Origin of the sequence: Megasphaera elsdenii DSM 20460, from assembly GCF_003010495.1 — a bacterium.
GTDB lineage: Bacteria > Bacillota > Negativicutes > Veillonellales > Megasphaeraceae > Megasphaera > Megasphaera elsdenii.
This window is the reverse complement of the sequence record NZ_CP027570.1, coordinates 115,343-229,802: the sequence shown is the minus strand read 5'-3', so window position 1 is coordinate 229,802 and position 114,460 is coordinate 115,343. Positions and strand designations below refer to the sequence as shown.

Genomic DNA, 114,460 nt, shown 5'->3' with positions numbered 1-114,460 from the left:
AATCGATGCCTTGGAAAAAGAAAACCAGGAAATGAAGAAACAGATTCAGGAAATCCTGGCTCGCCTGAATGGATAAAAGGGGGGAATCATGGCACAGACAACGATTTGTATCCGTATCGACGCGGATTTGAAAAAAGACTTTGAAAAGTTTTGCGATTCCGTAGGCATGAGCATGTCCACAGGGATCAACATCTTCATCAAAAAATCTGTCGGGGAACAACGTATCCCCTTTGAAATCACAGCTAAAAGCGATACGGAAAAAGAATAGAGAGAAGGACAGTTCCCGAGAATGATTTAAAGGGCCCGTGCATGATGGTGTTTCATCATGCGCGGGCCCTTTTTTCTTTGTGATATTCGGACTCAGGTGTGGCTACGCTGCGACAGACTCATGATTATATTATGACCGTTTGCTATCTGTCATAAATTCCGGCTATGCACAGGATTCACGGCGGTACGCCCTTTGGGACGTCCCCTACGATATCGCATGCAGGCGATGAAAAAGTGCGCTGAAGATATGACAGCGAAATTAATCATTTCTGTTCATTGTCAAGATTTTTGAAGCGGACAAAATCGAGGACGGCTTTTTTGTTCGTATCGTCCAGCGTGCGATAAAGCGATAGCAACTGAGTTTCGTCGGAGGAAAGGGTGCTGGTCAGGGAATCGGTATCTGGTTCCATGCGCACATCGTACCCCATGAGCCACGATTCGGAGACATGTAGGGCACGGGCGATGAGCATGACGTTAGTTTGTTTTGCTTTCCAACGTCCATTTATATATGAACTGATGATACCGCGGGTCAAACCGGTTTTGCGGGCCAGGTCCACAGCGCGCATCTGGCGGTATTCAAGGGCTTGTTTCAGGCGTTTTCCAAAAATATTATTTTCCATGGGGTAACCTCCTTTTCTTTCACAAGTATACAATAAACGTTTAGAAATCTCAACATTTTGTGCAAAAAGCCTTGACGATAGGCTATTTTTATAGTACTATTTTTTTGTGAAGAAAAGTACAGATTTCGAATCAAAAAGGAGGACCGATATGACGTATGATTATTCTAAACTCTACGGCCGCATGGCAGAACTGGGAATTACCCGCGAAGAGCTGGCAAAACAGTTAGAAATAAGCCGCTCTACGCTTTATTCCAAGCTGACTTCGCGGACTGAGTTCACGCAGGATGAAATCCGTAGATGTGTAGAAATTTTACGTCTGGATGTACGCGATTTGTCACTGTATTTTTTTAGGACTAAATAGTTTCGATAACAAATCAATAGGAGGGAGAACGATGCTGAAAAAATGGATTTCAACGGGGATATTTTTATTGTGTCTGATGTATAGTCCTGTGAGCTTTGCGTATGTCGATGATGCCGGCGTCATGAACCAATTCGACTATGATAATGCAACGCCCCTTTGGGATTACATTAATGCTAATGGCTATCGTTTCTATGGACATGACGCGATGAATGACCAGTACATCAAGACTGATAACAGTATGTTCATTACGATTAGCCGCGGCGGTTTTTTGGGTGATTTTTACAGTTATCCCGCTGGGACACTGACACAGTTGATTTTCTTGAAGCCCGGTCCGATGACGGATAAGGGCATCCAAGTAGGCGATAAAGCAGAAAAAGTCATCAAGGTGTATGGGCAGGCCTATCCTGCTGACCGCAAAGATGTGTACAGTCATGATCCGGATACGGGATTCTGGGTTCAGGGAACGAGAAATTACAAGACGAACTATGGCGATCAACAGAAGTTCCACTATATGGTCCTTACTTATTACGATCGCCAAGGCCATCACCTGCATTTTTTGGCCGACAAACATTCGGAACGCATCAAAGCGATTATTTACTGGAAAGGCTGGCCTAATTTAGGGGAATCGACTTATGCACAGGGCATCATGAATGAGCTATCGGACTTGGGATTGACACGGTTCGTATTGGAAAGTGAAATGAAGGAACATCCGTTGAAATCAGGATGGCGCGCGATTACCGATGCCTGGCATGGGATTTAAATAAGGAGGACTTTGCTATGAAATGTTATAATCATCCGGAGCGGGATGCTGTAGGGACCTGTGTGGATTGTGGAAAAGGGTTGTGCCAGGAATATATGGATTTATGGACTATACCTGTTTGTGCTGACTGTAATTTGAAACGCTGGCAGGCCACGAAACATGAGGTTTTCAAGGAGTTTGCCATTACAGCGGTCTTCGCCATCATCGGCCTTGTCTTTGCTTTCCAGGGATATAATGGGCTGTTCAACGCCATCGCAGTCATTTGGATGATGGCCGGCGTTTATCCTGGCTGGAAAATGCTGACTCGGATTACGCCGAATGTTTTCCTGATATTGCCGCTTATCGGTTGGGTCTTATATTTTTTCATCAAATTCTTTATCGCCATGCTGATTGGCTGGATTTGCCTGCCTATTCGGTTGTTCAAGAATATACGGACCTTGAAAGAGGCTAAAAAAATAGAGATGGCAATTGCTTCATTGAAATAACATAACACAAGGGGCTGTCGCGATGCGATAGCCCCGTTTTTGCATGGTGAGTGCTAGACTTATAGAATTGTGAAAAAATAGAGAGTTATCTTTTCTGGAGGGATGCGGAGTAGGGACACGATTTTTCGGATTTCGTCTTGTGTGAATTCACTTTGAGAGTTCAGTTTCTTGGTAAGTGATTCGGGACTGATGGAGATTTTTTGGGCCAATACTGAAATTGTTAGTGAATGGCTGTTCATGAGGTCTTGTAAGGCGCTGTAATTGTAGGTGACATTTCTTTGTTTCATGAGAGGCTCTCCTTCCATGTTTTCTTTTTTTTTGCGCCTTACAAGAAAACCACTTGCAGCCAGGGAACAAGGGCGGCGTAGCCGTACTATTTACCCTTGTTCCCTGGCTGCAGGTGGTTAGGCTCTGAAGCAAAAAAAAATTTAGTTAGGTCTTTTTATTTTTTCGTTAGGACTCTTTTCGGCCGGCGCCCGTTAGGGCGTCCGGCCGCGATTTTTTTTGGCATTGTTAACCCTTCACGTTCTGGCAACTGTCCTGCACTTCCAGAGGGACCAGAAAGGCTTTGGGCGGCCCGCTATGCGCTGCGGGTATCCCGGTTGTTGTATCGCCAAGACGGGCGCGCCACGTGCACGCCCCTGCGATTCTTCACAGAATGGTTGCCAAAAACGCTAGGGGTCATTGCTTTTTTTGTCCTTCGATGCAGATCCAACGGTGGTCTTTTTCGATGTGGACCTGGACGGAGGGGAAGCCGGCATCGCGGAAAATGGTTTCAAAGGTTTCCGGTGTCGGGTTATAGAGGTGATAGCGTTTGATATTTTCCCGGACTTCAGCACTGAGGCCGTCGTGGCCGTAGATTTCAGCGATGAGAAGGAAGGTGCCACCTGGTTTGAGGACGCGGCGTACTTCTTTCAGGTTTTCTTGTGGATTAGGCCAGAAATAGAAACTTTCGACGGTCGTAATTTTATCGAAGGTGTTGTCCGCAAAGGGCAGGGCTTCGACGGAGCCTTCATAGATTTCCATTTTTCCGGCGGCAATGGCAGCGGCATTAGTCTGGCGCGAAGTCTGGACGGACGTGGCAGAATAGTCGATGCCCGTCAGATGGCCCGTCGTCACGTGGGCGCTCATGCGGCGCAAATTGGCACCGCCGCCGCAGCCGATGTCGAGGACGGCTTCATCGCCGCGCCAGGTGAAGTGCGAGAGGCCCCAGGCTGTGAGGGGCGCATGGCTTTCATTCATGCGGGCCAGCATCTGTTCGCCCGCTTCGCCTGTCGGTTTGGCTGGATTGCCGGCAGCCGTGACAGCTTTTTGTTTTTCTTCTTTTGTCATAGTAGAAGCACCTGCTTTCTTGATTTGATAACTTTTCTCTATTGTACAACTTTTTTTGATTTTTTCAAATCTATATATTGATATATCAATAAAAATAGATATAATAAAAGCATGAAACGCGGCTGAATATCCTGAAATGGTTGAAGAATCCGGAAAATATTTTCCTCCGCAGGGAATCCATTTACCGGAAGGGGCGAAGTTTGACAACTGTGCCTGCGTAGGATCCATCTGTGACAAGGCAGGAGAGGAGTGGGAATTTGAGGTTATGACCATAAGGAATTAGATGACACCGAAAAAATAAATAAAAAAGTATAAGTTCACTTTACTTTTCGTAGTATTTACAACAGACAACAGGACGATTTCCTGATAACATAAATATAATAAGAATAAGGAGGGATTTTTATGAGTTTCAAAAAACGTATCGTCGGTGTCATCGGTCTGGGCCATGTCGGTGCCCATGTGGCCTTCAACTTGGGGGTCTTAGGCATTGCCGACGAAGTCAAGCTCTGTGATGTTAACCATGATAAACTGGTCAGCGAACGGCAGGACTTCATGGACGCCGTTATGTTTATGCCTCATCGTGTCAACTATACCATTGCCAGCTATGAAGAACTGGCGGACTGCGACGTCATCGTCAATGCCATCGGCGACATCAAGCTCTGCGCTTCGGGCAACCGTGACGATGAAATGCATTTCACGGTACCTCAGGTAGCCGACTACATCCCGAAAGTTATGGCCGGCGGCTTCAAGGGCATCATCATCAACATCACCAATCCCTGCGACGTCATTACAGACCTCATCGCCAAGAAGAGCGGCCTGCCCAAGGGGCACGTTTTCGGTACGGGCACAGGTCTCGACAGCTCGCGTCTGGTCAGCGCCATTTCCCAGCAGACCGGCCTGGACCACCATTCCTTCTCGGCCTACATGATGGGCGAACACGGCAATTCCCAGATCGTCCCCTGGTCGCTGATCCACTTTGGTGGCAAGCCCTTGGCTGAATTGGAAGAAAATCCGAACTACGTCTTCGATAAAGACAAAGTCCAGGAACAGACCATCAAAGCCGGCTGGGTCACGTACTCCGGCAAGGGCTGCACGGAATACGGCATCAGCATGACCGGTGCCACCATGGTCCGCGCCGTCCTGCGTGATGAACGGAAAATCATGGCCGCCAGCGCTCCTTTGGACGGTGAATACAGCGAAAAGGGCATCTTCTGCGGTGTCCCGTCGGTCATCGGCGCCAACGGCATCGAAGAAGTCATCGAATACAACTTGCCTGACGACGAACTGAAAAAATTTAAAGCCTGCTGCGCGACGATTCGTCAGAACATCGCCAACGCAGAGGCTTTTTGGAAGAAATAGATTGAATTGAAATTACAATGCCTGCGGCAGAGTGAAGAACCAGATTTGGCTTTCTTGCTCAGCCGGGGCATTTTTTTTCAGGCTGAATTTGACCTTGTGGACACTCTTGTCTTCTTGAACAACATCAAGACCTGGGGCGTCGGCGGCAGCTATGTCGTAGCCAAGAATACCTTATTCAACGTCTACCAGAGCTTTGGCTCTAAATGGAAGACGAATAAGACCAATGCCGATGATCCGGCAGCTTTTTTTTAGGGGTTAGCAGTCAGGGGCTAGGGGTTAGTGGTTGTTAATTCATACTAACATTGAAATGTGGCTGTCGAGTCCTGTCAGGCCTAAAGAAAAACCCCGGCGCGGGAGATGTCCGGGGGTTTTCCTTCGAACGACGCAGTTGTTATTTTGCCGTGAGCGGTATATGATAGAATTATTGTATTTCAACATTAATAAAAAGGAGTGCATTATGGCGACACGTGAACAGGAATGGGAAGAGCTGCTGGGGATTAAGACTTCTGGGCGCGATGACAGTCATTCGGATGGGGAACACCATCCCTACGAACCGACGGATTACTGCGTCCTTGAACGGTTGGCCAACAGCGGCCTGATCCGCAAAAAGAATACCCTCATCGATTACGGCAGCGGCAAGGGAAGGGTGAGTATTTTCCTGGCTTACCAGACGGGCTGCCATTCTCTCGGCATCGAATACGACGAACGGCTCTGGCAGAAAGCAATGCTCAACGCCAAGAGCCCGGCGGCACGGCAGCGCGTCTCCTTCGTCCTGGCCGATGCGGCGGCCTATGAGATCCCCGATGAAGCAGACTGCTGCTTTTTCTTCAATCCTTTCGCCCTGCACACGCTGAAGCGGGTCCTCGGGAAAATCTTCGACTCTCTCGAACGCAAACCGCGGCCGCTGCGCCTCTTTTTCTACTATCCCTATGAAGATACGGAGCACTTCCTCAACCAGCACCTGCGCCTCATCGCCGAAGAGCCCATCGACTGCCGCGATCTCTTTGACGGTGACGACGAAAAAGAAAAGATATTAGTTTATCAGGTACGGAGTTTTTTATAAAAGAAAAGGTGATCATCATGGATTTAACGCGTATCAGCCGCTACCTCAGCCTCATCCTGCGCCATAAGCCCTGGGTGGCCGGCGTGACTTTGGACCGGCACGGCTGGGCCGATGTGGAAGAACTGCTGGCCGGCGTCAGCAGGAAGTATCCTATCAATAAAGAAATCTTGGAAGAAATCGTGCGCACAGACAACAAGCAGCGCTATTCCTTCAATGACGAGAAGACGAAGATCCGGGCCAATCAGGGCCATTCCATTCCCGTCGACGTCGAGCTGCCCGTGGTCACGCCGCCGCCCATCCTCTATCACGGTACGGGCGAGAAATACACGGCCTCTATCGAGCGCCAGGGCCTGCTGCCCAAGAGCCGCCTCTACGTCCACCTTTCGGGCGATGCCGTGACGGCCCGAAAGGTCGGCCAGCGCCACGGCAAACCTGTCATCTACACCGTCGCCAGCGGTAAAATGGTAAAAGAAGGCTTCACTTTCTACCGTTCCGTCAACGGCGTCTGGCTGACAAAAAAAGTGCCGTCCCGCTTCTTAACGCGGTATGCGGCACCTGATTCTGACCACGAGGGGAGATAAGAAATGCTGTTACTGGAAATCATTGAAGACATCCTGCCTATTATATTGCTGATGGTCCTGGGCTATTTTCTGCGTGAGAAAAAATTCATCGATGACGGTTTAAACAAGAACCTCGCCTTTTTAGTCATGAACATCGCCCTGCCGTCGTCCATCTTCGTTTCGGTAATCAAGACCCTCGACCTTTCCCAACTGGGCAACCTGACCGGGCCTCTCATTTCCGGGACGGTGATACTGGCCGTCCTCTATCTCATCAGCTTCGTTCTGGTAAAAGTCTGCCGTGTCCCGCACGGCCGCCGGGGCAGCTTCATCAACGGCATCGTCAATACGAACAGCCTTTTCATCGGCATGCCCCTGAACGCGGCTCTGTTTGGCGACCAGTCGATTACGTATTTCCTCGTCTTCTATGTACTGAGCCTGCTTTCTATCTGGACGGTTGGCGCCACTTTGGTGCTCAATGATCCGAGCACGCCGGACGCTGCGGCCGGGGGAGCCCGCTTCCAGCCGAAACGGCTGCTGCAGGCGCCGCTGGTCGGCTGCGTCGCTGCCTTTCTCGTCCTCTTCTTCGACATTTCGATTCCTAAGCCCCTCTTTGCGACGCTGAACTATCTCGGCAATATGGTGACCGGCCTGTCACTCATTTATATCGGCATCAGCCTCTCCGTCGCCGGCCTTGCCAGCATCCGCTTCGATAAGGATACGGTCGTGGTCATGCTCGTCAAATTCGTCCTCAGTCCGGCCCTGACCGCTGCCGTCTTCGGAATCGCCGCCGGCCTTGGCGGCGTCCTGCCGGCCATTGCTAGCCAGACCTTCATCGTCCAGAGCGCCGTGCCGACCATCGCTGTCCTGCCGATTCTGGCGACCCAGGGCAAGGGCGACGTCACCTATGCGGCCAACTTAGTCACCATCGGCACGCTGCTCTTCGTCATCGTCGTCCCGGCAGTCATGCTGCTTATCTCTTAAGGACTTCTGGAAGGAGAAAACTGCCATGAATTTTCTTCCCTTAGGACTGTTTGCGGCCGGGCTGTTGTTCTGCCTGGTCTTTACGGCCTTTGGCTGTACGATTGTCGTGTCCCTCGCTTCCGTCGCCATTGCCTGCAACCAGACCTTGTCGCCCATCATGGTGCAGGAGCTCTGCCAGTCGCTTTATGACGACAAAGAGGAAATGGCCTTGGCCCTGGAAGACACGACCATCGTCCTCGCGGCCCTCGTGCCCTGGAGTGTTGCTGCTGCCGTACCCCTGGCGGCCCTCGGTGCCTCATCCTGGGGCATTGCCGCTGCCGTCTACCTTTACTTGCAGCCACTCTGGAGCTGGCTGCGCACATCTTTTCGCAAACGTGAACAGGGGGCTTAGCAATGATTGACATCAAATCGATTCTTTCACTTCTCGAAGACGACGGGACACCGGAAAAGTGGGCGGCTGTGACGCCTGTGGCAGGCGACCAGACCTGAAATTTTTTGGCTCCGAATGTCACGATGGATGATGAAGAGAAACGAAAAAAGGGGCTTTCAAAGAGTGGCTGACAGCCCAAGGATTTCGTTGGGGTGGTGGCGACAATAGCATCGAAGAAGTCATCGAATACAACTTGCCTGACGACGAACTGAAAAAATTTAAAGCCTGCTGCGCGACGATTCGTCAGAACATCGCCAACGCAGAGGCTTTTTGGAAGAAATAGATTGAATTGAAATTACAATGCCTGCGGCAGAGTGAAGAACTAGATTTTAAGACCCTCGATAACGATGACAGTGCCAACTGGTGGGCTGCTCAGCTGACATATGGCAAAGCTGTAAAATCTCAGCCGGGTACTTGGAGCGCTTGGGTCGAATACCTCAATGTCGAAGATGGGGCTTATCTCGGTGGTTCGACGAATAGCTGACGCTTTGACAGCGATGCCTTGAACAATATCAAGACCGGGGCGTCGGCGGCAGCTATGTCGTAGCCAAGAATACCTTATTCAACGTCTACCAGAGCTTTGGCTCTAAATGGAAGACGAATAAGACCCATGCCGATGATCCGGAAGAACAGACGAGAGCTGAATTCGTATTCTCCTTCTAAGAGAACGTTTGAGGTTTGATGTTTGAAGTTTAATGTAAAAAGGGCTGTCGCTGATGCGGCAGCTTTTTTTTAGGTGCGCCCGGCATGGGCGCACTCTAATGGGTGAAAGTCCCTAAGCCGCCCGGTAGCGGGAAGGCTATAGCCAGAACCAAGGGTGTCCATCGTGAGATGGAATCTGAAGGAAGGTCGAGGCAAATCTCTGGTCTGACGAACAGAAATCACATAAGGCTAGTCATGGGGATAAGGCCGCCTAACAGGTTGAAGTCCCATAGCTACACGGAACCATGAATAGTAGATGTGGCAGACACATGGAGAGAAAGAGTGCGTTCTTACCCGGGGAGGCCTCATGGACATGATGGTGCCATATAGATTGGACATCATGGTTGAAATAAGATTTATCATGAGGAGTCAGCCGAGGCCATAGTACCTTATGGGCTATAGACCATGAGGAAAGGGCCGAATCCTAGGAGATGTTAGTTAATGAAAGTAACCAATCATGGAATGAAAGACAGAAAACTTCATCAAGAAGGCTGTCCACAAAAAGAGGTTGCGGAACAACCGGGATATGTGGAAGCGTCTGCCCATGCGAGGATTGCTGAACACAACGACATCATTGCAAGCTTGCCAGCGGACAGTCTGTTGAAGCAGATTTTATCACGAGACAACTTAAATGGTGCCTATAAGAAGGTAAAGTCTAATCGAGGAACCGGCGGGGTCGACAGGATGAGTGTAGATGAACTTCTACCCTACCTGCGGGAACATCGCCTGGACCTCCTTCAGCAAATACGGAATGGGAAATATAAGCCCCAGCCAGTCCGTCGGGTTGAAATACCCAAAGAGGAAAAAGGGAAATTCCGGAAATTAGGAATCCCTACGGTCGTAGACCGCATGATACAACAGGCGATTACGCAGGTTCTTGTGCCTATCTACGAGCCACAGTTTTCAGATAGCAGTTTCGGGTTCCGTCCCAAACGGGGCGCCCACGATGCGTTGAAACAATGCCAGGCCTATGCAGATGAGGGCTATGTCTACGTCGTAGACATGGACTTGGAGAAATTTTTCGACAATGTCTGCCAAAGCAAATTGATAGAAGTTCTGTCAAGGAGCGTAAAAGACGGCCGGGTCATCTCGCTGATACACCAATATCTCCATGCTGGTGTTATCCGGCATGGGATGTTCGAACGAAGTGAACAGGGGGTTCCCCAAGGAGGGCCATTGAGTCCGCTCTTGAGTAACATCATGCTGAATGAGCTGGATAAGGAGCTGGAACGGCGCGGACATAAATTTGTCCGCTATGCAGATGACTGCATGATACTCTGCAAAAGCAGAAGAAGTGCCGAAAGGACCTTGGAAAGCATCACTCGATATATTGAGAAGAAATTATTTCTCAAGGTGAATCGAAATAAGACGCACGTAGCCCACATCCGCTATGTTAAATATCTGGGATATGGCTTCTACCGAAAGAATGGAAAATGCCGACTCCGGGTGCATCCGAAATCCATTACTAAGATGAAAGACCGTTTGCGGTTTATATTGAAACGAAGCAATGGAAAAGGAAACGAAGTGAGAGCCCTTCTATTGAAACGATTCATAAAGGGATGGGTGAATTACTTTAAACTAGCGAATATGAAGGAACTGCTAATTCAAATTGACAGATGGATTCGACGCAAAATACGAACCATATACTGGAAACAATGGAAGAAGGTACGGACGAAACACCGGATGATAAGCCAATACGGCGCGCCCAAGTGGGTAGTGTTGGAAATGGCTAACTGCCGAAAAGGTCCGTGGCGAGCAGCGGCAATGCTGAACTCAGTTCTTACGAATAAAGAAATAGCCCGCCTTGGCTACATAACCATGACGAGCTATTACAAGCAAGTATGCGAAAACTAGGAAACCGCCGTGTACCGAACGGTACGCACGGTGGTGTGAGAGGTCGGGATTTCTACTCAGAAATCCCTCCTACTCGATGGGTTAGCAGTCAGGGGCTAGGGGTTAGTGGTGTTAATTCATCTTCATGGTGCGGTGGAGACTCGTGACTTTAGTCATGAGAGGAGCCGCACCTCCCCTCCTTTCAATAATAAATAATAGACTTTTAGCAAAAAAATTATGATATAATAATTTTAATGAAGTAGTATAGATTTTAGAAAGGCAGGTGAGAAATAGTGTCCAACCTAACTAAAACAATAAAACTTCGTATACACGTTACTCCCGAACAAGAGACGCTGTTCCGTCAGATGACTGAACAATACCGTCAGGCTTGTAACTTCGTGTCGCAGTACATCTTCGACCACCGATTTAACATGGCCTACCAAAGTCTCAACAGAGAACTGTACAGTGACCTGCGCAGCCAGTTCGGTCTGAAATCGCAGCTGGCCCAGTCTTCTATCAAGACGACGATTGCCAGATATAAGACGGTAAAACAACAGCTCTTCCAAAATCCCTACAGATATAAGGATGAAGATGGCAACTGGCAACGCATTACCAAGACATGGGAATGGCTTTGGAAGCCGATATTCTTTACTCGTCCACAAGCTGATTTGGTCCGTAACCGAGATTACAGTTTCGTGGATGATGGTCAAATCCTATCTATCAATACACTCGGCAAAAGAACCAAATGCACTTTTGAGGGCGAACATTTCGCTGAATACCTTGATGGCGCTTATGACCTTGGAACAGCAAAACTGGTCGAACTCAAAGGTTTATGGTATCTCCATATTCCCGTAACCCAAGCTGTCGAAGATTTTCAGAAAGAAAACGTCCGTCACGTTGTCGGTATTGACCGTGGATTACGTTTTCTTACTGTTAGTTACGACGAACAGGGCAAAACTGAATTCGTCTCTGGTAAGAAGATGGCTACTAAACGCCATAAATTTCAGGAAGTCCGCCGCCAGCTCCAGTCTAAAGGCACAAAATCAGCAAAGCATAGACTCAAAGCCATTTCAGGACGAGAGAACCGTTGGATGTCTGATGTAAACCATCGGATTTCTAAGACACTCGTTGAAAAATACGGCAAAGATACGCTGTTTGTGCTTGAAGATTTGACCGGTGTTAGCTTCGAAGAGTCCCATCTTTCAAGAACTGCTAAACAAAATTACGACCTGCGCAGCTGGGCGTTCTATCAGTTGGAACAATTCTTGACTTATAAAGCTCATGAAAATCGTTCCGAAGTTCTGAAGGTATCTGCTAAGTATACCTCTCAACGTTGTCCCAAATGCGGTACTATCCACAAGGAAAACCGTGACCATCACAAACACTTATATCGTTGCCAGTGTGGTTACAGATCTAACGATGACCGTATCGGAGCTATGAATATCCAACTCCTCGGAACTATGTGGATTTCCGGAGATAACCGTCCTCGTTACGAAAGAATAACAACTGCTTTGGAGTAAATCTCCTTAGCAAAGCGGGTGTTGTCAGCCACCCGATGATGTAGGCGGATTTAGGAAGACATCTTTTAGATGTCGTTAGTACCTATGCAGTTCCGACTTACAAGCTCCCGACTTTAGTCGGGAGTAGTTGACGTAAAATAAATATTGGCATATCTAGAAAAATAGATATAATAAAACCAAGAAGAAAGTTAAGATAAATATTTGAATGGGGGAATTACGATGGAATTTGATGCCAAGCATTCGATCATTACACCGGAAGGTGTCTTTATTATTGGAACGTATGATGAAAACGGCGTGCCCAATGCCATGAACGCGGCTTGGGGCCAGCAGAGCGACTACGGGGAAATCACGCTCTTTTTAGCGAAGCACAAGACGACGGACAACGTGAAGAAGACCAAGGCCTTCACCGTTGCTTTCGCCACCAAGGATACGGTCGTCATTTCCGACTACTTCGGCGTGGAAACGGGCAACAAAGTCAACAAGATTGAACAGGCCGGCGTCCATGTCCACAAGGCGCCGCACGTCAATGCGCCGATCATCGAAGAATATCCGGTCACTCTGGAATGTGAAATGAAGAGCTGGGACGACGAAACGGGCATCCTCGTCGGCAAAATCGTTGCCATGCAGGCCGATGAAAAGGTCCTCACCGACGGCCACGTCGACCTGGATAAACTCCAGCCGATCATCTTCGACATCAGCACCAGCACGTACCGCACCATCGGCCCCGTCGTAGGGCAGGCCTTCCATGACGGACTGGCGCTGAAGAAGTAAGAAAAAGGGATTGTCGCACGAAGGCTTCTGCCATCATGCACAATCCTTTTTTTGCATCGTTTGTCGTGAGAATTTTCGATGAACGATGAACGACGAACGATGAACGATTTCCCGGTGCGCGATGGATAGACTCTTGCTATAATAGGGGTATATACTATTGGGAGGGAAGCGTTATGATGAAACGTATGATTGCTGTTGATGAAGAAAAATGTATCCACTGTGGAATGTGCCTGCGCGATTGCGTGGCTTCGTGTCTGGAATTCGACGACCAGAAGATACCCCGTTATATCAAGGATGGGGAAAAGATGTGCCTGGCCTGTCAGCACTGCCTGGCCGTCTGTCCGACAGGGGCTTTTTCCTTCGGTGGCCTCGATCCGGCGGCTTCTGACCCGGTTACGACCGTGGACAGTGCAGCAATGCTGGGCCTGATTAAATCGCGGCGCAGTATCCGTCAGTATAAGGAAGACGATGTACCAGCTGAAAAAATTGAAAAGCTCAAGGACATGCTGGCCTATCCGCCGACAGGCGTCAATGCGCCGTCTCTCCGCTTTTCTATTATCGCCACGCGCCAGAAAATGGATGAACTGCGCAAAATCACCTATGATTGTCTGGAAAGTATTCCGGCTGATTCGCCCTTAGCTTTCCTGAAGGACATGGCAGATAAAAGCCTGCAGGCTGGCAGGGATTTGGTCTACCGCGGTGCACCGGCCCTGGTCATCGTCTCCGTCGATGAAAAGAAAGCGGCCGAAACGTGCAAAAATGCCGACCCGATCATTGCCCTTTCGTATCTGGAACTCTACGCCGCCAGCCTGGGACTGGGGACGGTCTGGGACGGTTTCGCTGTGGCCCTGGCCCAGCATTTCCCGAAAATCGAAGCGCAGTTCCATATCCCGAAGCACTGCCAACTCGGCTTCGTCATGGCCCTTGGCATCCCGGCTGTTGCATATGCCCGCACGCCGCAGCTGAAGACGGACAATGTGGAAATCATTAAATAAGGGACCGCTCTTCTTTGCGGCTCTGCAGCGCGTCATGCAGGGCATCAACGGCTGGGTCGACAGCTTTTTTGTAAATTTGTAAAATAGAGACTGGATAAAGGAGAAAATGATGTTTCCTGAAAATTTTCTTTGGGGCGGCGCTGTGGCTGCCAATCAGCTGGAAGGGGCTTATGATGAAGGCGGCAAGGGCCTTTCGATTCAGGATGTCCTGCCGCAGGGACTGAAGGGGCCGCGCACGGCCGGGCCGACACCGGACAATTTAAAATTGAAAGGCATTGATTTTTATCATCGTTATAAAGAAGATATCCGCCTCTTTGCGGAACTGGGCTTCAAGGTCTTCCGCACGTCCATCGCCTGGAGCCGGATTTTTCCGCGCGGCGACGAAAAAGAGCCGAATGAAGCGGGCCTGGTTTTTTACGATGACCTCTTCGATGAATGTCATAAGTACGGCATCGAGCCTTTGGTGACGATTTCCCACTATGAAACGCCCCTCTATCTGGCCGACCATTACGGCGGCTGGACGAACCGCAAGCTCATCGGCTTTTACGAAAACTACGTCCGCACGATTTTTACGCGCTATCAGCATAAGGTCAAGTACTGGCTGACTTTCAATGAAATCAATTCAATTCTGGGCTCGCCCTTCATGAGCGGCGCCATCCCGACGCCAAAAGAGGAACTCAGCGCAAGTGACCTCTATCAGGCCATCCACCATGAGCTCGTGGCCAGCGCCAGAGCCGTAAAAATCGGTCACGAAATCAACCCGGCTTTTCAGATCGGTTGCATGGTCCTGGCCATGCCCAGTTATCCTTTGACACCGCAGCCGACTGATGTCATCGCGGCCATGGAGCTCAACCACCAGAATGAGCTCTTCCTCGAAGTCCAGGCCCGCGGCCGCTATCCGGGCTATGCCCAGCGCTATTTCAGGGAAAAGGGAATCCATCTCGATATCCGTCCGGACGAAAGGGAACTGCTGCAGGAAAATACGGTCGATTTTATTTCCCTGAGCTATTATGTCAGTACCTGTGCGGCCGCCGACAGCACGGCCGCAGATGCGGCAGGCGACCTCTTTACGGGCGTGACCAATCCGTATTTGCCGTCATCGGCCTGGGGCTGGCAGATCGACCCGCAGGGCCTGCGCTTTGTCCTCAATACGTTCTGGGATAAATTCCAAAAGCCCCTCTTCGTCGTCGAAAATGGGCTCGGTGCGAAGGACGAGCTCGTCTTTGACGACGAAAAGGGGCAGTGGACCGTCGAGGACGATTACCGCATCGATTATTTGCAGCAGCATCTCTTGGCCGTAGAAGAAGCCTTAGCCGACGGCATCCCCGTCCTCGGCTACACCATCTGGGGCTGCATCGATCTGGTCAGCGCCTCGACGGCGCAGATGAGCAAGCGTTACGGCGTCATTTACGTCGACCGCCATGACGACGGCAGGGGCAGCCTGGCCCGCTATCGGAAGAAATCCTTTTACTGGTACCAAAAGGTTATCGCCAGCAACGGCGTGGCCCTGCACGACTAAAACATAGTATTGTTATTTTCGGCTTTTTCCGTCAGGCCCTTACGTCGAGGTAACTATGTCGTTTGCTGCAGGTCGTTCATCGAAAAAAGATAAAATTTATATTAGTTAGAAAAGCAACGTACCTCCTGTGGGAAATCTGGTAAGATACAGTCATCAAGCGAAAGCCAATCAACGTATCTAAAGGATTTTCAACAGGAGGTTTTGTTATGTATACAGAATGGGAAAATAAAAAAGATCAGTTCAAAGTCATCGATTTGCGTCAGGCTAAGGGCAATTTCTCGCAGGGCCTTTTTCGTCAGGCCGATCAGGTTCCTGAAGGCAGCGGCCTGCAGATTATCCAGAGCTTCGAACCGCATCCGCTCTATGAAGCCATGAAGGACCGGGGCTTTGAATATCACGTGGAAGAAGTGAAGCCCTATGAATTCCACATCTGGTTCTACCGCAGCGAAGCAAAACCGGCATCGGGCAAGAAGCCTTTCGGGCCGGCGGCACTCCTCAATTTCCCGATCATCGACAAGAACTTGGGCCGCATTGCCGTCGAATTCTGGGACGAAACGTGGAATGACGAACGCCATTACCTCTCTTATGAAATGCGCCTCATCCTCTCCCTGGCCAATGCCGTCGGCGCCGGCCGCTACCGTCAGGCTGCACGGGAACTGGTCAAAGCCTATATCCACGGCATCGATTCCCGTGCCTTCGACGACGTCTTCGAACTCATCGCCTGGAACCAGGGCATCGGCTTCTTCAGCTCCCAGATCGGCCCGTCGCCGCTCTTCGGTGCCTACAAACTGATCAAACAGGAAGAAGCCAAAGGCACGAGCCGTGACGCCATCAAAAAGAGGCTCATGGAAAACTTCGGCGAAAAGAACCAGCAAGTGAAAGTACTTTAAAAAGTTTGTAGTTTTTAGTTTATAGTTTTCAGTACGTACGAATGTTATTAATTAAAGCCATCTACTACAAACTGCAAACTACAAACTGTAGACTTTTAGAGAAAAGGGATTGGGCATGATGGTAGAAACCTTCGTGCGACAATCCCCTTTTTACTGTCGAAACAGGAAAAATGTGCGTTTGGACGTCAAAAACAGTTGGAAAAATGTGCGAATTACCGTACAATGTCTTTAGAAAAATGTGCAGGGGGTTATTTTATAATGGTAAAAGATATTGTACGCAACGTTATTTTTTTAGGACGGAAATCGGAAGCAGCGACGAAGGCGGATCTGCCGGTCGTCAAGAATCTGCAGGAAGGGGAAATTTTATGCTAAAATCGTTTGAATTCGGAAATCCCAGGGCGCAGCACGTCCTCATCCAGTTGGTCGACGACCACGACTTAGCCGGGATGGAAAAGGAAATCACAGCCATCCGGGCGGCGACGGACGTCGATTTCCGCCTCCTGGCCCTGCAGGTCGCAGACTGGAACCGGGATTTGTCGCCCTGGCCGGCGCCGCCGGTCTTTGGCAAAGTGCCCTTTGGTAATGGCGCCAAAGAAACGCTGCAGGAAGTGCTGACCTTTACGGCAGATCCTGCGAAGAAATATTATCTCGGCGGCTATTCCCTGGCCGGTCTCTTTGCCCTTTGGGCGGCCTGTGAAAGCGCCGTTTTCCAGGGCATCGCGGCGGCCTCGCCGTCGGTCTGGTTCCCGGCCTTCTGCGACTATCTGAAAGAAAAAACTTTCCAGAGCCCGTGCGTCTACCTGAGCCTCGGCGACAAGGAAAAGAAGACGCGCAATCTCGTCATGGCCAGCGTCGAAGACCGCATCCGCGATGTCTTTGACCTGTTCCAGGGGCGGAATCTAACATGTACACTGGAATGGAACAAAGGGAATCATTTCCAGGACAACGACATCCGTACGGCCAAGGCCTTTGCCTGGGTCTTGGAACATACGAGGGGGAATGAATGATGAAGCTTGCCATGGCACAGATGGCTATGTCCAAAGATATGGAAGCGAATTTCCAGAAGAGTTATGATTTTGTCCGCCAGGCTGCAGGGGCCGACCTGATTTTCTTCCCGGAAGTGCAGCACATGCCTTTCCTGCCGCAGTATGAAGCGGCTGAACTGCCAGAAAAATTGGGGAAGAAGCGAGACGACTATCTGCTCCGGCCGGATGATGCCCACGTCACGGCTTTCAATGAGCTGGCGCGGCAGTCACAGTGCATGGTCTCGCCGAACCTCTATCTCCAGTACGGCGGACAAGCCCCTGGATACGCCCATCCAGTTCCACGCCGTGGAAAATATGACGGGCTGCGACATGAAGGCCCTGAACCTCAGCCAGGACGCCATGGAAGCGCTCTGCGTCAAGCAGCTGAAGAAGGGTCAGGCCATTTGGTTCGCCTGCGATGCCGGCGCTTTCGGCGCCCGCAAGGAAGGTATCTGGGACCCGGACAGCGTCTGCTATGAAGCCCTCTTAATGTATTCGTATGATGATCGCATGAGGGCTGTCAAGCTAAAAAGTATATGGCAAAACTGAATTGAAGAGTATAATAAAAAACATGAAGGTCGTTAATGACTCATGATAAGGAAAAAGAAAATTTTGGAGAAAAGAGGAATCAGGATGAAAGCAATTTTATTGAATGGGAGTCCAAGAAAAAATTTCAGCACGGCCCAATTGCTGCAGCAAGCACAGCTAGGAGCCGAGGCAGCTGGTGCTGAAACGGAACTCATCCATCTGGTGGATTATGAATTTACGGATTGCCGGGAGTGCTATGCCTGTAAGCTGAAAAACAGCAAAACGGGAGGGGTGTGCGCTGTCCGGGACAGCATCCAGCCCGTGCTCAAAAAGATTTGGGACGCCGACGTGGTCATCGTGGGAAGTCCCGTCTATTTCAGCTATCCTAATGGGCAGGTCATCAGCCTCCTCAATCGTTCCCTTTTTCCCATCTATTCCTATTTCTATAAGGATGGGAAGCCCGATATGGTCCCTCATGCTAAAAAATTCTCAGGGTTGATCTATGCCATGAATTGCAAGGAAGAGGAGATGGAAAAATTCCATTATCCGGAGCTGCTGGGAACCTGGGGAAAAACCATGGACCTTGTTTATGGATATAACGAAGTCCAATACTGCTGTAATACCTATCAGTATAATGATTATTCCCGTTACAGACAGAATCTTTTTGATGAAGCGGATAAGAAGCGGCAGCGGGAAGAAGTTTTTCCCCAGGACCTGAAAAAGGCATATGATCTTGGAATGAGATTGACTCAAATGGCGGCGGAAGACCGTAAAAAATAATGGAAATATCATGATGGAACCTCTGCCACTTATAGAAGTTCAATCATGACAGGCACAATCAGGCATCTTTGGAACCGGGAAGATTATCGTCGATATGGGTTGTTCCCCATTCGCAAAGCAATTGCAGTATGGGCATCATGCTGAGTCCCCGTTCTGTCATGGAATATTCTACCTTAGGCGGCACCTGCGGATATTCATGTCGGTTGATCAGTCCATCGCTTTCTAACTCTTTTAATTGGGTACTGAGCATTTTATGGGTTACATGCCCGAGTGCACGTTTCAATTCACTGTACCGCAGGGTTCCTTTTTTCCATAGCCAAAAAAGAATGTGCATCTTCCATTTTCCATTGATGATGCTGATAGCATAGGCAAATGGTTTGATATTGATTTCTGATACTTCCATTTTACTCTCCTTTTAGATAGTATCTTACAAAATAGTGCGTTCTATCTGCCTACTATGGGGAAATCGTAAATGCCTATATTATAAAATAACAGGCATATACCCTCTATATTGGATAAAACAGTAAGGAGGGTACTTTTTTATCTGAAAATGGGGAGCGTCATATTCGCAGAACCCAGAGCAAAAAACAATGTTTTCTGCTACAATAAGAGGGAACATTTTTCTACAGGCCATTTACGGTATGGAAGGAGTTTGAAACTTGTGATAAAGATACTGTTTGTCTGCCATGGCAATATTTGCCGGTCGCCCATGGCGGAGTTTGTGTTCCGGCAGATGGCGGAGCAGGATGGGCTGGCGGAGCAGTTCGATGTGGCTTCGGCAGCGACGACGGAGGAGGAAATCTGGAACGGGTACGGCAATCCCGTCTATCCGCCGGTGGAACGGCTGCTCCGAGCCCACGGTATGGATCCCAGTGAGAAGCGGGCGGCGTTGCTGACGGCTGGTGATTATGATGTTTATGATTATTTCATCGGCATGGATGACGAGAACCTGCGGGACATGAAACGCATCTTCCACGGCGACCCGGACCAGAAGTGCAGCCTCCTCATGGATTATACGGCCAATCCCCGTCCCGTAGCCGACCCGTGGTATACGCGGGATTTCCAGCGGACCTGGGACGATGTCCAGGAAGGCTGCCGGGGACTGCTGGATGTGCTGAGAGGTGACGAAGATGGCCATTGATTTGAATTCGATTTTATCTTTATTGCAAGATGACGGGACGCCAGAACATTGGGCTCGGCAGTTGCCGGTCATGGGCGACCATATCCGCGTGCGTCGGCTGGGTGGCTTGTATTATCATCACGGCATCTATGTCAGTGACGACGAGGTCATTGCCTTTGCCGGTGATGATGACTACAATCCCATCGATTGGTGGGATACAGAAATTCGGGCAACGTCATTCGAGGAATTCCGCCAGGGCGGCGACGTGGAAGTACGCCAGTATACGCCGGAGGAACAGGTCCAACTCTGCTCTGTGCCGGAAACGATTGCCTTTGCCCGGGCTTGTCTGGGCAATAAGAAATACGACTTGCTCTTCCACAACTGTGAACACTTTGCCAACGCCTGCAAACTCGGCGTCTATCGCAGCCATCAGACGGAAGATATCCTCTTCGGCAAGGCCATCCCCAAGGCTTTGGAATGTCTCGGCGACGATGCGCAACGGAATCAATGGCTCCAGGATGCCTGGCGCGATTTGACGGCTCAGGTTTTGGATAAATGGCGACGGGATATGGAAGGGAAAGGCAGGGAGACCTGAAATGGACGAACAGGAATGGGAACATATCTTACAGAGTGAACGTACTCCCGCCTATAGAGGCAGGAGCTTCCTGCTTCAACGAGAACAGCGCCACTGACTCCAAAGAGTTGCGGCGGCTTACACTCTCTCCACAGGCGTAGATTCCCGTGCGACCCACGGTATTTTATGGATTACGTCAGGCTGATATTCGCCTGGCTTCTTCTCGGATATTGATGGCTGCGTTTTTATCGCGATTATGGTGACTTCCACATTTCGGGCAATCCCATTCCCTTACAGACAATTCCTTGGTTTCGTGGTTCTGATATCCGCAAATATGGCACAGCTGGCTGCTCGGATACCACTTGTCTATCTTGATAAGCTGTTTGCCTTGCCAAGCCAGTTTATACTCCAGCATGTTCGTGAACATATTCCAGCCATTGTCGGCTACGGATTTGCCAAAGCTGAACTTGCCACCCTTTTTCCGCTTTGCCATCGCTTTGACGCTGATATCCTCAATGCCAATGGCATCATAGCGATCTGCAAGGTAGCGAGCCTTCTTATGCAGGAAATCCTGACGTTGATTGGCCACTTTCTCATGAAGAATAGCTACGCGCAGTCTTTGTTTTTCTCTGTTGTGACTTCCTTTCTGCTTTTTGGATAGCTTTCGCTGTGCTTTAGCCAATCTTTTCTCTGCCGTTCTCAGGAAATCGGGATACTTAGCATCCGCCTCATCGGAAGCCACATACAAGCCGTGCATCGCAAAATCTAGCCCCAGGAAGGTCTTCGGTATGACAGGGGTATTTGGTTTTCATACTCCACCAGCATACTGATATAGTACTTTCCTGATGGCGTCTGGCTGATGGTTACGGTCTTTATGATACTGTTTTCCGGCAAGGGACGATGCTGGCATAGTTTCACCCAGCCGACTTTCGGCAGTTTCACCTTATGGCCCTCGATTCGGACAGAGCCCTTCTGGTTGTTCGTGGAATACGAAGCACGACGATTCTTCTTGGACTTGAAGCGCGGCTTGCCGAAATGCTGGCTGTCATTCCAAAAGTGGCTGTAGGCCTTATTCAGGTTCATTTGAGCATTGGCAAGGGCTAAACTATCTACTTCCTTTAGCCAAGGGAATTCTTCTTTATACTGCGCAGGCGTGTTATTCAGCTTTTGGCCGGTTTCCTTATAATAGTCAATGCGGTCACTCAGCATCTTGTTGTAGATGAATCGGACACACCCAAAGGTCTTGGCAAACATCATTTTCTGTTCCGTTGTCGGATAGATTCTGTATCGGTATGCCTTATTCACTATCATCACCTGCCTTGACTTTCCAAATTCTTTCACTCTTACTACTGATTATACTGCAAATCAACTTGTGAAGCCATTATTTTTCCGATGGCATCGAGCCCTCAGAAAAACCTGCAATTCATCTCACCGCCTAAAGAGGCGGGAGACTTCTTGCAGAATCAGGTTAAATTATATTTGATTGTAATCATATTTCATCCATGAATGAAGAGGAGACTTTTATGATTGAACGGCCTACCACGAAGCAGTTATTGGCTGCTTCCCTCATTGAACTTGCTGGAAAGAAATCCGTTGACAAGATTTCGGTCAAAGAAATTGTCACCAACTGCGGCATGACAACGACAACCTTTTATAATCATTTTGCGGATAAATATGTACTACTGGCTTCTATCTATAACAAAGAAATTGAGCCGGCTTTCAGCCAACTCGGCAATAAAATCAGCTGGCGTGATGCGTTGCGCATATTCTGTATTACCCTTTCGGATAAACAGTCGTTTTTTCTAAATGCGTTGAAAAACACATCAGGGCAGACCTCCTTCCGCTATGCGACTAATGACTACGCCATCGATTTACTGCGTGAGCGCCTGCGTATTTTAGGTAAAGAAGATGAACTTCCCATAGAAATTGATTTTTTGGCTAAGTATTATATGCGTTCTATCTCTGAGATGATTCAGGACTGGTTTATTGGTGGGCAAAAAATTGCTCTCGATAATTTTATCGAACTACTTGTCCTCGCCATGCCAGAACCATTAAAGAAGCATCTGCTTTAATGGCAGGTTGGCATTCTGCACAAAATGACAAGTTCGTTTAGAAACACACGATTTTCTAACGAGATTCTGCCTTCCTCCCGTGCTATAATAATTCAGTCGAAAAAAACAAGAAACCTACTCAGGAGGATTATCCATATGTCTGTTTTTCCAGAAATCATCCGCCATATTCCACAACGTGACTATGGTATAGAAGGGCTGACGGTTCGCGTGGACCATACGTCTACAGGCACGGTCTACTTCGTCAGTGCGGAAAAAGAAGTCCATTTCCCAGAGCATGCCCATGCGGAACAGTGGACAATTGTTGTCAGCGGTAAATGCCTGTTGACAATGGATGGCGCAACCAGGACGTATCAGCAGGGCGATACATACGTCATCCCAGGCAATAAGAAACATCAAATCACACTTTGCGCTGGCTATGCGGAAGTCGATTACGTCGACGATCCGTGTGACGGCGAAGCATAATCTATTTTTGCGCGGCCTGCGGTTATGAGTACATTGGCGATATCAACAAAAAATCATAGAGGAGGAGAGATTCCTATGAAAAAGATACTGATTACTTCGGGGAACCAACGGGCGAGGTCCGTTCCTTTATGGTCCGCTCGACCTTTCCGGCACTATCCTATGATGATTATAAGAGCACGTTTACGGGAAAAATCGATGTCGGCATTATCCTTACGATGAATGCAGACCAGAACTACTACGATGAGCACTACAAACCGCGCATGGAAGAATACTTCTGGCCGTTCCATTTCCTGAACGGGAAAACGGAAATACTGGCTTCCTGCGATACGCTGCAGGTACCGGATTACAGCCGATACCGTATGGCATCGTGGGATGAAACGAAAAAGAAAGCGCATCACGCCGAGCAATTCCCGAAAGACCTGCAGGCGGCCTTTGATCTTGGAAAGAGACTGGCCAGCCAGCAGTAACTGTTTTGTTGTGAAAGGATAAACTTTTATGAATACGAAAGATTTTCAGCCAGAGATTTTCAAACTCTTTGATGACCAGTGGGGCATCCTGACCGTCGGCGATAAAGACGCCTTCAATTCGATGACGATTAGCTGGGGTATGCTGGGAACACTCTGGTGTATGCCTCACAAGGGGAAGAATGTCTGCGCAGTATTTGTCAATCCGGCGCGTTATACGTATGGTTTCATGGAAAAGAGCGACTACTACACTGTCTCGTTCTTTGACAACAAGAAGTAGCAGAAAGCTCTCGGTATCATGGGAAGCAAATCCGGCCGGGATATGGATAAAGCAAAGGCCAGCGGTCTCACCCCAAAATATCTGGAGCATGGCGTGACCTACGAAGAAGCAGAGATTACTTTTGTCGTCCGGAAAATCTACCGCCATGAGCTTCAGCTGGGGCAAATGCCAGCGGATGTCATCGAGGGATTCTATACCAAAGGCCGTGTGCCGCACACGATGTATATCAGAGAAATCATCGAGACCATCCGGTAAATCCCGGCTATCAACCCTATAAGCTTCACATAATCATAATCTCCCTTTTCTGTTATAATTATAGGGGAAATTTCACCTACAAAAATTACGGTGTAGGAATCATAGCCTTTTACGGCTTTGAGAGGAGTTAAATGATCTTGATCAGGATACTTTTCATTTGCCATGGCAATATCTGCCGATCGCCCATGGCGGAGTTTGTATTCCGGCAGATGGCAGAACAAGAGGAAATGGCGGACCGGTTTGACGTGGCTTCGGCGGCTACGACGGATGAGGAAATCTGGAATGGCTGTGGCAATCCGGTCTATCCGCCGGTGGAACGGCTGCTCCGGGAGCACGGTATGAATCCCGATGGGAAGCGGGCTGTTCTGCTGACGGCTGAGGATTATGATTTTTATGATTATTTCATTGGCATGGATGATGAGAACCTGCGGGACATGAAGCGCATCTTCCATGGCGACCCGGACCAGAAGTGCCATCTTCTCATGGATTATACGGCCAATCCCCGGCCCGTAGCCGACCCGTGGTATACGCGGGATTTCCAGCGGACCTGGGACGATGTCCAGGAAGGCTGCCGGGGACTGCTGGATGTGCTGAGAGGTGACGAAGATGGCCATTGATTTGAATTCGATTTTATCTTTATTGCAAGATGACGGGACGCCAGAACATTGGGCTCGGCAGTTGCCGGTCATGGGCGACCATATCCGCGTGCGTCGGCTGGGTGGCTTGTATTATCATCACGGCATCTATGTCAGTGACGACGAGGTCATTGCCTTTGCCGGTGATGATGACTACAATCCCATCGATTGGTGGGATACAGAAATCCGGGCAACGTCATTCGAGGAATTCCGCCAGGGCGGTGACGTGGAAGTGAGTCAGTATACGCCGGAAGAACAGGCGCAGCTCTGTTCTGTACCCGAGACGATCGCCTTTGCCCGGGCCTGCCTGGGCAATAAGAAATACGACCTGCTCTTCCATAACTGTGAACACTTTGCCAATGCCTGTAAGCTCGGTGTCTACCGCAGCCGTCAGACGGAAGATATCCTCTTCGGTGAGGCCATCCCCAAGGCCCTGGAATGTATCGGCGACGAAGCGCAGCGGGACCAGTGGCTCCAGGATGCCTGGCACGATTTGACGGCCCAAGTCCTGGATAAACTGCGCCGGGACCTGGAGACTCATCAGTAAAGAGTCCATTCGTCGATTTGTTGGAAGTGGTTTTCGCATCTATATAAATAGTAGGTTCATTTTGCGTAGGTACTGCGTAAGAAATTGTGTAAAAATTGTGTCTTCTCTAGCCACTAACCACTTAAATGGGCTTGTCGTTGTATGGCAGCCTTTTTTATGCGGGAAGTGGTCTGGCAGCTTGTAGGGGCTCGCACGTGGCGAGCCCGTCAGGTATTGTACGATACTTGTGAACCGGATTTGAGTGAACGGGCGCCCCACGTGGCGCCCCTACAGAAAAAGGCGCTGTCTTCATGGGACAGCGCCTTTTGCTATTCCCTGGAATCGGGTTATAATAGGTATCAGATTACGTTAGGGAGGGCCTATGATGGACGAACAGGAATGGGAACATATATTGAATATCAGGACGGCCGGCCGCGACGACAGCCATTCCGATGGGGAGCACCATCCTTATGAGCCGACGGATTACGGCGTCCTCGAACGATTGGCCAACAGCGGCTATATCGGCAAGAAGGATACGCTCATCGATTACGGCAGCGGCAAAGGACGGGTCAGCTTCTTCCTGGCTTATCAGATGCGCTGTCAGGCCATCGGTGTGGAATACGACCGGCGGCTGTGGGAAAAAGCCCTGGCCAATGGGCAGACGGCAGCGTCGCGGCGGCGCGTGACTTTCGTCCTGGCCGATGCCGTGGAGTATGAAATCCCGCCACTGTTCGCTGGCGACGACGACCGGGAAAAAATCCTGGTCCTGCGGCTGCGTGACTGATTATCGGCAATTTATCTTATGAAAATATTCAAGTTAAACGATTGATAAATTGCCGATAACGGCATAAAATTGAATTAACGATTCTTAAAGAAGGAGAATGATTACTATGATAGACACGGAACACGTTGTACAGCGTTTTTTGAAGTATGTTTCTTTTGATACCCAGTCCGATGAAGACAATGATGCCGTCTGCCCGAGTACACCGGGACAGCTGGTCTTTGCCAAGGCTTTGGCAGAGGAACTGAAGGCCATCGGCTTGTCCGATGTCACCTTGGATGAACACGGATATATCATGGCCACGCTGCCGGCCAATGGGGCAGAAGGCCCGGTCGTCGGCTTCATTTCCCATGTCGATACCAGTCCCGATGCATCGGGGAGGGACATCAAGCCCGTCCGGGTCACTGATTATGACGGGAAGGACGTCGTCCTCAACGAAGCACAGGGCCTCGTCTTTTCGACGAAGGCTTTTCCAGAAGTCCTGAAATACAAGGGTCAGGACATCCTCTTCACGGATGGGACGACCCTCCTCGGGGCCGACGATAAAGCGGGCATCACGGCTATCGTCAGCGCTATGGAATACCTCATCCAGCACCCGGATATCGCTCACGGAACGATCCGCATCGGCTTTACGCCTGATGAAGAAACGGGGCGCAGTGCGGCTTTGTTCGATGTGAAGCAGTTTGCTGCCGACTTTGCCTATACTGTCGACGGCGGCGAACTGGGCGGTCTGGAATATGAAAACTTCAATGCTGCCAACCCGGTCATCACCTTCCATGGCCGCAGCGTCCATACAGGCGACGCCAAAGGAAAGATGGTCAACGCATTGTCGATTGCCGCAGAATGGCAGCAGCTCCTGCCGGCCGGGGAAAAACCGGAATACACCGAAGGCCATGAAGGCTTCTTCCACGTCTATAAGCTGCATGGCGACGTCGAAACGTGCACCATGCACATGCTCGTCCGCGATCACGACCGCCAGCATTTTGAACGGCGCAAGGCCTTGCTGCAGCAGATGGCAGATTTCTTCAATGAAAAATATGGCGACGGGACGGTCGTCGTCACGCCGCACGATGTCTACTATAATATGCTGGAAAAAATCGAAGACGGCCACATGGATGTCGTCGACCTGGCCAAAGAAGCCATGGAAGCGGCCGGCGTCACGCCGCAGGTTGCACCTATCCGCGGCGGCACCGATGGAGCCCAGCTCTCGTTCCGGGGCCTGCCGTGCCCGAACCTGTTCACAGGCGGAGCCAATTTCCACGGGCGCTATGAATATCTGCCCATTCCGTCCCTGGTCAAGGCCTGCGAAACGGTCATCGAAATCGCCAAACGGGCAGCCCAACATTCGTAGGGGCCGTCCCAAAGGGCGGCCCGCCTGATATGATGGTGTATACGTAATGCATAACGGGTGATGTGTGAAAACATTCCTCATATACCGAATAGTTATATCCAAGATTCACAGCGGGACGCCTTAGCAGGACGTCCCCTACGGAGCGGTTCAGGCGATGTGACGATTCCCGTCCGTATTGGGATGGGAAATGATAAAAGGGGGAAAATTTATGAAAGAGATTACGAATGATATGTTAGCCCAGCTCCGCGCCTCTTATGACGCGGACGGGCAGGCCCAGGTCCTGCATTCGGCCCTGGCCAAGACGGATATGGCCGACCTAGCTTATGTTCCCGGAGCCGGTGCCCGTCTCAAGGGCGCTTTTTCTGTGGAAGTGAAGACCCGGGGGATTACAGCCCAGCAGAAATCCGGCCGTTGCTGGCTCTTTGCGTCTTTGAATATCCTGCGGGAAACGGTGGCCGAAACGTGCCACCTCGACCAGTTCGAGCTGTCCCAGAATTACTTGTCTTTTTACGATAAATTGGAAAAAGCCAACAATTTCCTGGAAATGGTTATCGACAACGCCCAGGAACCCATAAAAGGCCAGCTCATGCAGTACGTCCTGCGGGGCATGACTGACGGCGGCTATTGGAGCGAAGCCGTGGACCTCATCGAAAAATACGGCGTCGTGCCCAAACAGGTCCAGCCGGAAACGTATCAGTCCAACCACACAGACCGCTTTGTAGCGACATTGAACCGCCTCCTGCGCAAAGATGCCATGGAGTTGCGGGAACTCGTCCAGGCCGGTGCGGACCCGTATCCGCGCAAGGCGGCCATGATGGCCGAAGTCTACAAGGCTGCCTGCATCGCCTTTGGCCAGCCTGTCCAGACCTTTGACTTCGCCTACCGCGATAAAGACGGCAACTACCATGAAGAGCGGGACCTGACGCCGCAGGCTTTCTATCAGAAATACGTCGGCCTGTCCCTGCGCGATTATGTCGCCGTCATCAATGAACCGACGGCAGATAAGCCGCTGGATACGCCCATCCAGTTCCATGCCGTCGAAAATATGGCCGGCTGCGACATGAAGGCCCTGAACCTGTCGCAGGAAGCCCTGGAAGAACTCTGCGTCAAACAGTTGAAAAACGGTCAGGCCATCTGGTTCGCCTGCGATGCCGGGGCCTTCGGCGCCCGTAAGGAAGGTATCTGGGATCCAGATAGCGTCCAGTACGAAGCCCTTCTGGGCGGTTTTTCCACGGATATGCCCAAAGGCAAGCGCCTGGAATATAACGGCAGTTCGGCGACGCACGCTATGCTTCTCACAGGTGTCCATTTCGACAAGGACGGCCAGCCGGACCGCTGGAAAATCGAAAATTCCTGGGGCAAGGATGTCGGCGACAAAGGCTATTTCGTCTGCTCTGAAGCTTATTTCCAGGAATTTGTCTATGAAGCTGTCATCGACCGCCGTCATTTCAGCCCGGAACAATTAGCGCTGCTGGAAAAAGAACCGGTCGTCATCAACGCCTGGGATGAAGATTACTAGAAGGGAAGGAGCTCTATGTATTCGTTTGATGGCAAAGCCTATGATTGCCCCTTCGATTGCTTCATCGACATCATCAAGGGGAAATGGCGGACGTCTATTTTGCTGGCCCTGGCAGACGGTCCGGTGTTCTTTGCCAGCCTGCAGCGGTGCCTGCCGGGCATCAGTGCCAAAGTGCTGACGGAAAACCTCCACGTCTTCGAGCGCAACGGCTTGATTACGCGGACTGTCCATGCCACGGTACCGCCGACGGTGGCCTACAGCCTGACCGACAGAGGCGAAAAGCTAATCCGCGTCATGCAGGGAATCAACGGCTGGGTCGACGGCTTTTTTGGCAAGCCTTTTTAAGTTGTTAGTGGCTAGCAGTTAGTTGTTAGCGGATGGCTTTCAATTAAAAGGCTTTCTCTGAAAACTACAAACTCCGACAGACTATAAAGTGAAAGGGACCTCGCATGATGATAGAACCTTCATGCGATAGCCCCTTTTGAAAAATCTAGAACATGGTATTGTCGTTGGCCGCTTTTTCCGGTATATCCTGGATGACGTCCCAGTGTTCGACGATTTTCCCGTCTTTGATGCGGAAGATGTCGACAGCTGCCTGACCGCGGTCTTCTTTGTTGAGCTTGATGTGGTTGTGGATGAAGACCAGGTCGCCATCGGCGCCGATGTGCTTAATGACGGCCGTGCTGTCCGGATAAGCTTTCAGGAAACCGCTGACGCCGTCCTTAAAGGCCTGTTTGCCATCGGCAAATTCCGGGCTGTGCTGTTTGTATTTCGGACCGACCATGGTGTCGATGACGGCGGTGTCGTGTTTGTTGAATACTTCGTTCCAGAAATATTCAGCTACGGCTTTATTGTTCTTGAAATGAGGCGTACCGGCTGCGAAAGACGCACCCATGGGCAGGCAGCCGACGAGGGCCAGGGCCAAGCCTAAAAAAATTGCTTTTTTGTTCATGTGAAAGAACCTCCTTTGTTGATGACTTTATTATAAATAATATTTCTCATTTATAAAAGAGGGCACTTTTAAGTTAGGCCCTTACGTATAGGTAAGTATTGGTATTTTCTATGGTCTATTTTTTATGAAAGGAAAAACTATGATTCGCAATATCGTTCATGACGTCATTTTCTTGGGCCGTCAATCTGAAATAGCGACGAAAGCGGATTTGCCCGTCGTTCAGGATCTTCTCGATACGCTGAAGGCCAATCGCATGACTTGTGTTGGCATGGCCGCCAACATGATAGGCTCGTTAAAACGCATCATCGTCGTCCATACAGAAGGGGGCGACGAAATCCTCATCAATCCGGTCATCGAAAAGAAGGCAGATCCTTTCCCAGCAGAAGAAGGGTGCCTGTCCTTGGTCGGTAAGCGAAAGACGACGCGGTATCGGAAGATACAAGTCTTCTACCAGGACCGCCGTTTCCGCAAGCACCGTCAGACCTTCACAGGATGGACAGCCCAGATTATCCAGCATGAATGTGACCACTTGGACGGTATCATCATATGAATCGATCGATGATTGCGAATTTGATGAAGCCTTTGACGCTGGGGCTGATTGTGGCCTTGTTTTTTGCGATTCACTGGGCCATTCCCTCGTTTTACAGTACGTTATGGCAGCTGACGGTGAGCCATGATATACCGGGGCTGACGTCGTATATTTCTTCTTTTGGCAGTATCGCCGTGGTCCTCATGATCTTGCTCATCGTCCTGACCAATATGACCGGCCTGCCGTCGGTCCAGTTCGTCACGGTCAATGGCATCTTGTTCGGCTTGCTGCCGGGCATCGTCATTTCCTGGGCCGGCCAGGTCCTGGGCAATATCCTGGCCTTCGTCATCATGCGCTATGTCTTCCGCCACAAGGCACAGGCCCTGGTCGACAAGAGCCGCTGGCTGTCGAAGCTGAACCGCAAGATTGATTTCCGGCTCATCTTTTTCTTACGGGCCATCCCATATTCGCCGAATTTCGTTGTCACCGCCCTCTGCGCTTTGAGTCGTGTCCGCTTCGGTGAACATGCGGCAGCGACGATGACCGGCAAGTTCCTGGCCGTCTGCATGGAAGTCTGGCTGGGCTACGACCTTATCCACTTCAATCCGCACGGCCTCATCGTGGCCGGTATCATGGTCTGTCTGCTGGCAGCGGGCCTCTTTGGCAGCCGCCGCTGGCAGCGAAAAAGCGAAAAATAGACATCATATCATTATAGGAGGGATTCTTCATGGGTTTGATTAAAGCAGCTGTCGGAGCTGTCGGCGGCGTCCTGGCCGACCAGTGGAAAGAGTTTTTTTACTGTGACAGCTTGAATGAAAATATCTTGATGGCCAAAGGTCAGAAGCAGACCAGCCGCCATGGCCGCAGCAGCAATACGGATGGCGAAGACAATATCATTTCCAATGGTTCACGGATTGCTGTCAACAACGGTCAGTGTATGCTCATCGTCGAATCGGGGAAAGTCGTCGAAGTCTGCGCCGAACCGGGCGAATATACGTATGATGCGTCGACGGAAGCGTCCATTTTCGATGGCGACTATGCCGGCGACCTGGGCGAGTCCTTCCGCCTGCTCGTCCGCCAGATGAAGGAACGCTTTGCCTTCGGCGGCGACACGGGCAAGGACCAGCGCGTCTATTACATCAACCTCAAGGAAATCGTCGGCAATAAGTACGGCACGCCCAGCGAGGTGCCTTTCAAATCCTACGATGATACGACGGGCCTGGCATTACTCATGCGCCTGCGCTGCTTCGGCGAATACAGTTACCGCATCGTCAACCCTGTCTTGTTTTATACGAACGTAGCCGGTAATGAAGGCGACGTCTACGAACGGAGCCGTCTCGACAGCCAGCTCAAGTCGGAACTCCTGACGGCTCTGCAGCCGGCTTTCGCCCGAGTCTCGGCCCTGCGCATCGACTATTCCCAGCTGCCCGGTCATACACCGGAGCTGGCTCAGGCCCTGAACGACGTCTTGTCGCCGAAATGGCGCGACCTGCGGGGAATCGAAATCGTATCCATCGGTATCAACAGCGTCAAGGCCAATGAAGAAGACGAAGAAAAGATCCAGAAAGTCCAGATGGGCTTGACTATGTCCCGACCGGATATCGGCCTGGGGACCCTGGTCGACGCGACGGCCGATTCCATGCGCGCTGCCGCTGCCAATGAAGGCGGTATGGGCGCAGCCATGGGCTATATGGGAATGAATATGGCCAATCAGGCCGGCGCCGGTCTGGCTCAGGAACTGGCATCCCGCCAGGCAGCTCAGACGCCTTCGCCAAGGCCTGCGCAGTCTGCCCAGGCACCTGGCAGCTGGACCTGTTCTTGCGGTCAGGCTGGCAATACGGGGAACTTCTGCATGGCCTGCGGACAGCCTAAACCGCAGGCTGCCGCTGCCTGGACCTGCCCGAAATGCGGCCAGGCCGGGAACACGGGGAATTTCTGCAGCAACTGCGGCGCACCGCGGCCTCAGGTACCGGCTTCCTGGACCTGCCCGTCCTGCGGGACCGTCAATACGGGGAATTTCTGCATGAACTGCGGTACGAAGAAGCCGGAAAGGTAAGGTGAGGGCCATGGCGGATACCTCGGTCAGCTATCAATGCCCGAACTGCGGCGCACCGCTGCAATTCAAGCCGAAAGACAAGACCGTCACTTGTGACTATTGCGATACGAAATTCGACGTCCCGACACTGGAAGCGCTCTATGCCCAGAAGGAAGCGCGGGCCGCTGCGGCTGATGCGGCCCGCAAGGTCCGCTGGAAGACCGACGGAGCCGGTCAGGCCTGGAGCGATGACGAAGCGGCTCATTTACAGACCTATACCTGTTCATCGTGCGGTGCTGAAATCGTCTGCGACGAGAATACCATGGCCACGGAATGTTGTTACTGTGGCAACCCGACGCTCATTCCCAGCCGCTTTTCCGGGATGCTCAAGCCCGACTACGTCATCCCCTTCAAGAAGACCAAAGAAGAAGCCGTGGCGGCGCTGAAACAGTTTTACCAGGGGCGCTGGCTTCTGCCCAGGGCCTTTACGGCCAACAACCGCGTCGAAGCCATCCAGCCCATGTACGTCCCGTTCTGGCTGTTCCATGCCCAGGTCACGGCGACGGCGGCTTTCCGGGTTGAAGACGATGCCGTCTTCGAGACGCCTGACGAAACGCTCATCGAGACCAGCATCTACCACTGCGACCGGACGGGGACCCTGGCTTTCCACCGCATCCCTGTCGACGGCAGCCAGAAAATGGATGATACTTATATGGAAAGCATCGAGCCCTTTGATTACAGCGAGATGGTCCCGTTCAGTCCTGCTTATTTTGCCGGCTATCTGGCCGACAAATACGACATCGACGCCGAAGCGGCCGTGCCCAGAGCCGATGAACGATTGTCGCAGAGTGCCTTTGCTATCCTGGAGGACACGGTGGACAATCATCAGCGGCGGACTTTCGAAGAGGGCGTCGTCCATAAAGACGAAGGGACCGTGGAATACGCCATGGCACCGGTGTGGATCTTGACGACGCGCTATGACGGCAAGCCCTATACCTTCATGATGAATGGCCAGACCGGCAAGATGGCCGGCTCCCTGCCCTATGACAAGGCCAAGTCCTATGAATACGGCGCGGCCCTGGCCGTTGTCCTGGTGCCGGTCCTGTATTTCCTGGCGAAATTCGTCATGATCGGGAGCGGCTTGTTATGAGGGGAGCGAGTACGATGTGGAAATGGTTGAAAGAGACAATCCTGGTGGTGGCCATCGTGGTCCTGACGACGGCTGGTGCTGCCGCGGCCGCACCGAGTCTGTCCGACGGGGCCCATTTGCTTACGCCGGCCGAACAGGCCGAAGTATCGGCGGCTTTGCAGGACGTGGAACAGCGCTACGATGTACGCATCGCCGTGGTCACCGTCGCCTCGACGAAGGGGACCAAAGCCGGTACCTATGCCAAGCAGCTCCTGGACCGGGACTATCGGGATGGGAAGAACGGCAATATGGTCCTGCTCCTGGCCATGGACCGCCATGACTGGTATGTCGCGACGGACAAGGCCATGAAGGAGAGAATCAGCAACAAAAAAGGCATCCCTTATCTCAAGGATGCCTTTCTGCCGCCGTTGAAAGACGGCCATTATGCCAAAGCCTTTGCAGCCTATGGCCAGTCGTCGGCGAAATTATTGGCTTATTATCAGGAAAAGGGCAAGGCCTATGATCCGGCCGATGCCTTCAGCCCCTTGGCCCTGGTCGTGGCTCTCGTCCTGGCTGTCGGCTGCGGCGTGGCCTTTCGGGCTTATCTCATCGGCAAGATGAGCAATGTCCATAAAGAAGCGGCTGCCGATGCTTATGTCGACGCCGGCAGCTTCCATCTGACCGACAGCCGGGACACCTTCGTCTTCATGACCGTCCAGCATATCGCCAAGGCCCGTCCCGTCGACGACGACCTGCCCGATTTCGACAGTGCGGATGATTATAGCGATGATGATGGCGGCGGTGGTGGCGGGTCATTCTGAGGCTTATTTCTTTTCAAAGTACTCTTTATAGACCTGAATCAGCCGCTGGACCCGCTTGGCATCGGCGCCGCGGCAGGAACTGGCGATATGGAGGTAATGGTGACCCTGGCTTTCGGGCAAAAGGATTAGGTAATTTCCGGCGTTTCATGGGTCAGGCCCAGCTCTTCGATGTACTCGATGGCCTGGATATAGGGCAGGGGCTTGCTGAATAAGAAGCCTTGCAGCATTTCGCAGCCGATATTGCGCAGAAAGGTGTATTGTTCCAGTGTTTCGACGCCTTCCGTCAAGATATGGATGCCCAGGTGCTTGGCCATATCGACGACGGATTTCACGATTTCCTTAGAACGGTCGGTAAAATTCGACAGGAAGGCCATGTCCAGCTTGATGGTGTCGAACTCGTAGTCCTTGAGGACGTTGAGCGACGAATAGCCGCTGCCAAAGTCGTCCATCCAGATCTGGTAGCCCGCAGCGCGGAACTTATTCAGCGTCTGGTTGACTGTTTCAATGTCTTTAATGAAGACACTTTCTGTGATTTTGATGCGGAGCTGCGACGGCGGGATCTGATAGGCCTGGGTCAGCTTTTCGATTTCTGTGAAGATGTCGCAGGTGATGAAATCCAGCCGGGACAAGTTGAAGGACACTGGGACCATGGGCAGTCCCTGGTCGGCCCGGGGATGATAGTTCTGGCAGAGGAGCTTGAAAATATACAGATCGAGTTTATGGATCTGCCGGCTTTCTTCCAGGGCCGGGATGAAATCGCCTGGCGTGAGCAGGCCCCGGACCGGATCCTGCCAGCGGGCCAGGGCTTCAAAGGCGCACGTCGTGTGGGACAGGCTGCGGATGATGGGCTGGAAATAGAGCTGGATCCAGCCTTTTTCGATAGCTTCATCGATGTGATGGGTGACGTAATGGGAAACATTTTCCATGGAACACTCTCCCGTTGTCATTTTAATCTCCTTTATGGAAAAATTCGATGATCTGGTGGATGGCCAGGGCCATGTGGTTCGGGTTCTGGAAGGGATGGTTGGCCCCTTCGACGGGGACGAACTCGATGACGTTGTTTTCGGCGAAGTCCCGTACCAGGTCGATAGGAATCATTTCGTCCTTCGTGCCGTGGAGGATGAGGATGTCGTCGGCAAAATCGAAATATTCGTGGTCACAGACGTCGAAACGCTTGAGGTCATCCATGAAGGCCTGGTCGATCTTCATCTTGCGGTCGAAACCGACCTGGATTTCCTTGCCTTTCTTCAGCTTGGCAAAGCCTTCGTCGGAAACGTGATTGCTCATGCTTTCATACATGTTGACGCCAGGGCTGCGCAGGGCGATTTTTTTGAAGGGATTGCCCTGTTCGATGAGGTAGCGTAGCGTGATGTAGGCGCCGAAGCTCGTCGAATAGTTGTAGATGTTCTGGGCCTGGAGTTCGGTCCTGGCATAGTCGACGACTAGTGTCAGATAGGTCATACATTCCGGGATGGACAGTTTCTTGCGGGCGTCGGCACCGTGGCAGGGCCAGTCAAAGGCGATGACGGCGTAGTTCTTGTATTTGCTCGTCAAGTGTTCCGCAAAATGGACGGTTCCGGCCGTGTCTTTGTGGCTGCCGAATCCGTGGGTGACGATGACGACGTTGTCGAAAGTGCGTGTCTGTTTATCATTGTCATTGATGAGCAGCTTGCAGCGGATGCTGTATCCCTGCTGATTAATGTCGAAATTCTTTTCCATATATCAATGCCTCTTTTAGGTGGATTCGTCAGAATGACGTACTTCATCAGTATATCACAAAAGAGGCAGATGTTTGAGAGAAAATTTAGGAGGTATTTCATGGAGAGTATAAAGCAATGGCTGGCAGGAAGTATGTGTTTCTGCTTGCTGAGTATCATATCATTTTCAGGGACCGCTGCGGCAGAGAGTCCGGCTGTACTGGCTCAGTCGTATATTCTCGTTGAGGCATCGACAGGTCGGGTAATTCTGGAAAAGGATGCCGATGTCTTGAAGTATCCGGCGAGTATGACGAAAATGATGACTGCTGTATTAGCCTTGGAAAAGCTGCAGCCTGAGACACAGATTTCTATTCTGGACGATGCAGCTAATACAGAAGACTGTCCTCTTGGATTTTCCCAAGGCGATGTCTTTACGCGCGATGAATTAGTAGGCGGTATGCTCTTAGTTTCTGATAACGGAGCGGCTGTGGCACTGGCTGACCGCGTAGACGGCAGTGTACCGGCTTTTGCTAAACGGATGAATGAACGGGCAGCTGTCTTAGGGATGAAGCATACGCACTTCGAAAATCCTAATGGGCTCACTGTGCCGACGCATTATTCGACGGCACGGGATATGATGATATTAGCCCGTTATGCCATGGAAAACAAAACGTTTCGTAATATGGTAGCCCGCAAGACAGCCGACGTCCATTGGCTGTCTCCGGCAGGCAAGCATTTACGGGCAGAAAATACGAATGCCTTATTAGAATCCTATCCGGGGGCCATCGGGGTAAAGACCGGGTGGACTGGCGAATCCGGCGGTTGTCTTGCAGCAGAAGCAGAGCGCGATGGTACGGATCTTCTCGTCGTCCTCATGGCTTCACCTACCGAAGGAGGGCGCTTTACCGATGCCAGAACGTTGCTGGATTATGGCTTTTCCCATGTAAAGACTGCCGAAGGGCCAAAAGCGGATAAAACGAAACACACGATTTGGGTCAAAGACGGCACGGCGTGCCGTACTGAAGTCAAGGCTGTCCAGGATATCCGTTATCCCTTGATTCATGGCGAAGATGCGTCGCATTACAGCTTGACGTATGATTTGCCTAAGGTCGTTTCGGCCAAAGAAACACAGGATGGCATCGTCGGTCATATTATCGTCAATTATGACGGCCAGCCCGTAGGACGTGTGGATATGAAGGCGGAACCGATTGAATCTGGTTTTTCCGTGACTTCCTGGCTGGTCGGTACCATCACTTCACTTTTAGGCTGGTAACGATCTTTCTCATCGGCGCAGGCCATAGCGGATGATGAGGCGGCTCATTTCCAAAAGGACGATCATAGGCAGTGCCAGGAGACATCCATGCATTTTCGCGACGTACATTCTTGAAGATGGCTGCCGGCACTGCCGTAGGAGCCGCCTTGTTTTCGATGCCAGCCTTGTCTTTGGCCAAAGGAGAAGGGAAGACCTTGTCTAAACAGTCTTTGACGCCCGTGCCTTACCCTGCATGTACCTCAACATGCGCCAGCCAAGATGAACCGGATGGGGAAAATCTCGTTGCTCAGGCAGTGGCCAAAGTTATCATAAAATAATCGTTTAACTTTTTGGATTGACAGAAGACACTTAAAACTTTACAATGTATAAATAAAGATTTACATGTATGAATTAAAATTGTAAAGGAAGTGTTATCTGTTTATGTTGAAAAATGGTGCACAAGTCGGACTATTGTTGTTCGGCATGTTTTTCGGGGCCGGGAACCTGATTTTCCCGCCGTCGCTTGGGTTCCAGGCGGGAGGGCAGTTCACGCCGGCGATTCTGGGATTTCTCTTGTCTGGCATCGGCATGCCTGTCATCGCCGTCATCATGGGGACCTTCAACCCCGGCGGTTTCCGGGCGGAAATGAATCATAAGATTTCGCACCTCTTTTCGCTCATCATCCTGACGCTCATGTATCTGGCCATCGGGCCGCTCATGGCTATCCCGCGGACGGCGGCGACGTCCTTTTCTATCGGCATCCTGCCCATTACCGGCGACGGCATGCTGCCGCTGGCTATTTTCACGACTCTTTATTTCGTCTGCGCCTGGTGGCTGTCGATTACGCCGTCGAAGCTCCTCGACCGCGTCGGTAAGGTATTGACCCCGATTTTTGCTATCATGATCGTCCTGCTCATCATCGTCGGCATGGTGGCCTATACGACGCCGTCGACAGCTGCGCCTATGGGGAAATATGCTGCTTCGGCCTTCGGCAACGGTTTCATTGAAGGCTATAATACGGTCGATACGCTGGCGTCCTTTGCTTTCTGCATCATCGCCCTGGGGGCTATGAAGCGGATTCATTTTACCTCAGAAAAGGAACATATCGCCAGTGTCTGGATGGCCGGGGCTGCCGTAGCCGTCCTCATGGGCGGACTTTATCTGGGCCTGGCCCTGCTGGGCAATCATTTTCCCATCCCCCAGTCGGTCTATGAAGATGCTACAATCAATCTCGGCGCCTATGTCTTGTCTCAGACGTCGTTCCAGATTTTCGGGACTGTCGGCATGGCCTTCCTGGCCGTCATGGTCACGCTGACCTGCTTTACGACGACAGTCGGCCTCATCGCCGCTGTTTCGACGTTCTTCGCCGAAGAATTTCCGGTCCTGTCGTATAAGAAATACGTCACCGTCATCAGCGTCGTCAGCCTGCTCCTGGCCAATCTCGGCTTGAACCAGATCATCCAGGTCACGCTGCCCCTTTTGCTGTTCGTCTATCCCATGGCCATTGTCGTCGTCATGCTGACCATTGTCAATAAATTCGTCAGCCTGTCGAAACTGGGCATGCGCTGCACCGTCGCCGCTGCCGGCATCGTATCGGCCATCGACATTGCCGCCCAGTTCTTCCATCTCGACGGAGCCGCTGTCCTCATCCAGGGCCTGCCCTTAGGCGACAGCGGCCTGGGCTGGCTCGTACCGTCCCTGGTCTGCCTGGTCCTGTCCCTGGTCCTGCCCGGGAAAATCAGTGGCGAAAGTGCGCTGGAAGAAAGTTTGTAACTTAAAGCGTTCATCGTTTGTAGAAAAAAAGAGGCTGTCTTTGTACGACGGCCTCTTTTCGTGTATAATGAAATTATTACGATATTGAGTATCAAATATAATCAAATGAGATACAGGGAGGGAAAGTTATTATGGAAAATGCTGTCATGGGGATCCTCATCCCCTTTGTTGGGACGTCACTAGGGGCGGCCTGTGTCTATGCTATGAAACAGGAATTGGACCGCCAGGTCCAGCGGGGGCTGACGGGGTTTGCGTCGGGCGTCATGATTGCCGCGTCCATTTGGAGCCTCTTGATTCCGGCTATGGAAGAATCGGCGCCGTTAGGGAAATTCGCCTTCGTGCCGGCTGTGGTCGGGTTCTGGCTGGGCATCTTCCTGCTCCTGGCCCTGGACCGGCTGGTGCCGCATCTGCACATGTACAGTGAGAAGGCCGAAGGGCCGCACAGCCATTTGCAGCGGACGACGATGCTCGTCCTGGCCGTGACGCTGCATAATATCCCCGAAGGCATGGCCGTCGGTGTAGTCTATGCCGGACTCCTGGCCGGTCAGACGGGAATCAGTGCGGCCGGGGCCTTTGCCTTGTCCTTGGGCATCGCCTTGCAGAACCTGCCGGAAGGGGCCATCATCTCCATGCCTCTCAAGGCGGCTGGTGTCGGCAAACACAAGGCCTTTCTCGGCGGCCTCTTATCGGGCATCGTCGAACCCCTCGGGGCGGCCGTGACCATTGCCCTGACGGCATTCATCGTACCCATCCTGCCGTACCTCCTCAGCCTGGCAGCCGGAGCCATGTGCTATGTCGTCGTCGAAGAACTCATCCCGGAAATGTCGGCTGGCGAACACTCCGATATTGGCGTCCTGTCCTTTGCCCTGGGATTCACGTTGATGATGGCCCTGGACGTGGCGTTATCATGATTCTTACTAGAGAGGATGATTTTAAGTGAAGGTACGCATCACCGATGAATTAGCTCAGCAGATCGTCGATTCGGCCAAGGCCGTCGTCGGTTGGAACGTCAATTTCATCGATCGTCATGGACGTATCATGGCCAGTACTGATAGCGGCCGTATTGGCACCTACCATAAGGCCGGCCATGTCGCTGCCCGGACGGGGCAGGTCCAGACCATACAGGAAGATTGCCCTGAAGACGGTGTCAGCCAAGGCGTCAATTATCCCATCGTCATGGGCCGACAAGTCCTGGGGGTTGTCGGGATTACCGGGGAACCGGCTGTCGTCGGCCAATACGGTTTCTTACTGACGAAAATCTGTGAAGTCTTCCTCAAGGAATATCGCTTGAGCCAGGAGGCGTTCAGTGAAGAAGAACATCGCAGCCGTCAGGTCATGGCCTTGATCTATCACGATGAAGACACGGTGCAGCAGCTGGCCGAAGAACAGCCGGAATTGGCAGGCTGCCAGTATGTTGCCGCCGTTTTCCGATGGCATGAGGGAACCCGCCAGGCCGGGGATTTCCGTCAGCAGCTGTCTGAAACCTGTCAAAAGCTGGGGATGACCTTATATACGTATATCTACCCCGATACCTTTGTCATCCTCGTCCCCTGCCAGGTCTATCCGGACTGGGCCAGGAAACTGCCCCGCTGGAAAGAATGGTTCTATCCGGGAATCTCGGCAGGAATCGGGACAGAAGAGCCATTCTACCGCATCCATGAATCGTACCGTTTTGCCAAAATGGCCTTACAGGCAGCGGCAGACCGGCAGGTCTTCTGCGTCCATGCGGATGATATGAAATTGGCCTTTTTACTGCAAAGTCTGGACGGGGCCGTGCGCCGCCGTTACTGCCGGGATATTTGCCAGCATTTGACGGACAGTGACATCCATTTGCTCCAAATCTATTATCAGCAGAACTTGTCCATCCAGGAAACAGCCCGGATCCTCTGCATCCATAAGAATACGCTGCAATACCGGCTGAAGCGGATTGCCGGGAAGACCGGCCTCGATCCGAGGATATTTTGCGATGCCGTATCCCTATATATTGCCACCCTTCCTTGGTTTATGAAATAAAAATAATGATGATTTATTGTGTTTTATGACATAGGAAGAGAAGGCCTCTTTTGCTACACTATAGGCATAGAGAAACACAGCTTTATGAGTTCGCAAATAGAGGAGAGATTATCATGAAAGTCGTTGTAGCCATTGATTCCTTGAAAAATAGCCTGACTTCCGTCGAAGCCGGCCGGGCCATCGAAGCCGGCGTCCGCAAGGCCTATGGTGGCCATCCTGTCCAGGTCATTGTCAAACCCTTGGCCGACGGTGGGGAAGGGACGGTCGAGGCCCTCGTCGATGGGCTGGATGGTGAGCTCCGCTATGTCGGCGTCCAGGGCCCTTTAGGTGAAGCCGTTTCCTGTCCTTATGGCTATCTGCCGGGGATGGAAGCGGCCGTCATTGAAATGGCTGGGGCTGCCGGATTGGGACTGGTTCCATCCGAACAGCGCAATCCCCTGCATACGACGACATATGGCGTCGGCCAGGTCATGGCGCAGGCTATAGAAGCGGGTATCCGCCATTTCATCATCGGCCTGGGCGGCAGCTCGACCAGTGACTGCGGCGTCGGCATGCTCCAGGCTCTGGGGTATATTTTCCGCGATGCTCAAGGCAAGCCCATTGGTTTAGGCGGGCAGGAAGTAGGGCGCATCGCTTCTGTCGATGATTCCCAGGTCCTGCCGGCCCTGAAAGACTGCACCTTCGATGTTGCCTGCGATGTGACCAATCCGTTATTCGGGAATTGGGGTGCTGCCTATATCTTCGGGCCCCAGAAAGGCGCGTCGCCGCAGGATGTCAAAGTCTTGGACGATGCCAGCCGGTCTTTTGCCGCCGTCACCCGGACGTATACCGGTCATGACTTCAGTCAGACAGCCGGTGCCGGTGCAGCTGGCGGTATGGGATTCGCTTTCCTGGCCTACCTGCATGGCCGGCTGCGTTCAGGCATCCAGATCGTCCTCGATTCCATCCGTCTGGCAGAGGCCGTTAAAGATGCCGATTACGTCATCACCGGTGAAGGCCGACTCGACGCCCAGACGGCCATGGGCAAGGCTCCTATCGGCGTAGCCAAGCTGGCTAAGCAGTACGGTGCCAAAGTCATCGCCCTGGCCGGCTGCACGACGGCCGATGCCGCCGAATGTAATCAGCAGGGCATCGACGCCTTCTTTTCTATCGTCGATAAAGCCATGCCGCTGGAAGAAGCCATGAACAAAGAAACGGCGCTGCGCAATATGACTAACACGGCTCAGCAGGTCTTCAACCTCATCCGCGCCGTCAGCTGAACGAAAATCATCTCATTAAATAGAAGCAAGGAGAATAGATATGCTGAAAAAAACAAAGATCGTCTGCACCTTAGGCCCCAGTTCCAATACCCCGGAAATTATCGAAAAGATGATTAAAGCCGGCATGAACGTTGCCCGCTTTAATTTCTCCCACGGTTCTCATGAAGAACATAAACAGCGCATCGACATGGTCCGCGCTGCCTCCCAGAAACTGGGTATCCCTGTGGCACTGCTCCTGGACACGAAAGGCCCGGAAATCCGTTTGGGCAAATTTAAGAATGGCTCGATCATGATGGAAGCCGGCAAGGACTTCACCTTGACGGCCCGTGACATCGAAGGCGACGAAACGATTGCCTCCATGAACTATAAAGAACTGCCGCAGGACGTCAAAGCCGGCGACCACATCCTCTTGTCGGACGGCCTAGTCAACTTGGAAGTTGTCAGCGTCGAAGGCGAAGATATCCATACGAAGATCCTCAACAGCGGCAAGATGAGCGACCGCAAGCGCGTTGCCGTACCGGGCATCGCCATCAACCTGCCGGCCGTTTCTGAAACCGATGCCGCCGACATCGAATTTGGCTGCCGCATGAATATGGACTGGATTGCCGCTTCTTTCATCCAGCGCGGCAAAGATGTCCTGACGATCCGCAAGATTTTGGAAAAACACGACAGCCACATGAAGATCATCTCTAAAATCGAATGTCAGGCTGCAGTCAACAACATCGACGATATCATTAAGATGAGCGACGGCATCATGGTCGCCCGTGGTGACCTCGGCGTCGAAGTCCCGGCGGAAGAAGTACCGATGCTCCAGAAAGTCCTCATCCATAAATGCCAGGCTGCGGGCAAACCGGTCATTACGGCTACGCAGATGCTGGAATCCATGTGCAACAATCCGCGTCCGACCCGTGCTGAAACGAGCGACGTTGCCAACGCCATCCTCGACGGCACCGATGCCATCATGCTCAGCGGCGAAACGGCTGGCGGCCTCTATCCGGTAGAAGCCGTTGAAACCATGGCCCGCGTCGCTACCTTTACGGAAAGCAACTTCACGCCGGAATCCTATGAAGATGTCGACGCCGAATCGACGACGACGACGGAATCCATCGGCAAAGCCGTCGTCAAGATTGCCAAAGACCTCCACGCTGCGGCCATCATCGCTTCGACGGAACGCGGCGGCACAGCGCAGATGATTTCTAAATTCCGCCCGGCCTGCCCGATTGTGGCCGTATCGCCGCACGAAGCCATCGTCCGCCGCTTGCAGCTCAACTGGGGCGTCCAGGCTGTTACTGGCAAAGAAGCGAACGACACTGACGCCGTCGTCGATAACGCTATCTTCGCAGCCCTCGACAACGACCTCATCAAAGCCGGCGACCTCGTCGTCCTTACGGCCGGTGTCCCCGTTGCCAAAGCCGGTTCGACCAACATGATCCGCGTCCAGGTCGTCGGCGACGTCCTCCTCCGCGGTACCGGTATCGGCCGTAATTCGGCCATCGGCAAAGTCTGTGTCGCTGAATCGAAAGAAGACCTGGAAAAGAACTTCAGCGACGGCTGCATCCTCGTCCTCCGTTCGGCCCGCGCTGATTTCGTCGATTATATGAAACGGGCCAGCGCCATCGTCTCCGAAGAAGTCGGCCTGACCAGTGAATCAGCCATCGTCGCCATCACCTTGGGCATCCCGACCGTCGTCGGCGCAGCTCATGCCGTAGACACTCTGGAAAATGGCGAAATCGTCACCGTAGACGCCAGCCGCGGCACCATCTTCCGCGGCGAAGCCAACGCACGCTAAGCTATTGGGGAGGTCTGGTCATGAATCTGACGATATTAGGGACGGGGAACGCGACGGTGACCCATTGTTATAATACTTGTTTTGTCCTCGATGAAGGTGGCCAGTACCTGCTCGTCGATGGCGGCGGCGGGAACGGCCTCCTGCAGCAGCTGGAAAAGGCCCAGTTGCGCTGGCAGGATATGCGGACCGTCTTCGTCACGCATAAACACATGGACCATCTTCTGGGCATCCTCTGGCTCATGCGCATGATGTGTCAGTCCTGGCGGCGCGGGACTTATGATGGCGAAGCCGTCATCTACGGCCACGAAGAAGTCATTTCCTTGCTGCGCACGATGGGAAAGAATCTGCTGTCCTCGAAAGATAGTGCCTTCCTCGATGACCGCCTGCATCTCGTCACGGTGGCCAACGGGGAAACGCGCCAGCTCATAGGCCACGATGTGACCTTTTTCGATATCCGCTCGACGAAGGCCAAACAGTTCGGCTTTTCCCTGGCACTTGCCGATGGCAGACTGACCTGCTGTGGCGATGAACCGTACCAGCCCTGGGAAGAAGTCTATGTCCGTGACAGTAAATGGCTCCTTCACGAAGCTTTCTGCCTCGACGCCGAAGCGGATATCTTCCATCCCTATGAAAAACACCATTCTACCGTCAAAGACGCCTGTGAGACGGCGGCCCGCCTGGGCGTGCAGAACCTGATCCTCTATCATACGGAAGATAAGGACCTGGCCCATCGCCGCCAGCGTTACCATGCCGAAGGATGCCAGTATTATCAAGAAAACCTGTACATCCCGGACGACCTGGACGTCATCCGGAACCTATAAAGCAATTGAAATCCATCCGCTTCAAACTTGAAACTCAAAAAGAGGCTGTCGCACGAAGGCTTCTACCATCATGCGAGGTCCCCTTTGCTTCATAGTTTGTAGTATGGAGTTTGTAGTTTGTAGAAGATAGCTTTAAATTTAAAAACCTTCACTAAAAACTACAAACTGCAAACTTAATACTCAAAAAGGACTTGTCGTCGTGCGACAAGCCCTTTTTGTTGTACAACGTATTTGATTTTGTTAAAATAAACGTAAGGCCATAGCCTCGAAAGGATTGGCGACGATAGGAGAGATTATCATAGAAGCCATAAACAGGTGACGATAAGAGGTGAGTGTGATGATGTTTCATCTTCCCAATCGGGTTTTTCAGGATATTACGGTTTTTGCCAAAAAGCATGATGTTGAACAAGTCGTCCTATTCGGGTCCCGGGCCAGGGGAACGCATACGGAACGCAGCGATGTGGACATCGCCGTCCGTGGCGGCGATTTTGACGGTTTTTATTGGGACATCAAGGAAAATGTTGATTCGCTGCTGATGTTCGACGTCGTCAATCTGGACGAGTATATTTCCCCTGAGTTAGCGGAAGAACTGTCCAAAGAGGGAGTCGTTATTTATGAAAAAAATGGATAATTTTTTGAATTGTTTGAATGTCCTGAAACAGGCCGACTTTTCCTTAGCCACGGAGAATGAAATTTACCGGACTGGAATCGTCGGCCAATTCAATTTGACCTTTGAACTGGCTTGGAAAGCTTTACAACAAGTTTTGCGCGTTCATGGGGTCCAGGAAGCCGAAACAGGTTCTCCGCGAGAAATCTTGCAATTAGGATATAAGGTTGGTTTCATTGAAGCGTCTTCTGTTTGGCTGTTGATGCTGAAAAAAAGAAACTTGTCGGTTCACCTTTATAATGAAGCTGAAATTGATGAGCTGCTGATTCTCATCCGGGATAAATTCATTCCTGCTTTTGGGCAGCTTGGGAAAACGTTGCAGCAAAAATTAGCAGAAGTTGAAGAAAATTAAGGTATATAGTAAGGAGACAGGATAAAATGATACGTTTTAACAATGACTATAATCATGGTGCACATGCCAGTATTTTGCAGGCCTTGGCCCAGACGAACGATACGCAGTATGGCGGTTACGGTGTCGATGACTGGTGTGATAAGGCAGAGAAACTGATTTTGGAATTGTCCCGGTGCCCGCAGGGGAAGGTCTACTTTTTCCCGGGAGCGACGCAGGCCAATTTCGTCACCATTTCAGCCCTCCTCGGTTCCTGTGACAGCGTCATCTGTGCCGATACGGGGCATATCAACTGTCACGAATGTGCATCCATCGAAAACGCCGGTCACAAGATCGTCGCCTTGCCCCATCATGATGGCAAGATTACAGCTGAACAGATCGAAGGGGAAGTGCAGGCTTATTATAATTCCGGCGAAGCCGAATACTTGACGCGGCCGTCGCTGGTCTATGTTTCCTTTACGACGGAATATGGGACGCTCTATACGAAAGCGGAATTGACGGCCATTTCCGCAGTTTGCCGCAAATATCACATGTATCTCTTCGTCGACGGTGCCCGTATGGGCTATGGCCTGGGCGCAGCCGAAAATGACCTGACCCTGGCTGATTTTGGCCGTCTGGCCGATGCCTTCTATATCGGCGGTACCAAGTGCGGCGCCTTCTTCGGCGAAGCCGTCGTCCTGACCCAGCCCGATATGGGCCGCCGCTTCAAGGCTCATATGAAACAGTTCGGCGCCGTCCTGGCCAAAGGCTGGATCCTAGGGCTCCAATTCTATACGCTGCTCCATGACGGGACATACTTTGCCATTACCAAGCGGGCCGACGAATACGCCATGCAGATCCGCGACGCCTTCCGCCAGAAGGGCATAGAAGAACTCGTCGTCAGCCCGACGAATCAGCAGTTCGTCATCCTCAGCCAGGAACAGGCCCGGAAGCTGGGACAAAAATACGTCTTTGAAGCCGAAGGCCCCGTCGACGACGACCACGTCTGCGTCCGCTTCTGTACCTCGTGGAGCACGAAACAAGAAGAAGTAGACCAGCTCGTAGCCGACATTTTAAACCTGTAGGGGCTTGCACGTGGCAAGCCCGTCCCAGCATATGAGCTATTTTCCAGCTCGGAGAGCGCGTCCCAAATACCCAAGCGGGTCGCCCACGTGGCGACCCCTACAGTAAAAACGAACCACTAACCACTTATTTATATTTCACAGCCTGGGCTTTGGCCAGCTGGTCGCAGCGTTCATTGAGTTCGACGCCGACGTGGCCTTTGACCCAGTGGAAGGTAACGTCGTGAGAGTTGTAGAGTTTGTCCAGTTCGACCCAGTAGCCCTGGTTAAGGACGGGCTGGCCGTCGGCTTTTTTCCAGCCCCGGCGCTTCCAGCCGGCGACCCATTTGGTGATGCCGTTCTTGAGGTACTGGCTGTCGGTGTACAAGGCGACTTTCGTCCCTTCCGGCGCGAAGCGCAGGGCCATGATGGCTGCCAGGAGTTCCATGCGGTTATTCGTCGTCGACGGATTGCCGTCAGACAGCTCCGTCACTTCGCCGGTAGCGACATTGCGGGCGACGACGGCCCAGCCGCCGGGCCCATCGGGATTGCGCAGGCACGAGCCATCGGTATAGATGACGAAATCCTGTTCCTCGTCGGGACGGAGCGGGGCAGACGGTACAGCTGCTTTGGATGATGGCCGGTTTTTTTTGGGAGCCCTTGCCTTCTTCGGCGTCGCCGTTTCTTCGCCGTTGAGCCATTTCCAGGCCTCTGTCGCGTCGGTGAAACTCTTGAAGCGGGCGCCGGGGAAGCCATTCACTTGTTGTTGACAGTCTGCCCAGGACAGGAACAGACCCGTCGTACGGCCACGCCGCACGGCATATATTTTCTTTTGCATAAGACACCTCATTTTTTGTAAAAATCATACTGTATTCTAACATAAAAGCGGAAGGAACATCAAACTTCAAACAAGGACTTCGCAGAGCGTAAAAAACTTTGTGCGACAGTCCTTTTTAGGTATATAATAAGGAAAAGGAAGGATGCATCGGGTTTTGTGTAACTGAGGTGATTTTTATGAACATCCAACATGTGTATGCTGTCTATTTTAGCCCGACAGGCAATACGAAACGCCTCGTCTGTCAGGCTGCTTCCGAAGCGGCGCGGCTCTTTCAGGTATCGTGCCGGGCCATTTCCCTGGATTTGCCGGAAGAACGCGAAAGGGTCCGTACTTTTTCGGCAGGCGACCTGGTCATCGTCGGCGGTCCGACGTATGCCGGGAAATTGCCCAATAAGATTTTGCCGACGTATCAGGAAAAACTCATCGGCAAAGGGGCCCTGGCCCTGGCTGTCGTGACTTATGGCAACCGGTCTTTCGACAACGCCCTGGCCGAACTCTGTGCGACCCTCGACGGCAACGGCTTCCGCACCGTTGCGGCTGGTGCTTTCGTCGGGACCCACGCTTTTTCCGACGCCCTGGCGCCCAATCGGCCCGATGAGGACGATTTGGCCCTCATGGTCCGCCTGACGGATCTGGCCGTATCGAAAATCCGTCAGACCGATGGCATGGTACCGCATCTCGTCGTCGACGGCGATGCTCAGGCGCCGTATTACGTTCCTAAGGGCGTCGACGGCCAGCCGGCCAAGTTCCTCAAGGCCAAGCCCAAGACGGATTTGGAAAAATGCGTATCCTGCGGCCTCTGCGCCCGCCAGTGCCCTATGGGGTCCATCGACCTGGATCAACCGTCGGTCGTCACGGGCATCTGCATCAAGTGCCAGCGCTGCGTGCGCAACTGTCCCAAAGGGGCCAAGTATTTCGATGACCCGGCCTTTTTATCCCATGTCAAGATGTTAGAGACGACCTACAACGGCCGTGCTGACAATAAAATTTTCATTTAGGAAGTGATTCTCATGGATTTACAGGAAGTAAGGAACAAAGCTCGTGAAAAAATGAAGGGCTGCCATGTCTGTCCCCAGTGCAATGGCAAGGCCTGCATCGGCATGATTCCTGGATTCGGCGGCCTGCGCACGGGCCGGTCTTTCATGCGTAACGTCGAAGCCCTCCAGGAATACGGCCTGGTCATGCGCAGCATGTCCGGTGTCGACGACCCGGATACGACTGTGACGATCCTCGGCAAGACGCTGAGCATGCCGGTCCTCCTGGCGCCTGTCGGTGGTATCGTACTCAATGCCAAAGTCGACGGCGACCCGGCGGAAGTGGAACAGGCATACGACGAAGCTGTCACCCAGGCGGCCCTGGAAGCAGGGACCCTCTGCTTTACTGGTGACAGCGGTGCGCCTTACATGTATGCTTCGGGGATTGCGTCTTGTCAGAAACGGCCGGGCATCGTCATTCCGACTATCAAGCCCCGCAGCAACGACCAAATCATCGAGAAGGCCCATCAGGCCGAAGAAGCCGGCGCTTTTGCCGTTGCCAGCGACATCGATGCGGCGACGTTGATCAACATGCGCATCTTTGGCCAGCCCGTAGGCCCGAAGAGCGCCAGTGACATTGCTGAGATTGTACAGGCTATCCAGTTGCCCTTCATCGTCAAAGGCGTCATGTCGGCCGAAGAAGCCGTTGCCTGTGCCGAAGCCGGTGCTAAGGGCATCGTCGTCAGCAACCACGGCGGCCGCGTCCTCGACGGCATGGCCGGGACTGCCGATGTCCTGCCCGACATCGCCGCTGCTGTCAAAGGGCGGATCACGATCTTCGTCGACGGCGGCGTCCGTCACGGTGAAGACATCCTCAAGATGCTGGCCCTCGGCGCCGACGCCGTCCTCATCGGCCGGCCAGCTGCCGTCGCGGCTGTCGGCGGAGGAGCGGAAGGGGTCAAACTCCTCTTGGATACGCTCAAACGCCAGCTCATGGATGCCATGATGATCACGGGCACCCACGACTTGGCCCACGTCCCGGCGAACATCGTACGGAAATTATAGCGATTCGCCCATAGCCACGAACCACTAGCCACTAGCCACGAACTCCACATTGACAGCCTGCTTGCCTTGCCCGTATAATAGTACTATTAGCTTTGTACTTGATAGGAGGAATTTCATGCACAGCATTTCCTATTTCTGGCACTTATCGCGCCTCATATACGGTCCCCGGAATTTCCAGGAAAACAAGCGGGCTGTCGTTTTTTTTGCCCGTGCCGTGTCCAACCGGGCCTTATTTGAAGAACTTTACGATTTCTTCGACCATTACGAACCGATGAAGGGTTTCTTCGACCAGCACGACCCGGATTTCCAGGAAGTCATGACCCGCGTCTTCTTGTTCAAGGATTCGACCATGCGCCAGCGCCTGGATGCGTTGAAACACCATTTCACCATTTTGCGGACCTTCTTTTCCGACGACGTCATCCACGAACTCTACTGGGGGAAAGGCTATACCCTGTGGACCTCGCCCGATGAATCGCTGCCCTTGGAAGCACGGCTCATCTTCGATACGGGCCAGCGCAAGGAGGGCTTCCTGTCGCTGTACCTCTATCACGAAGGCCAGATGATCTATCACTTCAATTTCCGCTTCGACTACAATGCCGACGGGACACCGTCCATGTATATCGGCACTATCCAGGGATCGAAGCACGGCCTGGAAACGACGAAAGTCCTGACCAAGAAGCTCTTTGGCTACCGGCCGAAGAACTTCATCCTCTATTTGATGCGTATCTTCGTTCAGACCCTGGGAATCCACGATATGTACGTTATCACTGACGAAGGCTTCTATACCAACAGTCACATGCTGCGCGGCAATCGCTCGAAGAAGACGAATTTCAACGACTTCTGGCTTGGCGAAGGCGCCGGTCCCGATGCGAAGGAAAAATGGTATTTCCGCCTGCCCATCGAAGAGAAGCGGCGTAAATATGGCGAAATCAAGTCGCAGAAGCGCAACCTCTTCCGCAAGCGCTATCTCCTCATGGACACCATCGTCCCGCCGTATATCGCAGCCATCAAGGCCCTCTTCCGCCAGGGCTTCGACCCGGTCCCGTCGGCCATCGACGAAGCAGCCATTACGGACAAACCGGCTGATTACGATCCCATCGAAGCACCGGTGAAATAGTGACTGGTGCTTCGCCGGCCGCAGTTCGCCGGCCGCTTCGGACTTAGATGCCGCTTTAACTTCAAACTTCAAACTCAAAAAGGGCTTGTCGTCGTGCGACAAGCCTTTTTTTTATGACGAACGACCTACGATTCCGTTTCTCCGATGACGACGCGGCGGCCGCCGCGGGCTTCGTAGAGGCGATGAGAGATGGAGAGGACGGTCCGGTCCTGGGCCGCAGCCTGCAGGGCCTGGAGGACCTGGGTTTCTGTGAGAGAATCGAGGTTGGCCGTGATTTCATCGAACAAGAGGATTTGCGGGTCCATGACGATGGCCCGGGCGATGGACAGGAGCTGGCTTTGGCCGCGGGAGAAGAGTTCCGGCCGGAAGGGCGTGTCCAGGCCCTGAGGCAGGGCGCAGCATGTTTCCCACAGGCCGACGAGGCGCAGGGCTTTTTCCATGGCGTCCCTCGTGACTCGTTCGTCTTTGAGGCTGAGCTGGTCGGCGACGGTGCCACGGATGGCGTGGAACTGCTGTTCAACGTAGCCGAAGACTTGACGCCGCAAAGGGGCTGCCAGCTGGGACGGGTCGCAGCCGAAGATGCGGACCTGGCCCTGCCGGGGCCGGTAGAGGCCGAGGATGAGCTTGAAGAGGGTGCTCTTGCCGGCACCGGTGCGGCCGGTGATGGTGACCATTTCCCCGGCTTTGACCGTGAGCGAGACGTGGTGGAGAATGGCTTTTTCCCGGTCGTAGCCGAACGTGACGTCGTCGATGACCAGCGGGGCTGCGGCCTTGTCGAGGGCGGTACACTGCCCTTGGGCCTGGACGGGTTCGGCAAAGAAGTCCTTCAGGCGGCCGATGCCGGCGATGGCAGACTGGATGTTCTGGATTTCCATGCCGATGCTCTCTAAGGGCGAAAAGATGCGGCGCACGTAAGCGATGAGGGCGACGACGCTGCCGACGGTCATGCCGAAGAGCTCCTGCAGGGACGGACTGCTGACAGATAAGGTCATCATGACGCAGATGATAAGGGTACAGCTGGCGATGATGAGGGGCGAATAGATGGAATCGCAGAAATTACTCCGCTCCATGGCGTCGAAGCTGGCCCGGATGGTCCGGCCGTAGCGCTGGCGCAGATAATTTTCCTGCTGGCACGTGTGGATCGTGCGGATATTGCGGACCGTTTCCGGAATGAGCTCGTTCGTCCGGCCGACGGCGATACGATTATCCCGCTGGGCCTGGAGCATGCGCTTCTGGAAATAGCGAGTCAGGAGAAAGAGCAGGGGCAGGCTGATACAGAGCAGGATGCCCAGGCCCGTGCTCAGGTGGAAGACGACGGCGAGGATGCTGAAAATGGTGAAGGCATCGGCAATCATGCTGACGACGCCGGAATCGAAGAGGTTCTCCAACGTGTCGACGTCGTTGACGAAGAGCGACGTGACGGCGCCGGCTTCGTGGCCGACGAAATAAGATGCCGGCAAGTCGCCGAGGCGCTGGCACATGGCCGAACGTAGGCCGTGCGTGATTTTCTGACCGAAGACGGTAATCAGTGTTTCCTTCAAAGCGTCGACGAGGCCGCTGCCGGCATTGAGGGCGAAATAGAGGAGGCCTGCCGTCAGCAGGGAATAGGTGCTGAACGAGCCGCTGACCAGGCTGTCGACGATGTATTGCAAGATGAGGGGCGGCGTGACGCTCACGGCGATAGAGACGGCAATGGCCAGTATCAGGAACACTAGGAGCCATCCGTTCTGCCGCAAGGTCTGCCAGATGACGTTACTCATGGATAGCACCTCCCTGGGCGTGCTGCAAATCGTAGAGGTCCCGGTAGGCCGGGCACGAGGCGTAGAGCCCTTCGTGGGTGCTGACGACGGCTGTCCCGTCTCCGTTGAGCCAGATGACCTGGTCCAGCTTGGGGAAGAGGGACAGGCGGTGCGACAAGAGGAGGATGATGCGGTCGCTGCCGAGCCGGCGCAGGTTGTCGAAAATCATCTGTTCCGTCGCCATGTCGACGGCGGCGAAAGGGTCGTCGAGAATGAGGAGCGGCCGCGGATGGAACAAGGTCCGGGCCAGGGCGATGCGGGCCTGCTGGCCGCCGGACAAGCGCTGGCCGCCTTCGCCGATAGGCGTCTGGGTCCCGGCCGGGAAGGTGGCGCAGTCCTGGTCCATGCAGACCATTTTCAGGACAGTGCCGATATCGCCAGGCAGGCCGAGGCGGATGTTCTCTTCGATGGTAGCTGCAAAGAGTTCCGCGTCGTGGCCGCAATAGCCGACGATGCCGTCCGGTGCCGTATGGCCGTTGCCCAGTTCCTTGGTGCCGAAGAAAATCTGGCCGCCGTGGGGATTTTCACAGAGAAAGGCCTGGCCCAGCGTCGATTTGCCGCAGGCCACGGGCCCGGTGACGCCGATGAGGGTGCCGGGCTTGGCGGAAAAGGACAGGTCCCGGAAAATCGGGTTGGCGCTGCCGGGATAGGTAAAGGACAGGTGGCGGACCGTCAATTCCGCCGGCGCCGCTGGCGGTACGGGCTGGCGAAGCTCGGCAGCCGCCTGGAGATGGGGCTGGATGCGCTGCCATGATACCTGGGCTTTCTGGATGGCGTTGAACAATTTCGCCGCATGGGACGACTTCGTCGCCAGTTTGATGAAACAGGCCAGGTACGTCGAAAAGGCTGCAATGTCCCAATTTTCCCAGCCCGTGCCCTGGACGTTATGGCCGCCGAACCAGATGACCAGCACGGTGCCGATCATGGCGATGACTTTGTAAATGGGCTGGAGCGTATTTTCCCAGAGATTGGCCAGAATCATTTTCTTTTCGTAGTCGGCCAGGTACGTTTCATAGCGCCGGTCCTGGACAGCTTCTTCGCCGTAGACGCGGTACGTCAGGGCGTTGCTGATGCGGTCCAGGGTCATGCCCGACAGGGCGCCGCTGCTTTCCTTGCTGCGGGCTGCCGTCGTGGCGACCAGGCGGCGCAGGCTGTTGGCCAGGGCATAGGCGATGGGCGGGAAGACGAGGACGCATAAGGTCAGGCGCCAGTCATAGCAGAGGAGCATGACGATGTAGGTCATCATGACGACGCCCGTATCGAAGATTTCCGTCGTGAATTTGCGCATCCCTTCGACGCAGGTATCGATGTCGGAAATGACCTTGGTCATCAAGGCCCCTGTATCGGCCTGCTCCATGTCCCGTTTCGGTGTCTGGACCAGGTGCTGGTAGATCCGGTCTTTCATGGCCAGGCTGATATTATTGGCGAATTTCCGGACGTACAGGCGCTTGACATAGCGGGCTCCCTGGACACCGACGATGACCAGGGCGTAGCAGAGGCAGAGGGCATACATATCGGATGCCGTCCGGGTACCGCCGAAAATATCGTAAAGATATTGGGCCAGCTGCCCGTCGAACCAGGGACCGGCAATCATGCCGATATTGTATAAGATACCGCTCAGCGTGACGATGAGCAGAAATTTTTTTTCGTGATAAAAATAGTAACTGACCGAGCCCGGCCCCAATCGTTTCAAACGGAACACCTCACAGTTCATAGTCTATTCATAATACACTATTATGTGATTTCGTACAACCAGGAGTGCAAAGCGTTCCTCATAAAGGTCTATAGCGTGCACGTGGCACGCCCGTTTCTCCTGATGTGGGAAGGTTCTTTGCCTGCATGATGGGAAATGAGAGCAGAGCTCTTGCGTAAAGTCAAAAAGACGAATATAATAGAGTTGTATGAAAGTCAAAAAGGAAAATGTTTTTTGAGGGGTGATTTACGATGAGTGTGTTAGCCGATAAGATTGAACAATTCATATTACATAAATTACTAGAAGAAGATAATTCTGATATTGTATTGCGCCGTAACGAACTGGCTGACGAATTGCAATGCGCACCGTCGCAGATCAGCTATGTCCTGAGTACGCGCTTTTCCAACGACAAGGGCTATCTGGTCGAATCGCGGCGCGGGTCCGGCGGCTTCGTCCGCATTATCAAATTGACGCCGAAGAAGCAAGACCGCACACCGGTCCTCTTGCATGAACGGCTGCCGGCCGTCAGCATTTCCATGGAAGACCTGGATGCCTTGCTGTACCAGCTCCTCAAACGGCGCAGTCTGACCAACAACGAAGCGGTCATCCTCCATTTGACCTTTGAATCCCTGTACCGCCGTATCGACGACGAAGGGACGCGGCTGCTGGTCATCAGCGATATTTTGAAGAACCTCAATCTCCATTGAGTCATAGAAAGGACGTGAGGGCTATGTTATGTGATGCCTGTAAGAAAAGAGAGGCTGTTGTCCATATCGTCAAGATCGAGAACGGGCGGCGCACGGACTTGCACCTGTGTGCGGCCTGTGCCAAGAAACAGACTAATTTTTCTAATTTCAGAGATTTGAATATTATCGATAACGATTTTTTCCGCAAGATGGCCTATCCCGATTACCAGGGACGCAGCGGCGACGAACCGCGTTGTGCCAGCTGCGGCATGACCTACAGCGAATTTAACCGCTTGGGCAAATTCGGCTGCCCCGACTGCTATGAAGCGTTCAAGGAAGAAATCCCGCCGCTCCTGCGCCGCATCCACGGCCACAGCAAGCACGTCGGTAAAGTGCCCAACCGCGGCACCGGCGTCTTCCGGACGGCGACGCACGTCAAGCGCCTGCGCCAGCACCTGCAGAAGCTGGTCCAGGAAGAACGCTATGAAGAAGCAGCTAAAGTCCGCGACGAAATCCGCGCCCTCCAGCGTCAATTGCCGGACGGCGGAAAGGGGGAATGAGCCATGGCACATGATATGCTCCAGCAGCCGCTCTGCCCCTGGCAGGACGGGACGGGCAAGTTCAATGACATCGTCATCGACAGCCGTGTCCGCCTGGACCGGAACCTGAAGAAATACGTTTTCCCCGACAAAGCGTCGGATACGGAACTGGCAGCGGTCCTGGAAGAAGGAAAACGCCAGATCGGTCCCCTCGATACATTGGGACACGGCCGTTATACCTTTATCGGCCTGGAAGAGTTATCGCCGATGGAACGGGAAATGATGGCTGTGAAACATTTTTCGTCGGCCGGTCACATCGAACATCCGAAGCACCGCGGCGTCCTGCTCCGCGATGACGGGGCCGTCTCCATCATGCTCAACGAAGAGGATCACCTCGTCATCCAGACGGCAGCACCGGGCTTTGACCTCCAGCGCGTCTGGGATCAGGCCGCCCAGGTCGACGACGCCTTGGAAAGCCATCTGGATTTCGCCTTCCGCGATGATTTCGGCTACCTTACGGCCAGCCCGTCCCTGACCGGCACGGGCCTGACGGCAGGCGTGACCATCCACGTACCGGCCCTGGTCATGATGAAGCGGTTCAACCGCATCGTCCAGGGCATCACCAAATTCGGCTTCACCGTATCCGGTATGTACGGTGAACGCAACGAATGTATCGGCAACATCTTCCAGATCACCAACCAGATTACGCTGGGCGTGACCGAAACGGACATCCTCGATCAATTGAGCAAGATCGTCACCCAGATTGTCCAGGAAGAACAAAATTGCCGCAGTCTCGTTTGGGACCACAATGAAAATACCTTAAAAGATAAATGGCTGCGCACGTACGGGACGCTCAGTCAGGCCTGGCTCCTGTCGGACCAGGAATCGCTGGCCCTGGCCAGTGACCTGCGTTTCGGCATCGATATGGGCGTCATCCCGGAACAGCCCCTGGCCTATGAAGCCATCATGACCGTCGTCGAACCGGCTTATTTACAGCTCAAGGCCGGGGCGGAACTGAATGATGAAGAGCTCCAGCACCAGCGGGCCCAGGCCGTCCAGTCCGTACTCGCAGCTTACCGGAGGAAGTGAATTTCCCATGATGAACAATCGTCTCACCAATGATGCCAAAGCTGTCCTGCAGTATGCGCAGGAAGCGGCACAAAAATTCCACCATGATTACGTCGGGACCGAACATATCCTACTCGGTCTCGTTCTCAATACAGACGGCATTGCCGGCCTGCTCCTCAACCAGTTGGGCCTGACGCCGGAAAATGTCACCCGCGCCATCGAACAGCACGTCGGCTGGGGACAGGATACGCCGTCGAAACTGCGCCTGACGCCGCGGACGAAGCGGGCCATGGAACTGGCCGTCCGCGAAGCCAACCGACTGGAACAGAACTATGTCGGCACGGAACACATGCTGGCCGGCATCCTCGAAGAAGGGAGCGGCATGGCCGTCCAGATCCTGGAAGATATGGACATCGACCCGGACCTCGTCTCCCAACGCCTGAGTGAACTCATGAACGACCCGGCCGTCGAAGGCGGCGACGCCGTGGCTGCCAAGAACGGCAGCGACTTGTCCCAGTTCGGCCGTGATCTCAATGAATGGGCCAAGAAGGGCAAAATCGACCCGGTCATCGGCCGGGAAAAGGAAATCAGCCGGGTCATCCAGATCCTCAGCCGCCGGACCAAGAACAATCCGGTCCTCATCGGCGCACCTGGCGTCGGCAAGACGGCCATTGCCGAAGGCCTGGCCCAGCGCATCATCAACGGCAACGTGCCTGACAGCCTGCTGGACAAGCGCATTTTCTCCCTCGACCTGGCCAGCATCGTTGCCGGTACCAAGTACCGCGGCGAATTTGAAGAACGGATCAAGCGCATCCTCGACGTCATCGAACAGGACGATACCATCATCCTCTTCATCGACGAAATCCACCAGCTCATCGGCGCCGGTGCCGTCGAAGGGGCCATGGATGCAGCCAATATCCTCAAACCGGCCCTGGCCCGGGGCGACCTGCAGTGCATCGGCGCTACGACCATCGACGAATACAAGAAACACTTTGAAAAAGATGCCGCTCTGGCCCGCCGTTTCCAGCCCGTCCTGGTCGGCGAACCGACGGAAGACGACGCCATGGCCATCCTCTTCGGCCTGCGCGACCGCTACGAAGCCTTCCACAAGGCCCGTATCACGGACGACGCCGTAAGAGCCGCCGTCAAATTGTCGGCACGGTACATTTCCGACCGCTATCTGCCGGACAAGGCCATCGACGTCATGGACGAAGCGGCAGCCCGCGTCCGCATGAAGGTCTACGCGCCGTCCCATGAACTCCAGGACCTGGAACAGAAACTGGCTGATATCAATAAAGAAAAAGAAGCGGCCCTGGCTGGGGAAGACTTCGAAAAATGCGCGTCCCTCCGCGATGCCGGCAAGAAGGTATCATCGGAAATCTCGGCTCTTCAAAAAGAAAAGAAACAGCACGACGATGAAAAACTCGTCGTCACGGAAAACGACATTGCCGACGTCGTGTCCATGTGGACAGGCGTCCCGGTCCAGCAAATTACAGAAACGGAATCGCAGCGCCTCCTTCACTTAGAAGAAGAACTGCATAAACGGGTCATCAGCCAGGATGACGCCGTCACGGCCGTAGCTAAAGCCGTCCGCCGGGCCCGAGCCGGCCTCAAGGATGCCAACCGCCCCATCGGTTCCTTCCTCTTCCTTGGTCCGTCCGGTGTCGGCAAGACCGAACTGGCCCGGACCCTGGCCGCCCAGCTCTTCGGCAGTGCCGACAACATGATCCGCATCGACATGAGCGAATTTATGGAAAAATACAGTGTCTCCCGCCTGGTCGGCGCCCCTCCGGGCTATGTCGGCTATGAAGAAGGGGGCGAATTGACCGACGCAGTTCGGGAAAAACCGTACAGTGTCATCCTCTTCGACGAAGTGGAAAAGGCCAGCAGCGACTTCTTCAACCTGCTCCTGCAGGTCCTCGACGAAGGCCGCCTGACTGACTCCAAAGGCCGGACCGTCGATTTCCGCAATACCGTCATCATCATGACCAGCAATCTCGGCGCATCGCACCTCAAACCGTCGGGCCCGGTCATGGGCTTCTCGACGGGCGGCGACAGTGCCAAGGACCGGGAAGCGTCTTTCGAAGTCGCCAAGAAGGAAATCATGGCCGATGTGAAACGCTTCTTCCGTCCGGAATTTCTCAACCGTATCGACGAAATCATCGTCTTCAAGCCGCTGGAACAGAAAGACCTGCGCCAGATCGTCGACATCCTGCTCCAGGACCTGACGAAACGCCTTGGCGAAAAAGGCGTGGCCATGGATTGGACGACGGCCGCCGACGACATCCTCGTCAAAGAAGGCACGGACTTTGCCTATGGCGCCCGGCCGTTGAAACGGGCCATCCAGAAGCTCGTCGAAGACCCGATTTCGGAAATGCTCCTCAGCGGCGACGTCAAGGACGGCAATACGATCCACGTCGACAGTTTGGACAAGAAGAAACTCGTCTTTACGACGGAGTAAGGAGCAGGTATGGCAAAGAGAAAGACCCGTTACGTCTGCACCAACTGTGGCAGCGTGTCCAGCCGCTGGCTCGGCCGCTGCCCGCAGTGCGGTGAATGGAATACCATGACAGAAGAGACGGTCGAGCCGGAAGCGCCTAAGGCTGCCCAGAGCATGGCCCGCAGCGGCCCGGCGTCCCAGGCGGCATCCTTGGCGGATATCGCCATGGAAGACATGGCCCGCATGGAAACGGGCATCGGCGAACTGGACCGCGTCCTCGGCGGCGGCATCGTCCCGGGCGCCCTGATCCTCCTCAGCGGCGACCCGGGCATCGGCAAGTCGACACTGGTCCTGCAGCTGGCGGCGGCAGTCTGCGAAAAGAACGGCAGCGTCCTCTACGGTTCCGGTGAAGAATCGGCAGGCCAGATCAAGATGCGTGCCCAGCGCCTGGGCATTTCCACGCCGCAGCTGATTATCCAGGCCGACACGTCCCTGGACAACATCCTCGACGAAGCGAAGCGGCGCCGCCCGGCCCTGCTCGTCGTCGACTCCATCCAGACCATGTACAGCCGCGACATCGAAGGCACGCCGGGCAGCCTGGCCCAGATTCGCGAAGGCACGAGCCGCCTCATGACCTTTGCCAAGAGCGAAGGCATCCCGGTCGTCGTCATCGGCCACGTCACCAAGGACGGCGCCATCGCCGGGCCGCGCATGATGGAGCACATGGTCGATGTCGTCCTCTACTTCGAAGGCGAACGGAACTACCAGTTCCGCATCCTGCGGGGCATCAAGAACCGCTTTGGCTCGACGAACGAATCGGGTCTCTTCACCATGACTAGCGGCGGCCTTTCGGAACTGGAAAATCCGTCGCAGCTACTCTTGGCCGAACGGGCAGCGGACCAGGCAGGCTCTGCCGTGGCCGCTGTCCTCGACGGGATGCGGCCCATGCTCGGTGAAATCCAGGCCCTGACGGCTCATTCCGTCTTCGCCGTACCGCGCCGCACGGCGTCGGGCATGGACTATAACCGCCTGATCATCCTCTTGGCGGTCCTGGAAAAACGCCTGGGTGTTCCCTTGGGGAGTCAGGACGTCTATATCAACGTCGTCGGCGGCCTGCGCCTGACCGAAACGGCAGCGGACCTGCCCGTAGCCCTGGCCGTCTACTCCAGTCTGCGGGACATCTCCATGGACAGCCGCACTGTCGTCATGGGCGAAGTCGGCCTCACCGGCGACATCCGCCGCGTCCCCCAGGCCCTGCGCCGCGTCAAAGAAGCTGCTAAGATGGGCTTCAACACCTTCATCCTGCCCAAAGGCAACCTGGAAGACATTGAAAAAGATAAATTCCCGGACTGCCATTTCCTGGGCGTAGCTACCCTGCGCGAAGCCATCGAAAAGGCCTTTCGGAGATAACCCTCCACGACCAACTACAAATTGCAAACTCAAAAGGCGCTGTCGCATAAAGACAGCGCCTTTTCGCTTGCCTTTTTCAGGCAAACCTGTTACGCTAATTTTAGCAGTTAGCAGTTAGCAGTTAGCAGTTAGCAGTTAGCAGTTAGCAGTTAGCAGTTAGCAGTTAGCAGTTAGCAGTTAGCAGTTAGCAGCTTGTAGGGGCCGTCCCAAAGGGCGGCCCGCCTGGTCTCGTGTGCCAGCCGTTAACCGCTTGTAGGGGCCGTCTCAAAGGGCGCCCCGCCTGAGCTCATGTGCCAGCCGTTAACCGCTTGTAGGGCCGTCTCAAAGGGTGGCCTGCCTGACCCGTAGGGGCGCCCATGTGGGGCGCCCGTCCTGAACTAGGGGAGGTAAGTTCGTGGCTAGTGGTTCGTAGCTTGACTTGTAGGGGCATCCACGTTGGGTGGCTGTTTTCCGGCTCCCCTGATAGGGGAGCTGTCAGCGCAGCTGACTGAGAGGTTGATGGCTGGCCGTTAACGGTAACTATAACCGGAAAGGAGTGCATCATCATGCGAAAATGGATTTATGTAGCCTTAGTGACTCTCTGCTTTTTCTGTCTCAGCGGGGCCGTCCTGGCCGCTTCGGCTGTGACGCCGGACGGCTATTTCAACGGTATCCGCCTGGCCGGCAAAGTCCGCGTCGTCCATTCCTTTCCGGATATACGCGTCCAAGTCGTCAGCGCATTTCCAGACCTGCGCGTCCAGACCGTCAACTATTTTCCCGATGACATCGGCCAATGGCAGTTCGTCGATTACGGCGAAGACTTCACGGTTCAATTCGTCGATTCCTTCCCGGACATCCGCATCCAATTCGTCAATAGTTTCCCTGGAGTTCCTTAACTTATCCTACTTGGTCCCGGCCCATACGGAATGGAAGAGCCGGCAAGTAGAAGAAAACTATGTCGACAAAGACGGCAAGCTTCACAGCTTCTATCGTACGGAAAACTATCCCGAATACGTTCCCGACCACGATGTGCCGTATGTCACTGTAGGCGTCCAATTCCAATGGTTCGATACGAAAACGGGCAAACTCGTCGCCTCCAGTGAAGATGTGCGCCGCCGCAATAGTGAAAGCAACCCGTCGTCTGTCTACAACCGCATCATCGACCGCTTCTATAAGAACATGAAAGACACCTTAGAAAAATAAGGGGAGCACTTGATTGAAAAAATACACGGCCAATGGCCGTTGTGTAGGGTCTTCCACGTGGGAAGCCTGCTGTAATATTCTATGAGGTACGTAACGTGAAAGGGGAACCATCTAGATGAAATACGATTTTACGACGATTATTGACCGAGCTGGTAAGGATGCTACGGCTTTCGATGGCATTGGCAAGACCGTTTGGGGCTTTGAACCGGATAAGGCCAAGCCCGGTTTCGATGAAATCCCCATGTGGGTAGCGGACATGAGTTTCGCGACTTGCCCGGCTGTCGTCCAGGCCATGGAACAACGGTTGAAACACCCGCTTTTTGGTTATTTCCTGCCGTCTGATGCCTATTACCAGCGCATCATCGACTGGCAGACGACCCGTCATGACTGGCCGGAACTGACACGCGACATGATCGGCTATGAAAATGGCGTCCACGGCGGCATTACTAGCACTATCCAGGTTCTGACCGAACCGGGTGACGCCGTCTTAGTCCACAGCCCGACATATCCCGGCTTCATCGGGGACCTGAGCAACACCGGCCGGCACGTCGTCTTCAGCCCCCTTCGCAAAGAACAGGGCATTTGGCGCATGGATTTCGCCGACATGGAAGAAAAAATCAAGAAGCACCATGTCCACTTGGCCATTTTCTGCTCACCTCAGAACCCGACAGGCCGCGTGTGGGAACGCTGGGAAATCGAACAGGCCATGGCCCTTTTCAAAAAATATGATGTCTTAGTCATCAGTGATGAAATCTGGTCGGACATCATTTTCCAAGGCCACTGCCATATCCCGACGGCAGCCGTCTCCGAAGACGCCCGCCAGCGTACGGTCGCTTTCTATGCTCCGTCCAAAACCTTCAACCTGGCCGGCCTGATCGGCAGTTACCACATCATCGCCAATCCGCTCTTGCGAGAAAAGATTACACAGCATGGACAACGGACCTGTTATAACGAAATGAACGTCCTTTCCATGCACGCCCTGATTGGCGCCTATAGCCAGGACGGACACGAATGGACCGACGAATTGAACCAGGTCCTGGAAAGCAATTGCCGTTATGCTGTCCAGTACATCCAGGACCATTTCCCAGGTTGCCAGGTCAGCTTGCCGCAGGGGACGTACATGCTCTTCGTCGAATGTGGGGAATACTTGAAAGCCAACCAGATGACCTTGCCGGAACTCTTGAAAAAAGCCTGGGACGTCGGCGTCGCCTGGCAGGATGGCCGGAAATTCGCCTGGAAAGACGCCATGCGCCTGAACCTGGCCCTGCCCCGGACCCGCCTGGAAGAAGCCATGAGACGCTTGTCGGAATACGTATTTTAGAAGATAGGGAAAATAATGCCAAAAAGGGGATTTTTTTGATGATCTGTTTTTCTTCGGTAGTCACTCGGCAAAAGAAAGGTACGCATCAATATCCTCATCGGCATAGGAGAAGCGTTCATTCCACGAACCGATGATCTCTTTCTTTCCTGAGTTCACATTGACCGTTTCCATCTGCCCGAAGGCATCATTGGTCTGGGCGTATATGAAATCAATATTGTCGCTGTTTAAGGTATCTCCGATATTGTAATAAAATGGGTTGGAATAAAAGTTTCCATGGATGCCGGTGATGGCAATCATAACCGTATCAGCAGAGCGGTTTTCTTCCGGACGGAACAGAACACCGTTCAGGACGGAACCTCTTTTTGTCGGGACATTGAATCGAAACACCATAATGTATTACGCTTTCTGAAAACGCATTTGTGAGCCTGTGATGAGTAGCAGGCATTACAGGAAACGCATTGGGATACAATGGTCGAATCGGCTTTCATCTTATTCGGCAGATCCGGTTCTCTGAGAAGCGGTCTGGAAAGGGAGATGAATGCGATATCTGTTTGATTCAGGACGGATTCCATCCCATCCAGGCTCCGGAAACCGCCGACTACGATGACAGGACAGCTGACCCTTTTGGCAATCTTTGCTGCGACAGGAACAAAGTATCCTTCATTCACATGGGCTTTGATGCCGCTGACAGACGTCCCGTTTCCGCTGACCTCGATAGAGTCGATGCCGGCCTGATCGAGAAGCTGGCAGATAGCCAGACATTCTAGCTCTTCTATTCCACCGTGGGTAAAATCGCTGCTGTTGATCTTGATGGTAATATGAAGCTTTGGAGCCGCCTTGCGGATGCCGTTCATAATATCCAGAAGGATATGGGAGCGGTTTTTCGTTGATCCGCCATATTCATCGGTACGATGGTTGACTGCGGGACTGATAAAACGGCTCAGGAAGAAGAAGTGGGCAGCATGGATCTGTACGCCATCAAAGCCCGCTTTTTCGGCCCGGATGGCGGCATCAATGAACTGCCGGATTACATACTGTATCTCATCGGAAGTCATATCATCTGGTTCGACTTGCATAAAGCGTCCTTTGACCTCCCGATAGTATGCTCCAAGGGCAAGCTGTGTGATAACAGGGATTCCTTCTGCGTGGATGATATCCGTCAGTTTTTTATACTGAGGAATGAGGGAATCATCACATAGCCGCATCATGCCGCCAAAGTAGTAGTCATGCAGCGCGACGCTGGTAAAGCCTGTAATGATGGCACCGACTCCGCCTTTTGCCAGTTCTTTGTATATTTCGTATGCTGTTTCTGTCACGCTGCCATCGGGGTTGGCAATGCCTTCCCAGGTAGCGGAGCGGATGAGGCGATTTTTTAGGGGGATATTCTTCAGGGCAGCAGATCCAAATATTTTCTTCATGATGAAACCTCTCCTTCAAAGTTGATTTTTGTGTATATGTTTATTATAATTAGATACACAGATAAAACAAGAAGGCAGAATATTCTTTGCTACTATAAAATATATAGTAATGGATAGTTAGGGAGGTTTGCAATGGCTAAGAAACCGTTACCGAAAGAAAAAAACATTTATGAAACAGATTGTCCCATTCTCTATGCGATGAAAATGATTGGGCAGAAGTGGAAACTTCCGATTCTGTGGTATATCGCTGATGCAGAAAATCAGACACTCAGGTACCGTGAACTGGAGAGAAAAGTCGTAGGCATTACAGCCACCATGTTGACGAAATGCCTCAGGGAACTGGAACAGGACAAGTTCATCACAAGGAAGCAGTACAGTACGATACCGCCAACGGTTGAGTATTCACTAGCAGAACGGGGAAAGACATTGATCCCGGCACTGGAGTCGGTATATCAATGGGCTGATGATCAAATGAAGAAAGAAAACAAAATTCAAACATCTGACAGTCTCTCATAAACAACACAGCCCATGCTTGTCTAATAGCAGATCTTTACGAATCATGAACTATGGTTTTTGATGGACTTGTGATATAATATAAGTTAGTTAGGTAATACCGTATTTATGCGCCCAACTTGCTTTTTGAAAACATAAAAAGAATCATTCCGCCCCGCTGGCTTAAAAATCAGCGATAGGACGATTTTTGAAAATCATTTTCCGCAAAAATGTGAAAAATGAGGAGAAAAAAATCCGCCCCGCAAAAGGTATTTTCGATGGCGCTATGAAGCCATTTATAAGGGGTGCGGATAAGAACCATAATCCCCGTAAGGGGACGGAAACTATAATGAAGGTTTGATCATGACGACAGCTTGTATTGCTGATAAGAACCATAATCCCCGTAAGGGGACGGAAACATCATCTTTAAAACATATAACTTTTTCATGATAAACTCCGATAAGAACCATAATCCCCGTAAGGGGACGGAAACTTAGGCGGAGAGCCATTGTGTAATGACAATGTCTCTATGATAAGAACCATAATCCCCGTAAGGGGACGGAAACCATGGTACGCGGTTAGCACTCAACAAGCGCCACTTGCTGGATAAGAACCATAATCCCCGTAAGGGGACGTATCTATTTGAGAGGTGATGTGAAATGAGCTTTGCTTATATTACGGAAAAAGGCGCTACGATTTCTAAAAAGGACGGACGCTTTGTTGTTGGACGAAATCATGAAACCTTGTTGGAGATTCCAGAAGAAACATTGGAAGGCTTATTAGTAACGGATACGGTCCAGCTTACATCACATGCCATAGTGTCTTTATTACATTTGGGAATTCCCGTTACATGGCTTTCTTCCCACGGTAAGTATTTTGGCCGATTAGAATCGACAAGACATGTTAGTGTATTTAAGCAAAAGCAGCAATTTCTATTGCAGGACCAGCCTTTTTCTTTGGAAATGAGTCGCCGCGTCTTATTAGCTAAAGTCCATAATCAGTTGACCTTATTGCGTCGATACAATCGGGACCGGAAAATACCGTCAGTCATGATAGATATTCATAATATGATGACTATGGCTGATCACTTAAAAATAGCAGAAGATTGTGAATCCTTGATGGGGTATGAAGGGATGGCTGCTAAAATTTATTTTTCTGCGTTAGGGAAACTAGTGGATCCTACCTTTGCTTTTGAAAAAAGAAGCAAACGGCCACCGTTAGACCCATTCAACTCTTTACTGAGTTTTGCATATACGTTGATCATGTATGAACTTTTTACAGCGATTACCAATGAAGGCCTTCATCCTTATGTCGGTTTCCTTCATACTTTAAAAGAGCATCATCCTGCATTGGCATCGGACCTTTTGGAAGAATGGAGAGCTGTCTTGGCAGATTCATTCGTAATGTCATTGGTACAGCATCATGAAATTAAAGAGGAACATTTTTGCTGTGATGAGGCAAACCATGGCATCTATTTGACGCCAGAAGGCCGTAAAATATTTTTCCGTGCTTATGAGAAGAAGATGCGCAGCATTAATCAATATATCGACGGGAAGCATTCATTCCGGCGGTCGCTGAATTATCAAGTGGCTCAATACGGTCAGGCTTTAATGGCACGGGAACCGAAGCTGTATGAGCCGATTTGGATTCGGTAGGTGGTTCGATGAAAAATTCGCAGACAGAAAGTGTTGATGATAAAAAATACATTGTCTTAATCATCTACGATATTACGGATAATAAAACGCGAAATAAAATGGTAGCCTGTTTGGAAAAATATGGAGTACGTGTACAAAAATCAGCTTTTGAAGCCTATATTACCAAACGGAAGTACCATAAATTGATGCAAGAAGCCCCTTTTTTGATTGATACAGATACGGATTCATTACGCATTTATTTATTGGACAGTTATATGGCTGTCCATTCTTGGGGGCGAGGCGATACGCATACAGAAGATGTCATTATTTTATGAATAGAGTAGGAGTTTTCATGTTTGACATCGAATACTTATAATTAAGATTCATTCATTGTCATATGGAAAGGAGTTGAGGTGGTTGCCTGTCACTGAAATAGATTTAGAGAAAGCCGCCTTATTACATGATATTGGAAAACTTTATCAACGAGCTGGGGAGATTCGCAAATCCCACTCCGTAGTGGGGCAAGAAATCTTGGCCCATTTTTTTGATGCCAATCATCAGGCTATTTTGCGGGCTGTCGCTTGCCATCATCAAAATGAGTTACAAACGAATCATCTTCCAGACGATGATATTAGTTATATCGTTTATGAAGCCGATAACCTGGCAGCTGCTTCAGACCGGCGCACCTTGATGCTAGAAGGAGCACAGACAGGCAAAGGGATGCACTTTGTATCAGACTTGCCATTGGGCAGTATCTTTAATATTTTTAATCGTAAAGGAGATACGGATCAGTCTGCTTATCGTTTGGAAGGAATAGAGGAAAGCAAAGGTTGGCCTTATTCGGATAATCGCAATGAAATCGCTGCTCCTTCGACGAGTTATGAAAAATTAGCAACAGCTTTAACGGATATTTTTAAAAAGCGGTCCCCTCAGGACATGACGCTATCCGAGCTCTTACAAGCCTTGGAAAAGACTTTGAGTTATGTGCCGTCTAGTACGAACACAGTGGAAGCTGCCGATATTTCTTTGTATGACCATCAGAAATTGACGGCGGCCTTTGCTGTCTGCCTCTGGCATGTTTTTCAAGAACGGGGAATTACCGACTATAAATCATATTGTTATGGAAAGAAGCAAAAGACACTACGGACAGCCCCTGCATATCGGCTGGCGTCTGGCGATATATCGGGAATTCAAAAATTTATTTATACTATTCCTTCAAAAGGCGCCTTGAAAAGTCTGCGCGGTCGGTCGCTTTATTTAGATATTCTTTTGGAACATATCGTCGACGAAATCTTGGAAGCCTGCCATGTCAGTCGTTCGTGTCTTCTTTACACTGGTGGCGGTCATTTTTATTTATTGCTGCCCAATACGGTACATACGCAGGAGGTCCTGCAAAAAGCGGATACGGCAATCAATGGCTGGTTTTTACGGCACTATGGTACGAATTTATATATAGCGCTGGCTTCGGTCTCCTGTTCAGCCGCTGATTTTTCTGTTCATGGTGGGGGTGCTGGTAAGGTCTTCCAGAAAGTCAGTCAGGCCTTGAGACAAAAGAAACTCTGCCGTTATAATCAGGAACAATTGACGGCTTTATTCGATGCGCACAGTGTCTATAATGAGAATACGGATGGCAGCCGGGAATGTGCGATTTGTCATACGGCATCCTCAGCGGCAGACCTGCGTCCCTATGGTGATGATACCGATGAAGGAGCTGAAGAAGCTTGCAAAGCATGTAATGCTTTGTTCCAATTAGGAAAATCGTCTTTAACGGCGTCTGTGTTTGCTATCAGCGCATCGGCGGGACGACAGGGCGTGCCGCTTCCCGGCTTGTCACAGGACTATTATTTACAAACCATCCGGGAAGAAAATCTATCTACGATGGATAGACCGAAACGGATTTATGTAAAGAATGAGCTTACTTTGGGCCAAGCCGTATCGACACATTTATGGATGGGAGATTATGTGACTTGCAATGAACAAGGCCATGCCGTCGAATTTACAGAGCTGGCACAACAGAGTGGTGGCAGCCGGGAAGACACGGGGATTGCCCGCATCGGAGTCTTACGATGTGATGTCGATAATTTAGGGGCCGCCTTTATTGCCGGGTTCTCACCGGAATACGATACATTGTCCCGCAAGGTGACGTTGTCGCGAAACTTGTCTCTTTTCTTTAAGCAGTACATCAAGACTCTCTGTCAGGGACATACGGCTTCTGGAGTGTCTGAATTTACGTTGTTTGCTGACGAAATCAAGAAAGAACGCAAAATCCACGTCATTTATTCCGGTGGGGATGATATGTTTCTGGCAGGTACTTGGGATGATATCCTGGAAGCCGCTGTCGATATCCGCCACGCCTTCCGGCGTTTTACCAATGGAAAATTGACCTTTTCAGCAGGTATTGGTTTCTTCCATCCTTCTTGCCCCATTGCCCAGATGGCACGGAAGACGGGCGATTTGGAAGATTATGCCAAAGCCAATCCCCATCATGATAAAGACAGTCTGGCTTTATTCGGCGAAGTATCCCAGCCGGCAGGAAAGGGTAGTGTCGTGATGACTGCCCGATATTCATGGGATGACTTTGAACAGGGCGTTTGCCAGGAGAAGTTGCGTTTCTTGGAACGGAACCTGACTTTACAAAAAGAAAATCCGTCGAAACTTTTTGTCGGGAAAACAGCGTTGTACCGTCTCTTGGATTTATTGCGTCAAGCGGAAGCTGATAGCAGTCATATCCAATTAGCTCGGTTTGCCTATACCTTAGCGCGGATGGAACCGAAACAGCGTGATTCCGGAAAATGGCGTTGTTATCAGGCCTTGAGGACGACATTATACGACTGGTATCAATCAACTGCGGACCGTCAGCAGCTCATGACGGCCATTGAACTCTTGATTTATCATGTACGGGATAAAGAATAGAAAGGATGGGATGAAAGATGCAGGATATTGCCAAAGAAGCAGAGCAAGCCATTTTAGCCTTAAAAAAACAAAATAATGGAAAAATTTATTTAAAGACCAATCAAATTCGGAAATTTTTGACAGCTGTCAACGCCATCACAAACAAGGTAAATGTCTATAAAGCCAAACACTTAGATGCGACGGAATTACCTGATGAATTAGCCGGGGAAATACAGTTTTTGAAAGTCAAAGCAGCCTACCAGGCAGGAAGAGAACGAAGTGTCAAAGATTTTATGAAACAGAGTAATATGAAACAGCATATTGAAGCAGTCGGAACCAGTATTGCAAAATATGAAGCTTTTGCCCATTATGTCGAAGCATTAGTAGCATATCATAAATTTTACGGAGGCAAAGATTAATTATGGCACAAGAAAAATTATGTGGAAAATTGAAGATGACAGCGAAACTTCGCTTAGAAACGGGCCTCCATATCGGCGGGTCTGATGAATTTGCGCCTATCGGAGCGGTCGACAGCGCCGTTATCCGCGACCCTTATACGAAAGAGCCGATTATTCCCGGCAGCTCTTTGAAGGGGAAAATCCGCTCTTTATTGCGGCGGAATCAGGGCGGCTTGAATTTGGAAACAGAAAGTCCTGTTGTGAAACGGTTGTTTGGAACGGCTGATAAACAAGCTGCGACACCGGCACGGCTGCAGTTTTTAGATATACGCATGGATGAGAACAGCGTCAAAGCCATGGAACAGATGGAGATGGATACCTATTTGGGTGAAATCAAGTTTGAAAATAGCATTAATGCCCTCACTGGTGAGGCCAATCCTCGGCAGATTGAACGTGTCCCGGCAGGAGCTGTCTTCAATTTTCAGCTTATCTATAATATCTCTAATATCGAACAAGTAGCAGAAGATCTGCAAGCTTTGATCGATGGTATCCGCCTGCTGACTTGGGACTATTTGGGTGGCCATGGCTCCCGTGGTTATGGGCGGGTCGCTTTTTCCTGTTGGGACGTCCAAGGCTTTTCGGGTTTGTCTGATACGGATGTCCAGCCTTTTGTCGATGAAGCTTTACAGTTGTTGAAAGAAGTGTAGCCTATGAAGTACGCTCTGTATCCTTTACAATTCGATACACCCGTTCATTTTGGCTGTGCTGAAAATGGAGGGAAGCTGGAACAAAGTTCTCTGAACTATCGGGCAGATAGCCTGTTCAGTGCCCTATGTTATGAGCTGTCACTGCAAGGCGATGAAAAGGGTCTGACTCACCTCCAGGAAGCCATAGTGAAGGGAAAACTTGTTTTTTCGGACCTTTTTCCTTATATTTATGATGATACAGAAGAACTGCAGCTGTATGTGCCTAAGCCTATTTTAAGCATTCCCGCTGAGAGCCGACAGGAAACAGTTGACTATGATACTTTTCGTCGGCAGGCTACGCAGCAGAAGCGGCAAAAGAAACTATCTTATATACGGATATCCCAATTAGCTGATTTTATACAAGCCATGAAGGCTGGTAAATCCTTTTGCAGCGATGAACCTTGCTTCGGCTGCGGCCAGTTGCTGACGCGGGTGAATTGCACAGAGGCTGTTCCGCGTCCTTATTATGTCCATCAGATTCAGTTTACAGAAGAAGCTGGGCTATACGGACTTGTTGGTTATGAAGACGATGAAGATTGGGATTGGCTTCAGTCTTTACTGGAATTGCTGGGCTTTTCTGGTATTGGTGGGAAACGCAGCAGTGGTTACGGAAAATTTCACTTTCGGGATGACCCTATTGATATGGATGAACTCGGAGTCTACGAAGATGACCGTATTTTATATAAAGGATTGACGATGTCCAACGCTTCGATGTATATGTGTTTGTCTGTCCTGCTGCCAACACCAGCTGAAGTGATTGACGTCCAGGAAGGCCAGTACGCACTTTGTCGACGCAGCGGCTTTTTATCTCCTGACGGCGGTAGGATGCAAAAGAAAAATGACATTTATATGATACAGGCTGGGTCCTGCTTCCCTAAAAAGCTGGCCGGTTGTATGGCCGAAGTAGGCGGACAGGATGCGGTTCATCCCGTGTGGCGGTATGGCAAAGGATTGTATGTGGGGGTGATGCTATGATAAATGCAGAGAAATGGGAACATAAGACGTATGAGCTGACCTGTATCAGTCCGATTCACGTTGGCAATGGCGAAGTCTTGAAACAATACGAATATATTTTCACCAAAGACCGGAATCAGCAGCGCGTTTATTTTCTTGATAAAGCCAAGTGGATGAACTTCTTAATTCGTCATCACTTAATCGATGATTATGCGTCACAGGTCTTTTCGGGAAAAATGAACTTGCGCGGCTGGCTCCAGGCGCAGCGGCTGGGCAGTCTGTCGACTATTATCCGGGAAATTTGTATTTCTTCGGCCGATGTCTATTTGGTTAGAGACGTCAAACAGCGGCTCAACGACATTCACCGTCAAGTCAAGACGCCCGATGGAACACCGTATATTCCTGGCAGCACTTTGAAAGGTGCTATCCGTTCAGCTATTTTGTTCCATGATATTCGTCAGCATCCCGATGATTATCGCCTTTTCTGGAGCCGTATCAAGGCGGCTATGAAAGCCAGAGAAAGAGATAGATATGATAAACAAATGGGCCACCTGGTTCAGGCCATAGAACGGAAGGCCTTTGCGCGGCTCAAGCAATATAAAAATCAGCCTGATGATGCCTTGCAGAGCGTCATGAAAGGCCTTTCCGTCAGTGATGCCATGCTCGTCGGGCATGAACGGGATACAGTGATTTTACAGAAATACGACGTTTCAGCCGTTTGCAGGGAAGGGTTGGACGGACATTCCTTAGCACTTTTTCGCGAATGTATTCCAGCAGGCCGGAAGTTCCGCTTTTCTATGACCTTAGATCGGGACATAGCCAAGCGTATTGGCATTACGACCCTCGACGATATCTGGCAATGGGTGCGGGATTATTTGGCATTTGGGTTAGCTCAAGAAAAAGCTGTCTTTGGTCATGAATATAAAGGAAAATTTGAAGAAAGCAAGCTGGCAGATATCCGTCTCGGCGGCGGTACGGGTTTCCTGACCAAGACTGTCTATTATGCCTTGGCCCCGAAAGAGGAAGGACGGACTGTGTTGGCAGAATTCTTCGATAAAGTGCTGTTCACGCGGAGAAGCTGTCATCACCATATGACCAAAGATGACAAACTGACGCCACGGACGCTGAAATTGGCTTGGGTTCATGACGACTGCCAGATATTGGGCTTGGCGGCAGTGAAAGAGGTGGCGTCATGTTAAGGCTGATAGAAATCCCGTTGAAGATGCCGGAACATACCCGCATCCATCCGGCTATGGGATCTATCTTTCATGGGGCCTTGATGGATGTCATTGCTCCGACTAGTGCCGAACTGTATCATCATATGACCCTGCGTCCCTATAGCCAGGTCGTATATTGGGATGAAACAAAGCATTGCCCGCTTTGGCGTATTGGGACCTTGACAGATGAAGCCTATGAAAGATTGGTCATCCCTTTGGAAAAAGTACCGGCCCTTTGGCTCAAACAGAAACAATATGAAGTTTCGCTGGGACCGATGCAGCTCTTAAGGCAGACAAGCTTCGAGGACTTAGCTGCTCAGTTCGTCAAAGCCGATTCAGCCCCAGCCGGGGCTGAATGGCAGTGCCTCAGTATCATGAGTTTTAAACAAGAAGGACGATATGTTATCTTGCCAGATATCCGCCTTATATATCAGAGCTTATTGCAGCGCTGGAATACTTTTTCCGATACGGTAAAACTGGAACAAGATGATTTATTAGAACAACTGACCAGCCATTGCCGCCTCACGAAATATCAGCTTCGGTCCCAAGTCTTTTCGGTCAATGGCAGCCAGATTTATGGCTGTGAAGGCTGGCAGCGTTTTTCTTTCTTTGGATACGATATGTTGAAGCGGCTTCAAGGGCTGCTCGCCTCTTTGGCGCCTTTTTCGGGTGTCGGTGTCAAGACAGCTCTCGGTATGGGCGCCGTAGATACGACCGTTTTGTAAGGAGATAGGTGTGATGAAAATATTATTTTCGCCGATTGGAACGACGGATCCTGTGCGTAATTGTCGAGATGGCGCTTGCCTTCATATTTTACGCTATTACCATCCTGATAAAGTTGTTCTTTATTTTACGGCTGAAATGGAAAAACGCGAACGAAATACGCATATGTATACCTTGGGCATTGAACATGTCCAGCCAGGATGTCCGGTAGAATCGCTTTATTCCGGGATTGTAGACGCTCATCTGTATGATGCCTATCTGCATGATTTGCCAGGGCATGTTTTGAAATTGCATCAAATCTATCCGGAGGCGGAAATCTTGTTGAATCTTAGTTCCGGAACGCCACAGATTAAAGTCGTTTTAGCTATTATGAGTACCGAATATGCTTGGTGCCGCGGCATTCAGGTTGCTTCGCCAGAACACCGCTCCAATACGAATAATATTCCTGTCCAAGATGAAGAAGATGTAGAAGAAATGCTGGCTTGCAATGAAGACGATGAACCCGATGCGCCGAACCGCTGTGAAGAGCCGCATTTGGAAATATTGCGGTTTTATCGCGAGAAATATGAAATCATGTCTCTCGTCAACCAGTACGAATATATGGGAGCCTGGGCCTTTTGCAAAGGCAGCCATACTATCTCTGCTCAGACAAAGAAGCTGATCCAGTTTGCCATGTACCGTTCCGATTTGCAGACGAAAGCGGCGCAACAGATTATGCGAAAATACCATGGGCAAGCCTTATTTCCCTTTGAAAGAGAAGGGGAGAGCTTGACAGAATATTTGTTGACCATGCAAATCCATAAAGAGAAGAAACAGTATGCCAGCTTCATGGTGCAAATCTCCCCCTTCCTTTATGAATTATTTGTGACCTATGCCAAGATGAATCTGAAAATACCCCTCCTCAATTACCGGGAAAAAGTAGCAGGACGCAGAATCTTACGGCGGCAGACACTGCTCCAGAAACCACAGGGGCCGGAACTGATTGCCTATTTGGACCATGTTTGGCCTCAACCTTTTTATGATAGCGAATTGTCTTTTATTTTGCTCTATCAAGTTTTCTGCTTTGCTGAACAATTCGATGGTGCCAAAGATGCGGAAAAACATCATGAATTCATGACAGATCCGTTGATGAATTCGGCAAACCCTTATATGGATAAGCTGCGAAAATTACGCAATAATACAGCTCACGAAATCATCAATGTCACGGAAGAAACTATCCAGAAAAGGACGGGGCTGACTCCTGATGACATTATGACATCGTTTTGGAATCTTTTATCCATTATATATGGTTCCCCTGTGAATCGCCAACGCATGGCTTATAAGCGATTGAATCAATGGATTGGAGAATCATTGTTGATAAACCTGTGATTACTGCATTATGATCATGTGCCGTTTGTCATACATTCCGGCTATGCCTAGAATTCGTGCGGGACGCCCTTTGGGCTAGGCGTCCCCTACGAAATCGCATATAGGCGATGGAAAGGAACTCAGACCGCAGCCCATACTTGTCTAATGGCAGATCTTTACGAATCATGAACTATAGTTTTTGATAGACTTATGATATAATATAAATTAGTTAGGTAATACCGTATTTATGCGCCCAACTTGCTTTTTGAAAACATAAAAAGAATCATTCCGCCCCGCTGGCTTAAAAATCAGCGATAGGACGATTTTTGAAAATCATTTTCCACAAAAATGTGAAAAATGAGGAGAAAAGAAAATCCGCCCCGCAAAAGGCATTTTTGATGGCTCTATGAAGCCATTTATAAGGGGTGCGGATAAGAACCATAATCCCCGTAAGGGGACGGAAACTTGTGACATAATCACGTTGACGTTCTACTAACATGTCTGATAAGAACCATAATCCCCGTAAGGGGACGGAAACTCACCGGCGATTCTAACGGCGTCTTCCGGGCTTTGCGCTTGATAAGAACCATAATCCCCGTAAGGGGACGGAAACAGGCCCCTTCTTTATCTAGTTTGCTTTTTGCATTTTGATAAGAACCATAATCCCCGTAAGGGGACGGAAACATGAGACAAGCCAACTAAGAAAGAGAGGTAATTTACGATAAGAACCATAATCCCCGTAAGGGGACGGAAACATACTTGCATAGGAAACATTAATTCCATAGCGACAATAGATAAGAACCATAATCCCCGTAAGGGGACGGAAACGACAAAATCGACGCCTACGAAGCGTTAGCCATACAGCCAGATAAGAACCATAATCCCCGTAAGGGGACGGAAACTGAAAATTACTCTTAGTGCTATGATGCGGCGTTCCCTCACTGATAAGAACCATAATCCCCGTAAGGGGACGGAAACTGTCACCGCTGTAGTAAGTTACAAGGTGGTCGATAATGATAAGAACCATAATCCCCGTAAGGGGACGGAAACCCTCCCTTGATAATGACATAGTGCCTGTTAGGGAAAGCCTGATAAGAACCATAATCCCCGTAAGGGGACGGAAACTTCTCTGTAGCTACTTCTTTTTGTTGACTACATGTTACCGATAAGAACCATAATCCCCGTAAGGGGACGGAAACTAAAACTAAAAGCACATAACTTGCAAACGCGACGCCTAAGATAAGAACCATAATCCCCGTAAGGGGACGGAAACTTCCTCAGCATAAAACGCTGCTAATTCATCGGCGATTTGAGATAAGAACCATAATCCCCGTAAGGGGACGGAAACGTCGCAAGAACATAAGCAACCGCAACAATCATAATAGAAGATAAGAACCATAATCCCCGTAAGGGGACGGAAACAGCTTGAGAAGCCCCATAGCTTCACATTCATGAAATTCGATAAGAACCATAATCCCCGTAAGGGGACGGAAACACGTTCTACGCGTTCTTTCAAAACGGGGAAGTTATCAATTTGATAAGAACCATAATCCCCGTAAGGGGACGGAAACTTCAATATCGTCACGGTATTCTGGCTTGCTCTGTTTGATAAGAACCATAATCCCCGTAAGGGGACGGAAACTAGCTTAATAGCTTTGTGTTCGTAAATCTTCATTGTCTTGATAAGAACCATAATCCCCGTAAGGGGACGGAAACAACAACCATACCCGACCGTTTGGAGACGCTTCTAACCGATAAGAACCATAATCCCCGTAAGGGGACGGAAACTACGTTTCTGCTAGGTGGTTCATAATACCTTGACCTACAGATAAGAACCATAATCCCCGTAAGGGGACGGAAACATTTTGGTATCCCTAAGGACTCTTGCATCTTTTTTGCGATAAGAACCATAATCCCCGTAAGGGGACGGAAACATCTCACGAAGTCTATCCATAATAGCAGATTTATTACGATAAGAACCATAATCCCCGTAAGGGGACGGAAACTTTCTTCTACTTTGTTTTGGTCAACTTCATTGACCGTCGATAAGAACCATAATCCCCGTAAGGGGACGGAAACATAATACGCGTTCGTTTGAACCTTTTTTTCTTCTTTTAGATAAGAACCATAATCCCCGTAAGGGGACGGAAACCTAATCATCCATTTCGTCTATGATGTAGGCTGTTTTGATAAGAACCATAATCCCCGTAAGGGGACGGAAACTACCTGCCTAAAATCTATATTCAGTTGTCAAAGAACATGATAAGAACCATAATCCCCGTAAGGGGACGGAAACTTAGAGGTTCAAGGATTCAAACGGGAAGATGATGAATTGATAAGAACCATAATCCCCGTAAGGGGACGGAAACTTTCGAGACTTTCTGCTTCATCGGAAAGTTCTTGCCAGATAAGAACCATAATCCCCGTAAGGGACGGAAACCAACCTGCCTACTGATGAGACAAGCCGCAACGAAAAGGATAAGAACCATAATCCCCGTAAGGGGACGGAAACATCAGACCAGATGAGATTATGCGGCCATTCAAATTGATAAGAACCATAATCCCCGTAAGGGGACGGAAACTTCATGCCTGCTTACCCATGTATGAACACCATGGGAGTAAGTTGATAAGAACCATAATCCCCGTAAGGGGACGGAAACGTGTCAAGATTGACTTTACGTAAAGTCTGCTGTTCTACAATGATAAGAACCATAATCCCCGTAAGGGGACGGAAACTTCTTGTTCAAGCTTTAACTGTTCTTGCATCGTTCCCTGATAAGAACCATAATCCCCGTAAGGGGACGGAAACATCTGCTGGCTTGTCGTGGTCAATCAAGTTGACAGAGGAGATAAGAACCATAATCCCCGTAAGGGGACGGAAACCTGGCGGTGTAGAGCTTACGGGTCTGTGAAGACCTTGCGGATAAGAACCATAATCCCCGTAAGGAGACGGATAAAAAAAGCAGTCTAATTTTCGTGTTTTCCTTTTTTGTGGAAAACTTTGATAAATTAGGCTGCTTTAGGCAGATAATGTATAAAAAAAGAAGCTGTCGTATTTGAGCTGTGAGCTGACCCCCAATAGTTAGATGTTAGGTCTAACAATTGGGGGTTACATCAACTTCTGACCGTCAGCCCCCATAAGAACTCACAGGTCATCAATGAAGTCGGCCTGGACATCGAAGACCAATACGGCTACGCTTATTTGCCGACGGATTTCAAGAAAAACAACGGCTTCCTTACATCGACGAAAATGACCGAAGCCTACCACCTCTACCGCCAGCCCTATTGCGGTTGCATTTTCGGTGCCCGCGACCAGGGCCTGGATTTGGGAAAAATTCGCCAAGATGCAGAAGCCTTTTTGGCCCAACAGGAATCGACCGTAGGGGGATAATTAGCTGGAGGAAGATAAAAAGAACTGACGCAAGCTTAGGTAGAATCCGGCTATTCATACAAAAGGATGTTGTTAGCTGCCACATAGGCAGCTTAGAAATGGTTCAGTAGGAATGAGCTGCGACATAATCAAGAAGGATAAAGTGGTTTTTGCAGGGCTGATGATGTACAATGGAGAAAGAACTATGATAAAGAGGAATTTTTCATTGAAAAAAATACACGGCCAATGGCCGTTGTGTAGGGGCTTCCACGTGGGAAACCTGCTAGAGAGAATTTACCACAGCCTATTCTGGGGCTTTGACGGGCCTTTATGAACAACGAATCGCAACTTTTATGATGAAAGGTGAGAAAAATTAGATGAAATACGATTTTACGACGATTATTGACCGAGCTGGTAAGGATGCTACGGCTTTCGATGGCATTGGCAAGACCGTTTGGGGCTTTGAACCGGATAAGGCCAAGCCCGGTTTCGATGAAATCCCCATGTGGGTAGCGGACATGAGTTTCGCGACTTGCCCGGCTGTCGTCCAGGCCATGGAACAACGGTTGAAACACCCGCTTTTTGGTTATTTCCTGCCGTCTGATGCCTATTACCAGCGCATCATCGACTGGCAGACGACCCGTCATGACTGGCCGGAACTGACACGCGACATGATCGGCTATGAAAATGGCGTCCACGGCGGCATTACTAGCACTATCCAGGTTCTGACCGAACCGGGTGACGCCGTCTTAGTCCACAGCCCGACATATCCCGGCTTCATCGGGGACCTGAGCAACACCGGCCGGCACGTCGTCTTCAGCCCCCTTCGCAAAGAACAGGGCATTTGGCGCATGGATTTCGCCGACATGGAAGAAAAAATCAAGAAGCACCATGTCCACTTGGCCATTTTCTGCTCACCTCAGAACCCGACAGGCCGCGTCTGGGAACGCTGGGAAATCGAACAGGCCATGGCCCTTTTCAAAAAATACGATGTCTGGGTCATCAGCGATGAAATCTGGTCGGACATCATTTTCCAAGGCCACTGCCATATCCCGACGGCAGCCGTCTCCGAAGACGCCCGCCAGCGTACGGTCGCTTTCTATGCTCCGTCCAAAACCTTCAACCTGGCCGGCCTGATCGGCAGTTACCACATCATCGCCAATCCGCTTTTGCGAGAAAAGATTACACAGCATGGACAACGGACCTGTTATAACGAAATGAACGTCCTTTCCATGCACGCCCTGATCGGCGCCTATAGCCAGGACGGACACGAATGGACCGACGAATTGAACCAGGTCCTGGAAAGCAACTGCCGCTATGCGACCCAGTACATCCAGGACCATTTCCCGGGCTGCCAGGTCAGCCTGCCGCAGGGGACTTACATGCTCTTCGTCGAATGTGGGGAATACTTGAAAGCAAACCAGATGACCCTGCCGGAACTCCTGAAAAAAGCCTGGGACGTCGGCGTCGCCTGGCAAGATGGCCGGAAATTCGCCTGGAAAGACGCCATGCGCCTGAACCTGGCCCTGCCCCGGACCCGCCTGGAAGAAGCCATGAGACGCCTGTCGGAATACGTTTTTTAGAAGGTACAGGAAATAATACAGAAAAGAGGAATTTTTGATGAAGCATTTAGAAGTGGTAGCTGCGATTTTGGAGTATGATGGAAAAATTCTTTGCATGGAACGGGGCCAGGGGAAATTTGACTATGTCAGTTTCAAATACGAGTTTCCTGGCGGCAAGATTGAACCGGGTGAAGCCAAGCATACGGCTATTGAACGGGAACTGCGGGAAGAAATGGATGTCCATGTGTCTGTCAAGGAATCGGATTTGTACATGACGGTCCATCACGATTACCCTGATTTTTCCATGACCATGTATGCCTTCTATTGCCATTTGGACAAGCCCGACTTTGTTCGCAAAGAACACGTCGATGCGAAGTGGATGACTCCCGAAGATATGCCGACATTGGACTGGGCACCGGCCGATGTGCCCATCATGAAAAAACTTTCTGGAAAGTAGGCGACAGCCATGGTTGAATACGGGGCTTTGGAACAGTGCCTGCGCGAAGGATTTATTGATTATACGGTAGAAGCGGACCAACGCTATGTTCCCAAGATTCTGACCAATAATAAAGAGAAAAAGCGCAAGGTTCTCGACACGATTTTGTCGCAGCTGTACGTCTGTGATTCTTTTTTGTTTTCCGTGGCGTTTTTGACGAAAAGCGGCATTGCCTGCCTGAAAGATGCGCTCATTCAGAATCGGAAGGCGACGGGAAAAATTTTAGCCTCTCAGTATTTGAATTTTACCGAACCCGGTGCGTTGCGGGAATTGTTGAAGTTTCCCAATGTTGAATTGCGCATGGTGACAGAAGAACGGGCTTTTCATGCCAAAGGCTATCTTTTCCATCGTCCCCAGGCAGGGCCGGAAAATTATACCATGGTCATTGGCAGCAGCAATATGACGGCTAACGCCTTGACGCACAATCAGGAATGGAATGTTTTCTTTACATCGGCAGAAAACGGCTCTCTCATCCGGCAGACGAAGGAAGAATTTGATGCTTTGTGGGATACGGCGGAAGTCGTGGACGAAGCGTGGATTCAGGCCTACGAGTCTGTGTACACGCATAATAAGCCGAAACGGCAGTCCGTATATGTGCCCTTCCATAAAATTCAACCTAATGCCATGCAAAAGGCGGCTTTAGCTGGGATTCAAAAGCTTCGTGATGACGGGCAGGATCGAGGCTTGCTCATTTCAGCGACGGGGACTGGGAAAACCTATTTATCAGCCTTTGACGTCTTAAAAATGCAGCCCCGGCGGTTTCTCTTTGTGGTCCATCGGGAGCTCATCGTCAAAAGTGCACGGGATAGTTATGTCCGGATTGGCATCAATCCGGCCGATACGGGGCTGCTGACAGGGCATGATAAAGAATTGGATAAGCCTTATATTTTTGCGACCATTCAGACTTTGTCCCAAGACGAAATCCTTCATACCTTTGCGCCCGACACCTTTGATTATATTGTCATTGACGAAGTGCATCACGGGGGTGCTGCGACGTATCAAAAAGTCATTCGCTATTTTCAGCCCAAGTTTCTGTTAGGCATGACGGCGACGCCGGAGCGGTCCGATGATTTCGATATTTATGCGCTGTTCCATCATCATATTGCTTATGAAATCCGTTTGCACGATGCGCTGGAAGAAAATATGCTCGTTCCTTTTCACTATCACGGCATCAGCGAAATTACGGTCAACGGCAAGGTGTTAGATGACATGAGTGATTTCGCCTTACTGACTTGTGAAGAACGTGTAAAACATATATTATATTATGCTGATTTGTATGGCAGTGACGCTGAACGCATCAAAGGTCTCGTTTTTTGCCGCAATGTAGACGAAGCGCAGGCCCTGGCTGAAACTTTTCGCCAGCATGGAAAACGAGCCGTTGCCTTGACGGGTGCGTCGAGCGAAAGGGAACGAAGCGAAGCCATTGGTCATTTGGAGGCGAAGGCAGCAGAAGACCTGCAGTATCTCGACTATATTTTTACTTGCGATATTTTCAATGAAGGCGTCGACATTCCCCAGGTCAATCAGGTCATCATGCTGCGTCCGACGACGTCGGCGATCGTCTTTGTCCAGCAGTTAGGCCGGGGACTGCGAAAATATCCACATAAGCGCTATTTGGAAGTTCTCGATTTCATCGGCAATTATGAAAATAATTTCCTGCTTCCCATTGCCCTGTTTGGCGACCGGACATACGATAAGGATTTTGTCCGCCGTCTCATGCAGGTCAATTTTTTGCCGGGTCCGACGTCGGTTCATTTTGACGATATCGCCAAAGAACGGATTTATGCGGCGATTGATGCCAAAAGTGCTTTGGCAGATCTGCGGGATTTGAAAGAATCATACCGTAATATGGCCTATCGCTTGGGACGTCAACCCATGATGATGGATTTTGTCCGCTTTGGCGACAAGGATCCGGCCTTGTTTGTGGCGAAGAAGGAGTCTTTCTTTGAATTTGTTCAATACATGGAGCCTTTTGCCTCGACCTTGACCGAAGCCCATCGGGCGGTATTGAAGATGCTGAGTTTGGAACTGGCTAATGGCAAACGCATAGAGGAATTGTTGGTCTTGCGCCATTTATTGATGGAATCATCTTGGTCTACGGCGGCGCTGGCTAGGGAAATGAGCGAAACATACCATTTTCTGCCGTCTACGGAAACGATGGAAAGCGTGGCCCGCTTGTTGAATTTGCAATTTTTTACGAAAACGGCTAGAAAAAAATACGGTAGTGAGCCGCTTATTTCCTTTGAAAATCATGCGTATGTGGCCACCTCCTATTGGAATGACTTGAAAGCCAATGAAGAATTTCAACGTTATGTTCAGGATATCCTTGACTATGGAACGTATCGCTTTGAAAATCTCTATGTTCATGACGAACCGGAAATCGTCCGGGGCTTTGTCCGCTACGGCCGGTATTCCCGAAAAGATGTGTCGCGTATCCTCAATTATGAAACGAACCGTGAAGGCACGCTCAATGGCTATCAGATTGTCGGCGCTACGTGTCCCATTTTCGTCACCTACGAGAAACGGGAAGACATTTCAGCCAATACGAAGTACGAAGACCAGTTCGTTTCGCCGCAGCAGTTCAGCTGGATGACGCGGGCCCGGATTCACCTGACATCGTCGCAGATTCCGGCGATTTGCGATGAACACACGCGAAAATTATTGTTTGTGAAAAAGAGCGATGCCGAAGGGTCCGATTTCTATTATATCGGTGATTTAACCGTTCTAGGGAAACCCGTCGAAACGACCATTGCCAATGACAAAGGACAGCAGCTGCCCATTGTCAATTTCCAATTTCTCTTGGATAAGCCGGTAGAAGATAAGCTCTATCGGTATTTGTGCGAATGAGATTTTATTTAGTAAATCGTAATTTACTAAATTACGATTTACTAGTTCAAAATGTTATAGACGAACCTGCGCAAAAACTTTACACGCCACCTGTGGTACATTGACGGGAAATGTGGTAAACTAGTATAGTTACAGAATTACGCATAAGGGGAGGTGTCTTACTACTCTATGGAAGATAAATATGGATTGGACCACGAGGAGCCGAAGTCGAAGAAATTCAATGGGCGCAATGTGGCCGACAACATCATGAAAGGGGTCATCGTCCTGATTATGGCGGTCATTTTTGTCATGATTGCCGACCAGGTCATTACGACGCCCTTCATCAGTGCCGAAATAGAAGGGGAATTTTTCCACGGCAGTATTTTCGGGACGACTATCATCACCATCGTGGCCTACATCATCGGCATTCTCGTCGGGGCCCTGGTGGGATATGGGATTTCACCGTTCGTGCTGCGCCTGATCTGGGCGGCGATTCACCGCATCGAATCGGGCCTGAGTGATTTCGAGAGCCAGGATATCATCGTCGGGACGCTGGGATTGCTTTTTGGACTTATTATTGCGAATTTAATTGGCCTGGCGTTCGCCCGTCTGCCGATCATCGGGGCCTATGGCCCGATCGTCTTCAGCATCGTCTTCGGCTATGCCGGCATGAGCATTGCCACCCGCAAGAAGAGCGAAATCATCGCCCTGGTCAGCAACCTGCGCCTGGGCAAGTCCGGCAAGGAGCACAGCGGCAAGCGCAAGGATATGGACTTTTCCGGCAAGCTCCTCGATACGAGTGCCATCATCGACGGCCGTATCGCCGAAATCTGCAGTACGGGCTTCCTCGAAGGGCCCCTGCTGGTGCCGGTCTTCGTCCTGGAAGAACTGCAGCTCATCGCCGATTCGTCGGATTTGCTGAAGCGCAATAAGGGCCGCCGCGGCCTGGATATCCTGAAGCAGATGCAGGAAGATAATTACGTCGAAGTCCGCATCATCAACGATGATTTCGATGACGTCCAGGGCGTCGATTCCAAGCTCGTCCGCCTGGGCCGCAAGATCAATGCCAAAGTCGTCACCAACGACTATAATTTGAATAAGGTCGCTGCCCTCCAGGGCGTGGCCGTCCTCAATATCAACGACCTGGCCAATGCCCTGAAACCGGCCCGCATCCCTGGGGAACACATGAACGTCCTCATCGTCAAGGCTGGCAAGGAAGAGAACCAGGGCGTGGCCTATCTCGATGACGGCACGATGATCGTCGTCGAAGATGGTCAGAAATACATCGGTTCTACCGTGCCCGTTACGGTGACGTCGGTCTTGCAGACGTCGGCTGGGCGCATGATATTCGTCAAGATTGCAAATGAGTAGGTGAAATGTGTGAAAGTATCTGTCATCGTCGTAGCGGCCGGCACGGGGAGCCGCTTCGGCTACGAGCGGAACAAGCTCTTCTATCCCTTGTGCGGTGAGCCCGTCCTGGCGCATACCCTGCGCCACATCTTTGCGGCCCGGTCGGTCAGCGAAGTGGTCATCGTCCACTCCCGCGTCGATGAGAAGGAAATCCGCCGCCTTGTCGATGACCTCCATCCCATCCAGCCCGTGCGCTATGCCCTGGGCGGAGCCGAGCGGGAAGATTCGGTCTACAACGGCCTCATGGCCGTCAGCCGCGACATGGACGTGGTCATAGTCCACGACGGCGCCCGGCCCTTTGCCGGTCCCGACTGGTATGACCAGGGCGCGGCCATGATGGAAACGGCCCGGGCCGCCATTTACGGCATTCCCCTCAAGGATACGGTCAAGGTCCGCGGCGACGACGGCCGCCTCCATACGCTGAACCGCAGCCGCCTGGTAGCGGCCCAGACGCCGCAGATTTTTCACCGTGACCTGCTCGTGGAAGCCCATGAGCATGCCCGGGCTGAAGGCATTCAGGCTACCGATGATGCATCCCTCGTCGAAGCCATGGGCGTGCCCGTCGTCATCCTTGAAGGGAGCGAGAAGAACCGCAAGGTGACGACGCGCGACGACATTCCCATTCTGTCCCTGTACATGAAAGGACGGGAAGTCCAGCGCATCGGCACAGGCTATGACGTCCACCGCCTGAAGGAAGGGCGGCGCCTGGTCCTGGGCGGCGTCGAGATTCCCTTTGAACGGGGCCTCGACGGCCATTCTGACGCCGACGTCGTCATCCACGCCATCATGGACGCCCTGCTGGGAGCCGCCGGGCTCCGCGATATCGGGACGTATTTTCCCGATATGGATCAGGCTTTCAAGGACATTTCCAGCCTGGTCCTCTTAGAAAAGGTCCGCCATCTGTTGCGGGAGAAATGTTGCCGCATCGTCAATCTCGACGTGACCTTATTGGCACAACGGCCTAAAATCAAGCCCTATGTGCCGCAGATGATTGCGAATATTGCCGAGGCCTTGCGTATCCCTAAGGCTGCTGTCTCCGTCAAGGCGACGACGACAGAGAAATTGGGGTTCGTCGGCCGGGAAGAAGGCATGGCAGCCCAGGCGGCAGCCATGGTCCTTAGCTATCAATAATACATATATATAGTCTTTAGGAGGAATCTTTTATGTCACAGGAAGTACGCGTTCGTTTTGCTCCGAGCCCGACAGGCCCGTTCCACATCGGTGGTGCCCGTTCGGCACTGTTCAACTACCTCGTTGCCAAGCACAACCACGGTAAGTTCGTCGTCCGCATCGAAGATACGGACCGCAAGCGTTCGACGTCGGAATCAGAAGAAAATATCAAGGAAGCCCTGAAATGGCTGGGCATCAACTGGGATGAAGGCATCGATGTCGGCGGCCCGAACGGCCCGTACCGCCAGACGGAACGCCTGGACATCTACAAGAAATATACGGAAAAGCTCTTAGCTGAAGGCAAGGCTTATTACTGTTTCTGTACGCCAGAAGAACTGGAAGCAGAAAAACAGGCTCAGCTGGCCAAGGGCGAAACGCCGGTCTACTCCGGCAAATGTGCCGACCTGCCCAAGGAAACGGTCGAACAGTACCTCAGGGAAGGCCGTCCCCATGTCATCCGTATCAAGACGCCGAAGAACGAAACGATTGAACTGGACGACCTCGTCCGCGGCCACGTATCCTTCGACTCCAACAATGTCGGCGACTTCGTCATCGTCAAATCCGACGGCATCCCGGTCTATAACTACTGTGTCGTCCTCGACGATGCCCTGATGCACATCACCCACGTCATCCGCGCGGAAGAACATCTTTCCAACACGCCGCGCCAGCTCGTCATCTACAAGGCCCTGGGCTTCGAAGCACCGAAGTTCGCCCACGTCTCGCTGATCCTCGGCGCCGACAAGAAGAAGATGAGCAAGCGCCACGGCGCCACCTCGGTCCAGCAGTACCGCGACATGGGCTATTTGCCTGATGCCCTGGTCAACTTCCTGGCTCTCCTCGGCTGGACGCCCGATGGCGATCAGGAAATCTTCAGCCGCGACGAACTCATCGAACAGTTCACCCTCGACCGCGTCGCCAAGAACCCGGCCGTATTCGACATCGAAAAATTGAACTGGATTAACTTCCATTATATGAAGCAGCTCGATGAAGACCAGCTTTATGCCGTCTGCCTGCCGCACCTGCAGAAGGCCGGCTATGCCAGCGAAACGCCAGATGAAACGGAAGCCGCTTGGCTGAAATCCGTCTGCGCGGCTATGCGCGAACACGTCCAGTACGGCGCTCAGATTGTCGATGCTGCCAAGGTCTTCTTCACCGACGACTACGCACCGGAAAATGAAGAAACGGCAGCTGTCCTCAAAGAAGAAACGGCTCCGTCCGTCCTCAAGATGTTCCGCGATGAACTGGCTGCCCTCGACGACGTCACGCCCGACACGGTACAGCCCCTGTTCAAGAAAATCCAGAAGGGCCTCAAGGTCAAAGGCAAGTTCGTCTACATGCCCATCCGCGTCGCCGTCACCGGTGTCATGCACGGCCCGGATCTGAACGTCATCGTCGCCCTCATGGGCCGCGACAAGGTCCTCCAGCGCCTCGATAAGATTTGCGGATAAAAAATGCCTCCCCTATTAGGGGCGCCTTTTACTGCCATCTGCAAATTAAATTCGCACTTGACAGGGCACGGATTATTGGGTACTATATACATACATATTAATTAATAATATGTATCAATAAGAATCTGCGATGATCAAAATGAGTTGCAGTGGCATCCGACAGAGAGGAAGGGTCACGGCTGAGAGCCTTTCCAGGTCATAAAACTGCAATGCTGCCTTTGTGAGCAGGCCGGGTGAAAGGAGTAATCCGGTCCGGGTGCGCCCGTTACTGCGCAGTAAAGATTACGGCTGTGCCGTAAAAACAGAGTGGAACCACGGGCCACCGTCTCTGTCATCGGGGATGGTGGCTTTTTTGTTCAAATTTCAGGGAGGTTACCGTATGAGAGAACTGAAAGTATATAATACATTGACCCGCAAGAAAGAAACCTTCGTACCCGTTACGCCGGGCCAGGTCAAGATGTATGTCTGCGGCATCACGCCGTACAACCATTCCCACATGGGCAATGCCCGTCCTTTCGTCACATGGGACGTCATCAAACGCTATCTGGAACACTTGGGCTATGAAGTCACGCACATCCAGAACTTCACCGACGTCGACGACAAGATCATCAACGCCGCCAACGGCGAAGGCGTCACGTGGGATACCATTTCCAACCGCTATATCGCATCGTACTTCGAAGTTATGGACAAGCTCCATATCCGCCGGGCCGACAAATATCCCCGCGTTTCGGAACACATGGATGAAATCATCCACATGGTCCAGACCCTCATCGACAAAGGCTATGCCTATGTCATCGACCACGACGTCTATTACAGCGTCGAAAAATTTAACGACTACGGCGAATTGAGCGGCCGCAGCCTCGACGACATGATGGCCGGCGCCCGCATCGAAGTCGACGACCGCAAACACAATCCCATGGACTTCGCTCTCTGGAAAGGGGCTAAACCTGGCGAACCGTCTTGGGACAGCCCTTGGGGCAAAGGCCGTCCGGGCTGGCACATCGAATGTTCGGCTATGAGCAATAAATACCTCGGCGATACCTTCGATTTCCACGGCGGCGGCAGCGACCTCATCTTCCCGCACCATGAAAACGAAATCGCCCAGTCCGAAGCCTTCACCGGCAAGAAACCCATGGTCAAATACTGGCTCCACAACGGCTTCATCACCATCAATTCGGAAAAGATGAGCAAGTCCCTGAACAACTTCTTCCTGGTCAAGGACGTCCTGGAACACTACAGCCCCGATGCCCTGCGCTTCTTCCTCATTTCCAACCACTACCGCAGCCCCTTGGACTTCAGCGATGAACGGCTGGAAGAAATGACGCGCAGCCTCGAACGTCTGGGTACAGCTATCGACAACGTCCTGGAACTCCTGGCTATGCCGGCCGGTGCTAAATCGCCGGAAGCCCAGCAGCTCCTGGAAACGGCTCACAAAGACGAAGAAGCCTTTGAAAACGCCATGTGCGACGATTTCAATACGGCCCTGGCCAGCGCCGCCATGTTCGACTTGGCCAAGAACGTCAACATCTTCAAGAATGCCGTCGTCAACAACGGCGTCCCCGTCGATTCGGCAGCCCTGTCGGAAGTCAAACGCGTCTTCAAGACCTTCACGGACATCCTGGGCATCCTCGAAGACCGCTGGACCGGCAAGAAGGAAGATGCCAGCAGCAAGGATTACGACGACCTTATGCAGGCCATCCTCGACATCCGTCAGGAATGCCGTGCCCAGAAGCAGTACGCCCTGGCCGACGCCATCCGCGATAAACTGGCTGCCCTTGGCATCACTATCGAAGATTCGCCGCAGGGAGCACGCTGGAAAAAGTGAAATTCAAACAACTGCAAGCTTTAAAGAAACGGGCCTATCGGGCCTTTGCCGACGGCAAGCGCCTGGACGTGCCCGACCAGGATGCGGCCCATCTCGACTCGATCAACCTGGCTTTCGTCGGCGATGCCTATTACGCCCTGACCCTGCGCAAGCGCCTGGTGGAAACGGGCATCCCCCACGTCCAGGTCCTGCACACGCTGGCGGCAGAATTTGTATCGGCCAAGGCCCAGGCCTATGTCTACCGCCGCATCCACGACGGCCTGACGGACGAAGAGAAGGCTGTTTGTCAGCGGGCCCGCAATGCCTATACCCTGGCGCCCAAGAGCGCGACTGTCGCCGAATACCACGACAGTACGGCCCTGGAAGCCCTGGTGGGCTACCTGGTCATGGCCGGCCGTCAGGAACGGCTGGACACCGTCATGGGCCAGGTCTATGAAGAAACGAAGGCCTATTGTAACGAGAAACATGGAGGAATGGAATGAGTGAGGCAAATATCATCATCGGCCGCAACAGTGTCACCGAAGCCCTGAAGGCCGGCCGGTCCATCACCAAGCTGTACGTCGCTGCCGGCAACGAATCGCAGCCGCTGCAGCGCATCCGCGACCTGGCAGACCGGAAGGAGATTCTCGTCGAAGACGTGCCCCTGAAGGTCCTCAACCACCTGGCACCGGGCAACCGCCACCAGGGGGTCATCGCCTTTGCCAAGCCCGTGGAATACGCCGATTTGACAGACGTCCTCATCGCTGCCGATGAAAAGGGGAAGGTACCGTTCCTGGTCCTCCTCGACGGCATTGAAGACGTCCACAACATGGGGGCCATCATCCGCACGGCAGAATGTGCCGGCGTCGATGCCGTCCTCCTGCCGAAACGGCGGACGGCGCCCATCAACGAGACCGTCGGCAAGACGTCGGCTGGCGCCGTCGAATACATGCCCCTCGTACAGATCGGCAACATCGCCCAGACGCTGAAGCAGCTCAAGAAGCGCGGCTTCTGGGTCATCGGCGCCGACATGGATGGCGAGACGGACTATTTCCACAGTTCCCTGACGGACCCGGTGGTCCTGGTCATCGGCAGCGAAGGCCGGGGCATTTCGCACCTGGTCAAGGAGACGTGCGACGTCCTGGTCCAGATCCCCATGTTCGGCCACGTCAATTCCCTCAACGCCTCCGTCGCAGCGGCCCTGCTCATGTATGAAGTCGTGCGGCAGCGGCAGGCAGGCGAATAAATCAACATTAGATAAGCGAGGTAACGATTATGCAGGCAGCGTCCCATGCAGAAGAAAGAAATGACCGCTTTGCAGGCATGACCGATGAAGAAATCGTACGCATCGCCCAGGATGAGCATGATGGCAAGGCGGCCGATTATATCGTCAACAAGTATCGCAACTTCGTCAAATCCAAAGCCCGCGCCTACTTCCTGGTCGGCGCCGACCGGGATGACATCATCCAGGAAGGCATGATCGGCCTCTACAAAGCGACGCGGGATTTTCGCGGCGACAAGCTGTCGTCGTTCCGGGCCTTCGCCGAGTTGTGCATTACCCGGCAGATCATTACGGCCATCAAGACGGCGACGCGGCAGAAACACATCCCCCTCAACTCGTATGTGTCCCTCAACAAGCCCGTCTATGAAGACGAATCGGACCGGACCCTGCAGGACATCCTGGCAGGCATCCGCGTCAGCGATCCCGAAGAGCTGGTCATCAGCCGTGAAGAATTCAATGATATCGAACTGAAGATGAATGAGATCCTCAGCGATCTGGAATGGCAGGTCCTGACGGCCTATCTCGACGGCAAGTCTTACAACGAGATGTCCCGCCAGCTTCACCGGCACGTCAAATCCATCGACAACGCCCTGCAGCGGGTCAAACGCAAGCTGGAACATTATCTGGAAACGCGCAATGCCGAAAAGGAAGAAGAACCGGATGAGAAAGGGAAAGAACCTATTGATAGAAACGGCAAATGAGTGTACAATAGTACTGTTAGCGTCATTGTGTGAGGAGGATTAGCGTGATCACAGCATTAGAAATCATCGTTGTCATTTTGGCACTGCTCATCATCGGTGTCGTCGTGGCACAGAAGAGCAAGACCCAGGGCATGGGCGCCGGTTTCGGCGGCGGTGCCGAAGACTTGTTCGGGAGCCGGGCCCGCGGCATGGATGCCCTGCTTTCCAAACTGACTATCGTCTTGTCGATAGCATTTGCCATTTGTACATTGCTGTTAGGCAGACTGATGCATACTTTTTAATGAATTATTAGGGGCTGTCGCATATGCGGCGGCTCCTTTTTTCTGACTACTGCGATTTGAGGAGGGGAACTATGGATTTACAGCTGGCTCATGATATAATAAGTATATGTAATGAAGACAGCGGCGGCGCGACGGTCGAGGACTGTGCGGAACAGCTCGGTATCACCGGCGCCCGGCTGGCTGACGTATTTGACACATTTGAAGAATTAGTGAGGAGTGAGAAACTCATGAGAATCGCAGGAGACCGGTATATCTCGGCCAAACAGCCCCAGGAGATAACCGGCATTTATAAAGGCTATACGCCGACGTTCGGCTTCGTCCTCAGCCAGGATTTGACAGAAGACGTGTATATTGCCGAACAGAACCGCCATACGGCCATGAACAACGATAAGGTCACGGTCCGCATCCTGCACAGCGGCGACGGCCGGCACAAACAGGAAGGGGAAATCGTATCCATCGTCGAACGGGCCAACAAGACCCTGGTGGGCACGTTCCAGCTGGAAAAGCACAGCGCCTTCGTCACGCCTGACGACGAACGGATCCGCGAAGACATCTACGTGCCCCTCGACAAGACCGGCGGCGCCCGTAGCAGTGCCCGCGTCCTGGTCAAGATCACCAAGTGGCCTGAAGAAGGGCGCAAAGCCGAAGGGGAAGTGACGGAAGTCCTCGGCTATGACGGCGACAAGGACCTGGACATCAAGGTCATCATGGCCCGCCACGGTCTGCCTTTCGATTTCCCGGACGACGTCAAGAAGGAAGCCGCCAAGATCGATACGGCGGTCACCCTGGAAGCAGGGCGCCGCGATTACCGCGACCGCCAGCTCATCACCATCGACAGCGAAGATGCCAAGGACCTGGACGATGCCATCGACGTCGTCCGCCTGCCCAACGGCCATTTCCGCCTGGGCGTCTACATTGCCGACGTCAGCTACTACGTCCGCCCGGGCTCGGCCATCGACCAGGAAGCGTATAACCGCGGCACCAGCGTCTATCTCGTCGACCGGGTTATCCCCATGCTGCCGACGGTCCTGTCCAACGGCATCTGCAGCCTCAATGCCAACGAAGACCGTTACTCCATGACCTGCGTCATGGAAATCGATGAGAACGGCAAGGTCCTCAAGGCCGACATCGGTCCGGCTGTCATCCGCGTCAAGCGGCGCTGCAACTACGTCGAAATCCGCAAGGCCCTCCTGGAAGGCATCGTGCCCGATGATTTGCAGCCCTTCATGCCCATGCTCCACGAACTGCGGTCTTTGTCGACGATCCTCAAGAACATGCGCCTCCGCCGCGGGGCCATCGACTTCGATTTTCCGGAATACAAGGTCATCCTCGACCCGGAAGGCGTGCCGCTGCGCCTGGAAAAACGGGAACGGACCATTGCCGAACAGATCGTCGAAGAAAGCATGCTCATCGCCAATGAAACCGTAGCCTGCTATCTCCGGGACAGCGAGAACCCGTCGGTCTACCGTATCCACGAACTGCCCGAACCGGAACGGCTGGAAATGATGCGGACCGTCCTGTCCAGTTTCAACCTGCCCATGCCCGATACGGAAGCCGTCAAGCCGGCAGACTTCCAGAAGCTCCTGGAAATGACCAAGGGGACCGATGAAGCGGCTGTCGTCCAGACCATCGCCTTGCGCTCCATGCAGCAGGCCCGCTATTCGACGACCAATGCCGGCCACTTCGGCCTGGCTTCGGAATGTTATACCCATTTCACGTCGCCTATCCGCCGCTACCCGGACCTCATGGTCCACCGCCTGATCCGCCAGTACCAGCGCAGGGGCAAGCTGACCGAGGAAGAATCGCAGCAGTCCCTGTCGTACCATACCATCGCTTCCGACCAGGCCAGCTCGCGCGAACGCATTGCCGTCGAAGCCGAACGGGAAACGGACGACCTCAAGAAGTGCCAGTACATGCTGCCCTTCATCGGCCAGCCCTTTGAAGCCCACATTACGGGCATTACGTCTTTCGGCCTCTTCGTAGGCCTGGAAAACGGCATCGAAGGCCTGGTCCATATTTCCCTGCTCACCGACGACGATTACGAATTTGATGAAGCGTCGTATACCCTGCGCGGCCAGCACGGCGGCAAGGTCTACCGCTTGGGCGATGCCATGGAAGTCACCCTGGCCCAGGTCAATGTGGAAAAATGCGAAATCGACTTCGTCCCGGGCCGCTATGAATCGCTGGAAGACGTCCAGCAGCTGATGGCAGCCAGTGCCGAACGGCGCCATAAACGGAAGCACAGCGACAAGAAGGACACCGATACCAAGCGCAACTGGTTCGCCGGGGCCATCGGCAAGAAGGGAAAGAAAGACAAGAAGGACAAGAAAGGCCGCAAAGAAAAGAAATCCGGCCGCAAAGCGGCGCGCAAGGGAAAAGGCCGGAAGAGCCGCGGCAAGAAAAAGAAGAAATAGGAGGAATTTGTTTTGGCAACGTCACCGACAAAAGGTGTGAAATATATTTCGGACAACCGCAAGGCCCGTCACGATTATTTTATCCATGAAACGTATGAAGCCGGCATTGCCCTGACGGGGACGGAAGTCAAGTCCCTGCGCCAGGGCAAGGTCAATTTGAAGGACAGCTTCTGCCGCATCGAGAACGGCGAAGTCTTCCTCCTGGGCATGCACATCAGCCCCTATGACCAGGGCAACCGCTTCAACCACGATCCCCTGCGGACGCGCAAGCTCTTGCTCCATAAATATGAAATCATCAAGCTCCTGGGCAAGATCCAGGAAAAAGGCTATACCCTCATCCCGCTCAACCTCTATTTCAAAAAGGGGAAGGTCAAAGTGACCGTCGCCCTGGTGACCGGGAAGAAACTCTACGACAAGCGGCAGGCCCTGGCTGAAAAAGAAGCCAAGCGCGACATTGAACGCCGCATGAAGAGCCGTAACTATTAACAGAAGGAGAATCGTCTATGAATTCAGAAGATCCCAAAATCCTTTCCGATCACGAACGGGACAGTTTCCGCGGCCAGACCATTGACGAAGATGGTACGGTCCACGACCAGAAGTCCCTCTATGAAGAACGGCTGCGCCAGGAACAGGAAGCGCGTCGCCAGCACAGCGGCATCCATATCGTCACGTCCGGCCTCTCGTGGCGCGTCAAACTGGCCCTGGGCTTCATCGTCTTCTGCATCGTCGCCGTCATCATCGGCGCCCTGGGCTTCATCATCATGGCCATGCCCTACCTCTTGGGCATCTTCGTCATCTACTGCATCTACAGCATCGTCAGCTCCCTGCTGCATCGGTGAAGGGAGTAGGGAGGTTCTATGAAAGAAAATATCGTCATCATCGACGGCAGCAGTCTGCTCTACCGGGCCTTTTATGCCATTCCGCATCTGACCGACGCCCAGGGGCATCCGACCAATGCTGTCTATGGCTTTTTGAACATGTTATTGAAATTATACGGCGAACTGGACCCGCAGTACGTCGCCGTCGCCTTCGACAAGGGCAAGCACACGTTCCGCAACGACTTGTTCGACGGCTACAAGGCTACGCGCAAGCCGGCACCGGACGACCTGCGGCCGCAGTTCGCCTTGATCCGCGAAGTCCTGGCCTGCCTGGGCATCTGCGTCCTCGAACAGGAAGGCTATGAAGGAGACGACATCATCGGTACCCTGGCCCGGCGGACCGCTGCCGATGGCTATGCCGTCGACGTCGTCACCGGTGACCGCGATGCTTTGCAGCTGGTCACAGACGACGTGACGGTCTATCTGACCAAGAAGGGTATCACCAACATGCTGGCCGTCACGCCGGCCGTCATGGAAAGCGAATACGGCTATACGCCGGCCCAGGTCATCGACATGAAGGCTCTCATGGGCGATACGGCCGACAACATCCCCGGCGTCCCCGGTGTCGGCGAAAAGACGGCGCTCAAGCTCATCAGCCAGTTCGGCAGCGTCCACGGCGTCTATGAGCACTTGGACGAAGTGAAGGGCAAGAAATTGCAGGAAAAACTGGCCGATAACAAGGACAAGGCCGTCTTGTCCAAGGATTTGGCGACCATCCGCTGCGACGTGCCCCTGGATTATACCATGGACATGTTCCAGCCCCAGCCGCGCCAGGAAGACGTGGCCCAGCTCTTCCGCAGCCTGGGCTTCCGCAATCTCCTGGAACGCTTTGCTGCCTTCGACCGCTTTTCCCATCTGGCCGAAGGGGTGGCCCCGGCTGAAACCGTCCAGGTCATGGCCGCTCCCGAGGCAGCCAGCCTGAAAGGGAAGACCGTCGCCGTCGCCGCCCGCTATGACGACAGCCAGCCCATCCCGGCCGTGACGGCCCTGGCCATGGCTGTCGAGGACGGCGCTTTCGTCGTCCCCGAAAGCAAGTACGACGCCTATCTCGCCGTCCTGCCTGAAGCGGCGGCCGTCGTCACCGATGACGGTAAGAATCTGACCAAGGCCGCATCCCGCGTGGCATCGGGCCGCCTGCCCTTGAAGGACATCGTCCTGGCAGCCTACTTGTTGGACCCGACGCGGACGGCTTACGGCTTGACGTATATTTCTGAGACCTTCGACGTCAGCCTCCAGGAAGGGGCCGAAGACGACGAACAGAAGCTGGCCGGCGATGCCGCCTTTGCCTTCCAGGTCTGGCCCAAAGCGGCAGCTGAATTGGATAAGGCATCCCTGACACAGCTCTATGATACCATCGAAGAACCGCTCATCCATACGCTGGCCGTCATGGAAATGAACGGCTTCACTGTCGATACGGACCGCCTCATGACCATGAAGAGCGAATTGTCCCGCCAGGCTGATGCCCTGGAAGAAGCCATTTACGACGACGCCGGCGAGACCTTCAACATCAATTCGCCGAAACAGCTCGGCGTCATCCTCTTCGAGAAGTTGCAGCTGCCGGTCATCAAGAAGACCAAGACGGGCTATTCGACGGACAGTTCCGTCCTCGACGCCCTGCGCGACAAGCATCCCATGATAGACAAGATCCTGCACTTCCGGGCCTTGAAGAAACTCATTTCCACTTATCTCGATGGCCTGGAACCGCTCATCGTGCCGGAAACGGGGCGCATCTATACCCATTTCAACCAGATGGTCACGTCGACGGGACGCTTGAGCAGTTCCGACCCGAATCTGCAGAATATCCCCATCCGGACCGAACAGGGCCGCAAGATACGCTCCCTCTTCGTGCCCGGCGAAGGCTATGACTACATCGTCTCTGGCGACTATTCGCAGATCGAATTGCGCCTCCTGGCTCACTTGTCCCAGGACCCGACTATGATTGACGGCTTCAAGAAGGGCCAGGACATTCACCGCCGGACGGCGTCGGAAGTCTTCGGCATCCCCCTGGACGAGGTCACGCCGGAAGAACGGTCCCATGCCAAGGCCGTCAACTTCGGCATCATCTATGGCATCAGCGACTTCGGCCTGGCCCGGAATATCTCCATTTCCCGCCAGAAAGCCAAGGAATACATCGATTCGTATTTTGCCCGCTACAGCACGGTCCATGACTACATGGACGGCCTCATCGCCTCGGCGAAGGAATCGGGCATGGCCGTCACCATGTTCGGCCGCCGCCGGGCCTTGCCGGAAATCAACAGCAAGAACTTCACGCGCCGGTCCTTTGCCGAACGGACGGCCATGAACACGCCTATCCAGGGCAGTGCTGCCGATATCATCAAGCTGGCCATGAACGCTGTCCAGGACGAACTGGAAAAGCGCCACTTGAAGAGCCAGCTCCTGGTCCAGGTCCATGACGAACTGGTCCTGGAAGTCCCGGCCGGGGAAAAGGACGAAGTGGAACAGCTCCTCAAGGACACGATGGAACACATCGTCGACTTGTCCGTGCCCCTCGTCGTCGACATTCACAGCGGCGTCAACTGGGAAGAAGCGAAGTAGGTGAAATCATGCCAGAATTACCGGAAGTAGAAACGATACGGGCCTTCCTCGACGAGCGTGTCCGGGGAAAGGCCATTACGGCCGTTGAAATAGGCCTGCCCAGGCTCATCAAGAATACGACGGCAGACCGTTTTGCAGCCGCCTTGACCGGCCAGACCCTGGAAGGCGTGGAACGCCGCGGCAAGTACCTCTTTGTCCGCTGCCGCGGTCCCTGGTCCTTTCTGGTCCATCTGCGCATGACAGGCAGCCTGCTCTATGAAGAAAAGCCCGGCCAGTATGCTGGCCGGGCCATTCATCTTATCTTTACGCTCAGCGAAGGGCGCCTCCTCTACCGCGATATCCGCACCCTGGGCTGCCTGTGGCTCGTGCCGTCAGAGGGGGCGACAGGCGTCAAAGGTTACGACAACCTGGGACCGGACGCCATCAGTCCGGACTTCACGACGGACCGGCTCTATGACCTCCTCAAGGGCTGCCACCGGCCGGTGAAGACGCTCCTCCTGGACCAGACGAAAGTGGCCGGTTTGGGCAATATCTACGTCGATGAAGCCCTGTTCCGGGCGGGCATCCGGCCCCTGCGCCACAGCGATACAGTGACCAAGAAAGAAGCGGCCCGCCTCCATGAAGCCATCGTCGCCGTCCTCCAGGAAGGCCTGGAACACGGCGGCACGACGATTCGTAACTTTATCAGCGGTAACGGCAAAGAAGGGCAGAACCAGGACAACCTCCGCGTCTACGGCCGCGAAGGCACGCCGTGCACGGTCTGCGGTACGACCATCGAATACACTAAATTGAACGGCCGCGGTACCCACTACTGCCCGAAGTGCCAATCGTAGGGGCCGACCGCCGCAGTTCTACCACTGGATCCCGTTGCCGTAGTATTCGCTGGGCGTATCGCTGGTCTGGACATTCATGACGACGGGCATCTTGACCTGGCCTTTGATCCAGTCGTGGAGACGTAGGGCGTCGTCGGCGCTTAACGGCGTCGTGACGGTGACTTCAGCTATGAAGCGGTCATAGCTGAAGTCACCGTTTTTTGTATCTTTGCTATGGTTCAAGGCAGTCAGTGTGCCGCCTCGGACGGACTGTATTTCTGGGAACAATAAGGGGGCCTGGCTGTTGAGGGTTTGGATGACCTGCTGGTCAGCCGCCGCCCGTTCGTAAGCCGGGTAATATTTGCTGGTCAGCATCTTGTAAGAGGCTTCTTTGTCGGCTTTGCCCTGTTTTTCGATGCGGGCATTGATCAACTGCTGCACTTCCTCTGTGTTCAGGTTCCGGTTTCCCTGGATGATGGAGAGGGTTATGCCTTGCAGGCGGTGATAGTGGCTCATGGCTGTTTTCAGCTGCTCGATTTGTTCTTCGGTCAAGACCGCCCCGACGAGGTCGACCGTCAAGGTATCGTCTTTCAGTGCATACGATACGACGCTGGTTTTCTCGAACTGCATGTCCGTCTGGATGAACGACTTGACCTGGACTTCCTGGAGGGCGTCTTTTACCGTCTGATGGGCCAGGTAGATACTGGGGATGGTGATCAAGAGGCCCAGTGTGACCAAGACGAGGCGTTGTTTGCGGAAATGGGCCTCGGCAATATTGCCATGAGGCGGTACTTTCAGGACTTTGAAGACCAGGAACGAGGACAAGGCAATGAAGAAGGCATTGATGAAGAACAGGTACAAGGCACCCAGGAAAAACGTGTGATTCCCGGAGGCCAGCCCATAGCCGGCCGTACAGAGGGGCGGCATTAGTGCCGTGGCGATGGCGACGCCGGGGATGACATTGCTCTTTTCTTTCCGCGTGTTCCCGACCGCACCGGCAATCCCGCCGCATAAGGCGACAAGGACATCCCAGATCGTCGGGGTAGTCCGGGCCAGCATTTCATCTGTCGGCGAGGTCAACGGCGAAAGGAGAAAATAAATCGAAGCTGTCAGCACGGCCAGGCCGACCTGGAAAGATAATTTGATGAGGGATTTGCGGATAAAAGGGACGTCATATGTGGCCATTCCGTAGCCCGTTGCTACGATACCGCCCATCAGCGGGGAAATGAGCATGGCGCCGATGATGACGGCGACGCTGTTCAAGTTCAGGCCGATGCAGGCGATCATGATGGCCATGACTAAGACAATCAAGTTCGTGCCTTCGATGGTGGCGTCGGATAAGATGCGCTGATTGATGACTTCCATCGGGGCCGAGTCGCTTTTCAAATCGATTAAGTTATTCCAGCGGTTCATGATTTTCCTCCTTGTCTGGGATGTACTTTATCCGTCAGGTATAAGTCGTGTTTGCCGGCTGCCAGCATCTTGACATACCGTTCTGGAAAGCCGGGTCGACGGTCTGTTTGAGGAATTGCCCATACCGGCTGAAAACAGCATGCACAGCCAGGAAAAAAAGGAGAATTCTGGTTTTTCATCTTCGTTTCCCAAGCGGATGTCACCGAGCTTTCCCAGGCATAAGATGACCAGGAAGAGGAAAAAAAGGCGACACAAAGAATGTATACCCAGCTCCAAAATAAAAATGAAAGATATGAACAAATTAATTGGATTATATAAATTGTACCATATCGAAAAGTACGTGACAAATGGAAGGAATCATTGACTTTTTCTATGGCTTATGTCATTCTTAGTAAGTCAGATTATGTATGGATTGGGGGAAGATTATGATTTTGAATGGATTGATGGCGGTCTCCGATGCGCTATGGGGGACGCCGATGATTGTCGTGCTGGTCAGCATGGGCTTGTATTTGAGCATCCGTTTTCATTTTTACTATAATTTCCGGCATATTGGCTTTCATTTCCGCAATACTTTTGGCAAGATGTTCCAGCGCCATGGCAGCGGCCAGGGGTCGGTATCGGGGTTTGCCGCAGCTTGTACGGCCATGGCCAATACGATCGGCGTCGGCAATATCGGCGGCGTGGCGACGGCCATCGTTTCCGGCGGACCCGGCGCCGTCTTCTGGATGTGGGTCTCGGGCTGTCTCGGCATGTCGACGAAGGCCTGCGAAATCATTTTGGGCCAGCGCTTCCGCGTCAAGTATTCTGAATCCATGGATGAATACATGTGCGACCGGTCCTTTGTCATGCGCAACGCCCTGGGCTGGCGGAAAGGGGCTTTCCTGCTGGCCATTGCCTGTTTCACTCTGGGTCCCTGGACGTGCAGCGTCCAGACGGAATCCGTCGTCGGCGCCCTGCGGGAAGCCTTCGGCATCGACCCGCTCTGGTCAGCCGCTTTTCTGGGCCTCACCTGTTTCGTCACCATTTTCGGCGGCTTGCGGCGCATTTCGGCCGTCATGGAACGGGTCGTGCCCATCATGGCCCTGCTCTACATCCTCGGCGGCCTGGCCATCCTCGTCCAGCATCTGCCGCAGGTACCGGAGACGCTGGAATTGATCGTCCGCAGCGCCTTTACGCCCATGGCCGGTGTCGGCGGTTTCGCCGGGGCCACCGTCAAGGACGCCATGCGCTATGGCATTGCTCGCGGCCTTTATTCCAATGACGCCGGTACGGGCTATGGCATCATCGCCCATGCGACGGCCCGGACGGATCATCCTGTCCGCCAGGCTTCCTGGGGCTGGGGCGAAGTGTTCCTCGATACGATCGTCGTCTGCTCAGTCACGGCCTTGTCGCTGCTCCTGACAAATTCCTACATCGATTATCCTGGTGTCGACAGTGCCAGCTTGACGACGGTGGCCTTTCGCATTTCCTTTGGTGACTGGGGCGCCTGGTTCATGGCCATCGCCATTACGGTCTTTGCCTGGACGACGATCATCGGCATGTATTACAGCTGCGAAAAATCGGTCAATTATGCTTTCGGCGATACCCGGCGCAACCGCAGGGCGATCAAGGTCTATATGATCTATTACATGATTCCCTGTGTCGTCCTCTACAATGCCAAAGCCGATGCCCTGTGGGCCATGACCGATATTTTGTCGGCTATTTACGTCATGATCACGATTTTATTCATCGTCACGCAGCGGAAAGAAATTTTCCGCTTGTTCAATGATTTCTGGTTCCGTTTCCTGCCGGCGCAGGAACGAGGGGAAAATCCGCCTGTCGTCGCTTATGGGACGGTGCCTGTGAAAGGGGAAAGAAAATGAAAAGTACATTGAAACAGATTTTGGACCGCGAGGGCATCCTGGTCCTCGACGGCTCCATGGGGACAGCTTTGGAAAATCTCGGGGCCGATTTGAACAACAAACTGTGGACGGCCCGCGTCCTAGCCGACCGGCCGGAACTGGTCAAGGAAGTCCACATCCAGTATTTCCGGGCCGGCGCCGATGCGGGCATTACCTGCAGTTACCAGGCCTCTTTGCCGGGCCTGATGGAAACGGGGTACAGCCGCGAACAGGCAGAAGCCCTCATCACCCGGGCAGTCCAGGTCTTTTTGGACGCTCGCCAGGAATGGTGGGACGCCGAAGGGAAGCAGGCCGGCCGGTCCTGGCCGCTCTGTCTGGCCAGTGCCGGCCCATACGGGGCTTATTTGGCCGATGGGTCCGAATATAAGGGCCATTACGGCGTCAGTGCCGATACGCTACGGGACTTCCATCGCCGCCGGGCGGAACTCCTGTGGCAGGCCGGTGCCGACGTCCTGCTCTTTGAAACGGAACCGTCCCTGATGGAAGCGGAAGTCGAAGCGCAGATCGCCGAAGAACTGGGCGCCCCCTATTGGATCAGCTTTTCCTGCTGCGACGGCCGCCACAACTGCGAAGGCCAGCTCCTGGCCGATTGTGCCCGCCAGCTGGCCCGTAACTATCCGCACCTGCAGGCCATCGGCGTCAACTGCACGAAGCCGGAATACATTGCCAGCCTCATCGGCGAATTGAAAGGGGCATCAGACCTGCCGATCATCGTCTATCCGAACAGCGGTGAAGAATATGACCCGCAAACCAAGACCTGGCATGGTGTCGGGACGGACCGCCGTTTTGGCGATTATGCCCTGGACTACATGAAAGCCGGTGCCGTCGCCGTCGGCGGCTGCTGCACGACCGTAGCCGACCACATCCGCCAAGTCGTCGCCGCCCGCAGAACGTATACGGGAAAATAATCGTTTATAGTACAGAGTTTGTAGTTTGCAGAAAAAGGCGCTGTCGCATGAAGACAGCGCCTTTTTCTGCACTTCCTAGAACCACGTGCGCACGATGAACCAGGACAGGGCCAGGATGACGAAGGAGCAGGTGATGGCGCTGACCATGGGGCGGACGCCTTCTTTGGCGATGACTGAGAAGTTGACGTTCAGGCCCAGGGCGGCCATGGCCATGCCCAGGATGAGGTAAGCTATCTTGACCAGCATGGGGACGGCCGATCCGATGGCGGGGATATAGGAGCCGATGGCACTGGCTGCGATGAAGCCGCCCATGAACCAGGGGATAGGGACTTTGAATTTCTGATCCCTATCCTGGGACTGACGGCGCTGGCGCCAGGCTTCGACGATGCCCAGGATGATGGCAACCGGAGCCAGGAGCAGGACGCGGGATAATTTGGCGATGATGGCGCTGTCTGTCCCGACCGGGCCGGCACTGCCGCCGGCGGCGACGGCGTGGGCGATTTCATGGAGACTCAGGCCGGCCATGACGCCGAACTGGCTGTCCGTAAAGCCCAGGATGGGCTGGGCGAAGACTTCGATGAGTGTAAAGACCGTGCCCAGGATGGCTACGATGGCGACGGCCAGGACGGACTGGTCAGCCTTGGCCTTGAGGGCGCCGGACACGCCCATGACGGCGGCGGCGCCGCAGATGCTGCAGCCACAGGCCGTGAGCAGGGCCAGGGTGTGGTCGACGCGCAGGAAACGGGCGGCGGCGTAATTGAGGGGAATCATGATGGCGACGACAAAGACTGCCGCTTCCAGACTTTGCAGACCGGCGCTGACCAGGACGATGAGATTCAGCTTGAACCCCAGGAAGATGATGCCGGCCCGGAGAAATTTGTTGGCAATGAAGCCCGTACTTTCCCGGGCTGCCAGGGTGACGGGACGGCAGACCTGGATGACCATGCCCAATAGCAGGGCCAGGACGAGATGGCCTATGAGGGAAAAGCCCGGCAGGGCTGCCAGGGATTGGCCGGCCAGGGAACAGGCCAGGGTCAGGACGACACCGAGCAGGGCGTGGCGCCAGTCGATCATAGTGGATAAATGCATGATGAAGTCACTCCTATACTGATATTTGAGATGACTCCAGTATAATCTGCCTCTTTCAATAAGTAAAATACTAGGATATAATATAATATATAAGTATTTGCCTATGAATCGAGGAGGAGAAGTCCATGACCTTGCGCCATTTCCGCATTTTCCTGGCTGTCTGCGAGCGGCTGAGCATGACCGAAGCGGCCCGCCAGCTCCACATCAGCCAGCCGTCAGTCACCCAGGCCATCCATGAAATGGAAGACCATTACGGCATATTGTTATTCGAACGCCTGGGTCGTCATATTTACCTGACCGCTGCCGGCGAGAACTTGAAACAGTATGCCTATCAGATTTTATCGCTCTGCCAGCAGGCTGAAGACAGCCTGACAGCCATGCAGCGCTCATTGCCTATCCGCCTGGGCGCGAGCATCACCATCGGCGACATCTTCCTGGTGGAGCTCCTGACGTATTGCCGCAGGACGCGGCCTGACTGGTCTATCTTGTCGGCCATCCACAACACGGAAGAGCTGGAGCAGTTCCTGATCGAAGATAAATTGGACCTGGCCCTCGTCGAAGGACGGATCCAGTCGCCGTACCTCGTATCCCGGCCCATCCTTACGGATTATCTGACCCTCATCGCCTCACCGGACAGCGAATGGAGCCGCAAGGCCATTACAGCGCCACAGGACCTGGATGGCCTGCCCGTCTTCGTCCGCGAACAGGGAAGCGGCACGCGGGATCTCTTCGAGCGCGTCCTGGAAGCACACCACCTGACCTGTCAGGTCGTCGGCGTCTATAACAATTCGGAAGCCATCAAGAAAGCCGTCATGGCCAACCTGGGGCTCGCCGTCTTGTCCCGCCGCCTGGTCCAGGACGAAATCAAAACGGGCCGCCTCGTCGAGCTCCCCTTGCCAGATCTTGAATTCAAGCGCCATTTCCGCCTGGTACACCACAAGAATAAATACCTGACCCAACCCATGCAGGACCTCATATCCATCTGCTGCCACAGTGAGGAATGGCTGTAAAGGGCCTATCCTGTGATGTCCCTTTTGATAGCAAATAAGGGCTGACTGCTTCTTGACGAAATCGGTGGCTGATGATAATATAGTGCATATACACGATAAGGAGATAGGACATGAATCAAGAGTGTAATGCCAGCAAGAAAGTTCATTTACGGCAATGTCATTGCTTCAATTTACGGCAAGTTACCTTGGCCGTCACGGCTTTATACGACAAGTATTTGCAAGAATCAGGGATTACGGCGCAACAGTATTCTATTCTCTGGCATAGTAAGGAATTAGGCCCTCTATCAATTACAGAATTAGCCTCAGCCATGAATTTGGACCGGACGACTCTTTCCCGGAATATTACGCTGCTTACGAAACGAGGATTGCTGGAAACGCTTCCTTCTACAGGGCGGCGAAGACTCGTTCAATTGACAGGGCAGGGACAAGCTGTGTTTGCGCAGGCCTATGAATCTTGGCAGCAAGCGCAGCAGCAACTGGAATCCCGTTTGGGAAAAAAGCAAATGAGCCAGTTAGAAGATTTGTTGGCCCAGCTAATGGGATAGATATATATTTTTTTATTTTAACGTGTATATACACGATATAAGGAGAGCTGAACATGGATACGGATAAATTAGGGCAAGTCATTTACGAGAAGGCCTTAGCCTGTGGTTTTGATGATTGTGGCATCATTCCGATAGATGATATGGATGGATTTCAACAGCGGTTACAGGAACGGGAAGAAAAAGTCCCGTCCAGTGCCTTTTTTTATCAGGGAATGGGCGATTTTGCGAATATTAAGAAACGCTTCCCTTGGGCAAAATCGGTAATCATCGGTACGTATTGGTTAGGAAAGTACCGCTTTCCCCCTTCGCTGCAGGGTAAATATGGCAAAGCCTTTTTCCTGTCGCCCAGTAATAGTGTCTGTAAGGAGAGTCTCACTGCGCGCAGAGACTTTGAAACGTGGTTTAAGGAGCAGGGAATCCGCTGTGAAGGAGGGGACCAATTTGGTCATCCCAGCATTGGTCCCCTGCGATATGCGGCCATGATGGCAGGGCTGGGGATTATTCGCAAAAATAATTTTTTCTATACGAAAAAAGGTTCTTTTGTGGAGCTGGTGGGATATGTGATAGACCAGAAGGCCTGGTGTCATCATGTACCGGATATACGACCTTGCGCCGAAAGTTGTCATCTGTGTCAAACCCATTGTCCCAGCGGCGCCCTGAAAGGGCCGTTTACCATGAGCCCGCTGGAATGTGTCTCTTTTATCACGACCTTTGCCAAAGGAGAACTCACTCCGGGGCTGAATGATAAGAACTGCAGTACTTGGATTTGTGGGTGTGACAGCTGCCAGGACGCCTGTCCCTATAATCGGCAGCATGACTGGAATCAAGGCGACGCCTATCCTGGACTGGAAGAACTGGCTCCCCAGCTGCAGCCAGAAAAATTACTGGCGCAATCAGATACATTCATCCAAGAGAAGGTCATACCTTATACGGACTATCATATCGCTGCGGACGAAGCCGAAACATTGAAACGATGCGCCGCCCGCTCCTTAGACAATCAGATGTGACCGGGAGAAGGGGACTTCCCTATGATGAATCTATTTTTTTTCTTTTGTACTCTCACCGACGATGTATGGCGGGCGGCCTTTGCTTTCGTTATAGATGCGGCCGACGTATTCGCCGAGGATGCCCATGAAGGTGAATTGGACGCCGCCGATGAAGAGGATGAGGGAGATGAGGGAAGGGTAGCCCGGGACGTCTTCGCCGTAGAGCAGGGTGCGCAGGACAATGAAGATGAGGTAGATAGCGGCGACGAAGGCGAAGAAGCAGCCGGCGAAGGCGGCGATGCGCAAGGGCGCCGTCGTGAAGCTGGTAATGCCGTCGATGGCCAGGTTGAAGAGTTTCCAGTAGTTCCACTTGGTCTTGCCCGCGGCCCGGGGCGGCCTGTCGAAGAGGATTTCTTTCTTCTCAAAGCCAATCCAGCAGAAGAGGCCTTTCGTGTAGCGCTGACATTCGCGCAGGCTGCACAGGGCTTTGACGCAGCGTTTGTCCAGAAGGCGGAAGTCGCCGACATCTTCCTGGACCGGGACAGGGGATAACTTTTTCAGCAGGCGGTAATAGACGTGGCTCGACCACTTCTTGAAGAACGTTTCCCCCTCACGGTGGCGCCGGCGGGCCGAGACGTCGCGGTAGCCTTTTTCCCACCAGGCAATCATGTCCGGCAGCAGTTCCGGCGGGTCCTGGAGGTCGGCGTCCATGATGACCAGGGCGTCGCCTTCGGCGTAGTCCATGCCGGCCAGCATGGCCGCTTCCTTGCCGAAATTACGCGACAGGGACACGTAGGCCACGCGCGCATCTTTTTCGTGGAGCTGGCGCAAAATGGGCAGGGTCCGGTCGCGGCTGCCGTCGTTGACGAAGATGAAGGTGAAGGCGTAGTCTGGCAGGCTGTCGATGACGGCGCACGTCCTTTCGTAGAACTGGGGCAGGACGGCTTCTTCGTTATAGCAGGGGACGAGGATATCTATTTGTTTCATCGCTTGTCACCTCCCGCGGCGGCCCGGTTCAGGAGGACCGTGTAGTCTTCCACGTCGAAGCGCTGGGCCGGGGCCGATCCCAGGACGCGCAGGGCTTCGTCGCGGTATTTCGGCTGGACGACGATGACGGCCGGTTCATCGCTGTTCCAGCGGTCATACAGGTCCTGGCTGTCGTAGTACATGCCTGTCCGGTCCGTATGATGGATGCCAAATTCCAGTTCGCCCATGAAGTTGCCGGCGGCGATGGGCCGGTCCAGGTAATAGACCAGGCCGGGCATGAACGAGCCGTACATGATGATGGGCGTGCTGTCCGGGACGTGCAGGGCCCGGATGTCCTGGCTGACCGTGTAGGCCGTCTGGTGGTCATGGATCTGCCCTTGGACCTGATGGGCGCCGAGGCCGAAGCCGTAGGCCATGACGCTGAGGATGACCAGGACGGAGAAGAAATCCCGCTTGCGGTGCCAGACCCAGGCCGCGGCCAGGGTGCCGATGAGGAGCGACGCTATAAGCAGGCCGCCATGGGTCAGGAAGTCGGCGACGGTCAGGAAATCCGTGTGCATGAGGTAGACGATGCCCGCTGCCGTGAACAGCAGGCAGAGGATGGCGTTGATGAGAAAACTGTGGCCGAGCCAGCGCCCTTGGTGACGGCACCGTTCGATGGATGCGGCCAGGAGGACCGACAAAGGCAGCCAGCAGGGCAGGATGTACGTCGGCAGTTTCGAGTCGGAAACGCTGTAGAAGACGTAAATCAGGCCGGCCCAAAGGGAGAGCAGCAGCAGGTCCTGTTTGTGCCGCAGGGAGCCGGGCTTGCGGAAAATCCCGTCCTTACTGAAGAACGTCGCCAGAAAGCCGGTCCAGGGCATGAGGCCGGCGATGAGGACGGGGACGAAGTAGTACCAGGGATGGAAGCGTTCGTGCATCTTGGTGGCGAAGCGCAGGAAGTGCTCGCGGATGAAGAAGAAATAGAAGAAGTCGGGATTCTTCTGGCAGACCAGGTAGTACCAGGGCATGGCGATGACCAGGAAGAGGGCGATGCCCGGCAGGTAGAAGAGCTTGAGGAAAAGGCGCGGCCGCTTGCTGAGCAGGGCATACCAGAAGAGGATGCCAACGGGGAAGACGATGGCGATGAGGCCTTTCGTGAGCATGCCGAAGCCCATGGCGGCATAGAAGAGGAGCAGGTACTTCTTGTTTTCCGTCCGCTCGAAGACGTAGAACGAGACCAGGCAGGCGTCGATGAAAAAGGTCAGGGCCATGTCCATGACGCCGATAGAGGCGACGATGAGCTGCAGCGCCGACGTAGCTACGATGATGGCGGCGAGGATTCCCGTGCGCCGGCCGTACATGGTGCGGCCCAGCCAGAAAGCCAGGAAGACGTTTCCAAGACCCGTCAGGGCCGGCAGGATGCGGCCTGTGAATTCACGGAAGCCGAAGAGTTCCATGGACAGGGCCGTGATCCAGTATTGGAAAATAGGTTTCTCGAAATAGGGCATATAGTCGAAATGGGGCGTGATGTAGTCGCCGGAGAGGACCATTTCCATGGCGACCCGGTGATAGCGCCCTTCGTCGAGCTCGATGAGATGATACGACCCGATATGGGCCAGATAGAGAAAGGCCGCAGCAGCGATGAAGAGGCCCATCAAAAAGTGCCGATGGCGGCGGATTGCGTCAGTCATAACTTACCTCCTATGTATATCTTTATCTATAGTATACAGGAGAAATATAAATAAATCCTAAATGACCTGACGATTTTACGGATTTTCTACGAAACGGCGCAGAAGTTGTGACAATTCTTCTCATCGTGTCATGGACAGACCCGGTATCAGCCGTTATAATGGAAGAAATAGATATTTTCGGAAGGAGCGATTCTTATGTTACATATTGGCCTGACCGGCGGCATTGCCTCCGGCAAGAGTACGGTCGTCACCATGTTGCGCGGATTGGGGGCAGGTATCGTCGACTGCGACGTCATCGCCCACGACGTCGTCGAACCGGGTTCGGAAGGACTGGCGGCCGTCGCCGCGGCTTTTGGGCCGAAGACACTTTTGCCTGACGGCTCCATGGACCGGGCTTACATCGGCAGTGTCGTTTTTGGCGATAAGGCGAAGAAAGCGCAGCTTGAAGCCATTCTTTTCCCCCTCATCCATGCCGGTATCGACGAAGAAATCAAAAAAATTGAAGAAAATAAAAAAAATCCTGTCATTTTCCTTGACATGCCCCTGCTTTATGAGGTAAAATACGATTCGTACGTTGACGAAACGTGGCTGGTGTACGTCGATCCGGTGACGCAGCTTACGCGGCTGATGAAGCGGAACGGCTATTCCGAAAGTGAAGCACTGGCACGGATTCATGCACAGCTTCCTATCGACAAAAAACGGTCGTTAGCCCAGGTCATCATCGACAATACCGGCTCTCCGGAAGAGACGCAGAAACAGGTGCTCGTCGCATGGCAGGCCTTGATGGACCGCATCAAAGGGTAGGGAGAAGACGTTGAGAAAAAGAGCAAGCACCAAAGGGAAAATCATCATAGCGGCATTGTTGATTTGTCTGTCCGCATCGTACTTTTATTCTTGGAAAGATGATGTCATGCGGAAGTTCGTATACCCCCTCCAGTATGATTACCTGGTCCGGCAGTATGCGTATGAAGACAAAGTCGACCCCGCCCTGGTAGCGTCGGTCATCTTAGTGGAAAGCAAGTTCGACGAACGCGCTGCTTCGCAGCCCGGTGCTCACGGCCTCATGCAGGTCATGCCCGACACGGCACAATGGATTGCCGATGAAATGGGGATGACTGACTACACGCCTGATAAACTCAACGACGTCCGTACAAACATCAGGTTGGGAACCTGGTATCTGGCCTACTTATTGAAGGAATACGATGGGAATCAAGTACTGGCCTTGGCTGCGTATAATGCCGGCCGGGGACATGTCGACTCGTGGATCCGGAAATATGGCTGGAAAAAAGATTTTCAAGAAATTGAAAAAATCCCCTTTTCAGAAACGCGAGAATATGTTAAAATAGTCTTGCTGAACGAAAAGCATTACAAACAGCTTTACGATTTCTGAGTTATGCGGTTGTGGCGGAATGGCAGACGCGCTGTCTTCAGGCGGCAGTGATCTTCGATCGTGCGGGTTCAACTCCCGCCAACCGCACCATTTTTACTATGGATGCTACATTGATTGAAACACTCAAACAATGGAATATCACAACTGTTCTCCCACTTTCAGTGGGAGATTTTCAGTTATTGGAAGAATATCGCATGATCGAGAAAGACGGCAAGCCCGTCGAGTACCGCTTGTTCACGTATGAGAACGAGGAGAACGGCTGGACCGTGCGGGCCATCTTCAACCCTGAGTCGGAAGAATTTGCTATCCGGACGGACATCGGCATGCTGGAGTTCGCCCTCATCGAATTTATTACGGATTCCTTTGAGCTCTTCCGGTCTATGGTCGAAGAACGGCTGGCGCGGATCATCTACGACGATTACGTCGAACGGAGCCGTAATTTCAGCGTCATCCTCAAGAACAAGGGCGTCCCCGATGTCCAGTGGGATGCGTTCCTGCCGGAGCAGTATCAGGGCTTCCGGCGTCTGGTCAAGCCCAACGATGCCGTGCGCATCATCAACGGGTCCTACATGATCCTGGCCTATTACGACGCGGCGACGCGCAGCGGCCTGTCGCTGATGTACAATCTCCTGCGCGATGACTTCTTTGCCGAACGGCGCGTAGAGAACTTCCCGAACCTGGTCCATGACTTCGATACGTCGTCCCTGAAAGAGCTGGAAAAAGCCTTGCAGAAACGGCTCCTGCCCGTCCTCGACGAGATTGCAGCCGACCGGGATAAAGCGTTGTCAGAATGAGCAGACAGTGGTATACTAAAAGTAATTTAGATGGTTAGATGCAAAGAGTGGGTGAGAGCCCACTCTTAACTTTTACCTATAGGAATTTTTACAGATAAGCTGGTGAATACGATGAGACGTGAACACATTGAAGATTTGATTGCCAAGGAAGTAGAACAGATTATTGAAGGGACCGGTCTGGAACTGGTCGACGTCGAATACGTGCGCGAACGGAACTGGTATCTGCGAGTATTCATTGATAAAGAAGGCGGTGTCGACCTGGAAGACTGCCAGGCTGTCAGTGAGAAGCTGAGCAAGGTCCTCGATGAAAAGGATCCCATCAGTGACAATTATCTCCTGGAAGTATCGTCGCCGGGCCTGGACCGGATCCTCAAGAAGGACAAGGATTTCGTCCGCTATGCCGGCCGGTCCGTCGATATCCATTTCTTTAAAGCACATGACGGCGTCAAGGATTTGACAGCGGAACTCGTCGGAAAGACAGACGATGGCCAGCTCAAAGTCCGCCTGGACGACCGTGATGAAACCATAGACATGAAAGACATATCGCAAGTCCGTCTGCATATTGATTTTTAGTGGAGGTTATTAACGTGAATAAAGAATTGCTCAATGCTATTGCTTACTTAGCCAAGGAGAAAGGCGTATCTCCGGATGTCATCTGCGACTCCCTGGAAGCCGTCCTGATTACGGCCTACAAGAAGGAACCCGATGCCAACCCGACGGCTGAAGTCGAATTGAACCGTTCGACGGGCGACTATGCCATCAAGGCTGCCAAGACCGTCGTCGATGAAGTCGAAGATCCCCATACGGAAATCGCCCTCGATAAGGCCCGCCTCATTGATGTCAATTATGAAGTCGGCGACGTCGTCAACGTCGATGTCACGCCGGACAATTTCGGCCGCATCGCCGCCCAGGCTGCCAAACAGGTCATGATCCAGCGCCTGCGCGAAGCCGAACGAAACATCGTCTATGATGAATTTTCGGACCGCACGGACGACATCATCACCGGTATCATCCAGCGCATCGAGAACCGCAACGTCTACGTCGACCTGGGCAAGGCCGAAGCCATCCTGCCGGTATCGGAACAGATCCCGACGGAAACGTACAGCGTCGGCCAGCGCATCAAATGCTATGTCGTCGAAGTCCGCAAGACGACGAAAGGCGCCCAGATCCTCGTATCCCGGACCCATCCGGGCCTGCTGAAGCGCCTCTTTGAACTGGAAGTCCCGGAAATCTACGAAGGCGTCGTCGAACTGAAATCCGTTGCCCGTGAACCGGGCCGCCGTTCCAAGATTGCCGTCTATTCCCGCGATGCCAACGTCGATTCCGTCGGTGCCTGCGTCGGCCCGAAAGGCTCCCGCGTCCAGAACATCGTCTCGGAATTGCAGAATGAAAAGATCGACATCGTCAAATGGGATGAAGACCCGGCGGTCTACATCGCCAACGCCCTCAGCCCGGCGCAGGTCATTTCCGTCACCGTCGATGAAGGCGAAAAATCGTCGAGCGTCGTCGTACCGGATTACCAGCTGTCCCTGGCCATCGGCAAGGCCGGCCAGAATGCCCGCCTGGCCGCGAAGCTGACCAACTGGAAGATCGACATCAAGAGCGAAAGCCAGGCTGCCGAACTGGCTGCCCAGGCAGAGGTTCCGCAGGACAGCGAACCGGCTGATGACCTGGACATCCTCAGCGACCTGGCCATGCCGGCTGCTGAAGAAGGCGCAGCTGATACGGAAGGAGAATAAGCCATGAAGACCCGAAAGACTCCGATGCGCGTCTGTGCCGGCTGTCAGGAACAGAAGAGCAAGAAGGAAATGATCCGCGTCGTCCGCACGCCGGAAGGGACTGTCGAAATCGACAAGACCGGTAAGAAATCGGGCCGCGGTGTCTACCTTTGCCCGAACAGCGAATGTCTGGAAAAAGCCTACAAAGAGCATCGCCTGGAACGGTCCCTGAAGACCAAAGTGTCCGGCGAAATCTATGAACAGCTGAGAAAGGAACTGCTGTGAGCGACAAGGTCCTGAATCTCCTCGGCCTGGCCTGCCGGGCGGGCAAGGCCGTCTGCGGTGATGGAGCCGCACAGAAGACATTGAAGCGCCGGCGCGTCCCACTCTTATTCCTGGCCTCCGACGGCGGCAGCGATAACGTCGAAAAATATCGCCGCCTGGCGGAGCGGAAAGGGATCACCGTCGTTGATACATATACGAAAGATGAATTAGGCAGTGCCGTCGGCAAAGCCCAGACCGTCATCATCCTCATCGATGACAAGGGCTTCGCCGGGGCCATAGAGAAAGTGAAGCGTGATGAATAGAAGGGGGTAACTAGATGACGAAACGAGTATACGAAGCCGCAAAAGAATACGGCGTTCCCGCAAAGACAGTAATCAAGACGCTGGAAGATCATCACATCAAAGCCGGCAATTTCACCGGCATTGACGCCAATATGAAGTCCATCCTCGACGCATCCTTCAAGAAGGGTGCCAAGGGAGAAGCACAACGTGGACAGAAACAGGAAAATAAACAGACAGGGGAAGGAACTAGCCGAAAAGTGAACGAAACGAGCCGACAGAATAAAAACAAAAAACAGGGCAATACGCCGAAACAGAATAACCAGAATCACGATAAGAAACGCCAGAACCAGGGCAATGCACAGAACCAGCCGAACCGCGCTGCCAAGAACTCCCAGGGCCAGAACCAGGGCAATCGTCCGCAGAACAGCCATAAAGGCGGCAATAATGCCGGCCAGAATACGCAGGGCCAGCAGGGCGACAGCAAGCGCACGAAATATTTTGGTCATTCCCAGGGCGGCAATGACGGCAATAACCGCAACAACAGCAAGAACAAGCGCGGCGGCCAGAACAACCGCAATAACAACAAGAACAACGGCAGCCGTCCCCATACGCTGTTGTCCAACGTCCTGAACAAGGGCAAACACAATAAGAACAAGCGCAACCAGAAGCATCAGGCACCGGTCGCATCCGAAGCTCCGAAGAAGAAGAATTATCCGACGTCCGTCGAACTGCCGGAAACGATCATCGTCAAGGACTTCGCCGAACGCCTGGGCCGCGATGTGGGCGAAGTCATGAAGAAGCTCCTCATGGGCGGCATCATGGCTACGATCAACCAGGAACTGGACTTCGATACGGCGTCCCTCATTGCCGATGAATTTGGCGTCACCGTCACCAAGGAAGCGCCGCCGGAAGATCCGACGGAAATCGAAGAAATTATCGATCCGCCGGAAACGCTCAAGACCCGTCCGCCTGTCGTCACCATCATGGGCCACGTCGACCACGGCAAGACGAGCCTCCTCGACGCCATCCGCCAGACCAATGTCACCAGCCACGAAGCCGGCGGCATTACCCAGCACATCGGGGCTTATCAGGTCCGCTATGAAGGCAAGAAGATCACCTTCATGGATACGCCGGGCCACGAAGCCTTCACGGCCATGCGTGCCCGCGGCGCCCAGGTCACGGATATTGCCGTCCTCGTCGTCGCTGCCGACGACGGTGTCATGCCGCAGACCATTGAATCCATCAACCATGCCAAATCGGCAGGCGTCCCGATCATCGTCGCCATCAACAAGATCGATAAGGAAAGCGCCAATCCGGAACACGTCATGCAGCAGCTGACGGAATACGGCCTCATCAGTGAAGACTGGGGCGGCGATACCATCATGGTCCCCGTTTCGGCGCACAAGAAGATCGGCCTCGACGACCTCCTGGAAAACATCCTCGTCCTGGCAGAAGTACAGGACCTCAAGGCCAACCCGAACCGTCCGGCTCAGGGCGTCGTCATCGAAGCCAAGCTGGATAAAGGCCGCGGCCCGGTCGCTTCCGTCCTCATTCAGAAGGGGACCCTCCGT

At 52.7% G+C, this 114,460-nt stretch carries 119 protein-coding genes, 1 tRNA gene, 2 pseudogenes and 2 CRISPR repeat arrays (2 of these 124 cut by a window edge); of the genes and pseudogenes, 103 read left to right on the top strand and 19 right to left on the bottom strand.

All coding sequences use genetic code 11. The features are described 5' to 3' along the window. On the top strand, positions 1-76 hold the 3' portion of the coding sequence (locus C6362_RS12065) for a beta strand repeat-containing protein (RefSeq protein ID WP_014016238.1). The gene continues 4,310 nt to the left of window position 1, outside the view; only the last 76 of its 4,386 coding nucleotides appear in the window; the start codon falls outside the window, past its left edge; the stop codon is at positions 74-76. 12 nt (positions 77-88) lie between these two features. Continuing rightward, positions 89-268 (top strand): type II toxin-antitoxin system RelB/DinJ family antitoxin, encoded by a 180-nt coding sequence (locus C6362_RS01175; protein WP_014016239.1) that lies wholly within the window; start codon positions 89-91, stop codon positions 266-268. Positions 269-530: 262 nt separating this feature from the next. On the opposite strand, the gene C6362_RS01170 is transcribed toward C6362_RS01175, so the two are convergent. Then, a complete protein-coding gene (locus C6362_RS01170; RefSeq protein WP_014016240.1) occupies positions 531-887 on the bottom strand; it encodes a helix-turn-helix domain-containing protein in 357 nt (118 codons plus the stop codon). 148 nt (positions 888-1,035) lie between these two features. Between C6362_RS01170 and C6362_RS01165 the strand changes: the two genes are divergently transcribed. The 3 genes from C6362_RS01165 to C6362_RS01155 all read left to right on the top strand — a co-directional run bounded on the left by C6362_RS01165 (position 1,036) and on the right by C6362_RS01155 (position 2,493). After that, positions 1,036-1,248, top strand: coding sequence for a DUF739 family protein (locus C6362_RS01165; RefSeq protein ID WP_014016241.1), 213 nt, complete (start codon positions 1,036-1,038; stop codon positions 1,246-1,248). Positions 1,249-1,336: 88 nt separating this feature from the next. Then, complete coding sequence (locus C6362_RS01160) at positions 1,337-2,008, top strand: hypothetical protein (RefSeq protein WP_143073071.1); 672 nt, start codon at positions 1,337-1,339, stop codon at positions 2,006-2,008. A 17-nt stretch (positions 2,009-2,025) separates the two neighbouring features. Next, complete coding sequence (locus C6362_RS01155; RefSeq protein ID WP_014016243.1) at positions 2,026-2,493, top strand: DUF2180 family protein; 468 nt, start codon at positions 2,026-2,028, stop codon at positions 2,491-2,493. A 59-nt stretch (positions 2,494-2,552) separates the two neighbouring features. Here C6362_RS01155 and C6362_RS12285 read toward each other — a convergent pair whose 3' ends face one another. After that, positions 2,553-2,780 (bottom strand): DUF739 family protein, encoded by a 228-nt coding sequence (locus C6362_RS12285; RefSeq protein ID WP_014016244.1) that lies wholly within the window; start codon positions 2,778-2,780, stop codon positions 2,553-2,555. 394 nt (positions 2,781-3,174) lie between these two features. After that, positions 3,175-3,825: a class I SAM-dependent methyltransferase gene (locus C6362_RS01145; protein WP_014016245.1), complete on the bottom strand. Its 651-nt coding sequence runs from the start codon at positions 3,823-3,825 to the stop codon at positions 3,175-3,177. 402 nt (positions 3,826-4,227) lie between these two features. On the opposite strand from C6362_RS01145, the gene C6362_RS01135 reads away from it, so the two are divergent. The 17 genes and pseudogenes from C6362_RS01135 (at position 4,228) to C6362_RS01045 (ending at position 18,781) form a co-directional block, all read left to right on the top strand. Further along, positions 4,228-5,184, top strand: coding sequence for an L-lactate dehydrogenase (locus C6362_RS01135; RefSeq protein WP_014016246.1), 957 nt, complete (start codon positions 4,228-4,230; stop codon positions 5,182-5,184). Positions 5,185-5,190: 6 nt separating this feature from the next. Further along, positions 5,191-5,436 (top strand): hypothetical protein, encoded by a 246-nt coding sequence (locus tag C6362_RS01130; RefSeq protein ID WP_014016247.1) that lies wholly within the window; start codon positions 5,191-5,193, stop codon positions 5,434-5,436. 205 nt (positions 5,437-5,641) lie between these two features. Next, complete coding sequence (locus C6362_RS01125; RefSeq protein ID WP_014016248.1) at positions 5,642-6,247, top strand: class I SAM-dependent methyltransferase; 606 nt, start codon at positions 5,642-5,644, stop codon at positions 6,245-6,247. Positions 6,248-6,264: 17 nt separating this feature from the next. Continuing rightward, entirely contained in the window at positions 6,265-6,828 is a 564-nt protein-coding gene (locus C6362_RS01120) for an RNA 2'-phosphotransferase (RefSeq protein ID WP_014016249.1), read from the top strand. A 3-nt stretch (positions 6,829-6,831) separates the two neighbouring features. Beyond that, positions 6,832-7,788 (top strand): AEC family transporter, encoded by a 957-nt coding sequence (locus tag C6362_RS01115; RefSeq protein ID WP_014016250.1) that lies wholly within the window; start codon positions 6,832-6,834, stop codon positions 7,786-7,788. Positions 7,789-7,813: 25 nt separating this feature from the next. After that, entirely contained in the window at positions 7,814-8,179 is a 366-nt protein-coding gene (locus C6362_RS01110) for a Na+/H+ antiporter NhaC family protein (RefSeq protein ID WP_014016251.1), read from the top strand. Positions 8,180-8,507: 328 nt separating this feature from the next. Beyond that, positions 8,508-8,702 carry a hypothetical protein gene (locus C6362_RS01100; protein ID WP_027895332.1) on the top strand — a complete coding sequence of 65 codons (195 nt, stop codon included), beginning with the start codon at positions 8,508-8,510 and terminating at the stop codon, positions 8,700-8,702. A gap of 680 nt (positions 8,703-9,382) precedes the next feature. Then, positions 9,383-10,774: a group II intron reverse transcriptase/maturase gene (ltrA, locus tag C6362_RS01095; protein ID WP_198407942.1), complete on the top strand. Its 1,392-nt coding sequence runs from the start codon at positions 9,383-9,385 to the stop codon at positions 10,772-10,774. A 272-nt stretch (positions 10,775-11,046) separates the two neighbouring features. Beyond that, positions 11,047-12,273, top strand: a complete 1,227-nt coding sequence (locus tag C6362_RS01090; RefSeq protein ID WP_106699280.1) for an RNA-guided endonuclease TnpB family protein — start codon at positions 11,047-11,049, stop codon at positions 12,271-12,273. A 219-nt stretch (positions 12,274-12,492) separates the two neighbouring features. Continuing rightward, positions 12,493-13,044 carry a flavin reductase family protein gene (locus C6362_RS01085; protein WP_014016254.1) on the top strand — a complete coding sequence of 184 codons (552 nt, stop codon included), beginning with the start codon at positions 12,493-12,495 and terminating at the stop codon, positions 13,042-13,044. Positions 13,045-13,217: 173 nt separating this feature from the next. After that, entirely contained in the window at positions 13,218-14,039 is an 822-nt protein-coding gene (locus C6362_RS01080; RefSeq protein ID WP_014016255.1) for a nitroreductase family protein, read from the top strand. Between the two features lie 106 nt (positions 14,040-14,145). Then, complete coding sequence (locus tag C6362_RS01075) at positions 14,146-15,558, top strand: glycoside hydrolase family 1 protein (RefSeq protein ID WP_041647170.1); 1,413 nt, start codon at positions 14,146-14,148, stop codon at positions 15,556-15,558. 206 nt (positions 15,559-15,764) lie between these two features. Further along, positions 15,765-16,448, top strand: coding sequence for a DUF2249 domain-containing protein (locus C6362_RS01070; protein ID WP_014016257.1), 684 nt, complete (start codon positions 15,765-15,767; stop codon positions 16,446-16,448). A 365-nt stretch (positions 16,449-16,813) separates the two neighbouring features. Then, positions 16,814-17,455 (top strand): esterase, encoded by a 642-nt coding sequence (locus tag C6362_RS01060; protein ID WP_014016259.1) that lies wholly within the window; start codon positions 16,814-16,816, stop codon positions 17,453-17,455. Further along, positions 17,452-17,664: pseudogene (locus tag C6362_RS12060) on the top strand (nitrilase-related carbon-nitrogen hydrolase); the annotation flags it as partial. The gene C6362_RS01060 and the pseudogene C6362_RS12060, both read left to right, overlap by 4 nt. Next, positions 17,597-18,022: a C1 family peptidase gene (locus C6362_RS12280; RefSeq protein WP_080596490.1), complete on the top strand. Its 426-nt coding sequence runs from the start codon at positions 17,597-17,599 to the stop codon at positions 18,020-18,022. The pseudogene C6362_RS12060 and the gene C6362_RS12280, both read left to right, overlap by 68 nt. An 84-nt stretch (positions 18,023-18,106) precedes the next feature. Beyond that, positions 18,107-18,781, top strand: coding sequence for a flavodoxin family protein (locus tag C6362_RS01045; protein WP_014016261.1), 675 nt, complete (start codon positions 18,107-18,109; stop codon positions 18,779-18,781). Positions 18,782-18,839: 58 nt separating this feature from the next. Here C6362_RS01045 and C6362_RS01040 read toward each other — a convergent pair whose 3' ends face one another. Then, on the bottom strand, positions 18,840-19,184 hold the full coding sequence (locus C6362_RS01040; RefSeq protein WP_014016262.1) for a winged helix-turn-helix transcriptional regulator: 345 nt from the start codon (positions 19,182-19,184) through the stop codon (positions 18,840-18,842). A 258-nt stretch (positions 19,185-19,442) separates the two neighbouring features. Between C6362_RS01040 and C6362_RS01035 the strand changes: the two genes are divergently transcribed. Both C6362_RS01035 and C6362_RS01030 read left to right on the top strand, forming a co-directional pair. Next, on the top strand, positions 19,443-19,922 hold the full coding sequence (locus C6362_RS01035; RefSeq protein ID WP_014016263.1) for a low molecular weight protein-tyrosine-phosphatase: 480 nt from the start codon (positions 19,443-19,445) through the stop codon (positions 19,920-19,922). Next, the gene (locus C6362_RS01030; RefSeq protein WP_014016264.1) at positions 19,912-20,496 is read left to right on the top strand and encodes a lecithin retinol acyltransferase family protein; all 585 of its coding nucleotides are present in this window, start codon (positions 19,912-19,914) and stop codon (positions 20,494-20,496) included. The genes C6362_RS01035 and C6362_RS01030 overlap by 11 nt, the downstream gene beginning before the upstream one ends. A 175-nt stretch (positions 20,497-20,671) precedes the next feature. Here the strand turns inward: C6362_RS01030 and C6362_RS12055 are convergent, their stop codons facing one another. Together C6362_RS12055 and C6362_RS12050 are read right to left on the bottom strand one after the other, a co-directional pair. Beyond that, positions 20,672-21,232 (bottom strand): RNA-guided endonuclease TnpB family protein, encoded by a 561-nt coding sequence (locus tag C6362_RS12055; protein WP_014016265.1) that lies wholly within the window; start codon positions 21,230-21,232, stop codon positions 20,672-20,674. Positions 21,233-21,240: 8 nt separating this feature from the next. Further along, positions 21,241-21,732 (bottom strand): RNA-guided endonuclease TnpB family protein, encoded by a 492-nt coding sequence (locus C6362_RS12050; RefSeq protein ID WP_255411303.1) that lies wholly within the window; start codon positions 21,730-21,732, stop codon positions 21,241-21,243. 266 nt (positions 21,733-21,998) lie between these two features. Here C6362_RS12050 and C6362_RS01020 point away from each other — a divergent pair, with 266 nt between their 5' ends. From C6362_RS01020 to C6362_RS00970, 11 genes and pseudogenes are all read left to right on the top strand, one after another. Further along, entirely contained in the window at positions 21,999-22,547 is a 549-nt protein-coding gene (locus tag C6362_RS01020; protein ID WP_014016267.1) for a TetR/AcrR family transcriptional regulator C-terminal domain-containing protein, read from the top strand. 135 nt (positions 22,548-22,682) lie between these two features. Next, positions 22,683-23,009, top strand: a complete 327-nt coding sequence (locus C6362_RS01015; RefSeq protein ID WP_014016268.1) for a cupin domain-containing protein — start codon at positions 22,683-22,685, stop codon at positions 23,007-23,009. Between the two features lie 128 nt (positions 23,010-23,137). Further along, the gene (locus C6362_RS01010) at positions 23,138-23,476 is read left to right on the top strand and encodes a hypothetical protein (RefSeq protein WP_014016269.1); all 339 of its coding nucleotides are present in this window, start codon (positions 23,138-23,140) and stop codon (positions 23,474-23,476) included. Between the two features lie 28 nt (positions 23,477-23,504). After that, positions 23,505-23,753: a conserved protein/domain typically associated with flavoprotein oxygenases gene (locus tag C6362_RS01005; RefSeq protein ID WP_014016270.1), complete on the top strand. Its 249-nt coding sequence runs from the start codon at positions 23,505-23,507 to the stop codon at positions 23,751-23,753. 18 nt (positions 23,754-23,771) lie between these two features. Then, positions 23,772-24,008, top strand: coding sequence for a hypothetical protein (locus C6362_RS01000; RefSeq protein ID WP_014016271.1), 237 nt, complete (start codon positions 23,772-23,774; stop codon positions 24,006-24,008). 131 nt (positions 24,009-24,139) lie between these two features. Beyond that, positions 24,140-24,625, top strand: coding sequence for a low molecular weight protein-tyrosine-phosphatase (locus tag C6362_RS00995; protein ID WP_014016272.1), 486 nt, complete (start codon positions 24,140-24,142; stop codon positions 24,623-24,625). Next, entirely contained in the window at positions 24,615-25,190 is a 576-nt protein-coding gene (locus tag C6362_RS00990) for a lecithin retinol acyltransferase family protein (protein ID WP_014016273.1), read from the top strand. The genes C6362_RS00995 and C6362_RS00990 overlap by 11 nt, the downstream gene beginning before the upstream one ends. Before the next feature lie 361 nt (positions 25,191-25,551). Next, positions 25,552-25,893, top strand: a pseudogene (locus tag C6362_RS00985) (methyltransferase domain-containing protein); the annotation flags it as partial. Between the two features lie 166 nt (positions 25,894-26,059). Next, entirely contained in the window at positions 26,060-27,301 is a 1,242-nt protein-coding gene (gene pepT, locus C6362_RS00980; RefSeq protein ID WP_014016275.1) for a peptidase T, read from the top strand. A gap of 208 nt (positions 27,302-27,509) precedes the next feature. Beyond that, a complete protein-coding gene (locus C6362_RS00975) occupies positions 27,510-28,820 on the top strand; it encodes a C1 family peptidase (protein WP_014016276.1) in 1,311 nt (436 codons plus the stop codon). A gap of 15 nt (positions 28,821-28,835) precedes the next feature. Beyond that, positions 28,836-29,165 carry a winged helix-turn-helix transcriptional regulator gene (locus C6362_RS00970; RefSeq protein WP_014016277.1) on the top strand — a complete coding sequence of 110 codons (330 nt, stop codon included), beginning with the start codon at positions 28,836-28,838 and terminating at the stop codon, positions 29,163-29,165. A 145-nt stretch (positions 29,166-29,310) separates the two neighbouring features. On the opposite strand, the gene C6362_RS00965 is transcribed toward C6362_RS00970, so the two are convergent. Continuing rightward, entirely contained in the window at positions 29,311-29,772 is a 462-nt protein-coding gene (locus C6362_RS00965) for a nuclear transport factor 2 family protein (RefSeq protein WP_014016278.1), read from the bottom strand. Between the two features lie 139 nt (positions 29,773-29,911). Here C6362_RS00965 and C6362_RS00960 point away from each other — a divergent pair, with 139 nt between their 5' ends. Genes C6362_RS00960 through C6362_RS00940 form a run of 5 tightly spaced genes read left to right on the top strand, consistent with a single transcriptional unit; the run spans position 29,912 to position 34,286 of the window. Then, the gene (locus tag C6362_RS00960) at positions 29,912-30,322 is read left to right on the top strand and encodes a peptide deformylase (protein ID WP_014016279.1); all 411 of its coding nucleotides are present in this window, start codon (positions 29,912-29,914) and stop codon (positions 30,320-30,322) included. Between the two features lie 8 nt (positions 30,323-30,330). After that, the gene (locus C6362_RS00955; RefSeq protein ID WP_027895314.1) at positions 30,331-30,999 is read left to right on the top strand and encodes a TVP38/TMEM64 family protein; all 669 of its coding nucleotides are present in this window, start codon (positions 30,331-30,333) and stop codon (positions 30,997-30,999) included. Between the two features lie 29 nt (positions 31,000-31,028). Then, complete coding sequence (locus tag C6362_RS00950; RefSeq protein WP_014016281.1) at positions 31,029-32,357, top strand: SPFH domain-containing protein; 1,329 nt, start codon at positions 31,029-31,031, stop codon at positions 32,355-32,357. 10 nt (positions 32,358-32,367) lie between these two features. Continuing rightward, positions 32,368-33,486: a TFIIB-type zinc ribbon-containing protein gene (locus C6362_RS00945; RefSeq protein WP_014016282.1), complete on the top strand. Its 1,119-nt coding sequence runs from the start codon at positions 32,368-32,370 to the stop codon at positions 33,484-33,486. A 14-nt stretch (positions 33,487-33,500) separates the two neighbouring features. Then, entirely contained in the window at positions 33,501-34,286 is a 786-nt protein-coding gene (locus C6362_RS00940; RefSeq protein WP_027895311.1) for a TPM domain-containing protein, read from the top strand. Positions 34,287-34,411: 125 nt separating this feature from the next. On the opposite strand, the gene C6362_RS00935 is transcribed toward C6362_RS00940, so the two are convergent. Beyond that, a complete protein-coding gene (locus C6362_RS00935; protein WP_014016284.1) occupies positions 34,412-35,212 on the bottom strand; it encodes an EAL domain-containing protein in 801 nt (266 codons plus the stop codon). Positions 35,213-35,234: 22 nt separating this feature from the next. Further along, positions 35,235-36,005 (bottom strand): alpha/beta hydrolase, encoded by a 771-nt coding sequence (locus tag C6362_RS00930; protein WP_014016285.1) that lies wholly within the window; start codon positions 36,003-36,005, stop codon positions 35,235-35,237. 69 nt (positions 36,006-36,074) lie between these two features. Between C6362_RS00930 and C6362_RS00925 the strand changes: the two genes are divergently transcribed. The 11 genes from C6362_RS00925 to C6362_RS00870 all read left to right on the top strand — a co-directional run bounded on the left by C6362_RS00925 (position 36,075) and on the right by C6362_RS00870 (position 46,970). Further along, entirely contained in the window at positions 36,075-37,256 is a 1,182-nt protein-coding gene (locus C6362_RS00925; RefSeq protein WP_409347364.1) for a D-alanyl-D-alanine carboxypeptidase family protein, read from the top strand. Between the two features lie 116 nt (positions 37,257-37,372). Beyond that, positions 37,373-37,573: a hypothetical protein gene (locus C6362_RS12275; protein WP_367317932.1), complete on the top strand. Its 201-nt coding sequence runs from the start codon at positions 37,373-37,375 to the stop codon at positions 37,571-37,573. Between the two features lie 103 nt (positions 37,574-37,676). After that, the gene (brnQ, locus tag C6362_RS00910; RefSeq protein WP_014016287.1) at positions 37,677-39,008 is read left to right on the top strand and encodes a branched-chain amino acid transport system II carrier protein; all 1,332 of its coding nucleotides are present in this window, start codon (positions 37,677-37,679) and stop codon (positions 39,006-39,008) included. A 131-nt stretch (positions 39,009-39,139) separates the two neighbouring features. Beyond that, positions 39,140-39,919, top strand: coding sequence for a ZIP family metal transporter (locus C6362_RS00905; protein WP_014016288.1), 780 nt, complete (start codon positions 39,140-39,142; stop codon positions 39,917-39,919). A 25-nt stretch (positions 39,920-39,944) separates the two neighbouring features. Next, the gene (locus tag C6362_RS00900) at positions 39,945-41,021 is read left to right on the top strand and encodes a CdaR family transcriptional regulator (RefSeq protein WP_014016289.1); all 1,077 of its coding nucleotides are present in this window, start codon (positions 39,945-39,947) and stop codon (positions 41,019-41,021) included. Between the two features lie 113 nt (positions 41,022-41,134). Then, the gene (locus C6362_RS00895) at positions 41,135-42,280 is read left to right on the top strand and encodes a glycerate kinase family protein (protein ID WP_014016290.1); all 1,146 of its coding nucleotides are present in this window, start codon (positions 41,135-41,137) and stop codon (positions 42,278-42,280) included. Between the two features lie 40 nt (positions 42,281-42,320). Continuing rightward, positions 42,321-44,069, top strand: a complete 1,749-nt coding sequence (gene pyk / locus C6362_RS00890; RefSeq protein WP_014016291.1) for a pyruvate kinase — start codon at positions 42,321-42,323, stop codon at positions 44,067-44,069. Positions 44,070-44,089: 20 nt separating this feature from the next. Continuing rightward, positions 44,090-44,890: an MBL fold metallo-hydrolase gene (locus C6362_RS00885; RefSeq protein ID WP_014016292.1), complete on the top strand. Its 801-nt coding sequence runs from the start codon at positions 44,090-44,092 to the stop codon at positions 44,888-44,890. 337 nt (positions 44,891-45,227) lie between these two features. Further along, positions 45,228-45,521 (top strand): nucleotidyltransferase family protein, encoded by a 294-nt coding sequence (locus tag C6362_RS00880; RefSeq protein ID WP_014016293.1) that lies wholly within the window; start codon positions 45,228-45,230, stop codon positions 45,519-45,521. Further along, on the top strand, positions 45,505-45,909 hold the full coding sequence (locus C6362_RS00875) for an HI0074 family nucleotidyltransferase substrate-binding subunit (protein WP_014016294.1): 405 nt from the start codon (positions 45,505-45,507) through the stop codon (positions 45,907-45,909). Before C6362_RS00880 ends, C6362_RS00875 begins: the two co-directional genes overlap by 17 nt. 26 nt (positions 45,910-45,935) lie before the next feature. Further along, positions 45,936-46,970, top strand: a complete 1,035-nt coding sequence (locus C6362_RS00870) for a threonine aldolase family protein (protein WP_014016295.1) — start codon at positions 45,936-45,938, stop codon at positions 46,968-46,970. Positions 46,971-47,094: 124 nt separating this feature from the next. Here the strand turns inward: C6362_RS00870 and rnhA are convergent, their stop codons facing one another. Next, positions 47,095-47,784, bottom strand: coding sequence for a ribonuclease HI (gene rnhA, locus C6362_RS00865; RefSeq protein WP_014016296.1), 690 nt, complete (start codon positions 47,782-47,784; stop codon positions 47,095-47,097). Positions 47,785-47,960: 176 nt separating this feature from the next. Here rnhA and C6362_RS00860 point away from each other — a divergent pair, with 176 nt between their 5' ends. The 3 genes from C6362_RS00860 (at position 47,961) to C6362_RS00850 (ending at position 50,940) form a co-directional block, all read left to right on the top strand. After that, entirely contained in the window at positions 47,961-48,782 is an 822-nt protein-coding gene (locus tag C6362_RS00860; RefSeq protein WP_014016297.1) for a 4Fe-4S binding protein, read from the top strand. Positions 48,783-48,794: 12 nt separating this feature from the next. After that, positions 48,795-49,823, top strand: coding sequence for an alpha-hydroxy-acid oxidizing protein (locus tag C6362_RS00855; RefSeq protein WP_014016298.1), 1,029 nt, complete (start codon positions 48,795-48,797; stop codon positions 49,821-49,823). Positions 49,824-49,938: 115 nt separating this feature from the next. Beyond that, entirely contained in the window at positions 49,939-50,940 is a 1,002-nt protein-coding gene (locus tag C6362_RS00850; RefSeq protein WP_014016299.1) for a VirK/YbjX family protein, read from the top strand. A gap of 125 nt (positions 50,941-51,065) precedes the next feature. Here C6362_RS00850 and C6362_RS00845 read toward each other — a convergent pair whose 3' ends face one another. Next, on the bottom strand, positions 51,066-52,700 hold the full coding sequence (locus C6362_RS00845; RefSeq protein ID WP_014016300.1) for an ABC transporter ATP-binding protein: 1,635 nt from the start codon (positions 52,698-52,700) through the stop codon (positions 51,066-51,068). Further along, on the bottom strand, positions 52,693-54,441 hold the full coding sequence (locus C6362_RS00840) for an ABC transporter ATP-binding protein (RefSeq protein ID WP_409347365.1): 1,749 nt from the start codon (positions 54,439-54,441) through the stop codon (positions 52,693-52,695). The genes C6362_RS00845 and C6362_RS00840 overlap by 8 nt, the downstream gene beginning before the upstream one ends. A gap of 242 nt (positions 54,442-54,683) precedes the next feature. On the opposite strand from C6362_RS00840, the gene C6362_RS00835 reads away from it, so the two are divergent. The 8 genes from C6362_RS00835 (at position 54,684) to C6362_RS00800 (ending at position 63,078) form a co-directional block, all read left to right on the top strand. Next, complete coding sequence (locus C6362_RS00835) at positions 54,684-55,139, top strand: CtsR family transcriptional regulator (protein WP_014016302.1); 456 nt, start codon at positions 54,684-54,686, stop codon at positions 55,137-55,139. A 23-nt stretch (positions 55,140-55,162) separates the two neighbouring features. After that, on the top strand, positions 55,163-55,678 hold the full coding sequence (locus C6362_RS00830) for a UvrB/UvrC motif-containing protein (protein ID WP_014016303.1): 516 nt from the start codon (positions 55,163-55,165) through the stop codon (positions 55,676-55,678). A 3-nt stretch (positions 55,679-55,681) separates the two neighbouring features. Beyond that, positions 55,682-56,746, top strand: a complete 1,065-nt coding sequence (locus tag C6362_RS00825) for an ATP--guanido phosphotransferase (protein ID WP_014016304.1) — start codon at positions 55,682-55,684, stop codon at positions 56,744-56,746. Between the two features lie 10 nt (positions 56,747-56,756). Further along, the gene (locus C6362_RS00820) at positions 56,757-59,186 is read left to right on the top strand and encodes an ATP-dependent Clp protease ATP-binding subunit (protein WP_173364628.1); all 2,430 of its coding nucleotides are present in this window, start codon (positions 56,757-56,759) and stop codon (positions 59,184-59,186) included. A gap of 9 nt (positions 59,187-59,195) precedes the next feature. Next, on the top strand, positions 59,196-60,575 hold the full coding sequence (gene radA / locus C6362_RS00815) for a DNA repair protein RadA (protein WP_014016306.1): 1,380 nt from the start codon (positions 59,196-59,198) through the stop codon (positions 60,573-60,575). 545 nt (positions 60,576-61,120) lie between these two features. After that, complete coding sequence (locus C6362_RS00810; protein ID WP_014016307.1) at positions 61,121-61,450, top strand: hypothetical protein; 330 nt, start codon at positions 61,121-61,123, stop codon at positions 61,448-61,450. Between the two features lie 10 nt (positions 61,451-61,460). After that, on the top strand, positions 61,461-61,757 hold the full coding sequence (locus tag C6362_RS00805; protein WP_014016308.1) for a hypothetical protein: 297 nt from the start codon (positions 61,461-61,463) through the stop codon (positions 61,755-61,757). A 115-nt stretch (positions 61,758-61,872) separates the two neighbouring features. Next, entirely contained in the window at positions 61,873-63,078 is a 1,206-nt protein-coding gene (locus C6362_RS00800) for a MalY/PatB family protein (RefSeq protein WP_014016309.1), read from the top strand. 60 nt (positions 63,079-63,138) lie between these two features. Here the strand turns inward: C6362_RS00800 and C6362_RS00795 are convergent, their stop codons facing one another. Together C6362_RS00795 and C6362_RS00790 are read right to left on the bottom strand one after the other, a co-directional pair. Beyond that, complete coding sequence (locus C6362_RS00795; RefSeq protein ID WP_106699278.1) at positions 63,139-63,375, bottom strand: alpha/beta hydrolase; 237 nt, start codon at positions 63,373-63,375, stop codon at positions 63,139-63,141. Between the two features lie 47 nt (positions 63,376-63,422). Further along, positions 63,423-64,496, bottom strand: coding sequence for an NADH:flavin oxidoreductase (locus C6362_RS00790; protein ID WP_014016311.1), 1,074 nt, complete (start codon positions 64,494-64,496; stop codon positions 63,423-63,425). 132 nt (positions 64,497-64,628) lie between these two features. On the opposite strand from C6362_RS00790, the gene C6362_RS00785 reads away from it, so the two are divergent. From C6362_RS00785 to mutM, 27 genes are all read left to right on the top strand, one after another. Continuing rightward, positions 64,629-65,012, top strand: coding sequence for a winged helix-turn-helix transcriptional regulator (locus C6362_RS00785; protein WP_014016312.1), 384 nt, complete (start codon positions 64,629-64,631; stop codon positions 65,010-65,012). A gap of 286 nt (positions 65,013-65,298) precedes the next feature. Then, positions 65,299-65,628: direct repeats of the CRISPR family, unit length 35 nt; unit sequence GATAAGAACCATAATCCCCGTAAGGGGACGGAAAC. A 19-nt stretch (positions 65,629-65,647) separates the two neighbouring features. Next, positions 65,648-66,643 carry a CRISPR-associated endonuclease Cas1 gene (gene cas1 / locus C6362_RS00780; protein WP_014016313.1) on the top strand — a complete coding sequence of 332 codons (996 nt, stop codon included), beginning with the start codon at positions 65,648-65,650 and terminating at the stop codon, positions 66,641-66,643. 8 nt (positions 66,644-66,651) lie between these two features. Then, on the top strand, positions 66,652-66,957 hold the full coding sequence (gene cas2, locus C6362_RS00775; RefSeq protein ID WP_014016314.1) for a CRISPR-associated endonuclease Cas2: 306 nt from the start codon (positions 66,652-66,654) through the stop codon (positions 66,955-66,957). A gap of 82 nt (positions 66,958-67,039) precedes the next feature. Continuing rightward, positions 67,040-69,535, top strand: coding sequence for a type III-A CRISPR-associated protein Cas10/Csm1 (gene cas10 / locus C6362_RS00770; protein ID WP_014016315.1), 2,496 nt, complete (start codon positions 67,040-67,042; stop codon positions 69,533-69,535). A 17-nt stretch (positions 69,536-69,552) separates the two neighbouring features. Beyond that, positions 69,553-69,933: a type III-A CRISPR-associated protein Csm2 gene (gene csm2 / locus C6362_RS00765; protein ID WP_014016316.1), complete on the top strand. Its 381-nt coding sequence runs from the start codon at positions 69,553-69,555 to the stop codon at positions 69,931-69,933. 2 nt (positions 69,934-69,935) lie between these two features. Further along, positions 69,936-70,619, top strand: a complete 684-nt coding sequence (gene csm3 / locus C6362_RS00760) for a type III-A CRISPR-associated RAMP protein Csm3 (RefSeq protein WP_014016317.1) — start codon at positions 69,936-69,938, stop codon at positions 70,617-70,619. A gap of 3 nt (positions 70,620-70,622) precedes the next feature. Further along, positions 70,623-71,633, top strand: a complete 1,011-nt coding sequence (gene csm4 / locus C6362_RS00755) for a type III-A CRISPR-associated RAMP protein Csm4 (RefSeq protein WP_014016318.1) — start codon at positions 70,623-70,625, stop codon at positions 71,631-71,633. Next, positions 71,630-72,811, top strand: coding sequence for a type III-A CRISPR-associated RAMP protein Csm5 (csm5, locus tag C6362_RS00750; protein WP_014016319.1), 1,182 nt, complete (start codon positions 71,630-71,632; stop codon positions 72,809-72,811). The genes csm4 and csm5 overlap by 4 nt, the downstream gene beginning before the upstream one ends. Further along, entirely contained in the window at positions 72,805-73,554 is a 750-nt protein-coding gene (cas6, locus tag C6362_RS00745; protein WP_014016320.1) for a CRISPR system precrRNA processing endoribonuclease RAMP protein Cas6, read from the top strand. Before csm5 ends, cas6 begins: the two co-directional genes overlap by 7 nt. Positions 73,555-73,567: 13 nt before the next feature. After that, complete coding sequence (csm6, locus tag C6362_RS00740; RefSeq protein WP_014016321.1) at positions 73,568-74,920, top strand: type III-A CRISPR-associated CARF protein Csm6; 1,353 nt, start codon at positions 73,568-73,570, stop codon at positions 74,918-74,920. Positions 74,921-75,329: 409 nt separating this feature from the next. Next, positions 75,330-77,856: a CRISPR direct-repeat array (repeat unit 35 nt; unit sequence GATAAGAACCATAATCCCCGTAAGGGGACGGAAAC). A 164-nt stretch (positions 77,857-78,020) separates the two neighbouring features. Then, positions 78,021-78,290 (top strand): epoxyqueuosine reductase QueH, encoded by a 270-nt coding sequence (locus tag C6362_RS00735; protein ID WP_255411321.1) that lies wholly within the window; start codon positions 78,021-78,023, stop codon positions 78,288-78,290. A 356-nt stretch (positions 78,291-78,646) separates the two neighbouring features. Then, entirely contained in the window at positions 78,647-79,852 is a 1,206-nt protein-coding gene (locus tag C6362_RS00725) for a MalY/PatB family protein (protein WP_014016322.1), read from the top strand. A 37-nt stretch (positions 79,853-79,889) separates the two neighbouring features. Further along, entirely contained in the window at positions 79,890-80,288 is a 399-nt protein-coding gene (locus C6362_RS00720; RefSeq protein ID WP_014016323.1) for a (deoxy)nucleoside triphosphate pyrophosphohydrolase, read from the top strand. Positions 80,289-80,297: 9 nt separating this feature from the next. After that, positions 80,298-83,174: a DUF3427 domain-containing protein gene (locus tag C6362_RS00715; protein WP_014016324.1), complete on the top strand. Its 2,877-nt coding sequence runs from the start codon at positions 80,298-80,300 to the stop codon at positions 83,172-83,174. A gap of 168 nt (positions 83,175-83,342) precedes the next feature. Next, positions 83,343-84,524, top strand: coding sequence for a PIN/TRAM domain-containing protein (locus C6362_RS00710; RefSeq protein WP_014016325.1), 1,182 nt, complete (start codon positions 83,343-83,345; stop codon positions 84,522-84,524). A gap of 9 nt (positions 84,525-84,533) precedes the next feature. Continuing rightward, on the top strand, positions 84,534-85,694 hold the full coding sequence (gene ispD / locus C6362_RS00705; RefSeq protein ID WP_014016326.1) for a 2-C-methyl-D-erythritol 4-phosphate cytidylyltransferase: 1,161 nt from the start codon (positions 84,534-84,536) through the stop codon (positions 85,692-85,694). Positions 85,695-85,726: 32 nt separating this feature from the next. Next, complete coding sequence (gene gltX, locus C6362_RS00700) at positions 85,727-87,181, top strand: glutamate--tRNA ligase (RefSeq protein ID WP_014016327.1); 1,455 nt, start codon at positions 85,727-85,729, stop codon at positions 87,179-87,181. A gap of 379 nt (positions 87,182-87,560) precedes the next feature. Continuing rightward, entirely contained in the window at positions 87,561-89,006 is a 1,446-nt protein-coding gene (gene cysS, locus C6362_RS00695) for a cysteine--tRNA ligase (protein ID WP_014016328.1), read from the top strand. Further along, complete coding sequence (locus C6362_RS00690; RefSeq protein ID WP_014016329.1) at positions 89,003-89,488, top strand: Mini-ribonuclease 3; 486 nt, start codon at positions 89,003-89,005, stop codon at positions 89,486-89,488. The genes cysS and C6362_RS00690 overlap by 4 nt, the downstream gene beginning before the upstream one ends. Then, positions 89,485-90,231 (top strand): 23S rRNA (guanosine(2251)-2'-O)-methyltransferase RlmB, encoded by a 747-nt coding sequence (gene rlmB / locus C6362_RS00685; protein WP_014016330.1) that lies wholly within the window; start codon positions 89,485-89,487, stop codon positions 90,229-90,231. Before C6362_RS00690 ends, rlmB begins: the two co-directional genes overlap by 4 nt. A gap of 29 nt (positions 90,232-90,260) precedes the next feature. Beyond that, on the top strand, positions 90,261-90,968 hold the full coding sequence (gene sigH, locus C6362_RS00680) for an RNA polymerase sporulation sigma factor SigH (RefSeq protein ID WP_014016331.1): 708 nt from the start codon (positions 90,261-90,263) through the stop codon (positions 90,966-90,968). Positions 90,969-91,012: 44 nt separating this feature from the next. Next, positions 91,013-91,249, top strand: a complete 237-nt coding sequence (secG, locus tag C6362_RS00675) for a preprotein translocase subunit SecG (RefSeq protein ID WP_014016332.1) — start codon at positions 91,013-91,015, stop codon at positions 91,247-91,249. Between the two features lie 71 nt (positions 91,250-91,320). Then, on the top strand, positions 91,321-93,663 hold the full coding sequence (gene rnr, locus C6362_RS00670; RefSeq protein ID WP_014016333.1) for a ribonuclease R: 2,343 nt from the start codon (positions 91,321-91,323) through the stop codon (positions 93,661-93,663). A gap of 12 nt (positions 93,664-93,675) precedes the next feature. Beyond that, entirely contained in the window at positions 93,676-94,149 is a 474-nt protein-coding gene (smpB, locus tag C6362_RS00665) for an SsrA-binding protein SmpB (RefSeq protein WP_014016334.1), read from the top strand. Positions 94,150-94,166: 17 nt separating this feature from the next. After that, positions 94,167-94,502: a hypothetical protein gene (locus tag C6362_RS00660; protein ID WP_014016335.1), complete on the top strand. Its 336-nt coding sequence runs from the start codon at positions 94,167-94,169 to the stop codon at positions 94,500-94,502. A gap of 18 nt (positions 94,503-94,520) precedes the next feature. Then, a complete protein-coding gene (polA, locus tag C6362_RS00655) occupies positions 94,521-97,097 on the top strand; it encodes a DNA polymerase I (RefSeq protein ID WP_014016336.1) in 2,577 nt (858 codons plus the stop codon). 8 nt (positions 97,098-97,105) lie between these two features. Further along, positions 97,106-97,930, top strand: a complete 825-nt coding sequence (gene mutM, locus C6362_RS00650) for a bifunctional DNA-formamidopyrimidine glycosylase/DNA-(apurinic or apyrimidinic site) lyase (RefSeq protein WP_014016337.1) — start codon at positions 97,106-97,108, stop codon at positions 97,928-97,930. An 18-nt stretch (positions 97,931-97,948) separates the two neighbouring features. Here mutM and C6362_RS00645 read toward each other — a convergent pair whose 3' ends face one another. Beyond that, positions 97,949-99,322: a DUF389 domain-containing protein gene (locus C6362_RS00645; protein WP_014016338.1), complete on the bottom strand. Its 1,374-nt coding sequence runs from the start codon at positions 99,320-99,322 to the stop codon at positions 97,949-97,951. A gap of 27 nt (positions 99,323-99,349) precedes the next feature. Next, complete coding sequence (locus C6362_RS12265) at positions 99,350-99,514, bottom strand: BCCT family transporter (RefSeq protein WP_305887646.1); 165 nt, start codon at positions 99,512-99,514, stop codon at positions 99,350-99,352. 233 nt (positions 99,515-99,747) lie between these two features. Here C6362_RS12265 and C6362_RS00635 point away from each other — a divergent pair, with 233 nt between their 5' ends. Together C6362_RS00635 and mmuM are read left to right on the top strand one after the other, a co-directional pair. Continuing rightward, on the top strand, positions 99,748-101,184 hold the full coding sequence (locus C6362_RS00635) for an alanine/glycine:cation symporter family protein (protein WP_014016339.1): 1,437 nt from the start codon (positions 99,748-99,750) through the stop codon (positions 101,182-101,184). Continuing rightward, entirely contained in the window at positions 101,181-102,131 is a 951-nt protein-coding gene (gene mmuM, locus C6362_RS00630) for a homocysteine S-methyltransferase (protein ID WP_014016340.1), read from the top strand. The genes C6362_RS00635 and mmuM overlap by 4 nt, the downstream gene beginning before the upstream one ends. Positions 102,132-102,206: 75 nt before the next feature. On the opposite strand, the gene C6362_RS00625 is transcribed toward mmuM, so the two are convergent. Beyond that, positions 102,207-103,220 carry a YeiH family protein gene (locus C6362_RS00625; RefSeq protein ID WP_014016341.1) on the bottom strand — a complete coding sequence of 338 codons (1,014 nt, stop codon included), beginning with the start codon at positions 103,218-103,220 and terminating at the stop codon, positions 102,207-102,209. Positions 103,221-103,345: 125 nt separating this feature from the next. Between C6362_RS00625 and C6362_RS00620 the strand changes: the two genes are divergently transcribed. The 3 genes from C6362_RS00620 to C6362_RS00610 all read left to right on the top strand — a co-directional run bounded on the left by C6362_RS00620 (position 103,346) and on the right by C6362_RS00610 (position 105,782). Continuing rightward, positions 103,346-104,230: a LysR family transcriptional regulator gene (locus C6362_RS00620; protein WP_014016342.1), complete on the top strand. Its 885-nt coding sequence runs from the start codon at positions 103,346-103,348 to the stop codon at positions 104,228-104,230. Positions 104,231-104,340: 110 nt separating this feature from the next. Beyond that, positions 104,341-104,775 carry a MarR family winged helix-turn-helix transcriptional regulator gene (locus C6362_RS00615; RefSeq protein WP_014016343.1) on the top strand — a complete coding sequence of 145 codons (435 nt, stop codon included), beginning with the start codon at positions 104,341-104,343 and terminating at the stop codon, positions 104,773-104,775. A gap of 53 nt (positions 104,776-104,828) precedes the next feature. Then, positions 104,829-105,782, top strand: a complete 954-nt coding sequence (locus tag C6362_RS00610) for an epoxyqueuosine reductase (protein WP_014016344.1) — start codon at positions 104,829-104,831, stop codon at positions 105,780-105,782. Between the two features lie 30 nt (positions 105,783-105,812). Here C6362_RS00610 and C6362_RS00605 read toward each other — a convergent pair whose 3' ends face one another. Next, entirely contained in the window at positions 105,813-106,748 is a 936-nt protein-coding gene (locus C6362_RS00605; protein ID WP_014016345.1) for a glycosyltransferase family 2 protein, read from the bottom strand. Beyond that, entirely contained in the window at positions 106,745-108,421 is a 1,677-nt protein-coding gene (locus C6362_RS00600) for a glycosyltransferase family 39 protein (protein ID WP_014016346.1), read from the bottom strand. Before C6362_RS00600 ends, C6362_RS00605 begins: the two co-directional genes overlap by 4 nt. A 195-nt stretch (positions 108,422-108,616) precedes the next feature. Between C6362_RS00600 and coaE the strand changes: the two genes are divergently transcribed. From coaE to infB, 9 genes are all read left to right on the top strand, one after another. Further along, positions 108,617-109,225, top strand: a complete 609-nt coding sequence (gene coaE / locus C6362_RS00595; protein WP_014016347.1) for a dephospho-CoA kinase — start codon at positions 108,617-108,619, stop codon at positions 109,223-109,225. 10 nt (positions 109,226-109,235) lie between these two features. Next, a complete protein-coding gene (locus C6362_RS00590) occupies positions 109,236-109,811 on the top strand; it encodes a lytic transglycosylase domain-containing protein (protein WP_027894845.1) in 576 nt (191 codons plus the stop codon). Positions 109,812-109,816: 5 nt separating this feature from the next. Further along, positions 109,817-109,901: transfer RNA gene (locus tag C6362_RS00585), tRNA-Leu, on the top strand. 89 nt (positions 109,902-109,990) lie between these two features. Further along, positions 109,991-110,605 carry a hypothetical protein gene (locus C6362_RS00580; RefSeq protein ID WP_027894844.1) on the top strand — a complete coding sequence of 205 codons (615 nt, stop codon included), beginning with the start codon at positions 109,991-109,993 and terminating at the stop codon, positions 110,603-110,605. A 111-nt stretch (positions 110,606-110,716) separates the two neighbouring features. Next, positions 110,717-111,178, top strand: coding sequence for a ribosome maturation factor RimP (locus C6362_RS00575; protein WP_014016350.1), 462 nt, complete (start codon positions 110,717-110,719; stop codon positions 111,176-111,178). Positions 111,179-111,192: 14 nt separating this feature from the next. Continuing rightward, positions 111,193-112,344 carry a transcription termination factor NusA gene (gene nusA / locus C6362_RS00570; protein ID WP_014016351.1) on the top strand — a complete coding sequence of 384 codons (1,152 nt, stop codon included), beginning with the start codon at positions 111,193-111,195 and terminating at the stop codon, positions 112,342-112,344. A gap of 3 nt (positions 112,345-112,347) precedes the next feature. Continuing rightward, on the top strand, positions 112,348-112,608 hold the full coding sequence (gene rnpM / locus C6362_RS00565) for an RNase P modulator RnpM (protein WP_014016352.1): 261 nt from the start codon (positions 112,348-112,350) through the stop codon (positions 112,606-112,608). Continuing rightward, positions 112,605-112,910: a L7Ae/L30e/S12e/Gadd45 family ribosomal protein gene (locus tag C6362_RS00560; RefSeq protein WP_014016353.1), complete on the top strand. Its 306-nt coding sequence runs from the start codon at positions 112,605-112,607 to the stop codon at positions 112,908-112,910. The genes rnpM and C6362_RS00560 overlap by 4 nt, the downstream gene beginning before the upstream one ends. A 14-nt stretch (positions 112,911-112,924) precedes the next feature. Next, a protein-coding gene (gene infB / locus C6362_RS00555) for a translation initiation factor IF-2 (RefSeq protein WP_014016354.1) crosses the window boundary here: on the top strand, positions 112,925-114,460 show its 5' portion. The gene runs 885 nt beyond the window's last position; only the first 1,536 of its 2,421 coding nucleotides appear in the window; it begins with the start codon at positions 112,925-112,927; the stop codon falls past the right edge of the window.

Excerpts from the sequence above, each read along its gene's own strand:
- C6362_RS00795 (WP_106699278.1), bottom strand. The coding sequence starts at position 63,375 with ATGATTGCCATCACCGGCATCCATGGAAACTTTTATTCCAACCCATTT.
- C6362_RS01080 (WP_014016255.1), top strand. The coding sequence starts at position 13,218 with ATGATGAAACGTATGATTGCTGTTGATGAAGAAAAATGTATCCACTGT.
- C6362_RS00850 (WP_014016299.1), top strand. The coding sequence starts at position 49,939 with ATGCACAGCATTTCCTATTTCTGGCACTTATCGCGCCTCATATACGGT.
- C6362_RS00790 (WP_014016311.1), bottom strand. The coding sequence starts at position 64,496 with ATGAAGAAAATATTTGGATCTGCTGCCCTGAAGAATATCCCCCTAAAA.
- C6362_RS00660 (WP_014016335.1), top strand. The coding sequence starts at position 94,167 with ATGAATTCAGAAGATCCCAAAATCCTTTCCGATCACGAACGGGACAGT.
- C6362_RS00960 (WP_014016279.1), top strand. The coding sequence starts at position 29,912 with ATGATTCGCAATATCGTTCATGACGTCATTTTCTTGGGCCGTCAATCT.
- C6362_RS01070 (WP_014016257.1), top strand. The coding sequence starts at position 15,765 with ATGTATACAGAATGGGAAAATAAAAAAGATCAGTTCAAAGTCATCGAT.
- C6362_RS00825 (WP_014016304.1), top strand. The coding sequence starts at position 55,682 with ATGGCACATGATATGCTCCAGCAGCCGCTCTGCCCCTGGCAGGACGGG.
- C6362_RS00710 (WP_014016325.1), top strand. The coding sequence starts at position 83,343 with ATGGAAGATAAATATGGATTGGACCACGAGGAGCCGAAGTCGAAGAAA.
- C6362_RS01005 (WP_014016270.1), top strand. The coding sequence starts at position 23,505 with ATGAATACGAAAGATTTTCAGCCAGAGATTTTCAAACTCTTTGATGAC.
- C6362_RS12285 (WP_014016244.1), bottom strand. The coding sequence starts at position 2,780 with ATGAAACAAAGAAATGTCACCTACAATTACAGCGCCTTACAAGACCTC.
- C6362_RS00830 (WP_014016303.1), top strand. The coding sequence starts at position 55,163 with ATGTTATGTGATGCCTGTAAGAAAAGAGAGGCTGTTGTCCATATCGTC.
- C6362_RS01060 (WP_014016259.1), top strand. The coding sequence starts at position 16,814 with ATGCTAAAATCGTTTGAATTCGGAAATCCCAGGGCGCAGCACGTCCTC.
- C6362_RS01030 (WP_014016264.1), top strand. The coding sequence starts at position 19,912 with ATGGCCATTGATTTGAATTCGATTTTATCTTTATTGCAAGATGACGGG.
- brnQ (WP_014016287.1), top strand. The coding sequence starts at position 37,677 with ATGTTGAAAAATGGTGCACAAGTCGGACTATTGTTGTTCGGCATGTTT.
- C6362_RS01165 (WP_014016241.1), top strand. The coding sequence starts at position 1,036 with ATGACGTATGATTATTCTAAACTCTACGGCCGCATGGCAGAACTGGGA.
- C6362_RS01170 (WP_014016240.1), bottom strand. The coding sequence starts at position 887 with ATGGAAAATAATATTTTTGGAAAACGCCTGAAACAAGCCCTTGAATAC.
- C6362_RS01000 (WP_014016271.1), top strand. The coding sequence starts at position 23,772 with ATGGGAAGCAAATCCGGCCGGGATATGGATAAAGCAAAGGCCAGCGGT.
- C6362_RS00615 (WP_014016343.1), top strand. The coding sequence starts at position 104,341 with ATGAATCAAGAGTGTAATGCCAGCAAGAAAGTTCATTTACGGCAATGT.
- C6362_RS00930 (WP_014016285.1), bottom strand. The coding sequence starts at position 36,005 with ATGGAAAAGAATTTCGACATTAATCAGCAGGGATACAGCATCCGCTGC.
- ltrA (WP_198407942.1), top strand. The coding sequence starts at position 9,383 with ATGAAAGACAGAAAACTTCATCAAGAAGGCTGTCCACAAAAAGAGGTT.
- C6362_RS01085 (WP_014016254.1), top strand. The coding sequence starts at position 12,493 with ATGGAATTTGATGCCAAGCATTCGATCATTACACCGGAAGGTGTCTTT.
- cysS (WP_014016328.1), top strand. The coding sequence starts at position 87,561 with ATGAGAGAACTGAAAGTATATAATACATTGACCCGCAAGAAAGAAACC.
- C6362_RS01115 (WP_014016250.1), top strand. The coding sequence starts at position 6,832 with ATGCTGTTACTGGAAATCATTGAAGACATCCTGCCTATTATATTGCTG.
- C6362_RS00995 (WP_014016272.1), top strand. The coding sequence starts at position 24,140 with ATGATCTTGATCAGGATACTTTTCATTTGCCATGGCAATATCTGCCGA.
- C6362_RS00975 (WP_014016276.1), top strand. The coding sequence starts at position 27,510 with ATGAAAGAGATTACGAATGATATGTTAGCCCAGCTCCGCGCCTCTTAT.
- pepT (WP_014016275.1), top strand. The coding sequence starts at position 26,060 with ATGATAGACACGGAACACGTTGTACAGCGTTTTTTGAAGTATGTTTCT.
- C6362_RS00845 (WP_014016300.1), bottom strand. The coding sequence starts at position 52,700 with ATGAGTAACGTCATCTGGCAGACCTTGCGGCAGAACGGATGGCTCCTA.
- C6362_RS01120 (WP_014016249.1), top strand. The coding sequence starts at position 6,265 with ATGGATTTAACGCGTATCAGCCGCTACCTCAGCCTCATCCTGCGCCAT.
- C6362_RS00715 (WP_014016324.1), top strand. The coding sequence starts at position 80,298 with ATGGTTGAATACGGGGCTTTGGAACAGTGCCTGCGCGAAGGATTTATT.
- C6362_RS00610 (WP_014016344.1), top strand. The coding sequence starts at position 104,829 with ATGGATACGGATAAATTAGGGCAAGTCATTTACGAGAAGGCCTTAGCC.
- csm2 (WP_014016316.1), top strand. The coding sequence starts at position 69,553 with ATGCAGGATATTGCCAAAGAAGCAGAGCAAGCCATTTTAGCCTTAAAA.
- C6362_RS01145 (WP_014016245.1), bottom strand. The coding sequence starts at position 3,825 with ATGACAAAAGAAGAAAAACAAAAAGCTGTCACGGCTGCCGGCAATCCA.
- C6362_RS01015 (WP_014016268.1), top strand. The coding sequence starts at position 22,683 with ATGTCTGTTTTTCCAGAAATCATCCGCCATATTCCACAACGTGACTAT.
- C6362_RS00600 (WP_014016346.1), bottom strand. The coding sequence starts at position 108,421 with ATGACTGACGCAATCCGCCGCCATCGGCACTTTTTGATGGGCCTCTTC.
- C6362_RS00970 (WP_014016277.1), top strand. The coding sequence starts at position 28,836 with ATGTATTCGTTTGATGGCAAAGCCTATGATTGCCCCTTCGATTGCTTC.
- C6362_RS00800 (WP_014016309.1), top strand. The coding sequence starts at position 61,873 with ATGAAATACGATTTTACGACGATTATTGACCGAGCTGGTAAGGATGCT.
- C6362_RS01125 (WP_014016248.1), top strand. The coding sequence starts at position 5,642 with ATGGCGACACGTGAACAGGAATGGGAAGAGCTGCTGGGGATTAAGACT.
- C6362_RS00950 (WP_014016281.1), top strand. The coding sequence starts at position 31,029 with ATGGGTTTGATTAAAGCAGCTGTCGGAGCTGTCGGCGGCGTCCTGGCC.
- C6362_RS00620 (WP_014016342.1), top strand. The coding sequence starts at position 103,346 with ATGACCTTGCGCCATTTCCGCATTTTCCTGGCTGTCTGCGAGCGGCTG.
- C6362_RS00785 (WP_014016312.1), top strand. The coding sequence starts at position 64,629 with ATGGCTAAGAAACCGTTACCGAAAGAAAAAAACATTTATGAAACAGAT.
- rnpM (WP_014016352.1), top strand. The coding sequence starts at position 112,348 with ATGAAGACCCGAAAGACTCCGATGCGCGTCTGTGCCGGCTGTCAGGAA.
- C6362_RS01010 (WP_014016269.1), top strand. The coding sequence starts at position 23,138 with ATGGTCCGCTCGACCTTTCCGGCACTATCCTATGATGATTATAAGAGC.
- C6362_RS00645 (WP_014016338.1), bottom strand. The coding sequence starts at position 99,322 with ATGAACCGCTGGAATAACTTAATCGATTTGAAAAGCGACTCGGCCCCG.
- C6362_RS00905 (WP_014016288.1), top strand. The coding sequence starts at position 39,140 with ATGGAAAATGCTGTCATGGGGATCCTCATCCCCTTTGTTGGGACGTCA.
- C6362_RS00955 (WP_027895314.1), top strand. The coding sequence starts at position 30,331 with ATGATTGCGAATTTGATGAAGCCTTTGACGCTGGGGCTGATTGTGGCC.
- C6362_RS01110 (WP_014016251.1), top strand. The coding sequence starts at position 7,814 with ATGAATTTTCTTCCCTTAGGACTGTTTGCGGCCGGGCTGTTGTTCTGC.
- rnr (WP_014016333.1), top strand. The coding sequence starts at position 91,321 with ATGGATTTACAGCTGGCTCATGATATAATAAGTATATGTAATGAAGAC.
- C6362_RS01040 (WP_014016262.1), bottom strand. The coding sequence starts at position 19,184 with ATGGAAGTATCAGAAATCAATATCAAACCATTTGCCTATGCTATCAGC.
- rnhA (WP_014016296.1), bottom strand. The coding sequence starts at position 47,784 with ATGCAAAAGAAAATATATGCCGTGCGGCGTGGCCGTACGACGGGTCTG.
- C6362_RS12055 (WP_014016265.1), bottom strand. The coding sequence starts at position 21,232 with ATGCACGGCTTGTATGTGGCTTCCGATGAGGCGGATGCTAAGTATCCC.
- C6362_RS01175 (WP_014016239.1), top strand. The coding sequence starts at position 89 with ATGGCACAGACAACGATTTGTATCCGTATCGACGCGGATTTGAAAAAA.
- C6362_RS12050 (WP_255411303.1), bottom strand. The coding sequence starts at position 21,732 with ATGATGTTTGCCAAGACCTTTGGGTGTGTCCGATTCATCTACAACAAG.
- mutM (WP_014016337.1), top strand. The coding sequence starts at position 97,106 with ATGCCAGAATTACCGGAAGTAGAAACGATACGGGCCTTCCTCGACGAG.
- C6362_RS00880 (WP_014016293.1), top strand. The coding sequence starts at position 45,228 with ATGATGTTTCATCTTCCCAATCGGGTTTTTCAGGATATTACGGTTTTT.
- C6362_RS00820 (WP_173364628.1), top strand. The coding sequence starts at position 56,757 with ATGAACAATCGTCTCACCAATGATGCCAAAGCTGTCCTGCAGTATGCG.
- polA (WP_014016336.1), top strand. The coding sequence starts at position 94,521 with ATGAAAGAAAATATCGTCATCATCGACGGCAGCAGTCTGCTCTACCGG.
- C6362_RS00990 (WP_014016273.1), top strand. The coding sequence starts at position 24,615 with ATGGCCATTGATTTGAATTCGATTTTATCTTTATTGCAAGATGACGGG.
- radA (WP_014016306.1), top strand. The coding sequence starts at position 59,196 with ATGGCAAAGAGAAAGACCCGTTACGTCTGCACCAACTGTGGCAGCGTG.
- C6362_RS00885 (WP_014016292.1), top strand. The coding sequence starts at position 44,090 with ATGAATCTGACGATATTAGGGACGGGGAACGCGACGGTGACCCATTGT.
- C6362_RS12275 (WP_367317932.1), top strand. The coding sequence starts at position 37,373 with ATGGCTGCCGGCACTGCCGTAGGAGCCGCCTTGTTTTCGATGCCAGCC.
- coaE (WP_014016347.1), top strand. The coding sequence starts at position 108,617 with ATGTTACATATTGGCCTGACCGGCGGCATTGCCTCCGGCAAGAGTACG.
- csm5 (WP_014016319.1), top strand. The coding sequence starts at position 71,630 with ATGATAAATGCAGAGAAATGGGAACATAAGACGTATGAGCTGACCTGT.
- C6362_RS01075 (WP_041647170.1), top strand. The coding sequence starts at position 14,146 with ATGATGTTTCCTGAAAATTTTCTTTGGGGCGGCGCTGTGGCTGCCAAT.
- csm6 (WP_014016321.1), top strand. The coding sequence starts at position 73,568 with ATGAAAATATTATTTTCGCCGATTGGAACGACGGATCCTGTGCGTAAT.
- C6362_RS00720 (WP_014016323.1), top strand. The coding sequence starts at position 79,890 with ATGAAGCATTTAGAAGTGGTAGCTGCGATTTTGGAGTATGATGGAAAA.
- C6362_RS00965 (WP_014016278.1), bottom strand. The coding sequence starts at position 29,772 with ATGAACAAAAAAGCAATTTTTTTAGGCTTGGCCCTGGCCCTCGTCGGC.
- C6362_RS00875 (WP_014016294.1), top strand. The coding sequence starts at position 45,505 with ATGAAAAAAATGGATAATTTTTTGAATTGTTTGAATGTCCTGAAACAG.
- C6362_RS01135 (WP_014016246.1), top strand. The coding sequence starts at position 4,228 with ATGAGTTTCAAAAAACGTATCGTCGGTGTCATCGGTCTGGGCCATGTC.
- C6362_RS00895 (WP_014016290.1), top strand. The coding sequence starts at position 41,135 with ATGAAAGTCGTTGTAGCCATTGATTCCTTGAAAAATAGCCTGACTTCC.
- C6362_RS00605 (WP_014016345.1), bottom strand. The coding sequence starts at position 106,748 with ATGAAACAAATAGATATCCTCGTCCCCTGCTATAACGAAGAAGCCGTC.
- cas1 (WP_014016313.1), top strand. The coding sequence starts at position 65,648 with ATGAGCTTTGCTTATATTACGGAAAAAGGCGCTACGATTTCTAAAAAG.
- C6362_RS00575 (WP_014016350.1), top strand. The coding sequence starts at position 110,717 with ATGAGACGTGAACACATTGAAGATTTGATTGCCAAGGAAGTAGAACAG.
- C6362_RS01155 (WP_014016243.1), top strand. The coding sequence starts at position 2,026 with ATGAAATGTTATAATCATCCGGAGCGGGATGCTGTAGGGACCTGTGTG.
- C6362_RS12280 (WP_080596490.1), top strand. The coding sequence starts at position 17,597 with ATGAAGCGGCTGAACTGCCAGAAAAATTGGGGAAGAAGCGAGACGACT.
- C6362_RS00625 (WP_014016341.1), bottom strand. The coding sequence starts at position 103,220 with ATGCATTTATCCACTATGATCGACTGGCGCCACGCCCTGCTCGGTGTC.
- C6362_RS00925 (WP_409347364.1), top strand. The coding sequence starts at position 36,075 with ATGTTTGAGAGAAAATTTAGGAGGTATTTCATGGAGAGTATAAAGCAA.
- C6362_RS00870 (WP_014016295.1), top strand. The coding sequence starts at position 45,936 with ATGATACGTTTTAACAATGACTATAATCATGGTGCACATGCCAGTATT.
- C6362_RS00725 (WP_014016322.1), top strand. The coding sequence starts at position 78,647 with ATGAAATACGATTTTACGACGATTATTGACCGAGCTGGTAAGGATGCT.
- C6362_RS00945 (WP_014016282.1), top strand. The coding sequence starts at position 32,368 with ATGGCGGATACCTCGGTCAGCTATCAATGCCCGAACTGCGGCGCACCG.
- C6362_RS00860 (WP_014016297.1), top strand. The coding sequence starts at position 47,961 with ATGAACATCCAACATGTGTATGCTGTCTATTTTAGCCCGACAGGCAAT.
- C6362_RS00855 (WP_014016298.1), top strand. The coding sequence starts at position 48,795 with ATGGATTTACAGGAAGTAAGGAACAAAGCTCGTGAAAAAATGAAGGGC.
- cas2 (WP_014016314.1), top strand. The coding sequence starts at position 66,652 with ATGAAAAATTCGCAGACAGAAAGTGTTGATGATAAAAAATACATTGTC.
- C6362_RS01020 (WP_014016267.1), top strand. The coding sequence starts at position 21,999 with ATGATTGAACGGCCTACCACGAAGCAGTTATTGGCTGCTTCCCTCATT.
- C6362_RS00935 (WP_014016284.1), bottom strand. The coding sequence starts at position 35,212 with ATGGAAAATGTTTCCCATTACGTCACCCATCACATCGATGAAGCTATC.
- pyk (WP_014016291.1), top strand. The coding sequence starts at position 42,321 with ATGCTGAAAAAAACAAAGATCGTCTGCACCTTAGGCCCCAGTTCCAAT.
- csm3 (WP_014016317.1), top strand. The coding sequence starts at position 69,936 with ATGGCACAAGAAAAATTATGTGGAAAATTGAAGATGACAGCGAAACTT.
- C6362_RS00940 (WP_027895311.1), top strand. The coding sequence starts at position 33,501 with ATGTGGAAATGGTTGAAAGAGACAATCCTGGTGGTGGCCATCGTGGTC.
- cas6 (WP_014016320.1), top strand. The coding sequence starts at position 72,805 with ATGTTAAGGCTGATAGAAATCCCGTTGAAGATGCCGGAACATACCCGC.
- C6362_RS01045 (WP_014016261.1), top strand. The coding sequence starts at position 18,107 with ATGAAAGCAATTTTATTGAATGGGAGTCCAAGAAAAAATTTCAGCACG.
- C6362_RS00835 (WP_014016302.1), top strand. The coding sequence starts at position 54,684 with ATGAGTGTGTTAGCCGATAAGATTGAACAATTCATATTACATAAATTA.
- rlmB (WP_014016330.1), top strand. The coding sequence starts at position 89,485 with ATGAGTGAGGCAAATATCATCATCGGCCGCAACAGTGTCACCGAAGCC.
- C6362_RS00810 (WP_014016307.1), top strand. The coding sequence starts at position 61,121 with ATGCGAAAATGGATTTATGTAGCCTTAGTGACTCTCTGCTTTTTCTGT.
- sigH (WP_014016331.1), top strand. The coding sequence starts at position 90,261 with ATGCAGGCAGCGTCCCATGCAGAAGAAAGAAATGACCGCTTTGCAGGC.
- csm4 (WP_014016318.1), top strand. The coding sequence starts at position 70,623 with ATGAAGTACGCTCTGTATCCTTTACAATTCGATACACCCGTTCATTTT.
- C6362_RS00635 (WP_014016339.1), top strand. The coding sequence starts at position 99,748 with ATGATTTTGAATGGATTGATGGCGGTCTCCGATGCGCTATGGGGGACG.
- gltX (WP_014016327.1), top strand. The coding sequence starts at position 85,727 with ATGTCACAGGAAGTACGCGTTCGTTTTGCTCCGAGCCCGACAGGCCCG.
- mmuM (WP_014016340.1), top strand. The coding sequence starts at position 101,181 with ATGAAAAGTACATTGAAACAGATTTTGGACCGCGAGGGCATCCTGGTC.